Source organism: Manganibacter manganicus (assembly GCF_002075885.1).
GTDB classification, from domain to species: domain Bacteria; phylum Pseudomonadota; class Alphaproteobacteria; order Rhizobiales; family Rhizobiaceae; genus Mesorhizobium; species Mesorhizobium manganicum.
Genome location: NZ_MDET01000015.1, coordinates 7501 through 90881 on the forward strand (window position 1 = coordinate 7501; position 83381 = coordinate 90881).

The 83381-nt window shown below is 62.4% G+C and carries 92 protein-coding genes, 2 tRNA genes and 2 pseudogenes (1 of these 96 running past the window's edge); 33 read left to right on the forward strand and 63 right to left on the reverse strand.

Going from position 1 to position 83381, the window contains the following annotated elements; all coding sequences use genetic code 11:
* On the forward strand, positions 1-1306 hold the 3' portion of the coding sequence (locus BFN67_RS11345; protein WP_080919731.1) for a M23 family metallopeptidase. Its footprint begins 656 nt before the window's first position; 1306 of the gene's 1962 nt are visible here — the last part of the coding sequence; the start codon falls outside the window, past its left edge; it ends in the stop codon at positions 1304-1306.
* A 41-nt stretch (positions 1307-1347) separates the two neighbouring features.
* On the opposite strand, the gene BFN67_RS11350 is transcribed toward BFN67_RS11345, so the two are convergent.
* The 7 genes from BFN67_RS11350 to BFN67_RS11380 form a co-directional block, all read right to left on the reverse strand.
* Positions 1348-2835 carry a L,D-transpeptidase family protein gene (locus BFN67_RS11350; protein WP_192856812.1) on the reverse strand — a complete coding sequence of 496 codons (1488 nt, stop codon included), beginning with the start codon at positions 2833-2835 and terminating at the stop codon, positions 1348-1350.
* 171 nt (positions 2836-3006) lie between these two features.
* Complete coding sequence (gene clpB / locus BFN67_RS11355) at positions 3007-5622, reverse strand: ATP-dependent chaperone ClpB (RefSeq protein WP_080919770.1); 2616 nt, start codon at positions 5620-5622, stop codon at positions 3007-3009.
* Between the two features lie 219 nt (positions 5623-5841).
* Entirely contained in the window at positions 5842-6624 is a 783-nt protein-coding gene (locus BFN67_RS11360; RefSeq protein WP_080919732.1) for a DUF4167 domain-containing protein, read from the reverse strand.
* 301 nt (positions 6625-6925) lie between these two features.
* Positions 6926-7795 carry a peptide chain release factor N(5)-glutamine methyltransferase gene (gene prmC / locus BFN67_RS11365; RefSeq protein ID WP_080919733.1) on the reverse strand — a complete coding sequence of 290 codons (870 nt, stop codon included), beginning with the start codon at positions 7793-7795 and terminating at the stop codon, positions 6926-6928.
* On the reverse strand, positions 7795-8874 hold the full coding sequence (gene prfA / locus BFN67_RS11370) for a peptide chain release factor 1 (RefSeq protein ID WP_080919734.1): 1080 nt from the start codon (positions 8872-8874) through the stop codon (positions 7795-7797). The genes prmC and prfA overlap by 1 nt, the downstream gene beginning before the upstream one ends.
* Positions 8875-8899: 25 nt before the next feature.
* Entirely contained in the window at positions 8900-11170 is a 2271-nt protein-coding gene (ptsP, locus tag BFN67_RS11375; protein ID WP_080919735.1) for a phosphoenolpyruvate--protein phosphotransferase, read from the reverse strand.
* Positions 11171-11243: 73 nt separating this feature from the next.
* Positions 11244-12518 (reverse strand): aspartate kinase, encoded by a 1275-nt coding sequence (locus tag BFN67_RS11380; protein WP_080919736.1) that lies wholly within the window; start codon positions 12516-12518, stop codon positions 11244-11246.
* Between the two features lie 303 nt (positions 12519-12821).
* Between BFN67_RS11380 and ubiG the strand changes: the two genes are divergently transcribed.
* Positions 12822-13598, forward strand: a complete 777-nt coding sequence (gene ubiG / locus BFN67_RS11385) for a bifunctional 2-polyprenyl-6-hydroxyphenol methylase/3-demethylubiquinol 3-O-methyltransferase UbiG (RefSeq protein WP_080919771.1) — start codon at positions 12822-12824, stop codon at positions 13596-13598.
* A gap of 9 nt (positions 13599-13607) precedes the next feature.
* Here ubiG and BFN67_RS11390 read toward each other — a convergent pair whose 3' ends face one another.
* The 5 genes from BFN67_RS11390 to BFN67_RS11410 are packed head-to-tail and all read right to left on the reverse strand — an operon-like array spanning position 13608 to position 16933.
* Positions 13608-14501: a DMT family transporter gene (locus tag BFN67_RS11390; RefSeq protein WP_080919737.1), complete on the reverse strand. Its 894-nt coding sequence runs from the start codon at positions 14499-14501 to the stop codon at positions 13608-13610.
* 35 nt (positions 14502-14536) lie between these two features.
* Entirely contained in the window at positions 14537-14962 is a 426-nt protein-coding gene (locus tag BFN67_RS11395; RefSeq protein ID WP_080919738.1) for a DUF1178 family protein, read from the reverse strand.
* Positions 14959-15825: a carbon-nitrogen hydrolase family protein gene (locus BFN67_RS11400; protein ID WP_080919739.1), complete on the reverse strand. Its 867-nt coding sequence runs from the start codon at positions 15823-15825 to the stop codon at positions 14959-14961. The genes BFN67_RS11395 and BFN67_RS11400 overlap by 4 nt, the downstream gene beginning before the upstream one ends.
* Positions 15826-15836: 11 nt before the next feature.
* The gene (gene grxC, locus BFN67_RS11405; protein WP_080919740.1) at positions 15837-16106 is read right to left on the reverse strand and encodes a glutaredoxin 3; all 270 of its coding nucleotides are present in this window, start codon (positions 16104-16106) and stop codon (positions 15837-15839) included.
* Between the two features lie 26 nt (positions 16107-16132).
* On the reverse strand, positions 16133-16933 hold the full coding sequence (locus BFN67_RS11410) for a ComF family protein (protein WP_080919772.1): 801 nt from the start codon (positions 16931-16933) through the stop codon (positions 16133-16135).
* A gap of 210 nt (positions 16934-17143) precedes the next feature.
* Here BFN67_RS11410 and BFN67_RS11415 point away from each other — a divergent pair, with 210 nt between their 5' ends.
* The gene (locus tag BFN67_RS11415; protein ID WP_080919741.1) at positions 17144-18028 is read left to right on the forward strand and encodes a methyltransferase domain-containing protein; all 885 of its coding nucleotides are present in this window, start codon (positions 17144-17146) and stop codon (positions 18026-18028) included.
* Between the two features lie 31 nt (positions 18029-18059).
* Here the strand turns inward: BFN67_RS11415 and BFN67_RS11420 are convergent, their stop codons facing one another.
* The 6 genes from BFN67_RS11420 to BFN67_RS11445 form a co-directional block, all read right to left on the reverse strand.
* Positions 18060-18236: a Flp family type IVb pilin gene (locus BFN67_RS11420; protein WP_080919742.1), complete on the reverse strand. Its 177-nt coding sequence runs from the start codon at positions 18234-18236 to the stop codon at positions 18060-18062.
* Positions 18237-18321: 85 nt separating this feature from the next.
* Positions 18322-18648 carry a hypothetical protein gene (locus BFN67_RS11425; protein ID WP_080919743.1) on the reverse strand — a complete coding sequence of 109 codons (327 nt, stop codon included), beginning with the start codon at positions 18646-18648 and terminating at the stop codon, positions 18322-18324.
* 110 nt (positions 18649-18758) lie between these two features.
* Positions 18759-19184 (reverse strand): 8-oxo-dGTP diphosphatase MutT, encoded by a 426-nt coding sequence (gene mutT / locus BFN67_RS11430; RefSeq protein ID WP_245295237.1) that lies wholly within the window; start codon positions 19182-19184, stop codon positions 18759-18761.
* A 4-nt stretch (positions 19185-19188) separates the two neighbouring features.
* Complete coding sequence (locus BFN67_RS11435) at positions 19189-19965, reverse strand: GNAT family N-acetyltransferase (RefSeq protein ID WP_192856814.1); 777 nt, start codon at positions 19963-19965, stop codon at positions 19189-19191.
* Positions 19966-19970: 5 nt separating this feature from the next.
* Complete coding sequence (argJ, locus tag BFN67_RS11440; protein ID WP_080919745.1) at positions 19971-21212, reverse strand: bifunctional glutamate N-acetyltransferase/amino-acid acetyltransferase ArgJ; 1242 nt, start codon at positions 21210-21212, stop codon at positions 19971-19973.
* A gap of 138 nt (positions 21213-21350) precedes the next feature.
* Positions 21351-21659, reverse strand: a complete 309-nt coding sequence (locus tag BFN67_RS11445; RefSeq protein ID WP_245295238.1) for a putative antibiotic biosynthesis monooxygenase — start codon at positions 21657-21659, stop codon at positions 21351-21353.
* A 105-nt stretch (positions 21660-21764) separates the two neighbouring features.
* On the opposite strand from BFN67_RS11445, the gene BFN67_RS11450 reads away from it, so the two are divergent.
* Positions 21765-22364: a TetR/AcrR family transcriptional regulator gene (locus BFN67_RS11450; RefSeq protein WP_080919775.1), complete on the forward strand. Its 600-nt coding sequence runs from the start codon at positions 21765-21767 to the stop codon at positions 22362-22364.
* Between the two features lie 45 nt (positions 22365-22409).
* Here BFN67_RS11450 and BFN67_RS11455 read toward each other — a convergent pair whose 3' ends face one another.
* The gene (locus tag BFN67_RS11455) at positions 22410-23321 is read right to left on the reverse strand and encodes a peptidylprolyl isomerase (RefSeq protein ID WP_080919746.1); all 912 of its coding nucleotides are present in this window, start codon (positions 23319-23321) and stop codon (positions 22410-22412) included.
* Between the two features lie 253 nt (positions 23322-23574).
* Between BFN67_RS11455 and secA the strand changes: the two genes are divergently transcribed.
* From secA to BFN67_RS11470, 3 genes are all read left to right on the forward strand, one after another.
* Positions 23575-26304 (forward strand): preprotein translocase subunit SecA, encoded by a 2730-nt coding sequence (gene secA / locus BFN67_RS11460; protein ID WP_080919747.1) that lies wholly within the window; start codon positions 23575-23577, stop codon positions 26302-26304.
* A gap of 405 nt (positions 26305-26709) precedes the next feature.
* On the forward strand, positions 26710-27249 hold the full coding sequence (locus tag BFN67_RS11465) for a sigma-70 family RNA polymerase sigma factor (protein ID WP_080919776.1): 540 nt from the start codon (positions 26710-26712) through the stop codon (positions 27247-27249).
* A 1-nt stretch (position 27250) separates the two neighbouring features.
* Positions 27251-27889 (forward strand): NrsF family protein, encoded by a 639-nt coding sequence (locus BFN67_RS11470; protein ID WP_080919748.1) that lies wholly within the window; start codon positions 27251-27253, stop codon positions 27887-27889.
* Positions 27890-27992: 103 nt separating this feature from the next.
* Here BFN67_RS11470 and BFN67_RS11475 read toward each other — a convergent pair whose 3' ends face one another.
* The 7 genes from BFN67_RS11475 to BFN67_RS11505 form a co-directional block, all read right to left on the reverse strand.
* A complete protein-coding gene (locus BFN67_RS11475; protein ID WP_080919749.1) occupies positions 27993-28871 on the reverse strand; it encodes a 3-hydroxybutyryl-CoA dehydrogenase in 879 nt (292 codons plus the stop codon).
* Positions 28872-28981: 110 nt separating this feature from the next.
* Positions 28982-29911: an electron transfer flavoprotein subunit alpha/FixB family protein gene (locus BFN67_RS11480; protein ID WP_080919750.1), complete on the reverse strand. Its 930-nt coding sequence runs from the start codon at positions 29909-29911 to the stop codon at positions 28982-28984.
* Between the two features lie 197 nt (positions 29912-30108).
* Positions 30109-30858 carry an electron transfer flavoprotein subunit beta/FixA family protein gene (locus BFN67_RS11485; RefSeq protein ID WP_080919751.1) on the reverse strand — a complete coding sequence of 250 codons (750 nt, stop codon included), beginning with the start codon at positions 30856-30858 and terminating at the stop codon, positions 30109-30111.
* Between the two features lie 184 nt (positions 30859-31042).
* Positions 31043-31834, reverse strand: a complete 792-nt coding sequence (locus BFN67_RS11490; protein WP_080919752.1) for a rhomboid family intramembrane serine protease — start codon at positions 31832-31834, stop codon at positions 31043-31045.
* Positions 31835-31865: 31 nt separating this feature from the next.
* Positions 31866-32447 carry a cob(I)yrinic acid a,c-diamide adenosyltransferase gene (locus BFN67_RS11495; protein ID WP_080919753.1) on the reverse strand — a complete coding sequence of 194 codons (582 nt, stop codon included), beginning with the start codon at positions 32445-32447 and terminating at the stop codon, positions 31866-31868.
* A 29-nt stretch (positions 32448-32476) separates the two neighbouring features.
* Positions 32477-32668 carry a twin transmembrane helix small protein gene (locus BFN67_RS11500; RefSeq protein WP_080919754.1) on the reverse strand — a complete coding sequence of 64 codons (192 nt, stop codon included), beginning with the start codon at positions 32666-32668 and terminating at the stop codon, positions 32477-32479.
* 23 nt (positions 32669-32691) lie between these two features.
* A complete protein-coding gene (locus BFN67_RS11505; RefSeq protein ID WP_080919755.1) occupies positions 32692-33576 on the reverse strand; it encodes an SDR family oxidoreductase in 885 nt (294 codons plus the stop codon).
* Positions 33577-33611: 35 nt separating this feature from the next.
* Here BFN67_RS11505 and BFN67_RS11510 point away from each other — a divergent pair, with 35 nt between their 5' ends.
* On the forward strand, positions 33612-34466 hold the full coding sequence (locus tag BFN67_RS11510) for a YihY/virulence factor BrkB family protein (protein ID WP_080919756.1): 855 nt from the start codon (positions 33612-33614) through the stop codon (positions 34464-34466).
* On the opposite strand, the gene BFN67_RS11515 is transcribed toward BFN67_RS11510, so the two are convergent.
* Both BFN67_RS11515 and gluQRS read right to left on the reverse strand, forming a co-directional pair.
* On the reverse strand, positions 34433-35335 hold the full coding sequence (locus BFN67_RS11515) for a DMT family transporter (RefSeq protein ID WP_080919757.1): 903 nt from the start codon (positions 35333-35335) through the stop codon (positions 34433-34435). The two genes, BFN67_RS11510 and BFN67_RS11515, sit on opposite strands and share 34 nt — an antisense overlap.
* A gap of 107 nt (positions 35336-35442) precedes the next feature.
* Positions 35443-36318, reverse strand: a complete 876-nt coding sequence (gene gluQRS / locus BFN67_RS11520) for a tRNA glutamyl-Q(34) synthetase GluQRS (protein WP_080919758.1) — start codon at positions 36316-36318, stop codon at positions 35443-35445.
* Positions 36319-36392: 74 nt separating this feature from the next.
* On the opposite strand from gluQRS, the gene BFN67_RS11525 reads away from it, so the two are divergent.
* Both BFN67_RS11525 and BFN67_RS11530 read left to right on the forward strand, forming a co-directional pair.
* A complete protein-coding gene (locus BFN67_RS11525) occupies positions 36393-37052 on the forward strand; it encodes a DNA-3-methyladenine glycosylase family protein (RefSeq protein WP_080919759.1) in 660 nt (219 codons plus the stop codon).
* Positions 37053-37161: 109 nt separating this feature from the next.
* Complete coding sequence (locus BFN67_RS11530) at positions 37162-37719, forward strand: HNH endonuclease (protein ID WP_080919777.1); 558 nt, start codon at positions 37162-37164, stop codon at positions 37717-37719.
* Between the two features lie 24 nt (positions 37720-37743).
* Here the strand turns inward: BFN67_RS11530 and BFN67_RS11535 are convergent, their stop codons facing one another.
* From BFN67_RS11535 to BFN67_RS11545, 3 genes are all read right to left on the reverse strand, one after another.
* The gene (locus tag BFN67_RS11535; RefSeq protein WP_080919760.1) at positions 37744-38268 is read right to left on the reverse strand and encodes a disulfide bond formation protein B; all 525 of its coding nucleotides are present in this window, start codon (positions 38266-38268) and stop codon (positions 37744-37746) included.
* A gap of 20 nt (positions 38269-38288) precedes the next feature.
* Positions 38289-38876, reverse strand: a complete 588-nt coding sequence (locus BFN67_RS11540; protein ID WP_080919761.1) for a YqaA family protein — start codon at positions 38874-38876, stop codon at positions 38289-38291.
* A 108-nt stretch (positions 38877-38984) separates the two neighbouring features.
* A tRNA-Leu gene (locus BFN67_RS11545) sits at positions 38985-39071 on the reverse strand.
* Positions 39072-39262: 191 nt separating this feature from the next.
* Between BFN67_RS11545 and BFN67_RS11550 the strand changes: the two genes are divergently transcribed.
* Both BFN67_RS11550 and BFN67_RS11555 read left to right on the forward strand, forming a co-directional pair.
* A complete protein-coding gene (locus BFN67_RS11550; RefSeq protein ID WP_080919762.1) occupies positions 39263-39787 on the forward strand; it encodes a gluconokinase in 525 nt (174 codons plus the stop codon).
* A 376-nt stretch (positions 39788-40163) separates the two neighbouring features.
* A tRNA-Arg gene (locus BFN67_RS11555) sits at positions 40164-40240 on the forward strand.
* 192 nt (positions 40241-40432) lie between these two features.
* Here the strand turns inward: BFN67_RS11555 and BFN67_RS11560 are convergent.
* Complete coding sequence (locus BFN67_RS11560; RefSeq protein WP_067179845.1) at positions 40433-40963, reverse strand: hypothetical protein; 531 nt, start codon at positions 40961-40963, stop codon at positions 40433-40435.
* Between the two features lie 175 nt (positions 40964-41138).
* Between BFN67_RS11560 and BFN67_RS11565 the strand changes: the two are divergent.
* From BFN67_RS11565 to BFN67_RS11585, 4 genes and pseudogenes are all read left to right on the forward strand, one after another.
* A pseudogene (locus BFN67_RS11565) lies at positions 41139-41279 on the forward strand (Hsp20 family protein); the annotation flags it as partial.
* An 84-nt stretch (positions 41280-41363) separates the two neighbouring features.
* Positions 41364-41873 carry an Hsp20/alpha crystallin family protein gene (locus BFN67_RS11570; protein WP_080919763.1) on the forward strand — a complete coding sequence of 170 codons (510 nt, stop codon included), beginning with the start codon at positions 41364-41366 and terminating at the stop codon, positions 41871-41873.
* Positions 41874-41948: 75 nt separating this feature from the next.
* Positions 41949-42707: an ETC complex I subunit gene (locus BFN67_RS11575; protein ID WP_067179855.1), complete on the forward strand. Its 759-nt coding sequence runs from the start codon at positions 41949-41951 to the stop codon at positions 42705-42707.
* A gap of 684 nt (positions 42708-43391) precedes the next feature.
* Positions 43392-43664, forward strand: a complete 273-nt coding sequence (locus BFN67_RS11585; protein WP_067179857.1) for a hypothetical protein — start codon at positions 43392-43394, stop codon at positions 43662-43664.
* 18 nt (positions 43665-43682) lie between these two features.
* Here BFN67_RS11585 and BFN67_RS11590 read toward each other — a convergent pair whose 3' ends face one another.
* Positions 43683-44459 carry a 2-keto-4-pentenoate hydratase gene (locus tag BFN67_RS11590; RefSeq protein ID WP_067179860.1) on the reverse strand — a complete coding sequence of 259 codons (777 nt, stop codon included), beginning with the start codon at positions 44457-44459 and terminating at the stop codon, positions 43683-43685.
* Positions 44460-44778: 319 nt separating this feature from the next.
* On the opposite strand from BFN67_RS11590, the gene BFN67_RS11595 reads away from it, so the two are divergent.
* The 3 genes from BFN67_RS11595 to BFN67_RS24530 all read left to right on the forward strand — a co-directional run bounded on the left by BFN67_RS11595 (position 44779) and on the right by BFN67_RS24530 (position 46446).
* Positions 44779-45924, forward strand: a complete 1146-nt coding sequence (locus BFN67_RS11595; protein ID WP_067179863.1) for a porin — start codon at positions 44779-44781, stop codon at positions 45922-45924.
* Between the two features lie 64 nt (positions 45925-45988).
* Entirely contained in the window at positions 45989-46300 is a 312-nt protein-coding gene (locus tag BFN67_RS11600; RefSeq protein WP_139789148.1) for a hypothetical protein, read from the forward strand.
* Positions 46297-46446, forward strand: a complete 150-nt coding sequence (locus BFN67_RS24530) for a hypothetical protein (RefSeq protein WP_012561350.1) — start codon at positions 46297-46299, stop codon at positions 46444-46446. The genes BFN67_RS11600 and BFN67_RS24530 overlap by 4 nt, the downstream gene beginning before the upstream one ends.
* Positions 46447-46470: 24 nt before the next feature.
* Here BFN67_RS24530 and BFN67_RS24535 read toward each other — a convergent pair whose 3' ends face one another.
* Positions 46471-46860, reverse strand: coding sequence for a hypothetical protein (locus tag BFN67_RS24535; protein ID WP_192856817.1), 390 nt, complete (start codon positions 46858-46860; stop codon positions 46471-46473).
* A 245-nt stretch (positions 46861-47105) separates the two neighbouring features.
* On the opposite strand from BFN67_RS24535, the gene dapA reads away from it, so the two are divergent.
* From dapA to BFN67_RS11665, 13 genes and pseudogenes are all read left to right on the forward strand, one after another.
* Positions 47106-48014 carry a 4-hydroxy-tetrahydrodipicolinate synthase gene (dapA, locus tag BFN67_RS11610; protein WP_245295239.1) on the forward strand — a complete coding sequence of 303 codons (909 nt, stop codon included), beginning with the start codon at positions 47106-47108 and terminating at the stop codon, positions 48012-48014.
* 183 nt (positions 48015-48197) lie between these two features.
* Complete coding sequence (locus BFN67_RS11615; RefSeq protein WP_067179866.1) at positions 48198-48392, forward strand: hypothetical protein; 195 nt, start codon at positions 48198-48200, stop codon at positions 48390-48392.
* A 54-nt stretch (positions 48393-48446) separates the two neighbouring features.
* Positions 48447-48692, forward strand: a complete 246-nt coding sequence (locus BFN67_RS11620; RefSeq protein ID WP_080919767.1) for a hypothetical protein — start codon at positions 48447-48449, stop codon at positions 48690-48692.
* A gap of 485 nt (positions 48693-49177) precedes the next feature.
* Complete coding sequence (kdpF, locus tag BFN67_RS11625; protein ID WP_067179871.1) at positions 49178-49267, forward strand: K(+)-transporting ATPase subunit F; 90 nt, start codon at positions 49178-49180, stop codon at positions 49265-49267.
* A 30-nt stretch (positions 49268-49297) separates the two neighbouring features.
* Complete coding sequence (gene kdpA, locus BFN67_RS11630) at positions 49298-51001, forward strand: potassium-transporting ATPase subunit KdpA (RefSeq protein WP_067179874.1); 1704 nt, start codon at positions 49298-49300, stop codon at positions 50999-51001.
* A gap of 8 nt (positions 51002-51009) precedes the next feature.
* On the forward strand, positions 51010-51186 hold the full coding sequence (locus BFN67_RS24540) for a hypothetical protein (protein ID WP_172709596.1): 177 nt from the start codon (positions 51010-51012) through the stop codon (positions 51184-51186).
* A gap of 42 nt (positions 51187-51228) precedes the next feature.
* Complete coding sequence (gene kdpB / locus BFN67_RS11635) at positions 51229-53298, forward strand: potassium-transporting ATPase subunit KdpB (RefSeq protein WP_067179877.1); 2070 nt, start codon at positions 51229-51231, stop codon at positions 53296-53298.
* Between the two features lie 72 nt (positions 53299-53370).
* The gene (kdpC, locus tag BFN67_RS11640; RefSeq protein ID WP_067179880.1) at positions 53371-53943 is read left to right on the forward strand and encodes a potassium-transporting ATPase subunit KdpC; all 573 of its coding nucleotides are present in this window, start codon (positions 53371-53373) and stop codon (positions 53941-53943) included.
* A 58-nt stretch (positions 53944-54001) separates the two neighbouring features.
* Positions 54002-56707, forward strand: coding sequence for a sensor histidine kinase (locus BFN67_RS11645; protein WP_192856818.1), 2706 nt, complete (start codon positions 54002-54004; stop codon positions 56705-56707).
* Positions 56704-57399, forward strand: a complete 696-nt coding sequence (locus BFN67_RS11650; RefSeq protein WP_067179885.1) for a response regulator transcription factor — start codon at positions 56704-56706, stop codon at positions 57397-57399. Before BFN67_RS11645 ends, BFN67_RS11650 begins: the two co-directional genes overlap by 4 nt.
* Positions 57400-57434: 35 nt before the next feature.
* Positions 57435-57899 carry a PTS sugar transporter subunit IIA gene (locus BFN67_RS11655; RefSeq protein WP_245295240.1) on the forward strand — a complete coding sequence of 155 codons (465 nt, stop codon included), beginning with the start codon at positions 57435-57437 and terminating at the stop codon, positions 57897-57899.
* Between the two features lie 9 nt (positions 57900-57908).
* Positions 57909-58237, forward strand: a pseudogene (locus BFN67_RS11660) (Hsp20 family protein); the annotation flags it as partial.
* 289 nt (positions 58238-58526) lie between these two features.
* Positions 58527-59510 carry a LysR family transcriptional regulator gene (locus BFN67_RS11665; protein ID WP_067179891.1) on the forward strand — a complete coding sequence of 328 codons (984 nt, stop codon included), beginning with the start codon at positions 58527-58529 and terminating at the stop codon, positions 59508-59510.
* Here BFN67_RS11665 and BFN67_RS11670 read toward each other — a convergent pair.
* The 29 genes from BFN67_RS11670 to BFN67_RS24545 form a co-directional block, all read right to left on the reverse strand.
* The gene (locus BFN67_RS11670; RefSeq protein WP_013912755.1) at positions 59443-59682 is read right to left on the reverse strand and encodes a DUF2274 domain-containing protein; all 240 of its coding nucleotides are present in this window, start codon (positions 59680-59682) and stop codon (positions 59443-59445) included. The two genes, BFN67_RS11665 and BFN67_RS11670, sit on opposite strands and share 68 nt — an antisense overlap.
* A gap of 1 nt (position 59683) precedes the next feature.
* Positions 59684-60868: a TraB/TrbI/VirB10 family type IV secretion system protein gene (locus BFN67_RS11675; protein ID WP_067179894.1), complete on the reverse strand. Its 1185-nt coding sequence runs from the start codon at positions 60866-60868 to the stop codon at positions 59684-59686.
* Entirely contained in the window at positions 60865-61848 is a 984-nt protein-coding gene (gene trbG / locus BFN67_RS11680) for a P-type conjugative transfer protein TrbG (RefSeq protein WP_067179898.1), read from the reverse strand. The genes BFN67_RS11675 and trbG overlap by 4 nt, the downstream gene beginning before the upstream one ends.
* Positions 61845-62534, reverse strand: a complete 690-nt coding sequence (trbF, locus tag BFN67_RS11685) for a conjugal transfer protein TrbF (protein WP_067179902.1) — start codon at positions 62532-62534, stop codon at positions 61845-61847. The genes trbG and trbF overlap by 4 nt, the downstream gene beginning before the upstream one ends.
* Positions 62531-63895, reverse strand: a complete 1365-nt coding sequence (gene trbL / locus BFN67_RS11690) for a P-type conjugative transfer protein TrbL (RefSeq protein WP_067179906.1) — start codon at positions 63893-63895, stop codon at positions 62531-62533. Before trbL ends, trbF begins: the two co-directional genes overlap by 4 nt.
* Positions 63896-63898: 3 nt before the next feature.
* Positions 63899-64183 carry a putative entry exclusion protein TrbK-alt gene (trbK-alt, locus tag BFN67_RS11695; RefSeq protein WP_067179908.1) on the reverse strand — a complete coding sequence of 95 codons (285 nt, stop codon included), beginning with the start codon at positions 64181-64183 and terminating at the stop codon, positions 63899-63901.
* 9 nt (positions 64184-64192) lie between these two features.
* The gene (gene trbJ, locus BFN67_RS11700) at positions 64193-64960 is read right to left on the reverse strand and encodes a P-type conjugative transfer protein TrbJ (protein WP_067179912.1); all 768 of its coding nucleotides are present in this window, start codon (positions 64958-64960) and stop codon (positions 64193-64195) included.
* A gap of 2 nt (positions 64961-64962) precedes the next feature.
* Positions 64963-67416, reverse strand: coding sequence for a conjugal transfer protein TrbE (gene trbE / locus BFN67_RS11705; RefSeq protein WP_067179915.1), 2454 nt, complete (start codon positions 67414-67416; stop codon positions 64963-64965).
* A 13-nt stretch (positions 67417-67429) separates the two neighbouring features.
* On the reverse strand, positions 67430-67711 hold the full coding sequence (locus BFN67_RS11710; RefSeq protein ID WP_012561370.1) for a VirB3 family type IV secretion system protein: 282 nt from the start codon (positions 67709-67711) through the stop codon (positions 67430-67432).
* The gene (locus BFN67_RS11715) at positions 67711-68043 is read right to left on the reverse strand and encodes a TrbC/VirB2 family type IV secretion system protein (protein ID WP_012561371.1); all 333 of its coding nucleotides are present in this window, start codon (positions 68041-68043) and stop codon (positions 67711-67713) included. Before BFN67_RS11715 ends, BFN67_RS11710 begins: the two co-directional genes overlap by 1 nt.
* Complete coding sequence (gene trbB, locus BFN67_RS11720) at positions 68040-69020, reverse strand: P-type conjugative transfer ATPase TrbB (RefSeq protein WP_012561372.1); 981 nt, start codon at positions 69018-69020, stop codon at positions 68040-68042. The genes BFN67_RS11715 and trbB overlap by 4 nt, the downstream gene beginning before the upstream one ends.
* Before the next feature lie 295 nt (positions 69021-69315).
* On the reverse strand, positions 69316-69741 hold the full coding sequence (locus BFN67_RS11730; protein ID WP_067179918.1) for a CopG family transcriptional regulator: 426 nt from the start codon (positions 69739-69741) through the stop codon (positions 69316-69318).
* A gap of 4 nt (positions 69742-69745) precedes the next feature.
* On the reverse strand, positions 69746-71731 hold the full coding sequence (locus BFN67_RS11735) for a conjugal transfer protein TraG (RefSeq protein WP_067179921.1): 1986 nt from the start codon (positions 71729-71731) through the stop codon (positions 69746-69748).
* Positions 71732-71879: 148 nt separating this feature from the next.
* Complete coding sequence (locus tag BFN67_RS11740) at positions 71880-73619, reverse strand: relaxase/mobilization nuclease domain-containing protein (RefSeq protein ID WP_012561376.1); 1740 nt, start codon at positions 73617-73619, stop codon at positions 71880-71882.
* A 243-nt stretch (positions 73620-73862) separates the two neighbouring features.
* A complete protein-coding gene (locus BFN67_RS11745) occupies positions 73863-74585 on the reverse strand; it encodes a lytic transglycosylase domain-containing protein (protein WP_012561377.1) in 723 nt (240 codons plus the stop codon).
* Positions 74586-74589: 4 nt separating this feature from the next.
* The gene (locus tag BFN67_RS11750) at positions 74590-74922 is read right to left on the reverse strand and encodes a DUF736 domain-containing protein (protein WP_067179924.1); all 333 of its coding nucleotides are present in this window, start codon (positions 74920-74922) and stop codon (positions 74590-74592) included.
* Between the two features lie 39 nt (positions 74923-74961).
* Entirely contained in the window at positions 74962-75507 is a 546-nt protein-coding gene (locus BFN67_RS11755; RefSeq protein ID WP_067179927.1) for a S26 family signal peptidase, read from the reverse strand.
* On the reverse strand, positions 75504-76025 hold the full coding sequence (locus tag BFN67_RS11760) for a DUF2840 domain-containing protein (RefSeq protein ID WP_012561380.1): 522 nt from the start codon (positions 76023-76025) through the stop codon (positions 75504-75506). Before BFN67_RS11760 ends, BFN67_RS11755 begins: the two co-directional genes overlap by 4 nt.
* Positions 76022-76273: a ribbon-helix-helix protein gene (locus BFN67_RS11765; RefSeq protein ID WP_012561381.1), complete on the reverse strand. Its 252-nt coding sequence runs from the start codon at positions 76271-76273 to the stop codon at positions 76022-76024. The genes BFN67_RS11760 and BFN67_RS11765 overlap by 4 nt, the downstream gene beginning before the upstream one ends.
* Positions 76270-76923: a ParA family partition ATPase gene (parA, locus tag BFN67_RS11770; protein ID WP_012561382.1), complete on the reverse strand. Its 654-nt coding sequence runs from the start codon at positions 76921-76923 to the stop codon at positions 76270-76272. The genes BFN67_RS11765 and parA overlap by 4 nt, the downstream gene beginning before the upstream one ends.
* Positions 76920-78080, reverse strand: coding sequence for a replication initiator protein A (locus tag BFN67_RS11775; protein WP_067179930.1), 1161 nt, complete (start codon positions 78078-78080; stop codon positions 76920-76922). The genes parA and BFN67_RS11775 overlap by 4 nt, the downstream gene beginning before the upstream one ends.
* A 17-nt stretch (positions 78081-78097) precedes the next feature.
* Positions 78098-78379: a helix-turn-helix transcriptional regulator gene (locus BFN67_RS11780; RefSeq protein WP_012561384.1), complete on the reverse strand. Its 282-nt coding sequence runs from the start codon at positions 78377-78379 to the stop codon at positions 78098-78100.
* Between the two features lie 129 nt (positions 78380-78508).
* Positions 78509-78838 carry a DUF2285 domain-containing protein gene (locus BFN67_RS25130; RefSeq protein WP_342587447.1) on the reverse strand — a complete coding sequence of 110 codons (330 nt, stop codon included), beginning with the start codon at positions 78836-78838 and terminating at the stop codon, positions 78509-78511.
* 130 nt (positions 78839-78968) lie between these two features.
* On the reverse strand, positions 78969-79274 hold the full coding sequence (locus BFN67_RS24860) for a transcriptional regulator domain-containing protein (protein ID WP_244396124.1): 306 nt from the start codon (positions 79272-79274) through the stop codon (positions 78969-78971).
* A 133-nt stretch (positions 79275-79407) separates the two neighbouring features.
* The gene (locus BFN67_RS11790; protein ID WP_080919768.1) at positions 79408-79668 is read right to left on the reverse strand and encodes a DNA -binding domain-containing protein; all 261 of its coding nucleotides are present in this window, start codon (positions 79666-79668) and stop codon (positions 79408-79410) included.
* Between the two features lie 110 nt (positions 79669-79778).
* Positions 79779-80027 carry a helix-turn-helix domain-containing protein gene (locus tag BFN67_RS11795; protein ID WP_012561387.1) on the reverse strand — a complete coding sequence of 83 codons (249 nt, stop codon included), beginning with the start codon at positions 80025-80027 and terminating at the stop codon, positions 79779-79781.
* Between the two features lie 191 nt (positions 80028-80218).
* Complete coding sequence (locus BFN67_RS11800; RefSeq protein ID WP_026782237.1) at positions 80219-80545, reverse strand: DUF736 domain-containing protein; 327 nt, start codon at positions 80543-80545, stop codon at positions 80219-80221.
* Positions 80546-81111: 566 nt separating this feature from the next.
* Positions 81112-81552: a hypothetical protein gene (locus BFN67_RS11810; RefSeq protein ID WP_012561389.1), complete on the reverse strand. Its 441-nt coding sequence runs from the start codon at positions 81550-81552 to the stop codon at positions 81112-81114.
* A 136-nt stretch (positions 81553-81688) separates the two neighbouring features.
* Entirely contained in the window at positions 81689-81856 is a 168-nt protein-coding gene (locus BFN67_RS24545; RefSeq protein ID WP_012561390.1) for a hypothetical protein, read from the reverse strand.
* Positions 81857-82069: 213 nt separating this feature from the next.
* Here BFN67_RS24545 and BFN67_RS11815 point away from each other — a divergent pair, with 213 nt between their 5' ends.
* On the forward strand, positions 82070-83113 hold the full coding sequence (locus BFN67_RS11815; RefSeq protein ID WP_080918558.1) for an IS110 family RNA-guided transposase: 1044 nt from the start codon (positions 82070-82072) through the stop codon (positions 83111-83113).
* Positions 83114-83381 lie beyond the last annotated feature (268 nt).

The following is an 83381-nucleotide window of genomic DNA, read 5'->3' on the forward strand; positions in this document are numbered from 1 at the left end:
GGTGGCCGCGCTTCACTATATCGATCCACAACGCTTCGGCGACCAGCTCGCGCAAAGCCTGGCCGGCTCCTACGGAGTCAAGATCGTGCCGGAAAACGTCTCCGTCGCCCCACGCACAGATATGGACGCTTTGGATCAGGCTCCCGGCTTTGCCGAGGAGATCATCGCTTTCACCAGCGACCGCAACATTACGGACGCCTTGGCTGCCGCCGGGTATACCGGGCCTGATGCGACCGGCATGGCAGAGGCGATCGGTAAGCTGCTCAACGCGTCTGCCCTGAAGGCCGGCACCGTGCTCAGGGTAGGTCTCGAAATTCGCGACGATGTGGCCAGGATCGTCCGAACCGGCGTTTACGACAAGACCAAACACATCGTCACCATCGCACTCGATGATGACGGACAATATGTTCCGGCGCAGGAGCCGGCACCTAACCCCGAATTGCTGACAGCCTTCGACGATTCGCCGCCGCCGGTCGTGCGCGGCAATCTCCCCAATATTTATGACGGCATTTATCGCGCTGCCTATTCCTACGGGCTGTCATCACAGATGACGCGGCAAATCATCAAACTGCTGGCGTCCAACGTCGATTTCCAATCGCGCCTGACGCCCAGCGATCGCCTGGAAGTGTTGTTTTCGAAACCCGACGGCGACGATAAGGCCACGCAGAATTCACAGCTTCTTTATATCTCGGCCACCATTGGCGCGACGACCCGTACCCTGTACCGGTATCAACTACCGGATGGTGGCGTAGATTATTTCGACAAGGACGGACGCAGCGCCGAACAGTTCCTGCTGCGCAATCCGTTACCGGCCGGCAAATTCCGCTCCGGCTTCGGGGCTCGCCGGCATCCGATCCTCGGTTATGTGCGCATGCACACCGGTGTCGACTGGGCCGCCCCAGTCGGTACGCCGATCATCGCGGCGGGAAACGGTGTCGTCGAGAAGGTCGGCTGGGCCGGCGGCTATGGCAAGCAGATCATCATCAAGCATGCCAATGGCTACGAAACGTCCTACAACCACCAGAGCGCCTTTGCGAAAGGCATCAAGCCCGGAGTTAAGGTGCGCCAAGGGCAGGTTATCGGCTATCTCGGACAGACTGGCCTGGCAACCGGGCCGCATCTGCACTACGAGTTGATCGTCAACGGCACCAAGGTCGATCCGATGCGTGTGCGCCTCCCCGTCGGCAAGACCTTGCAGGGCGACGATCTTATCGTCTTCAAACGTGAGCGTGAACGCATCGACGACCTGCTCAAGCAACAGGAAAGCGATTCGTTGAAGGTCGCCAGCGCCAAGGCTGAGGGATAAGATGGCAGCGGGCGACGAGGGAGCGGCGGGCGCCGTTTGCCTCAGTCCACAAACTCCACAACCACGCCCGGCTTCACAAGCTTGGCAAGCTCGGTGGCATCCCAATTGGTAAGGCGCACACAGCCATGGCTGGCGGTCTTGCCGATCTTGGAAGGATCCGGCGTGCCATGGATGCCGTAGGTCGGCTTGTCGAGCGCAATCCATACGGTGCCGACTGGTCCGTTCGGCCCCGGCGGAATGGTCAGCACCTTGTCGTTTTCGCCCTGTTTGAAATTTATTTTCGGGTTGTAGGTATAGTTGGGATTGAATGCGATACGCGTCACGGCGTGAGTGCCTGAGGGAGAAGGCGTGTCGCTCGAACCGATGGTCGCCGGATAGGCCGCCACCAACTTGCCTGAGGCGTCATAGGCGCGAACCTGTTTCTGCCCTTTGTCGGCGACGATGCGAGCAACTTGTGTGGAAACCAACCGGCCAAAATTGGCAACCCTAATGATGGTGCCCGGCCGGTCGAAATTGATTCCGGGATTGAGGGCCTTAAGATAGCCTTCGTCCATATGGAAGCGCTCGGCCAATGCTTCAGCAACAGATGTATAGCCCAGACGCTCCAGCGTAGCCTTGACACTGTAGTCTGTGGGGATCGAGGCAACATAGGGTCCGGCTACGTCCTGCGGCGTAATTGTATAGGTGGCAAAGGCATCGCCTCCGGTTTTTGCCAAGGCTTCCTTGATAGCGGCAGTATCCGTCGAGCGCAGCATGGTGCCGGTCAGTCCTCGATAAGCCTGCAAGGCCTTGTCGACGTTGGAGCCGAAGCGGCCATCGATGACGCCCGGCGACGCTCCGACCCGATCAAGCAAAACTTGCAGAGTTGCAACATCACTACGTGTGCCGAGCGAAAGGGAAGGGTCTACCTTGGCGCTGCCCTCCGGAAGACGCGGATCGGCTGACCTAGGTTGCGTCTCGATGGAACCCTGCGATTGCGGCGGTGCAATCGCAGCTTCATCCAACGGCTTGCGCTCGATCGGTTGACTGCGAGGAGCTATTTCAGGTTGCCCGGCAGACGGCTGTTCCGGATATGGATCGAAGTAATCGTCATCGGCGGGCGGCGGAAACGATTCAGCCGGATAGCCGTAAGGATCATAGCTATCAGACGGGGGAGCGATCACGCCGCGCTCGGCCTCCATCTGTAAGCGACGGTAACGAGCCGCTTCGCGTGGATCATCGAGATAATAATCGTCGTAACCGCGTTGCATCTGCTGGCGGCGGAGCGCACGGCGGTCGCGGCGTGCACCCGGCGGCTGGACGGCAACGACCCTGCCGGTACCGGCATCGACGATCACCCGATTGCCATTGCCGTCGTAGAAAATCTGGTAATCGCCATTCTGGGCAACCAGCAGCGCGCTCTGTCCGCCGGACATCGTGGAAGAACCACCCACAGTATTTGTCTGCTCTTCCTTCAGGGTAGCATGCGCCATCGTGCCCGACAAAACCGCAGCCAAAGCCGCCCCAAAAACCGAAATGAACAGCGACATGCGCTTCATCGTGGCCAAATGCTCCGATTCACTTGTTCTTGCCCCGCCTGGAGCCGACTCCGTCTGGCCGGATGATCCAACCAACCAGTCTGGATAAGGTTCCAACATGAACCGGGCATGAAAATGGCCGTGTCGCCACGGCCATTTATTCGTAACCCAGCCAACCCGATTTTACGCAGCCTCTTCCGCCTGGTCCACTGCTGTCGGCTTGGAGCGGAAGTTCAGGCGGTCGGAACCGGCCGTCACCTTCACGATCGAGCCGTCCTTGACGTCGCCCATCAGGATTTTCTCGGCCAGCGGGTCCTGCAACTCCTTCTGTATGACACGCTTGAGCGGTCGCGCGCCGTAGGCAGGGTCGTAGCCCTTCCCCGCCAGCCACTCGATCGCGTCGCCATCAAGGTCGAGCGTGATCTTGCGGTCGGCCAGCAGCGATTCCAGACGTTTGAGCTGGATCTCGACGATCTTGTCCATGTCCTGTCGGCGCAGCCGGTGGAACAGGATGATTTCATCCACCCGGTTCAGGAATTCCGGCCTGAAATGGCCACGCACGATGCTCATCACGTCGTCGCGCACCAGATCGACATCCTGATCCTCGGTGAGATTGACCAAAAATTCCGAACCGAGGTTCGAGGTCATGACGATAAGCGAATTGCGGAAGTCGACCGTGCGGCCCTGGCCGTCGGTCAGACGACCGTCGTCCAGCACCTGCAACAACACGTTGAACACGTCCGGATGTGCCTTCTCGATCTCGTCAAACAGGATCACCTGGTAGGGGCGGCGGCGAACAGCCTCCGTCAAGGCGCCGCCCTCCTCATAGCCGACATAGCCGGGAGGCGCGCCGATGAGGCGGGCGACCGAGTGCTTCTCCATGAACTCCGACATGTCGATGCGCAGCACCGCGTTGTCGTCGTCGAACAGGAAACCGGCCAGCGCCTTGGTGAGTTCGGTCTTGCCAACGCCGGTGGGGCCGAGGAACATGAACGAGCCAATCGGCCGGTTCGGGTCCTGCAAGCCGGCGCGGGCACGGCGCACGGCCTTGGACACCGCCTGCACCGCCTCGCCCTGACCGACGACACGTTTGGCAAGTTCATCCTCCATCCGCAACAGCTTGTCGCGCTCGCCTTCCAGCATTTTGTCGACCGGGATGCCGGTCCAGCGCGAGACAATATGAGCGATATTGTCGGGCGTCACCGTTTCCTGGACCATGCCAGCCTTGCCGTCCTGATCCTTGGCTTCCGCCTCGACCAGCTTCTTCTCCAGTTCCGGAATCTTGCCATAGGCAAGCTCACCGGCGCGCTGGAATTCACCCTTGCGCTGGGCAATCGCCAACTCGTTGCGAGCATCGTCCAATTGCTTCTTCAAATCGGCGGCAAGCCCCAGCTTCTGTTTTTCCGCCTGCCATTTCGCAGTCAGCGCGTCGGATTCTTCTTCCAACCCGACAAGCTCTTTTTCCAGCTTGGCCAGCCGATCCTTCGATGCCTCATCATTTTCAGCCTTCAATGCCTCACGCTCGATCTTGAGCTGCATGATGCGGCGATCGATTTCGTCCAGCGATTCAGGTTTGGAATCGACCTGCATCCTCAGTCGCGATGCGGCTTCATCCACCAGGTCGATCGCCTTGTCGGGTAAAAACCGGTCGGCGATATAGCGGTTCGACAGCGTCGCCGCTGCGACCAGCGCCGAGTCGGAGATGCGCACCTTATGATGTTGCTCGTACTTCTCCTTGATGCCGCGCAGGATGGAGATCGTGTCCTCAACCGTCGACTCCTCGACGAAGACCGGCTGGAAGCGGCGGGCAAGCGCGGCGTCCTTCTCGATATATTTGCGGTATTCGTCCAGTGTGGTGGCACCGACGCAATGCAATTCCCCCCGCGCCAGCGCGGGCTTGAGCAGATTGGATGCGTCCATCGCGCCATCGGCCTTGCCGGCGCCAACCAGCGTGTGCATCTCATCGATGAACAGAATAATGCCACCGGCGGCGGCCGTGACTTCCGACAGTACGGCCTTCAGCCGCTCCTCGAACTCGCCACGATATTTCGCGCCCGCAATCAACGCACCCATGTCGAGCGCCATCAACTGCTTGTCCTTGAGACTTTCGGGAACGTCGCCATTGACAATACGCAGCGCCAGGCCCTCTGCAATCGCAGTCTTGCCGACGCCGGGCTCGCCGATGAGGACAGGATTGTTTTTCGTACGTCGTGACAGCACCTGAATGGTACGACGGATCTCGTCGTCACGGCCGATGACAGGATCGAGCCTGCCCGAGCGCGCATCCGCCGTCAGGTCGCGCGCATACTTCTTCAACGCATCGTAACCCTGCTCGGCGGAAGCGGAATCGGCAGTGCGCCCTTTACGGATATCGTTGATCGCCTCGTTCAAAGCCTGCGCCGTGACGCCGGCCTTGGCCAGGATATCCGCCGTCTTGGCAGACTTTTCCATGGCAAGCGCCTGCAACAGACGCTCGACAGTAACGAAGCTGTCACCCGCCTTCTTGGCCAGATCCTCAGCCGTGGAAAACACTTTGGCCAATGGCTGCGCCAGATAGAGCTGGCCATTCCCACCCTCGACGCGAGGCTGGGATTCGAGCGCGGCGTCGACGCCCAATTCCACATCGCGCGGACGTCCGCCAGCACGTTCGATCAAAGACGCTGAAAACCCTTCATCATCGTCAATCAGCGCCTTGAGGATATGCTCCGGCGTGAATTGCTGGTTGTTGCGATTGAGGGCATATTGCTGGGCCGATTGAATAAAACCCTGAACCCTCTCCGAATATTTTTCCAAGTTCATATCTGTCTCCTTGCCGACCCGGCCTGCTTTGCAGCACCGGATCAGATTGCGGTGACGAGCCCGCTCATTCAAGCCGTGCTCAACTCTGGCTAAATATGGGGCGCGAAGGGTCTTCCCTCAAGTGAGCCGCTGTTTGCAGGGCATAAAATTTCGCAGGCCCAAAAAGCAAACGGCAGGAGAAACTCCTGCCGTTGCGTCGAAAATCCTGAAATTACGTCTTCAGCCTTCGCCGACCTCGACAGGCGCGGCTTCAGCACCGGCACCCTCGCTCTGGTCCGGCTTGGCACGTGGACGGCGTGGGCGGCGCGTAGCGCGCGGCGCAGATGCTTCTTCGCCGCTCTCATTGCGCTCAACCCGAGCAGCAAGATCAGCCGGTGAAAGATTTTCGGCAACCGGCGAGGGCGCAGCCTCCTCTGGTTTCGCGGCTGGCCGTAGATCGGTCTCCACTGCCTTAACCGACGTCTCACCGGTGCCATTATGTTCATCGCGGGCGGCGCGCTCGCTGCCCTGGCGGTTTTGGCGAAAATTGCCGTTTCTGCGGCCATTGCGATTGTTGTTGTTGCTGGACCCGTCATCACCGTTCAGCGCGATTTCGGCGGGCGTGCCTTCAATGACGGGTTGCGGGCCGGCACCATGGCCTGTCGCCGGAGCCTGAGTTTCATCGCCGCTACTCTCGGAATCGTCGAGATCGTCATCGAAATCGTCGTTGCGGTGCTGGACCTGCTGGATCGGCATCTGTGCCTGGGCGGCCGCAATAATGCGATTGTAATGTTCGGCGTGCTGGAGATAATTCTCGGCGATCACCCGATCGCCGGAACTCATCGCGTCGCGAGCGAGCGTGGCGTATTTTTCTGCAATCTGCTGGGCCGATCCGCGGATCTTCACATCGGGACCGTTGCTTTCATAATTGCGGTTGAGCGGATTAGGCCCTTTGCGGTTGTTATTGTTGCCGCCGCCATTGTTGCGACCGCGCATGCGCCTGTTCTGCTGTTGTGGCCTCATCAGACTCTCTTCAGTTTTGAAATCTTGAAAAATCCTGCACGAACAGCGGCGCCCGCGCGGCCTGCCGTTTCGCTGTTTCGCCGGTGCTCGCCCGCATCGATTGCGTTGGCGCCACGTATTATCCTGTTGCGGTTACATCGCTGGCCGGACAACCCCACACGAAGCCTGGGCATTGGCTTGCACAAGAAGGCAGTTATATCCGAGGGAACCGAATCGCTAAGAGCACTGCCTGCTTCGTTCATCCGGTTACAGCGACCCTATCCGTATTCCCAAGGCTTGCCAAGTATTTTTTCGCCGCAGCCTAGCTGCGGTTCTGCGTGGCGAATATCAGCACGCGATCATTTCCACCAAGATCACCAGCGGCCTGCAACAAGGCAAAACCGGCCTGTTCGAACACAGCACTCACGTCACGCTTCTGCGTGCTTCCGATTTCGACGGCGACGACACCCTCATCCAGCAAATGCGTTTTCGCCCCTTTTGCAATCGATCTGTAGGCACCCAGCCCATCCGGGCCGCCGTCCAAAGCCCGATGCGGATCGAAATTGCGCACCTCCGCTTGCAGGCCCGCGATAATGTTGGTTGCAATATAGGGCGGATTCGAGACGATTACATGGTAACGGCCGGAAATTTCGGCAAACCAGTCGGACCTTATTGCCCGAAAACGCCCGGAAAACCCCAGCCTGGCGGCATTTCCCGCGGCTGCGGCCAACGCGCCGTCGGAGATATCGACCCCGTCGGCCATTGTTGAGTCTATTGTTGCAAGCAAAGCCAATGCAATCGCCCCGGTACCCGTGCCAAGGTCGAGAATGCGGCACTCGCCAGCGCGTTTTGCGGCCGCTCGGACAAACGGCAAAAGTGCATCGACCAGCGTCTCGGTATCGGGGCGCGGCTCCAGCGTCTCTGGCGAAAGCGCCAACTTCAGCCCGTAGAATTCGCGGAAGCCGAGGATGCGATGCACCGGCTCACCGGCGAGGCGGCGGGCGATAGCCTTTTTTACGGCAAGCCCGGCGGCTACGGCAATCTCGCGATCGGGCGAGGCGATGGCATCGGTGCGGGATGTGGCGGTGAAATGCTCGACGATCAGGCGGGCGTCGAGCGCGGCCTCCGCTATACCCACTTCGGCGAGCTTCGCCCTCGCCTCCCGGTGAAGCGCTGCCAGCTTCACCGGCATCACCCGGCGGCGCTCATATCCGCCAGCAGTTTCGACTGGTGATCGGCGATCAGCGCGTCGATCACCTCGTCCAGTTCGCCCTCCATCACCCGGTCGAGCTTGTAGAGCGTGAGGTTGATGCGATGATCGGTTATACGGCCTTGCGGAAAATTATAGGTGCGGATGCGCTCCGAGCGGTCGCCGGAACCGACCTGCGACTTGCGTGATTCGGAACGGGCCTCGTCGGCGCGCGAGCGCTCCATATCATAGAGCCTGGCGCGCAGGATCTGCATGGCGCGAGCACGGTTCTGATGCTGCGACTTCTCCGCCTGCACCACCATGATGCCGGTGGGCAGATGGGTGATGCGCACCGCCGAATCGGTGGTGTTGACGTGCTGGCCGCCGGAACCTGAAGCGCGCATCGTATCGATTCGGATGTCCTCCGGCCTGATTTCGATATCGACCTCCTCGGCCTCCGGCAACACGGCCACGGTCGCGGCGGAGGTGTGGATGCGGCCCTGCGCTTCGGTTTCCGGCACGCGCTGGACACGGTGCACGCCGGATTCGAATTTCAGATGCGCGAACACGCCCTTGCCCGAAACGGTGGCGATAATTTCCTTATAGCCGCCGGCATCTCCCTCCGACGCGGAAACCGTCTCGATACGCCAGCCATGCGCGGCGGCATAGCGCTCATACATGCGAAACAGATTGCCCGCGAACAGGGCCGCTTCGTCACCGCCAGTGCCGGCGCGGATTTCCAGTATGGCGTTGCGGTCGTCAGCGGCGTCTCGGGGCAGCAGAAGAATCTGGATGTCCTTTTGCAGCGCCTCGATCCGGTCCTCGACGCCGGGCAGATCGGCCTCGGCCAGCGCCCGCATCTCGGCATCCGTCGCTTTGTCCGCCAGCATGGCCTCCAGATCGGCCTGCTCCTGCTCGGCGGCGCGCAAGGCCCTGATCCTGGCCACCATGTCCTGAATGTCGGCATATTCCGACGCCATTTTCACATAGGCGTCGGGCGCCGGGCCGGCCGCCATCTGCGCTTCGAGCATGTCGAAACGCTTGACGACTTGGTCCATGCGGTCGCGGGGAAGATCAATCATGATGGCGTCTATACAGAAGCAAAAGCTAAAGCGGAATGCCGCGGTCGTCGGCAAAGCCCTGCAAAAGCGCCCGCATGGGCAGCCCTTGCACGGGGGCGTCGAGATTGTCCTCGAAAAACGCCTCCAGCTCGGCCAGCGGCAGTTCGGTGAGCATCGCCTTGACGGGGCCGATCGAGGCCGCCGACATGGAAATCGAGCGATAGCCCAGCCCGATCAGCGCCATGGCCGAGATCGGCTTGCCGGCCAGTTCGCCGCACAATGTCACCGGCGTGCGATTGCGGCTGCCGGCATCGGCGATGGTCTTCAACACCCGCAGGAAAGGCGTGGAAAGCGGGTCGAAGCGGTCTGAAAGCCGCGTATTGCCACGATCCACCGCCATGACGAACTGGAACAGATCGTTGGAGCCGACCGAAACGAAATCCACCGCTTGCATCAATTCGTCCAGTTGGAACAGCAGCGAGGGCACTTCCAGCATGGCGCCGAGTTTCAGGCTTGTCGGCAGATGGTGGGCAAAGCGTGAAAGGTGCCTGACCTCGCGGTCGATGATCTCGCGCGCCTGGGCGATCTCGCCAAGCTCCGTGACCATCGGCAGCATCAGCTTCAATTCACGCCCGCCGCACGCCTTCAGGAGCGCACGAATCTGCGTGCGCAAAAGGCCGGGCCTATCAAGGGTAAGGCGAATCGCGCGCCAGCCGAGCGCCGGGTTCTCTTCCTGCGCAGCATCCTTGAAGTAGGGCAGGACCTTGTCGCCGCCGATATCGATGGAACGGAACGTCACCGGCTTGCCCCTGGCGGCTTCCAGCACATCGCGGTAGAGCTTTTCCTGCACCTCGGCGCGCGGGAAGGCCGACGCCACCATGAACTGGAGCTCGGTGCGGAACAGGCCGATGCCGACGGCGCCCGATTCGGCAAGCTGCGGCAAATCAACCGACAGGCCGGCATTGATGAGCAGATCGACCCGCACCCCGTCAGTGGTGACGGAAGGCTTGTTGCGCAGTTCGCGATAAAGCTCCTGACGCCGCGCCCTGAACCTCACTTTTTCGGCATAGGCGGTTTCGAGATCGTTCTGCGGCCTGAGATGGGCGGTGCCTTCCTCGCCATCGACGATGATGGCATCGCCGTTTTCCGACATGGAAACGGCGCCCTTCATCTGGCCGACGACGGGAATGCCCATGGCGCGGGCCACGATCACCACATGGCTGGTCGCCGCGCCATCTTCCAGAACCAGGCCGCGCAGCTTGTCGCGCGGGTAATCGAGCAGTTCGGCCGCCCCCATCGAACGGGCGACGATGATGGCGTCCTTGGGTAAGGAGGCGGCAACATCCTGCGGGCCGCGCCCGAGCAACTGGCGCAGCAGCCGATTGGCGAGGTCGTCGAAATCGCTCATGCGCTCGCGCAGATAAGGATCGGTCATGTGGATCATGCGCGCGCGCATGTCCGACTGCACCTTTTCGACCGCCGCCTCCGCCGTCAGGCCATTGCGGATCGCCTCCTCCAGTCGCCGCACCCAGCCGCGATCATTGGCGAACATGCGATAGGCTTCGAGCACTTCGCGATGCTCGCCCTCGAAGGCGACGTCGCGGCGCTCCAGCATGTCGTCGATGGACAGGCGCAGCGAACTGACCGAGGATTCCAGTCGCCGCACCTCCTCCTCGCTGTCCTCGTTGAACAGGTTGGTGACGACGATGCGCGGCTCATGCAGCACGACATGGCCCAGACCGATGCCATCGTTGAAGGCAAGGCCGGTGAAACTCGCCGGCCGTTTGAGGTCGAGTTCCAGCCCTGGCCGCTCCAGCCGCGCCAGATCGCCGGTTGCGATCATCTCGGCGATGACCATGGCGGTCGTCTCCAGCGCCTCGACCTCGTCCTCGCGATAATTGCGCATGGTCTTGTTCTGGACGGTCAGCACGCCGAGCGTGCGCCCGGCGCGCAGCACGGGCACGCCAAGGAAGGACTGATAGACCTCCTCACCCGTCTCCGGCAGATAGGCGAAAGCCGGGTGTTCCTGCGCGTTGGAAAGATTGAGCGGGCGCGCGCCCGCCGCGATCGTGCCGACGAGACCCTGGCCGAGACGCAGTTGCGCCAGGTGCACCGCATTGGGGTTGAGGCCTTCGGTGGCATAGAGTTCGAGTACGGCGTCGGCACGCAACACATAGAGCGAGCAGACTTCGGCGACCATGTTGGCGGCAATGTCGCGCACGATTCGGTCGAGCCGCTCCTGCGGCTCCAGCGGCTCCTGCATGAGCTCGCGGAGCCGTTTCAGCAGAACGCGTGGGCCGACAGCCGTGTCACGCATCGCGGCTTTTCTCCAATGACCTTGCGGCCGGGCAGAACCGTGCCCGACGAACGCAACAACCCGAGTCGTTGGATTATTGCTTATCCAGACCGTAAACGGAATGCAAAGTGCGAACTGCAAGTTCCGTGTAGGGACCGTCGATCAAAATCGAGATTTTGATCTCCGAGGTGGTGATGGCGCGGATATTGATGGATTTCTCCGAAAGCGCCTTGAAAGCAGTTGCCGCGACGCCGGCATGGCTTCTCATGCCGATGCCGATCACCGAAATCTTGGCCATCCCGTCGTCATGCTGAACGGCGTCGAAACCGACACTTTGCCTGACCTTTTCGAGCACCGCCAACGCCTTGGAGACATCTCCGGAGGGCACGGTGAATGTCATGTCGGTGGACTTGCCGTCCTCGGATATGTTCTGCACGATCATATCGACATTGATATTGGCCTCGGCCAACGGGCCGAAAATACCTGCCGCCACACCGGGGCGGTCGGCGACGCGGCGGAGCGAAATCTGCGCCTCGTCCTTGGCGTATGCGATACCGGTGACGACCTGCTGTTCCACGATTTCATCCTCGTCGCAAATAAGCGTTCCGGGCGGGTTGAGAAAATCGCCCATGCCGGGGGCGTCCGGGTCCACGAAGGAAGACCGCACGAAGGTGCGCACCTTGTGGATCATGGCCATTTCGACCGAGCGCACCTGAAGAACCTTGGAACCGAGCGATGCCATTTCAAGCATTTCCTCGAAGGAAATGCGATCCAGCCGGCGCGCCTTCGGCTCGATACGCGGATCGGTGGTGTAGACACCGTCGACGTCGGTATAGATGTCGCAGCGGTCGGCCTTGACCGCGGCCGCAATGGCCACGGCGCTGGTGTCCGAACCGCCACGGCCAAGGGTAGAGATGCGGTTGTCCGGCGACAGGCCCTGAAAACCGGCCACCACGGCCACCTGTCCTTCGCCGAAACGCTTGATCAGGAAGGATCCGTCGATCTCCTTGATGCGCGCCGCGCCATGGGCATGGTCGGTGCGGATCGGAATCTGCCAGCCCTGCCAAGAGCGGGCATTGACCCCCATCGACTGCAAGGCGACGGCCAGCAGGCCGGAGGTGATCTGCTCGCCCGAAGCGACGATGGCGTCGTATTCGCGCGCGTCGAAGAACGGGCTCGATGCGCCGGTTGCCTTCGGCATGCCCTGGACCCAGCCGACCAGTTCGTTGGTCTTGCCCGACATGGCCGAAACCACCACGGCGACCTCATGGCCGGCATCGACCTCGCGTTTGACGTGCCGCGCCACATTATGAATTCGGGAAAGGTCGGCGACGGACGTTCCGCCGAACTTCATAACGATGCGCGCCATGGCAGCGAAACGCCTTCAGGTCTGGAATCGGCGCGAAACGCCGGGAATCAAAGATTGTGGCTCCGGTCGGGCCGGTTGCCGCTAGCGCGGTTTCCATAGCCAAAAGCCCGGAAGCGTGCAAGCGACAGGACGTCGCCGGTCAATTGCCAGTTGACTTTCACGCCATCGCAACCGACTTCCTAACCTTGGAGCATGGGAGCGAGAAACGGAATCCGGTTTCGAATCGTTCCGATGCGCCATCGAAATGTCGGAGCGTCCTTCGTGCGTTCACTTGAACGCGCGGCGCTCCAAGGAGGCCACACGATGCCAAACGCCGAACCAAAAAACGCCGGACAGACGACGGGTACGCGCACGACCATCGACGCGGCGGAAGTGGAGCGATTTTCGGCGCTGGCCGCCGAATGGTGGAACCCGAACGGCAAATTCCGGCCGCTGCACAAGTTCAACCCGGTGCGGCTTGCCTATATCCGCGACCAGGTGGCCGAACGCTTCGGCCGCGATGCTCACGCGGCACGGCCGTTCGAGGGGCTGCGGTTTCTGGACATCGGCTGCGGCGGCGGGCTCTTGTGCGAGCCGATGGCGCGGCTGGGCGCCGAAGTGGTCGGCGCGGACGCTTCGGAAACGAATATCGAGGTGGCGAAGCTGCATGCCGCGGAGGCCGGGGTTACGGTCGATTACCGCGCCACCACGGCAGAGGCGCTGGCCGAAGCCGGTGAAAAATTCGACGTCGTCCTCAATATGGAGGTCGTCGAACATGTCGCCGATGTCGAACTGTTCATCGGCAAATGCGCCGAGATGGTGAAGCCCGGCGGCATCATGTTCGTCGCCACCATCAACCGCACCATGAAGGCGTTGGGGCTGGCCATTATCGGCGCGGAATATGTGCTTCGCTGGCTGCCGCGCGGCACGCATCAGTTCGGCAAGCTGGTGCGGCCGGAGGAACTGGAAGGTGCGCTCGGCAATGCCGGGCTGGCGGTCATCGACCGCACCGGCGTGGTCTATCATCCGCTGGCCGACCGCTGGCAGCCCTCGAAGGATATGGACGTCAACTATATGGTGCTGGCCGAAAAGGCCGCCTGACGGGCCATCTTATTTGGTCCGTGCCTGCGCCCTCGTCGTGATCAGTACACCCAGGGTGATGATCACGCCACCTGCCCATGTCAGCCACAGATAGCGTTCGCCAAGGAACAGCGTGCCCGAAAACAGGCCGATAGCCGCGGCGACATAGCCGATCTGGCTGAGATAGACCGGCCCGCCGACCGCCTGAAGACGGAAGTAAAAGGCAAACATGGCCGAAGCCGCCGCCACCTGTGCCGCCACGGTGAATGGAATCTGGCTGAGTGCGGAGAATGCCTCGCCGCCTTGCAGGCTCAGGATCGCAACGAGCAACATGGCTGCCGAGGCCAGATGGCTGCCCGCCGCAAGCTCGATCGGCCCGGTCCCTTCCGGCCAGTCCCAGGTACGGTAGATATTGCCGGCGGCGAGGCTGATCGGGATCAACAGGGCGATCGCCACCCAGAAGACGGCCGCCTCGCGCCCGACCTCGCCGCGCGTCATCGCGACCATCGCCGCGCCGATGAAGCCGATTGCAATGCCGGCAACGCCAAGGGCGCTTGGGCGGCGCACCGCGAGCAGGATGGAAAAGACCAGAGTGACAACCGGCGACAGCGTGAACATGATGCCGCTGTAGCCGGCACCGAGATGCGGCATGGCCGTGAACATCAAAAAGTTCGGAAAAGCATAGGAAACCGCCGCCACGATGAAGAAATAGCGCAGCTTGTGGCGCGTCGGCCGCACGCGGTTGCCACGCAGCAGAAGCGCGATCAGCAGCACGGAGCCGGCGCCGCAGGAAATGACGAAAGCCCACGCCATGCCGGAAACGCCGGCCTCGGTGGCCATCTTGCCGAAAGGCAGTGACAGGCCGAGCAGCGCGCCGGTGACGACAAGCAGGCCGAAGGCAGAATTCCACAGCCTGACCTTCATGGTCGGTGCGGCGCTGCCTGCCGAAGCGCCCGATCTCAATTCTGATCGTCGGGAAGGACCGGGATCGGCATGAAGGATACGCCGTCCTCGGCAAGGCTCCTGGCCTCCTCCACCGTCGCCTGGCCGTAGATGCCGCGCGCCTTCGCCTCGCCGAAATGGATTTTGCGCGCCTCCTCGGCGAATTTGTCGCCGACATTATCGGCATTCTCGCGCACCTTCTGCGCCATCGCCTTCAATTGCGCCATCGCCTTGCGCTGCTCCTCGCCCATGGCGAGCGCCACCTTGTCCTGTTTGCGGCCGGTCGAAACCGCCGGCGCCATCAGCGCCTTCTCCACCTTTTGCGACCCGCAGGACGGGCAATCGACGAAGCCGCGCTTCTGCTGCGTCTCGAAATCGGCATTGGAGCGAAACCATGCCTCGAACTGGTGTTCATGCTCGCAAATCAGGGAAAAACGGATCAAGAGGCGGCTCCCTTGAAGCGCGCCGACGCATATCGCTCGGTTTCGAGCGAAAATTCACGCGCGTTCTTCAGGTTCGGGATCTTGCCGCGCGCAGCCTGGGACTGAGCCGGGTCGATCTCCGCGACAATGACAGCCGGCGCGTCATGGTCGGCCTCGGCCAGAATGCGCCCCCACGGATCGACGATCAGCGAATGGCCATAGGTTTCGCGGCCGTCCTCATGCTTGCCGCCCTGTGCGGCGGAAATCATGAACGCGCCGTTCTCGATGGCGCGGGCGCGCTGGAGCACATGCCAATGCGCCTCACCGGTCTGACGAGTGAAGGCGGCCGGAGCCGAAAGAACATTGGCGCCAGCCAGCGCCTCGGCACGGAAAAGCTGCGGGAAACGCACGTCGTAGCAGATGGCGAGGCCAAGCTTCGCAAACGGCAATTCGACAACGATCGCCTTGTCGCCCGGCTCATAAGCGGCGGATTCGCGCCAGCTTTCGCCATTGTCGAGATCGACGTCGAACATATGAATTTTGTCATAAGCGGCAACCAGGCCGCCATCGGGCGCAAACAGCAGCGCGCGGTTTGCGATCTTGCCATCGGCGCGCCGGATCGCCGTCGAGCCGATATGCAGGAAAATGCCGAGTTCGCCCGCCAGACGGCGCGCGGCAGCCACGACGATGTCCTTGTCCTCGCTTGCGGTGACGGCATTGCGGGCATCGCTGTCGCGCACCATCGCGCCGGTCATTTCCGGGGTCTGGACATAGGTTGCGCCCTGCCCGGCAGCCTCGCGGACCAGCGCCTCCATGTCGCGGACATTGCGCTCGGGCTCCATGCCTGAACGCATCTGGATCGCCGCCGCCTTGAACATCGCCATCGTCTTCTCCCTTACTTTGCCGGCACGCTGCCGAGCAACGCGTCCAGTTTGCCGGCGTCCTCCAACGCATAGAGGTCGTCGCAACCGCCGACATGAACATCGCCGACGAATATCTGCGGAAACGTCATGCCGCCATGGGCGCGGGCAATCATTTCCTGGCGCAATTCCGGCGAAAACGACGCATCGTGCTCGGTATAGGCAACGCCCTTGCGCTCGAGCAGCCGCTTGGCGGCGGCGCAATAGCCGCACATCATGCGGGTATAGATCGTCACTTCGGCCATGAGCCACAATCCTGTTTCATTGCGGCTTATATAGTCGCTCGCTCGTCGGGCCGGAAGACCCCCGGTCTCATGTCTCCAGGCAGGACGCGGGCGAAGGTCAGCACATCGACCGCGCCCGCACCTCCCTTCTTCAACGTCCTGGCGACGGCGCGCACGGTCGCGCCCGTGGTATAGACATCATCGATGACCAGCACGCGCCGCCCGGCAAGCAGGAGTTGCGCTTCCTCCGGCACGCGAAAGGCCGCGCGCACGTTCTCCTCGCGCTGGCTGCGTTCGAGCCCGACCTGCTGGCGTGTCGGCCTCACGCGACGCAAAGCCGAGGGTGCGAACCTCAACCCCTGCTGCCGCGAAAGCGCGCGCGCCAGTTCGGCCGATTGGTTGAACTGGCGCCTGAAAAACCGCGACCAGTGCAACGGCACCGGCACAACGAGATCGGCATCGGCAATCAGTTCGGCGCCGGCGCGCGCCATCCAGCCGGCCATCCATGGCGCCAGATCGGTGCGATCGCGATATTTGAGGCCCTGCGCCATCTGGCTGGCGACGCCGCCATAAACCACGGCGGCGCGTGCCCGCTCGAAAGGTGGCGGATCGGCAATCGCCTCGGCCGAAAGGAAACCTTCGCCCATATCGTGCAGGAAAGGCGTGCCCATCACCGGGCACCATGGCCGCTCCAGAAAACGCAGGCGAGGCCAGCAGGCGGCGCACAGCAGGCCGGGTTGCGTGACATGGCGGCGACAGCCCGGACACACCGGAGGGAAAAGGAACGCCGCCGGCCATCGGGCCGCATTTTTCGCAAAAGCCTTGATCCCTGTCATCGCATCGGCCACATCGTCCTGGTGTCCCGAATCCGAAATTCGCTTCATTTCCGGGAGCCCGCTCACGAATTTCGGATTCGAAAAGGACACCAGGAAATATATGATTCCAGTGTGGTTTTCGGATGTGAAATTCGTTCATCGTGCTCGACCCATTGTACGACGAATTTCAAATCCACCACACTGGTCGCCGCACTATATCAGAAGCAAGACAGGAATCTCACGGTGCAGCCCGTATTCGATACCGCCCTGCAACTGCAACGCAAGCGCCGCGCGCTGGCGCGCCCGGTGGCTGGCGCGGATTTTCTCATGCGCCGCGTGGCGGAGGATCTTTCCGAACGCCTGAGCGCCGTCGGGCGGCGGTTCAGCCGGGCCGCGACATTGTTTTGCCAGACCGGCGACGCACAAGAAGCCCTCAATGCCAGCGGCAAGATCGACGAGATCGTGCGCGTGGAAGCCGACGCAGCCCATTTCCACGGCGCGCCTCTTTCCGCAAACGCCATTGTCGCTCAACCGGAAACGGTGCCGCTGGAACCGCAAAGCCTCGACCTCGCTGTGTCCCTGCTTTCACTGCAATCGGTGAACGACGTTCCGGGCATGTTGGCGCAAATCCGCCGTAGCCTGAAGCCGGACGGGCTTTTTTTGGGCGCCATGGCCGGTTCCGGCACGCTGGGCGAATTGCGCGAAAGCCTGCTCGGCGCGGAAGCCGAGCTTTACGGGGGCGTCAGCCCTCGTGTCATGCCTTTCGCGGATGTGCGTGATGCCGGAGGCCTGCTGCAAAGAGCGGGCCTTGCATTGCCGGTCGCGGATGTGGAAACCATGACCGTGCGCTACGACACGCTTTTCGACCTGATGGCCGATCTCAGGGCGATGGGAGAAACCAGCGTGCTTATCGACCGCAGCCGCCATCCTGCCACGCGCGCCCTGTTTGCTCGCGCGGCCGAGCTTTATGCCGAACGGTTTTCCGATGAGGACGGCCGCATTCGGGCGAGTTTCTCCATCGTCTGGCTGTCCGGCTGGGCGCCCGATCCATCGCAGCAGAAGCCGCTCAAGCCGGGTTCCGCGAAGATGTCGCTGGCCAAGGCGCTCGAGAACCCCGGACGATCCTGACCCTGAGGACCTGATCACTAGGGTCAGATCTTCACGGCGCTGTCGGATTGGCAACCTTTTCGCCGATGTCTTCCCAATAATCGCGCAGCGCGTTCGCCAATTCGCTGACGGAAACGACAATCGCCAGCGATACCAGCGTGGCGATCAGACCGTATTCGATCGCCGTCGCCCCGCTCTCATCGCCAAGAAATTGCCGCAGCAGACCCATCCCACCGATCCTTTTGCAGCATTATCGCCTGTTCCCGTTAATAAACGTTAATGGCACAGGCTTAACCGAGCATGAAGGAAAGCATTCAGCACCGACCGCTTTGGCGGCCATCAGAGCGGATTAGGCATACGGCGTCAGGCGCTGGCTGCAGCACGCTGCGACGGATCGTATAGGATGTATCGTGACGGATGGAGCCGGTGCTCATCATGTCCAGTCCGGAAGCGTCGCCACGAACCAGCGGGCCACGCCCGGCGAGCATAGGCACCGCGATCAACGCCAGTGCAATCACCGCCGAACCGAAAAGCAGGGCGAGACGAAGCGCGCCGATGCCGGCCCCGGTCGCGGTTCCGAAGCGCAATGGCGGCGCCGAATCACGGTCCCAATGCGATTCGTGGTCTCTCTCATTGCTCATGTCCGGTCCCCGGCCCAGCCCCTGGCAAAGCGGCTCCACACCGCTTGATACGGTTCAATTTTGCAGATCGAGATTAATTCGCTGTTAATGTCTTGGCGCGCGCCGGTGCCTTATATCAAGTCCATCAGAATCGGAATCAGCGGTGCATCGGCCGGCGGCATCGGATAGGCGCGCATGTCGCGCGGCCGCACCCATTTCAGGGTCTGGCCCTCACGCGGATGCGCGATGCCTTCGAAGCGGCGGCAGACATAAAGCGGCATCAAAAGATGAAAGTCGTCGTAATCGTGGCTGGCGAATGTGAGCGGCGCAAGGCAGGCCGCCCTGGTCTCGACGCCGATCTCCTCGCGCAGCTCGCGGACCAGGCATTCCTCCGGCGTCTCGCCCGGCTCCACCTTGCCGCCGGGAAATTCCCACAGGCCGGCGAGTTGCTTGCCTTCGGGACGCTGCGAAATGAGAACGCGCCCATCGCGGTCGACCAGCGCGCAGGCGACGACAAGAAGCAGCCGCTTGCCGCGGTTTTCGACGGGGACGTCCAAGCGGTCAGACCCCATTGTCCGGCCGGCGGTAGTGATAGCGATAGACCTCCTCGAAGCCGAGGCTGCGATAAAGCGCCAGCGCCGGCGCATTGTGCGCTTCAACCTGGAGCCAGGCCTGGCGCGCGCCGCGCAGACGTGCCCATTTCAGCGCCGAGAGGATCAGTTCACGGCCGAGGCCCTGATTGCGCACCGCCTGCTCGGTGCCGATCTCGAACAGGCCGGCAAGATCGCCCTCATGCACGCAGATCAGCGATGCCAGCGGTTCTGCATCCCGTTCCAGCACAAACATCCCGGCTTCCGGCTGAATGGCCCCGATGATCTCGGAAAGGCCGGCCCGGAGCGAAGCGTCCGCGCCATGCACCTTGAGCGAGGCGGAGACAAAACGGCCGATATCGCGCAGCGGAATCTGGTCAAGCGCATCGTCCACCGGCGCATTCGCCAGCGCCAGGCGCATGACCAGCGATTCGGCCATCCGGCTCCAGCCTTCACGGTCGAAATAATCTGACAGTTCGGGGCCGGCGAGCGGCGACATGCGGAAGGTGAGCGGCCGGCCATAGGCCTCAAAGCGCCGGGATGCGCGCGCTACCCGCTCGGCGATGCGGTGAACGTCGCCGGGATCGAGCGGATTGACCGAGTTCAGCCGCTTGGCCGGATGGCCGGCCGTCAGCCTGATCACCCAGGTTCCATCATAATGGACCGCAGCCGCCGGCCATGAGCGAAAGCCTGCCGCCTCGTAGCGGCGCACGATCGCCAGTTGCTCGCTCGGGTGCAGAAAGGACACGCGCGTCAACTCCGATAATCGCCATTGATGGCGACATATTCCTTGGTCAGGTCGCAGGTCCAGACGGTCGCCTTGCCGCGTCCGATGCCCACCTCGGCGCGAATGGCGATCTCGTCGCGTTTCATATAGGCGGAGGTCGCCTCCTCCGAATAGGCTGGGTCGCGCTCGCCCTGGTGGGCGAGCCGGTTGTTGCCGAACCAGATCGACAGAAGGTCGCGGTCGGCAGGTTCGCCGGCCTTGCCGACAGCCATGACGACACGGCCCCAATTGGCGTCCTCGCCGGCCACGGCCGTCTTGACCAGCGGCGAATTGGCGATAGCCAGCGCGATGCGCTTGGCCGAACGCGACGATTTCGCGCCGGTGACGGTGACTTCGATCTGCTTGCGCGCGCCCTCGCCGTCGCGCACCACCTGAAGCGCCAATGTCTTGAGGATTTTTGCCAAGGCGCGGCGAAATGCGGCCAGTCGCGCATCCTTGGCATCGGTGATGGCCGGCGCGCCGCGCCGGGCGGCGGCGCCCGTGGCGAACAAAAGCAGCGTGTCGCTGGTCGAAGTGTCGCTGTCCACCGTCACGGCATTGAAGGTCTTGGCGGTGCCCCGCGCCAGCAGTTCCTGCAAGGCAGGTGCCGCGATCGGCGCATCCGTCGCCACGAAGGACAGCATGGTGGCCATGTCCGGCGCAATCATGCCGGCGCCCTTGGCGATGCCGTTGATCGTCACATCGGTACCGCCGATCTTGACCGTCGCGGTGGCGATCTTGGGATAGGTATCCGTGGTCATGATCGCCTGGGCTGCCTCGGTCCATTGATCCGGCCGGGCCTGCCTGACCATATCGCCGAGCAGATGGGTGAAGCTTGAGGCCTCGAGCGGTTCGCCGATGACGCCGGTGGACGCGAGAAACACGTCCCCAGGCGAGCAGTCCGCGGCCCTGGCCGCGGCGTCCGCCGTCAACTCCGTCGATTCGCGGCCCTTCCGGCCGGTAAAGGCATTGGCGTTGCCGGAATTCACCACCAGCATGCGCGCCTTGCCGCCGCCGAGATTCCGGCGACAGAAATCGACGGGCGCCGACGGGCATCTGGAACGGGTGAAGACACCGGCAATTTGCGTCCCGGCATCGAAGCTCATCACCAGGAGGTCGGTGCGGCCCTTATATTTGATGCCGGCCTCGGCGGTGGCGATGCGCACCCCCTCGATGGCCGGCATTTTGGGATATTTTTTCGGCGCGAGTGGCGAAAGCGTGGCGGACATGGAGAACCCTCGAACGGCGTGGTCGCGCCGGTCGGTTTGCCTCATCGCGCACACGCGCGCAAGAGGCTTGGAACGAACCGTTGCCCACCTGCTATCGGCCCGCCACCCTATTGGCCGATGCAGCGAGCGGTCCGCGCCTCAACCGGCAAGCGGATTGATGAAGCGATTGAACCGCCTCTGAATGGCGGGAATGACGCCCCACACCATCATGGCGACCATCAGCGGCGCGATCAGCAGCGTCTCCTGCCAGATCGCCCACCCCTGCAACACCGGCAAGAGCAGGTAGAGCAGCGCCGTGATCAGCGGATAGACGCCGGCAAGCACCAGGATCGCAAAACGCGGCCGCGAAAAGCGATGAGTCGTCGGGGCTGCCCGTGCAAGCGCACCGACAGCCGGCATCGATGCAGGATGAGGTCGGTCGAGAGCGGAATGTTTTGCGGATGTCATGATCTTCTCCATATGAACGGTACGTTTCGTTACATATAGAACGAGCCGTTTCGTTTTGTCAAGGGATGATCTATGATGAAATTCATCTACTGACTGGAGATGCTCATGGACAAGGAGAACGAAACCCGCAGGTCGATTGGAGCACGCCGCAATCCAGCCAGCGCGGAGGCGATCCTGGAGGCCGCCGAGGCGGTGCTTGCGGAGGCCGGCCATGCCGGCTTCTCCATCGAAGCGGTGGCGCGCCGCGCACGAGCGGGAAAGCCCACCATCTATCGGTGGTGGCCGTCAAAGACCGCGCTTCTGCTCGACGTCTACCAGCGCCAGAAGCGCTTTGCCTATCCCGACACCGGCAATATCGAGGAAGACATCGCTGCATTCCTGCACGCGCTGCTGGCGAACTGGCGCAACACCGCATCCGGGCCGATCTTCCGGTCGATCATCGCCGAGGCGCAATCCGACGAGAACGCGGCGAAAGCGCTTGCTGCCTATGCGGCGGACAGGCGCACCCAAACGGGAACGATGATCGAGCGGGCAAAGGCGCGCGGTGAGGTTGCCGCCGATGCCGACCCGGCGACGATCGCCGACCTCGTTTCATCTTTCGCCTGGTCGCATCTGCTGACTGGCCGTCTGGATGCCAACGAGACGAAGTTGAAAGCCGTGGCGCGCCTCATTGCACAGGGCATCGAGAAAAAAGGCGACACCTGAGCCGGTGTCACCTTCGAAAAATCCTATTCGGCCTTAAGGCAAGCCTTACTTGCCGCCCTCGGCCGCCTCGACGGCCTTGCGCAGATTCTCATCGGGAATCTCGACCTTGGCGGCGGCGCGCGCGTCCTTGACCATCGCGAAATACTTGTCCCGGATCACCAGCGACTTCACCTGGTCCTTGACCTTATCGAAAGCCGGCGGCTGTTTCTGGCGCTTGTCCTCGACCTTGATGATATGCCAGCCGAACTGGGTCTTGACCGGCTCCTTGGTGTAGCTGCCGACAGCCAGCGCCTCAGCCGCCTTTTCGAATTCCGGCACCATCTGGCCGGGGCCGAAATAACCGAGGTCGCCGCCATTGGCCTTGCCGCTCGGATCATTGGTGTGTTCGTTGGCGAGCTTCTGGAAATCGGCGCCGGTATCGAGCTGCTTGATGATCGCCTCGGCCTCTTCCTTGGTCTTCACGAGAATGTGACGGGCATGCACTTCGTTGACCGGCGGCTGGGCGGCGATCTCCTTTTCGTAGCGAGCCTTGATTTCATCATCCGTGATCTTGCCGAGAACGTCCTTCTCGACCACTTCGCCATGCAGCGCGCGCTCCTGCAGGAAGGCGGCGCGGCGCTGGAAGTCGGGATCCTTGTCGAGCCCTTCGGCCTTGGCCTTGGCGGCGAGCACCTTGATCTCGATCGCTGCCGAAAGCGCGGCGGCGCGGCGCTGCTCCGGCGGAAGCTGTGCAAATTGCTGCGACAACTCGCCTTCGGCAAGCGTCAGGTCGCTTTCGGTAAGCTCCTGGCCATTGACGGTGGCGACGACAGCATTCGGATCAACCGGCTTTTCAGTCGCCGTGGCCGGGGCGGTAGCGGCCGCATCCTCGGCAAAAGCGGGAGACAGAACAAGGGCCGACAGCCCGACAGCCAGGCCAATGCCGGCAAGCGGGGCACGGCGGGATGAAAACAGCATGAACAAGTCTCCGGTGAGAATGGGAAGAAAGAAGCGTTAGGCTTTCAAATCAGCCAGAATATGGCGGAATTGCGCATGTCCGGCGGACCGCACGCGGCGTTGACATCAGTTCAGGCCCCTCTTATCTGTCCAACGACTTTGCGTCCAGAACCGTTTTTTGGGCGCTTTTCGGTGTTTCGTTGACGCAGCAGGGGAACGGCATAAGCCGCTACGTCGCCGCGCAACGCCTTGGATTGCAACGAAAGGGCCATGAATGGTCAGTCTCGGCGGTCTCGCCCGTAAGGTTTTCGGATCGGCAAACGATCGCCGCGTGAAATCGACTCGCCCGCGTGTCGAAGCGATCAACGCCATGGAAAACGAGATGCGCGCGCTCTCGGACGCCGAATTGCAGGCGCGTACGGCGAAATTCCGCCAGGATCTTGCCAATGGCGCCTCGCTCGATGATCTCCTGGTGCCGGCGTTCGCCACGGTACGCGAAGCGGCGCGCCGCGTGCTCGGCATGCGTCCGTTCGACGTCCAGTTGGTCGGTGGCATGGTGCTGCATGATGGCGGCATTGCCGAGATGCGCACCGGCGAGGGCAAGACGCTGGTGGCGACGCTGCCGGTCTATCTCAACGCGCTGCCGGCCAAGGGCGTGCATGTCGTCACCGTCAACGATTACCTGGCCTCGCGCGACGCCGAATGGATGGGCCGCGTTTACAAGTTCCTGGGCTTGAGCATCGGTATCATCGTCCATGGATTGACCGACGAGGAACGCCGCGACGCCTATGCCTGCGACATCACCTACGCGACCAACAACGAGCTTGGGTTCGACTACCTGCGCGACAACATGAAATACGAGCGCGCCCAGATGGTGCAGCGCCCCCACAATTTCGCGATCGTCGACGAGGTCGATTCCATCCTGATCGACGAAGCGCGCACGCCGTTGATTATTTCCGGCCCGCTCGAAGATCGCTCGGAAACCTACAACACGGTCGATACCTTCATCGTCAAGCTGGTGCCGGCGGATTATGAAATAGACGAGAAGCAGAAGACGGCCACCTTCACCGAAGAAGGCACGGAAAAGGTCGAAAACATGCTGCGGGAAGCCGGCTTACTGAAAGGCGGCTCGCTCTATGACGTGGAGAATGTCGGGCTGGTCCACCACGTCAACAATGCGCTCAAGGCACACCAGCTTTTCACCCGCGACAAGGACTATATCGTGCGCAACGGCGAGATCGTCATCATCGACGAGTTCACCGGCCGCATGATGCCGGGCCGCCGCTATTCGGAAGGGCTGCATCAATCGCTCGAAGCCAAGGAGCATGTGCAGATCCAGCCGGAGAACCAGACGCTGGCGTCCGTCACCTTCCAGAACTATTTCCGCCTCTACGACAAGCTGGCCGGCATGACCGGCACGGCGCTGACGGAAGCCGAGGAGTTCGGCAATATCTACAATCTCAGCGTCACCGAAATCCCGACCAATCTGCCTGTCAAGCGTATCGACGAGGACGACGAGGTCTATCGCACGGTCGAGGAGAAGTATCAGGCGATCGTCAAGGAGATCAAGGACGCTCGCGCCAAGGGGCAGCCGATCCTGGTTGGCACCACCTCCATCGAGAAATCGGAACAACTCGCGGAGCGGCTGAACAAGGAAGGGCTGAAGGATTTCGAAGTCCTCAACGCACGCCATCACGAGCGCGAGGCGTCGATCGTGGCCCAGGCCGGCAAGCCCGGTGCCGTCACCATCGCCACCAACATGGCAGGCCGCGGCACCGACATCCAGCTTGGCGGCAATGCCGAAATGCGCATCGCCGAGGAACTTGCCGAGATGCCGGAAGGTCCGGAACGCGAGGCGCGCGAGAAGGAAATCCACGAGGATGTGGCCCGCCTGAAGGAAAAGGCGCTCGCGGCAGGCGGCCTTTACGTGCTCGCTACCGAGCGCCATGAATCACGGCGCATCGATAACCAGTTGCGTGGCCGTTCCGGCCGCCAGGGCGATCCCGGCCGCTCGAAATTCTACCTGTCGCTGCAAGACGATCTGATGCGCATCTTCGGCTCCGAGCGCATGGACGGCATGCTGACCAAGCTCGGCCTCAAGGAAGGCGAGGCGATCATCCACCCCTGGATCAACAAGGCGCTCGAAAAGGCGCAGACCAAGGTGGAGGCGCGCAATTTCGATATACGCAAGAACCTGCTGAAATATGACGACGTGTCCAACGACCAGCGCAAGGTGGTGTTCGAGCAGCGCCTTGAACTGATGGATGGCGACGGACTTACCGAGACGATCGCGGAAATGCGCGAAGGCGTGATCGAGGAGATCGTCGCCAAGGCCATTCCCGAAAACGCCTATGCCGAGCAGTGGAATATCGACGGCCTCAAGCAGGACATCGCGCAATATCTCAATCTCGACCTGCCTGTCGACGAATGGGCCAAGGAAGAAGGGATCGCCGAGGACGACATTCGCGAGCGCATCACACAGGCGACCGATGCGGCGGCCAACGATCGGGCCGCACGCTTCGGCCCCGATGTCATGACCTATGTCGAGCGTTCGGTCGTCCTGCAAACGCTGGATGCGCTGTGGCGCGAGCACATCGTCAATCTCGACCATCTGCGCTCGGTGATCGGCTTCCGCGGCTATGGCCAGCGCGATCCGTTGCAGGAGTTCAAAAGCGAGGCATTCGAACTGTTCCAGGCCATGCTCGGCAATCTGCGCCAGGCGGTCACGGCTCAACTGATGCGTGTCGAGTTGGTCAATCAGGCAGCGGAAGCACCGCCGCCCGAAGCTCCCGAGACCTTCGGCAGCCATATCGACGGCACCACCGGCGAGGATGATTTTGCCGATGGCGAAACACTGGTGATGACGCGCAGCGCCGCGGCAACCGTCGCGCCGGAGGATCGCGATCCGAACAATCCGGCAAGCTGGGGCAAGGTCGGTCGCAATGAGCCCTGCCCCTGCGGGTCGGGCAAGAAATACAAGCATTGCCACGGCACTTTCGCCTGAGTGCCTGACCCAACAGTCGTTGCGAACGATCTACCGGCCAATGGATGGCCGGCCAGCTTCGTGTTCGACAAAGCAGGTGCATTGCGTCGTTCCTACAGACGCCGATAAGCGGGATCGCCATCAACATGCATGGGAGAAGCCGCACCCGCCACCTATACCAGAGGTCCTGGATGTTGACACATTCAAGGCCGCCTCAATCGCCGGCGCGGCCCATCCGGGCCACTCGGCTTTTGCGCCAACGGGCGCGGCGCGCGGTCGCGCGCTCCAACGGTCATTCAAAATGACCGTTGGTATTATCCACGGTCACGACAGACTTTTCTATCTCGAAAGACCGGGCATGATGCTTTTACGGCCGTGCTTGTAACAACCGGCATCGAGGCGCGAAGTAGGGAGGGAATGAGTTCTGTGACCGGCAAGGACGAGGACGACCTTTCCCGTCTGTTGCGCGCGGCGGTCGCAGGCGATGAGCGTGCTTATGCCGACTTCCTGCATCGAATCGCCGCACGGGTGCGAGGTTTTGCGCGGCGCAAGATCGTCAAGGGCGGCATCGATGCCGAGGACGTGGTGCAGGAAACCTTGCTGGCCATTCATCTGAAGCGTCATACCTGGCGAACCGACGCGCCGGTGCTGCCATGGGTTTACGCCATCGCCCGCTTCAAGCTGATCGACGCTTTCCGCCGACGGGGCCAACGCATCGAACTGGAAATCGGCGATTTCGTTGAAACACTTGCCGCTCCCCAACCAGCCGAGGCGGCAAGCGAACGCGACGTGACAAGGGCGCTCGACGGCCTGTCTCCCGGCCAGCGCTCCGTGGTTTCGGCAATCTCGGTGGAAGGACGGTCGATCGGTGAGACGGCGCGGCATCTGGGCATGAGCGAGACGGCGGTCAGGGTCGCGCTGCATCGCGGACTCAGCGCCATCGCCAAACGATTTGGACGGAACTGACGTGAAGACGCGAGATCTCATAAAGGCGCTCGAAGCCGACACAGCCAGACCGAGACTGGCCAGCGGCATTATCTGGCCGCTGGCAGGCGGTGCAGCGGTGCTGGTCGCGGCGGTGGTGTTCTTCGCGACCATCGGCCCTCGTTCCGATATCGGCGATGCGATGGAAACGGTGCGCGTCCAGTTCAAGTTCGTCTATACGCTGGCGCTGGCAGCGAGCGCGCTGCCGATTGTCCTGGCCAGCGCACGGCCTGGGTCATCGCCCTGGCATCTGGCGCCGTGGCTGCTGGCCGCGCCGCTTTTGCTTGCCGGCGCGGTGGCGACCGAATTGATTGCCGTTCCGTCGCAGGAGTGGGCCGTCCGCCTGATCGGCAAGAACTGGTTCTATTGCATGATGCTCATACCGCTGATCGGCATCGGGCCGCTGGCGATCATTCTCGCGACCCTGCGGCATGGCGCGCCGACACGCCCGATATTCTCGGGCGCCGTCGCCGGGTTGCTCGCCAGCGGGCTCGCGGCAACCTTCTATGCCGCCCATTGCACGGACGACTCGCCGCTTTTCGTGGCCGTCTGGTACACGATCGGCTTCGCCGTTCTGACGGGGCTGGGTGCGCTGGGAGGGCGCTTGTTTCTACGCTGGTGAGACGGGAAACTTGGGCTTTACTGAACCGGCAGAACTGCTCTATCTCGTTGTTTTAGCCGCACTTCCGGACGCAAAACCGCTTCACACTTTTGCTGGAAATGCTTCAACGCGTCGGGACCGGATGTTCGCCGCGATAATCGTAGAAACCGCGCCCGGTCTTGCGGCCGAGCCATCCGGCTTCGACATATTTCACCAATAGCGGGCATGGCCGATATTTCGAATCCGACAGGCCCTCATGCAGCACCTGCATGATCGAAAGGCAGGTATCGAGGCCGATGAAATCGGCGAGTTGCAGCGGCCCCATCGGATGATTGGCGCCGAGCTTCATGGCGGTATCGATGGCGTCCACCGTGCCGACGCCCTCATAGAGCGTGTAGATCGCCTCGTTGATCATCGGCAAAAGAATGCGGTTGACGATGAAGGCCGGGAAATCCTCCGAAACCGTGATCGCCTTGTCGAGCCGGGTGACGTAGGCCTTTGCCGATTCAAACGTCGCATCCTCGGTGGCAATACCGCGCACCAGTTCGACCAGTTTCATCACCGGCACCGGATTCATGAAATGAATGCCGATGAAACGCTCCGGCCGGTCGGTCTGCGACGCAAGACGCGTGATCGAGATCGACGAGGTGTTGGTGGCGAGGATCGCCTCCGGATTGAGAAGCGGGCAAAGCTGCGCAAAGATCTTGCGCTTGACGGTTTCGTCCTCGGTCGCGGCTTCGACCACGAGATCGGCAGCAGCCAGATCGGCCATCGTGGCGGCAGCCGAGATATGAGCCATGGCGTCCTTGCGCGTGCTCTCTTCCAACTTACCCGAGCCGACCTGGCGGGCCATATTGCCGCTGATGGTGGCGATGCCCTTTTCGACACTGGCCGCGGAGACATCGTAAAGCAGCACGTTGAAACCCGCCAAGGCCGAGACATGAGCAATGCCGCTGCCCATCTGGCCCGCACCGACAATACCGATTGTCTCGATCTTGCTCATGACGCAATCCCGTTCAACGCCTGAAGTACCGTTGTGCAGCGCACACTAAGAGGGCGAGGCGTTTTCGTCCACCCCGCCCTCATAATTCTAATGCCAATCTTCCAAAGGCGTCAAAGCGCCTTTTGCAATTCCGGCAAGACGACGAACAGATCGCCGACGATGCCATAATCGGCGACCTGGAAGATCGGTGCTTCCTCGTCCTTGTTGATGGCGACGATCACCTTGGAATCCTTCATGCCGGCAAGATGCTGGATAGCGCCCGAGATGCCGCAGGCGATGTAGAGATCGGGGGCAACCACCTTGCCGGTCTGGCCGACCTGCCAGTCGTTCGGCGCATAGCCGGCGTCGACCGCCGCGCGGCTGGCGCCAACGGCGGCACCCAGCTTGTCGGCAACCGGCAGGATAACTTCCTGGAACTTTTCGGCGGAACCCAGCGCCCGGCCGCCGGAAATGATGATCTTGGCCGAGGTGAGTTCGGGCCGATCGCTCTCGGAAAGCTTGTTCTCGATGAATGTGGACAGGCCGGGATTGGCCGCGGGCTGCACGGTTTCCACGGCAGCAGAACCGCCCTCTTCCGCCGACTGGAAGGCAGCCGTACGCACGGTGACGACCTTCTTGGCGTCGGTCGCCTGCACCGTCTGGATGGCGTTGCCGGCATAGATCGGCCGCTTGAAGGTGTCGGGCGAAACGACCTCGATGATCTCGGAAACCTGCGCCGTATCCAGAAGCGCGGCCACGCGCGGCATGACGTTCTTGCCCGTCGAAGTGGCCGCGGCGATCAGCACATCGTAGTTCGGCGCCAGGGACACGATCAGCGCGGACGTCGGCTCGGCCAGACGCTCGGCCAGTTCGTCGGCCTCGGCCAACAACACCTTGCGCACGCCCTTGAGCTTGGCGGCTTCGTCAGCGGCGGGTTTGGCGCCCTTGCCGGCGACCAGAACGTCGATGTCCGAACCGATCTTGAGCGCGGCCGAAAGTGTCTTGGCGGTCTGGTCGGAAAGCGAAGCATTGTCGTGTTCGGCGATCAGAAGAATTGCCATTTTCTTGTTCCTTGTCCCTTTGCGTCGCGGCGCTTGCCCCTTGTGCGTCCTTCGAGGCTCGCCCTTCCGGCTCGCACCTCAGGATGAGGGCGGTTGATTGCATGCCTGAAATGTGGGTTTCGGCTGCCCCGATGAAGAGCCGCGCCAGTCCTCACCCTGAGGTGCGAGCGCGGCGAGCCTCGAAGGGCGCACCTGAATTACAGAACCCCCGCTTCGTTCTTGAGCTTGTCCACTAGTTCGGCCACCGATCCGACCTTGACGCCCGCCTTGCGGCCGCCCGGCTCCTCGGTCTTGAGCACCTTGAGGCGCGGCGAAACGTCGGCGCCGAAATCGGCCGGGCTCTTTTCGTCCAGCGGCTTTTTCTTGGCCTTCATGATGTTGGGCAGCGAGGCATAGCGCGGCTGGTTGAGCCTGAGGTCGGCGGTCATGATCGCCGGCATTTTGAGCTCGAGCGTCTGCAAGCCGCCATCGACCTCGCGCGTCACCTTGGCGACGTCGCCGGCCAGTTCGATCTTCGAAGCAAAGGTGCCCTGCGACCAGCCGAGCAGCGCCGCCAGCATCTGGCCGGTCTGGTTCGAATCATCGTCGATCGCCTGCTTGCCGAGAATGACAAGGCCCGGCTTTTCCGCCTCGACCACGCCCTTCAGCACCTTGGCGACGCCGAGCGGTTCAGCCGCTTCGTCGGTCTTGACCAGAATGGCGCGGTCGGCGCCCATCGCGAGCGCGGTGCGCAGCGTCTCGGCGGCCTGTGCCGGGCCGATCGAAACCACGACGATCTCCTCGACCTTGCCGGCTTCCTTGAGCCGGATCGCCTCTTCCACCGCGATCTCGTCGAACGGGTTCATCGCCATCTTCACATTGGCAAGCTCGACGCCCGAGCCGTCGGCCTTCACCCGCACCTTGACGTTGGCGTCAACAACCCGCTTCACGGGCACGAGGATCTTCATTGCGCTTCTCACCTCTCAAGACGTTTCGGGTGCGCTATAGCAGCGCCAAACCTTGCACATTTGTCGAATGCCGACATTTTACGCGGAAATTCCAGCATTCGACCGTCTTGACGGCGAAAGCGTTCTCCGCAGGCGGGCGGAACCTAGAGACGGGCAAGGTGCCCGTCAATATCCAGCGGCAAGCCTAATCGGTTGAATCAAGGCTGTTGGCGCTGGCCTGCCCAAAGCGGTGGTTTTGCAGACGGTATCCCTCCTCGTCAGGCGGCTTTTTACGAACGGCACGCGGGGTGACGATCTCCTTGTCCAGCAGCGGCGCGTGCTGGCGCCGCAACACCAGAACCAGGATCGCGCCGGCAATGATGCCGCCGATATGGCACGCCCAGGAGATTCGGTCGTCGCCGCCGAGGGCAAACATGGCGAATTGCAACAGGATCCACAGCGCAAGCAGCAAATAGGCCGGGATGCGCAGCGGAATGCGGAAGAAGGCGAGTATCCAGATCTTCACGCGCGGATGCAGGATGAGATACGCCGTCACGACACCGGCAATCGCACCGGAAGCTCCGATCAGCGGCGCTTGCGAATCCGGCGCCACCCAGCCGTGAAAGACGGCGCCGGCGACAGCGCAGGCCAGATAGAAGACCAGAAAACGCAGATGGCCGAGCGCATCCTCGACATTGTCGCCGAACACCCAAAGGAACAGCATATTGCCGCCCAGATGAAAGATGTCGGCGTGGAGAAAAGCATAGGTCAGGTAATTGAAACCGTCGGGCACGACGACGAATTCCGGCCCCAGCACCGCGGTGTGATGGGCAACGGAAGGGATAAAGCCGAGACCCAGCACGGCAGCATTGGTGAAGTTGTCGCCGCCGGCCAGAGTCGCCAGGTAGACGATGACGTTGGCGGCGATCAGCCCGATCGTCACATATTGCAGTTTGATGTGGTGCAGGCTGTTGGCATCGTGAAGCGGGATGAACATCGACGCTTTCTGTCGTCAACTCGGTGATCGGTCAGCGGTTCTCGCCAGGCACCCATAGCACATCGGCGTTGCCATTGTCATTGACCGTGCGCGCGGCGACGAAAAGCAGGTCCGAGAGACGATTGATATATTTCAGGCCTTCACGGTTGACATGCTCAGCGGGATTTTCAGCCAACGCGACCATGATGCGCTCGGCACGACGCGCCACGGTGCGCGCAAGATGCAGCGCGGCGGCTGCGGGCGAGCCGCCGTTCAGCACGAAGGAGCGCAGCGGCTGAAGATTCCTGTTCAGCGCGTCGATATCCTTTTCAAGCCGCTCGACCTGGGATGCGACGATCCGCAACGGCTCGTAACCGAGCGGCTTGCCCTCGTCGGGCGTGGCGAGATCGGCGCCAAGATCGAACAGATCGTTCTGAACGCGCCCGAGCATGGCGTCGATCTCCGGATAGGCAGCGCCGGTATGCACGCGCGCCATGCCGATGCAGGCATTAGCCTCGTCCACGGTGCCGCACGCTTCGATGCGCGGATCGGCCTTCGAGCGCCGGGCGCCGCTACCGAGACCGGTCGTGCCGTTATCGCCGGTGCGGGTGTAGATCTTGTTCAGCTTGACCATTGCAATACTCTTCGATGACCCGATGCGGGTTACTTGCGGGTGAAAAAGACAGCGAGAAGGATCAGCACGATGGCGATGAACTGCAACAGGACACGCGCCTGCATCAGCTTGTTCGACGTCGAGCCGGACCCTCCTTTCATCATGTTGACCAATCCCCGGACAAGGACCACCACAACGGCGGCCATGAAGATGGCGGCAAGAAATTTGAAGGTGAAAGCCATGGGTGCATTCCGTTCGATTGCGGTCAGACGTTCCTGGCAAGAACGCGATAAAGCAGAGACGCCGGCAGAAGGCGCCTGAGCAGAACGCCAGCCTTGGCAGGCACCGTTACCACATAATGCGGGCGGGGGCGCCGCGACAGAAGTGCGTGCCGCAATGCCCTGTATACCACATCGGGATTCGCCTGCATGGATGAATGGCCGGCACCGGCACGCAATTGCTCCAGTTGTTTGCGATAGCCGGCCTTGTGGACCGATCCGGCATAATCGACGTGTTTCAGGAACCAGCTCATTCCATTCCTGTGAATATCGGAGACAACAGGCCCCGGCTCGATCAGCGACACATGGACGCCGCTGTCCACGAGTTCCTGCCGCAGGCTCAGCATCAGGCCCTCGACCGCATATTTCGAGGCGCAATAGGCACCGCGAAAGCGCGCCGGCATCATCCCGAGGATGGATGAACAGTGAACCAGCCGGCCGTGACCCTGGGCACGCATGACCGGAATAATTCGCCGCGTCAGATCGTGCCAGCCAAAGACATTGGCCTCGAACTGTTCGCGCAGTGCTTCTACCGGAAGATCCTCGACCGCTCCGGCCTGGGCGTGGGCGCCGTTGTTGTAGAGCGCGTCGAGGCGACCGCCCGTGCGTTCCAGCACGGCGGTGACGAGCGCGGCGATCGATTCCGGCTCACGATAATCGAGATAGAAGGCCTCGACCCCCTCGGCTCTAAGTACCGCTATGTCCTTTTCCTTGCGAGCGGTGGCAAAAACCCGCCAGCCATCAGCCTTCAAGGCGCGGGTACAATAGGCGCCGATGCCCGATGATGCACCCGTAAGGAGGATCGTACGCAATTCGCTAAAGACCGAACATTGCCATGCCGAGGCTTGCCATTTGTGATCATCCCTTCCCATATTCGCAGGCCGGTTACAATTGTGGGGAAGAATTCTTGCTGCGTAATGTCGTCGTTCTCAAGCGCATCCTGTTCGACGCGCTTGGCCATTTCAACAATGACGACGGCTGGCCGATGGCCTCGCACCTTGCCATCACCGCGCTAATGGCACTGTTTCCCTTCCTGATTTTTGCGACCACGCTGGGGAGCTTTCTTGGCGCGCGAGCGTTTGCCGATACGGCCGTGCACCTGGTCTTCGACACATGGCCGGAGCAGATCGCCAAGCCGATTGCCCATGAAGTGCGCAATGTGCTGACCGTGCAGCGCACCGACCTTCTGACCTATGGCGTGCTGCTTGCCGCCTTCTTCGCCTCCAACGGCATCGAGGCACTGCGCACCGCGCTCAACCGCGCCTACCGCGTCACGGAAACGCGCGGCATCATCTTCCGGCGCGTGCAAAGCATAGCCTTCGTGCTGATCGCGACAGCCGGATTTCTGGCAGTGAGCGTGCTTCTGGTGTTTGCGCCACTGCTGGCAAGACTGGCCGAGGCACATTTCATCTGGCTCCAGCCTTATGTCGGCACCTTCACCCTGTGGCGCTATATGATTGCCTCGTCGGTGATCGTCGGCGGGCTGTTTGCCGTGCATTTCTGGCTGCCGGCCGGCAGGCGGAGGCTGCTTTCGCTCGTGCCCGGCATCTTGTTCACTTTGGCGGGCTGGCTGATCGGCTCGACCCTTTTCGCCAGCTATCTCGATCATTTCTCGTCCTATGCCAGCACCTATGCCGGACTGGCCTCGATCATGATCGCGGTGGTCTTCCTTTATATCATTTCGGTAATCTTCATCCTTGGCGGCGAGTTGAACGCCGCCATCAGCCGCTATCGCACAGCCCGCGCGCGCGTCGGCAACTGAAAACCGCCGCGCGCGGTCGCCAGACCGACGCCGAGCGTGGTGATCGCCATGCCGACGATCTGCACCGCGTCGAGATGTTCGCCGAACAGCGCCCATGCCATGACGGCTGTTACCGCCGGCACCAGATAAAACAGCGAGGCGACCTTCGACATTTCACCGTCGCGGATCATCACCATCAAAAGGAAGATCGCACCGACCGACAGCACCACCACCAACCAGACCAGCGCGAAGATCAGTTCGCCATTGACGGTGACGGTTTGCGTCTCGAACGCCAGCGAGGCTGCAAGCACGATCGCCGCGCCGCCGGCATATTGCCAGAGCGTTGCGGCGACGAGGCCGCCGCCCGAGGCAAAACGCTTCTGCCAGATTGTGCCGAAGCTCATGCCGATAACGGAAATCAGCGAGGCACCAAGGGTTTCCGCCGTGACCCCGCCGCCGATCGCGCCAAGCTTCGGCCACAAGACGACGATGATCCCGACGAGCCCGGTCGCCAGCCCTATCCAGTGCCGCGGCAAAACCTTTTCGCCCAGCAGCCTGCCGGCCAAAACGGCGGTGATCAACGGCTGCAAACCGACGATCAGGGCCGAAAGCCCCGCTGGCATGCCCCTGTGGATCGCCCAGAACACGCCGCCCAGATAGACGCCGTGTATCAGCATGCCGGCAACCATGGCATGCAGCACTTGCGTCGGCGAAAGCCTTTTCGAGCCAAGCAGCACGACAAGGCCGGCAAACAGGATGAAGGCCAGAACGAAGCGCATGGCGAGAAAGGTGAACGGCTCGGCCCATGGCATGGCATAGCGCGCACCGATGAAGCCGGTCGCCCACAGGACCACGAATGTCGCGGGAATGAGCCGCTTGAAGCTTTGCATGGCACGGTTTCCGTTTGGAAGCGGATCGCTTTAACCGGAAGGCGATCGCGATGCAAAACGAAACGGCTGATCCGATGGTTCACGCAAATTGATGAAGCGGCCCCCACTCAGAGTTTCGCCATGCGGCGGACAGTTTCCGGCGTCACGCCGGCGTTGCGCAACGCGGCAATCCCGGTATCGCCGGCGCTTTTCGACAGTTTACGGCCTTCGGCGTCGAGGATGAGCCGATGATGGAAATAGGCCGGCTCCGGCAAGCCAAGGAGCTTCTGGAGAACGCGCTGGACAGCGGTGGCCGAATAAAGGTCGCTACCGCGCACGACATGCGTGATTTGCTGCAAGGCGTCGTCCACCACGACCGCCAGATGATAGCTGGTGGGGATTTCCCGCCGCGCCACGATCACGTCGCCCCAGTCCTGAGGCCGGGCCTCGACGCGATGCGTGCCTGACAGGGCCTCGTCGTCATATTCCAGCCAGGTCAGCGGCGCGGCGATCCGCTGCATGGCGGCATCGACATCGAGCCGCCAGGCAAATGGCAGACCGTGTGCGATCCTGCGCTTGCGCTCCTGCGTCGAAAGCGTCTTGTCGGCTCGCGGATAGAGCGGCACGCCATCGGGATCGCGCGGCCAGTCGCGCCCGCCTCCGCCGCTTTCGGCGATGAAAGCGCGAATCTCACCCCGGCTCATGAAGGCTGGATAGACCAGTTCCTCGTCGATAAGCCTATGCAGCACCGCCTCATAGTTGCCGAAATGCTCGGACTGGCGACGCACCTTGCCCTCCCACGCCACGCCCAGCCATGCCAGATCGCGCAAAATGCCGGTCTTAAAAGCCGGCGTGCAGCGCGTCGTGTCGATATCCTCCATGCGCAGCAACATGCGGCCGGCAAATGCATCAGCCAGTTTCCGGTTGAGCAGGACCGAATGGGCATGGCCGAGATGCAGTTCGCCGTTCGGGCTCGGCGCGAAACGGAATGTCAGCAGGTTCATTTGGCGTCGGCAACCGGGTTGAACGGCACAAGTACGAATTGCTACCTTGCACGGCAATGGGGAGCAACCGAACCATGCAACGCATCGCCACGCTGGATGATGTCTCACGAGGGCTGGACGCCCTTTGCCGCATCGATCCGCGCCTGACTGCAGTACGAGCCATGGCCGGCGAGGTGCCGCTGCGCCTTTCCGAACCGGGTTTCCGCAGCCTCGCCTCTATCATGATTTCCCAACAGGTTTCGCGCGCCAGCGCCGATGCTATATTCGGCCGGCTGACCGGCCTCCTCAATCCGCTGACGCCGCGCGCCGTGCTTGACGCAAGCGAGGTGATCTTCCGCGAAGCCGGCCTGTCGCGACCGAAGCAGCGCGGCCTCATCGCCGCGGCACAGGCCACCGTCGACGGGCTCGACCTTCACCATTTGTGCCGCATGGACGCGCCGAAGGCGATGGCGCTGCTGACCGCGGTTTCCGGCATAGGCCCGTGGACCGCGCAGGTCTATCTGCTGTTTTCGGCCGGCCATCCCGATATTTTTCCCGAACGCGACGTTGCCTTGCAAAGTGCAGTCGGCCATGCGCTCGGCATCGAGCCCCGGCCCGGCCACAAGGAACTTGGCCTGCTGGCCGAATCATGGAGCCCATGGCGGGGCGTCGCCTCACGACTTTTCTGGGCCTATTACCGCGAAACACGCGGCCGGGACGCCGCGCCGCTTACTGAGACTGCAAAAAAGCAATGAAATCACGCGCTTTTGCTGCGCATTGGCCTATCGATTCCGCTTCACATCCCTGTCATGTCGGGCTTACAGTATCGTCGTTATTCGGATCGATGCGAAGGAGACGAAGAACGTGACGGTCGCCGTATCGGCGGATGGGCTTCCAGCATTGGTGCTGAACGCGGATTATCGCCCGCTCAGCTACTACCCCCTGTCGCTCTGGTCGTGGCAGGACGCTATCAAGGCTGTCTTCCTCGACCGGGTCAACATCGTGGCCGAATACGACCATGCGGTGTCGTCGCCCTCCTTCTCGATGAAGCTGCCGAGCGTCGTCAGCCTCAAGACCTATGTGAAACCGTCGCGGTTCCCGGCCTTCACACGCTTCAACGTGTTTTTGCGTGATCGATTCCAGTGCCAGTATTGCGGCACGACGGAGGATCTCACCTTCGACCATGTCGTCCCACGCCGTTGCGGCGGAGCAACGACGTGGGACAATGTGGTGGCGGCCTGCTCCCCCTGCAATCTCAGGAAAGGCGGCCTGATGCCGGCGCATGCCAGAATGTGGCCGCGCCAGAAGCCCTATCAGCCGACGATGCACGATCTGCACAATAACGGCCGGCTGTTTCCGCCAAACCACCTGCATGAAAGCTGGATGGACTATCTCTACTGGGATGTCGAACTGGAACCGTAAGGTGCGTCCGTCACGGCTGGCCGGTCAACGCTTGAGCAGCGCGCCGCGAAAGGCGACGATGGCGAGGATCAGGCTGGCAATGGCGTTCCAACCGGCCATGGACAGGCCGAGGATACGCAAGGCCGCCTTGTCGCAGGACGGCGGCACGAATTTGTTCAGCGCATCGAGGACCCCGTTGCCACCAGTATCCACCGGCCCCGCAATATCGGTGCAATCGGTCGGGCCGGGCCACCAGCCCCATTCGACGCCGGAATGAAAGACGCCCAGATAAAGCCCATAGGCCATCAGCAGCCCGCCGGCGAAAAGCAGCAGCCGCGTGTTCCATGACGGCAACCGCATCGCCGAAGACAGGACAGCCGCCAGCATCAGCGGCACGCCGACATAATAGGGAATGCGCTGCTCGTAGCAGAGCTTGCAGGGGATGTAGCCACCTATGTACTGGAAGCCAAGCGCCGAGCCGACCACCGCCGCCATGGCAACAGCCAGGAACAGGGCAGTCAGTTTACGCTGGCGTTCAACGCCGACGGCCGGATCATCTGTGGCGGACATGACAACGAACTCCGTGCGACCTAAAAAGCGTATTTGAAGATCAGATAAAGCGCGATCAGCACGGCGGCCGCCACGCCGACAATCATCCCGAGGCGCTTTTCGATGAAATGCCGGATCGGCTCGCCATAACGGCGCAGCAGCCAGGCCAGCAGCAGGAAGCGGGCGCCGCGCGCAACGATCGCGGAAAGGATGAACCAGCCAAGCGGAAAGCCGATGACTCCCGAAAGAATGGTGACGACCTTGATCGGCGGCAGATGCGCCAGGCCGGACGTGACCAGCATCAACAGGATGATGCCGTCGCCCGACGTCATGCGCAGATGTTCGAATTCATCAAACTTGCCATAGAATTCAAGCACCGGCCGCGCCAGCGTGTCATAGGCATAATGGCCGATATACCAGCCGAGAATGCCGCCCAGTACGGAGGCGACAGTCGCCACCAGCGCGTAGCGATAGGCGCGCACCGGCCGCGAGAGCGCCATGGGGATATAGAGCACATCAGCCGGAACGAGAAAGACAGAGCTTTCCACGAAGGCGATAACGGCCAACCACCATTCGGCGGATTTCCTTGCCGCCAGCGACAAGGTCCAGTCGTAAAGTCCGCGAAGCATGATCCCCTCGAATTCAGGCGTTGCCTCGAATAGAAAGAAATGTGCGGCGGCACAATGGCGGCGGCTTCACGAAATCGACAGCCGATTGCCGCAGGTGCCGGCGAAGGATGGTGCGGGTGGTCGGACTCGAACCGACACTCTGTCACCAGAAACGGATTTTGAGTCCGTCGCGTCTACCAATTCCGCCACACCCGCATGAATGCTCCAAAGCACTGGAGCGCAAGACGACAATCCCGGTGGCGTGCGGATCGGGATCGCCGGCAGCCCGAGCGACGTAATTCATCGGCCGCTCCGATGCAAGAGCCATTGTCTCTATCGGCTTGACAAGATTTTCGGCCTGGGCTGCTTTCACGATAAAGGGCAAATCGATGAGCGAAGCGACACGAATGAGATCGACAGGACTGGGGCGAGCTTTCGTGGTGATGGGCGTCACGGGATGCGGCAAGACGGCCGTGGGACAGATGCTTGCAGCGAGGCTCGGCGCCATTTTCATCGAAGGCGACGCCCTGCATCCTGCAGAGAATGTCGCCCGCATGGCGCGCGGCGAGCCGCTGACCGATGACCTGCGCGCCGGCTGGCTGGATGCGATCGGCAAGGCGATCACGACGGAATCAGGCCGCAACCGCGACGCCGTCGCTGCATGCTCGGCCTTGAAGCGGCAATACCGGGACCGCCTGCGCGGCTTCTCGCATGGGCTGGCCTTTGTCTATCTCAAGCTCGACCCATCAACCGCCAGGGCGCGGGTGACAGCGCGCACCGACCATTTCATGCCGGCAAGCCTCGTGGAAAGCCAGTTCGCCATTCTGGAGGAGCCTGACGTGGATGAAACCGCCTTGACGCTCGATGCGACACAGCCCATCGAAACGCTGGTCAAGGCTGCGGCAAACCATTTCCGGCTATTTCCAGATTGAAGCGTCGCGCCTGTTCCGCTAAGAAGCCGGGACTGGCCGCTCCGGTGGCCGGTCGTCTCGTTGGCCGTATCGTCGGCCTTCGAGAAGCACCCGTAGCTCAGCTGGATAGAGCGCTGCCCTCCGAAGGCAAGGCTAAGTCAAGCGCGCTGTGGGTGATGGTTGAAAAAGTTGAGGAATGCCAAGCGATTGGCGGAACTCGAAGGAAGCAGAGAAACTGCTTCCGTGGTCACGGAAGCGCCGCGGAAGCAAACTGAAGGAAGCTGTAGAGTACGAACGACCACAATCGGCAGTGCCTCGAGCTCGCACCGTTTGCGATCGTTTGAAGTTGGAATCGAGATTGACCCCGGTCGATCTCGGACACTATCTGAAGATAAATGCACCCATAGCTCAGCTGGATAGAGCGCTACCCTCCGAAGGTAGAGGCCTCAGGTTCGAATCCTGATGGGTGCGCCATCTGCCTCCTAACATGGCTCAGGGTCGAGCGGTTGCTCCCCATCTCTCGAACAGCCCGTCACGAAATCCCTTCCGGATTCTCACCCTCATGGGGCGTTGAGGAGTTTCCCCGTTGAAGGAGTCGGCCGAGACGGAGGCTCCGGGCGGAAGGCTCCGTGTCCTTGGGGATACCCACGATATTCCGGCGCGCAATCATTCAGGAACGGTCAGCAATCCCTTCACAGCAAACAGCTCGACCGTGCGCATGAGGATGGCGCTCGCATGAGTGAAGTTTCCGAGCTGATCCTTGAAATAATAGCTCCACTTTTCGCCATGGAAGAGGTTGTTCCGCAGGCGGTAGACGATGATGAGCAAGGCCAGAATGGTCTCCGCGGCGCCCGTTTGAGCCTCACTTGAAACAGCCTCGACCTCGGTACGGCCGCCGTTCGGGCCCGGGTGGAAGCGCAACGCCTGGAAGCGATGGTTGAAACCACTACCGTCGCGGTAACGCGCCGTGAAGAACGCAAGAGCCTCCTGAAAGGGCTCAACATCCAGACCAGATCCATGGTTCGCGGCCTGGGCGACGCGCGCACGGAAACCGCCAATGCTGGCATTGTTTGCCATCACTCGCGCTTCGAAGAAGCTCCAGAGCAGGGAGAATTCGTGGATTGCCTGGCGCTCGTCGGGAACCAAGTGAGCGTAGCCTTCGGTATTGGCGTTGAGCCATGCCTCAACAGGCGACATCGATCTTTCTTCCCGCACTCGTTTCGCAACCTACGCCCAGATGACAAAACAACGACCGGGCACTGGGTAAATCTACCCTCATTCGTAGGGTAGCTCACCGAACAGACCGATCATGAGATCACCGTCGTACAGAGAAAATGGAATCTCGACATAGTGGTCTGGATGGCGAGGAAGCCTGGTCAATGGTCTATTGACGATCGATCTTAAGCGCGAGATCCCCGAAGAGATGAAACTGCGCCGGATCGAGATCACGGCCGAAAAGGCGCTGCCCCAAGTCGAGACCAGGCCCATCGAGGCAGAGAAGCAGGCCGCCTGAGGTCCTTCTCAGCGCGACTCGCGAACGACGCCGGGCGCCGACGGAATAGCAATGTCAATCGAACGAACAGAAAGGAGAAGGATAATGAGTGTCCGTGATTTGATCCCTTGGGGCCGCAGCAACGGCAATCAGGTTCCCAGTATCTTGCGCGAGGGCGAACGTGATCCGTTTCTCTCGTTGCATCGCGAGGTGAACAGGCTGTTCGACGACGTCTTCCGCGGCTTCGGCTCGAACCTACCCTCTCTCGTTGGCGCGTCCGCCTTCAGCGGCGGTTGGCCGAGCGTGGAGATCTCCGACGGCGAGAAGGAGATCAAGGTGACCGCCGAAGTCCCCGGCTTGGAAGAGAAGGACATCGAAGTCCTGCTCGACGATGGCGTGCTGACGTTGAAGGGCGAGAAGCGCTCCGAAACGGAGGACAAAGACAGGCAGTTCACCGAGCGCTTCTATGGCCGCTTCGAGCGCCGCATCCCGCTCGGCTACGAGGTCAAGGACGACAAGGTCGACGCGCGGTTCAGGAACGGCGTGCTAACCGTGACCTTGCCCAAGAGCGAGAAGGCGCAGTCGCAGGTCAAGCGCATCGCCATCAAGAGCTGACGCATGGCAGGCGCCGACGGCGAGCCATCTGACCGCCGTCGGCTGCATCCTTCGCCAGAGAGGAAGGGATGAAAGATGGAGACGACGAGATCAACGGATCAACCAGAATATCAATTGCTGCAGGGACGGCCGTCGAACGACAACCGGCACACGCTCCTTTCGATGGGGCGCCCGGTCTTCCCGCACGACGCGGTTGCGCGCATTTACAAGCCGTCACGCGCGGTAACGACCTCCGGAATGGCCCGCACGAAGGGTTGGCGACTTGTGTTCGAGCGGCGCACCGCGCCCTTCATCGAACCGCTTATGGGCTATACCGGCGGCGACGATACGCTGACCCAGGTCGAGCTAGCCTTCCCGACACCGGAATCGGCCATCCGCTACGCCGAGCGGCAGGGGCTTACTTATATTGTCCAAAGGCCGACCGGGCAAATCGGCAACGCCAGCAGTCGCCGCGTCAATGAAAAGCCTCCGCGAGTGGAAAGGTCGATGCACTCGTTCTCAGACGCGACGCTGGATCGACTAGGGCTGGCTGCCCTTCAGGAAAGATACGGGCACGCCCTCGACGACGCAGCGAATCGAAACGACCGGTCCGGTCCGGAGAGTTGGACATCGCCCATGGGCGTGGTCTGCGATCCTACGCTAACGGTGGAAGCCAAGCGGTCGATCCTGATGAACTGGGCTTGGACCGAATACCTAATCGACCAGGCAACCAATGAAGGGATGCCTGAGAACAACCGGCCGTCGCGCCTCGACGAGGTCGAGCAGGCGCTGCTGGCGCTCGAACGCGAGCTTGCGGCCGACCGGGGTAATTCAGGCACGCGAAAGGCGGCATGAGGTGCAGCGATTGACCCACGTGTGGTTTTCGATTGCCAGAAGGTTCTGCCGGGACGGTTCGCGCTGACGCTTGCCGTCCCCGCAGAAATGGCACCACCTGGCCACTCTCTTGATTTGTCCAACGACGCGAGAGCCGTTCCGCTCTCGGCCAGCCGATCACGGCGTCCGCCGCGTCCTGGCCATCAAAGGAGCGGCGAGCCCAACGTACACTCTCCTCCCAAGCCATATCGCCGGAGACGGGACAGAAAGACGGATATGAATCGGGGCGTCCAACGCTCAACAGGTTATCGTCTCTTACATGCAAGTCTTTAGGTCGCAGCTTGTGGACCAATGGCAGCTAAAGCGGTTGCTGCCCGTCATCGGCGCCGGTCTGGGTTTATCGTTGAGAGCGTCCGCGTATAAAATTTGACTATATAGCCTGAAGGTTATCCCTCTCGAATTCCTATGCAGTGGCATCCTAGAAATGGCTGCGCACTGGAGCGCCGAGGGAGCGCTCATCGGAAATGGCTGGGAATGATCGGGGCAGGAAGAATCAGAACGAGGCACCGCGCCCTCAGAACGAGCCAGGTGGGGGTGGGCTTGGCTTGTTGCTTGTCCTTGCAATTACGGCGATCGGCGTCGGGTATGTTGGCTACCGGCTGACTCTCGTCTTCGGCCTGATCTAAAGAACGATCCTAGCGTGTCATGCGGTTAGACGAGCAGTCGCGAGAGCACATTGGACGCTATGGCATCAAGCTGGTCGTCGCTGCGGCAATCGCTTACATTCTGAAGAGCGAGAATTTCCTTGCAACCTTTGCGTTGTGGACCGGCATATACGGCGTAATGGCCGTCGCTTACGCAGTTCATCGCGGCGAACGATTCGGCAAGACCAGCTTCACCTATTGGGATGAAGCTCTATGGTTGGCGGCGACGGCGTTGGGTCTCTACATTTTCAGTGGTCATCAACTGGCCGTTTGATCGGCTAAATCTGTTGGTTCAAAGAAAGCGTGCGGCTGCGTCGCCTACGCCTGACAACTCGACCTTCAGTTCCTGACCAGGAAGGATTTGCAGCAGCATCGGGATGATCGATCCGGTTGCTACGATATCGCCGGCACTGAGATAATTGCTTCTGGCGATCAGGTCATTCACGAGCCAGAGAGCAGAGTTGATCGGATCAACCAGCCCCTCTCCCGATGCCGACTGAAACACCGGAACGTTGTTGATCGACGCTCGCATGTCGATCCTGTCCATGGCCTCCAGGCCTGTTGGCTCATGATATTTGTCGACGATCGTCGAAACATGGAACGCATAGTCAGCGATGGCGGCCAGGTGTGGTTGCCCAGTCAGGTGACCACGTCGCCCGACAAGACCGATAGCCGGTTGGTAGCTCAGGATCGCCTTGCAAAATTGATCGCGAGTGATGGGCCAATGGTCTGCCCCCAAGGGACCTCCTATCGTAAAGACGATTTCGCATTGTGCCCCGATGAAACCTTGGGGAAGCCGGAACGGCCCGTGGGAGTCTTGAAGCACTGTTCCCACAGGAATCGGGCAGTAGATCGGACTGGCAAGGCCAAGCGAGCCGCGAATGGCCGGGCAAGTCCCTATGAGGGCGTAGCCTACCGCGTCATTGGCGAAGGCTGAGATTGCTGCTGACTGCACCGCCCAAGCGTCGTCTTCGCTTCGAAGCAGATCGAAAGGGATGTCTGAGGTCAGTCCCTGCCGACGGTTTCGGCAAAGCAAGTTAGCGAGATAATCGAGATTCTGGTCAATCATAGAAGCACACTCCCGCGCGAGAGAGGGCGCAAAGTCGTGCTCAGTCAAATAAAAATCCGGCTATATGAGTACGTATATTTTTGTCGGAGCTTTTCTTATGAAAATACTATCGCAGCGCGGCTGAGCTCCCGTCGAAATAATATGCGGCTCTATTTAGCTTGAGGGTCCCACCAAACCGGAAGGATCTGAAGGTATGAAGCCGCTTAAACCGTCCCTCGCACCCGCAGCTGCGGCCACAGCCGAGGCCGGTCGTCCAACAAGACCGGGGTCTGGGCGTCGGCGGACGCTTTGTCGGGGCGCGGTCGGCGCGGTCGCGATCATGGCCGGTTCGATGATGGGTCTTGGCCAGGCAGCGGCGGAACCCCTGAGCGCGCCGAGCTTTGGTGGCCCTCTGCGCCCGATCCCCGATCCTATGAGTACGGATGCGGGCGTGTTTGGTCGGCTTCATATCACCGGCCAGCTCACAGGCATCGGCAATACGCAGACGAACGGCATTCCCGGCGTCGATCCCCGAACGACAGATCCTCTCGTTGATATCGGCAATGCCCAAATTCAGGTGCAGACAACCGGGGCGCCCTTGACGTTCTTCGTCCAGGGCGGTGTCTACTCGCTGCCTTCTTTGGGTTCGGCCTATACCCGCGCAACCGACGTCACCGATCAGTTGTACGGGCCCGTGCCCGTTGCCTATGGCAAGCTCGAACTGTCGCCTAATTTCTCGGTGCAGGCGGGGTTGCTGCCGACGTTAATCGGCGCGGAATCGACCTTCACGTTCCAGAATATGAATATCGCGCGCGGCCTGCTCTGGAACCAGGAGCCGGCCATCAGCCGCGGTGTGCAGGTGAACTATAGTAATGGACCGCTCAACGCCTCGGTGTCGGTCAATGATGGTTTCTACTCTGGGGATTACAACTGGGTATCCGGTCTGTTGTCTTATGCGGCGACGCCGTCGAGCACGATCACGCTGGTCGCCGCAGGCAATTTTGCAGAGTCCGGCAAGACCGGCGCGGCGACGCCTCTGGCGCAGAACAACAGCAGCATCTTCAATGTGATCTACACCTATGTCGACGGCCCGCTGACGCTCCAGCCCTACCTGCAATACACAACGGTCCGCTCGAACAGGGACATCGGGATTGATCGCTCGGCCGAAACATTCGGCGGAGCGCTGTTGGCTCGATATGCCATCAATGAGAATTTCTCGATCGCTGGACGCGCCGAGTACATCGCTTCAAGCGGAGGAGATTGCGGCGTCGCCGCAGACTGCGCCCCCACTAATCTGCTCTACGGGCCGAAAAGCAGGGCGTGGTCGCTGACGGTGACGCCGACCTACCAGCGCGGGATCTTCTTCGCGCGCACCGAGCTCTCGTACACCCGCATTGACCGGGTCACCGAAGGCTACGGCTTTGGGTCCAATTTCGACAAGCGCGACCAGGTTCGCGGGATGTTTGAAGCTGGGGTGCTTTTCTAGGACGGGCGCGGGCGGAAATGCGGAGCCGCCGGCTCCGCAGATGCTCTGCGGACTTAGGTGAAACATGAGTTTGGAACAGATCATATCGAAATTGGAGGCTCCTCAAGCCACAGTGACTGTGTATCCGGTCGTGCCCGTTCTCTGGGTCTATCGGAACTATGATGATCGCTGGACTGTGCATCTTGAAGGTGAAGACTCCGAGTGGTGCCACCCCACGCGCAATGATGCGGTCGGTGCCGCGAGGCTGATAGGCGAGAGTTACGGCTGCTATCGTCTCTTTCTGCAACTGTCAGACGGCCGTTTCTGCCTGGAGATGATGAACCTCAGTCGACGGCGCGAACCGCGCCAGGTTGACCCAAGTGAGGGCGAAAATTGAGCCAGGCTGTACCAAGCAAGCGCCAAGTCTCCCGACACCTCATCCGCTGCGGCGTGGAGATCATCGTTCTGGTGGTGATCGCCGGTTGCGCTGTTCTTGCTGCCGCAGGCCCCAGCATCTATCTGGTGCTCAGCAATGGCGGTTGAATGCAGAGTTGCAGGCCGTCCTGCTCACCCCAGGTTGCTGCGGTCGAAACCGAAGTTCTGCAAACGCGAGCGACGCCATAGATCGGAATACCTGCTCCTGATGTTTGCGGCGAGCTGTGCCGCTGTGCAAGTCGTCGCCATAGTTTTTCTGAGAGCGGCATGACACGCCCTGCTGCTCCCGCCCTCCAACTCGACGACCGAAGGCGCGCTATCGGTGAAAGCCGTCTGGCTGAGTTGCCAAGCCTGAGGACGCAGTTGGAAATGGCCAGAGTCCTCAAGGAGCACCACATCTGGCTGGCGGTGAGGATTATCGAGGAGCGCGAAGACCAGGCGCAGTTTCGACGGCACCGCCGGCTCCGGGATCTGCTCGAAGCGAATGCCTTGCTTGAAGCGGTGATCGAACTCGGAGCTCATCTCCAGCCAACACGGCACCCTTGGTCGATGGGGCGGTCGGGAGATCGTTGGCGTTGTCGCGTGGCGTAGAACGATCACGGTAATTTGCGCAGGTGCGTGGGCCGACACGATGACTTGGCGGCTGCCCTGATGATCGCGTTGCTAAGCTCCCTCGGTCGTCGCCGGGAGCGGCCAAAAGAACTCTCGAAAGATGGAGAACAGGCAGCATGACGCCCAGAGGCGACCCTCCGTTATTCGGCGGTCTGATGACCGCACTTGTCACTCCGTTTAGGGGTGAGGCTATCGATTTCGACGCCTTGGCGGAGCTCGCCAACTGGCAGATCGACCAGGGCGTACGGGGGCTTGTCGCCTGCGGCACCACGGGCGAGGCGCCGACCCTGTCTCATCCGGAATGGGCGGCGGTGATCCGGTTGTGCGTCGAGGTCTCCAATGGCCGTGTGCCGGTGATCGCCGGCTCGGGGACCAATGATACACGGCGTACCGTGGAGTTGACCAGCGAGGCGGCTCGCCTTGGCGCGGATGGTGCTCTGGTCGTCACGCCTTACTACAGTCGGCCCAGCCAGGAAGGCCTGTTCCGGCATTTCGAAAGCGTCGCGCAATCTGCGGAACTGCCGATCATCATCTACAATGTCCCTTCGCGGACCGCCGTCGATATCAGGATCGAAACGCTCGATCGTCTTGCACACCTGTCAGGTCTTGTCGGCATCAAGGACGCAAGCGGAGATCCGACGCGGGTAAGCACGATGGCCCTCTACTTTGGCGATCGTTTCACCCAGCTTTCCGGACATGACCGATCCATGCTGGCTTTCATGACGACTGGCGGCGATGGCGCGATTTCGGTCGTTTCGAACGTCGCTCCGATGCTGACCGCGGCGATGATCGGCGCGGTGCGGAAGAGTGCCTATCTGGAAGCTCGGCGCATCAACGCCCATCTTTTCCCGCTGATCGAGGCGCTGGAACTTGAAAGCAATCCATGCCCGATCAAGTTCGCGTTGCATTGCGCGCGCGGATACTCGCCGGCCGTCCGCCTTCCGCTGGTCGAGGTCACTGAAGGCACCGCAGCAAGAGTACGCGCTGCCGTGGCGGAGATCGACACATTGGCGATCGATACGTCTTTGGTCGCCGAGCGGTCTCTCGTCCCCCTCTCGGCCTGACCGGGTAGCCTTTATAAAAACAGCATGATGCTGCTGTGTTCTCCAATGAAAATACGGATGAAATCCGGCTGTCCGTGAAATGGAGAACAAATCCAGACATCCTTAAATTCAATGTATCGGCAAAAGACATCATTTGACTCGACGAGTGGAATGGCCTGCCGATACTGAGAAAGGATCTCTGCAATGCACCCTCGCGGATACAATTTCTATGCGATGCAACAACAGAACAAGGCCAACCATGGGCGGACGGATGGCGAAGCCAAGGTTGCCGTGCGCTCGGATGAGCCGATGGCCGACGTTGGAATGTTCCTGCGGCTCGGAGTCGTGATGGCCCTCGTGATTGCGGCTGTCGCCACAGTCACCGCGTTGGCCGGCTAGCGCGCCAACGACGTCCACAGCTCACTCTTCAACGAACAATCAGGATCATCTCCCATGGCAAGCGCCACAGCGAAAGAGCCTCCCCAACCTCTGAACCATTTTTTCGTCGGCCAGGACAACCGAGGATGCTGGACCGTCCGCGATGAGCGTAACCTCGTCGGCGGCTGCTTTGTCAGCAAGGATGCGGCGATTCACTTCGCCCGTCAGGAAACCAACAACGCGCCGGGGGCTGTGATCTGCATGGCCGAAAGCCAGCGCCTGAGTCTGGACCCGCTGTTTGGACATCGGGCAGCCGCCTAGTCGGCTGCCGTCGATCCGGCCCGCCCCCGCCTTTACACTCGCTGACCTTCTCGCGACGTTGGAGATGGAGAGGTAAATCTTCGCCTTGAGATAAGCAAAGCCCGCCGACTCTACCGAGTCGGCGGGCATTTTACTTATCAACGGGCTTCCACCGAGAAATTCCTATGAGATTTTAATGAGTGAGGCCAAAAACACTATTAGATTCTTATTTTTTGAGGCCCCGTCCTCTCTCGAACCTATATGCGGTTCGCGTCCATATTTCCGCCAAATTCCTCCTCCGGCACCCGTGCTTACGCTCGGGCGCGCTGGAAGAATTATAGCTGTGGCTTGCCAGTTTTTCCGTATTGGCTGGTCATTCTTATCAACTGCCGCGCCGGAGGCGAAAGTAATGGACGTTATTGTGCTGGCAATATGTGTTGGATTTTTCGCACTGATGTTTGGATACATCAGAATTTGCGAAAAGCTCTGACTGGGAGAAATCAATCATGATCTTGGAATACTTCCTCGGAGCAGCCGTCGCGGTCTTTGTGACTGGCTATCTGCTCTATGCCCTCGCTCGTCCCGAGCGGTTCTGATCAAGACAGTAGCTCGGAAAGAACCCACCGATGACAATAAATGGATGGATACAGATCCTGGTCTTTGCCGGGATCATCATCGCGCTGGTAAAGCCGCTCGGCGGCTATCTCACCCGCGTCTTGAAAGGCGAGCGTACAATCCTTTCGGCGATTTTTGGACCGCTCGAACGGGGACTGTACCGCGTCGCCGGAACGAATGAGAATGAGGAGCAGCATTGGACGACCTATGCGCTGGCCATGCTGCTCTTCAACCTTGCTGGCTTCACGGTTCTCTACCTCGTTCAACGTCTGCAGGGAGGGTTGCCGTTCAACCCTCAGGGACTGGGAGCGGTTGAGCCGACCAGCGCTTTCAATACCGCTGTCAGCTTCGTGACCAATACCAACTGGCAGGGCTATGGCGGCGAGACCACCATGAGCTATTTGACCCAGATGGCGGGTCTTACCGTGCAGAACTTTGTGTCGGCAGCGACGGGCATCGCGATTGCGGTCGCATTGATCCGCGGGTTCTCTCGGGCATCTGGCAAAACGGTCGGTAATTTCTGGGTCGATCTCACCCGCATCACGCTCTACGTCTTGCTGCCCATCTGCTTCGTCGGCAGCCTGGTTCTGGTCTGGCAGGGCGTTCCGCAGAACCTCAATCCGTACACCATCGCAACAACCGTTGAAGGCGCGCAGCAAACCATCGCTCAGGGTCCGGTCGCATCTCAGATGATGATCAAGCATCTGGGAACCAACGGCGGCGGCTTCTTCAACGTCAACGCTTCGCACCCGTTCGAAAACCCGAATGCCTTCACCAACCTCATTCACATGGTCTCGATCTTTGCCATCGGCGCTGCTCTGACCAACGTGTTTGGTCGCATGGTCGGCAGCGAGAAAAAGGGCTGGGCCATCTTCACAGCCATGGGCGTTCTGTTCCTCGCCGGTGTCGCAATCACCTATTGGGCCGAGGCCGCGGGCAATCCGCTTCTCCATTCGCTTGGCCTTGAGGGCGGCAACATGGAAGGAAAGGAAACCCGTTTCGGTATCGTCACGTCGGCGCTCTTTGCAGTCGTTACGACCGCTGCGTCGTGCGGTGCGGTCATAGCCATGCACGACAGCTTCATGCCGCTGGGCGGAATGATCCCGATCATCAACATGATGCTCGGCGAGATCATCATAGGCGGTGTCGGCGCGGGTTTCTACGGCATCATCCTGTTCGTCGTCGTCGCGATCTTCGTTGCGGGGCTCATGGTCGGGCGTACACCCGAATATCTCGGCAAGAAGATTGAGGCGAAGGAAGTGAAGATGGCCATGCTGGCTGTCTTGTGTCTGCCTCTTTCGATACTTGGCTTCACCGCGATTGCCGTAGTGCTCGGCACGGGTGTGGCTTCGATGGCGAACGCGGGTCCACACGGATTCTCCGAGGTCCTTTACGCCTACACTTCCGGCACCGCGAACAATGGTTCGGCCTTTGCAGGTCTTTCCGCCAACACGCCCTGGTACAACATCACGATTGGCCTGGCGATGTTGATGGGACGCTTCATGGTGATCGTTCCAGCGCTGGCTATCGCTGGCTCCCTGGTCGCCAAGAAAACGGTTCCCGAGTCCAGCGGCACGCTGCCTACGACCGGGCCTCTGTTTGTCGGACTTCTGGTGGGTGTGATCCTGATCGTCGGCGGCCTGACGTTCTTCCCGGCGTTGGCGCTGGGTCCGATCGTCGAGCACTTCGCCATGTTGGCGGGCCAGAATTTCTGAGAACCGCGATGACGGCCAAATGGCTGAGATCGATCCGATTTGTCGTGAACCCTCGCTCCTGGTTTCAGGAGCGAGGGTCGGCCAGACCGCCCAGTGCATCGACGATCATTCTCGGCATGACGCTGGCGTTGGGGGGCGTGGTGCTCCTCGCCAAACTTATCACTGAATTGCTCGCGGCGGCGTGACCGAGTGGTTGGCCCCCAAGAACAAACTCGCTGGAGTTTCTTATGAACCAGTCCAAATCCGCGAGCATGCTGGACGCTCGCATACTCGTTCCGGCTATAGGGGATGCGTTTCGGAAACTGAATCCGAAGAGCCTCGCTAAAAACCCGGTCATGTTCGTCGTCGCCGTGGTGTCAGTCCTGACGACGGTACTTCTGCTCAAAGATATTGCCACAGGAGCTGAAAGCGTCGGCTTCTCGCTGCAGATCGTTCTGTGGCTCTGGTTCACGGTGCTATTCGCCAATTTCGCGGAGGCCGTGGCCGAAGGGCGCGGCAAGGCGCAGGCTGAATCGCTTCGCCGTACCCGCACCGAAACCCAGGCCAAGCTGCTCTCGAACGGCGGTTCCGACTACAAAATGGTGCCTGGCGCCACGCTGAAGGTCGGTGACGTTGTTCTCGTCGAGCCGGGCGACATCATCCCGTCCGATGGCGAAGTCATCGAGGGTGTGGCCTCGGTGAACGAAGCGGCGATTACGGGCGAGTCAGCACCGGTCATCCGCGAATCTGGCGGGGATCGTTCTGCCGTCACTGGTGGCACCCAAGTGCTTTCCGACTGGATCAAGGTCCGGATCACGGCTGCGGCCGGCTCGACCTTCATCGACAAGATGATCGCTCTCGTCGAAGGCGCTGAACGCCAGAAAACACCGAACGAAATCGCGCTCAACATCCTGCTTGCAGGGATGACGCTGATCTTCGTACTGGCCGTAGTGACCATTCCGAGCTTCGCGACCTATGCAGGTGGGTATGTTCCCATCATCGTTCTGGTCGCTCTGTTCGTCACGCTGATTCCGACCACAATCGGCGCGCTGCTGTCGGCCATCGGCATTGCCGGCATGGACCGGCTGGTCCGCTTCAATGTTCTGGCCATGTCCGGCCGTGCCGTAGAGGCCGCCGGCGACGTCGACACGCTTCTGCTTGACAAGACCGGGACGATCACGCTGGGCAATCGCCAGGCGAGCGAGTTCCGGCCGATCCGCGGCGTCACCGAAAAGGAACTCGCCGATGCAGCGCAGCTTGCTTCGCTTGCCGATGAGACTCCCGAGGGCCGCTCGGTCGTCGTGCTCGCCAAGGAAAAATACGGTATCCGCGCACGCGACATGGCCAGCCTGAACGCGACTTTCGTCCCGTTCACGGCGCAGACCCGTATGAGCGGTGTCGACCTGGAGGGCTCGTCGGTGCGTAAAGGCGCGGTCGATGCGGTCTTGAAGCATGTCGAGCTTGCCACGGTCGCAACAGGCAGCTCGCGTGCTTCCGCTGAAAGCGTCCGTGAGCTCCAGGGTATCGCCGACGAGATCGGCAAGGCAGGCGGCACGCCGCTCGCCGTGGTGAAGGATGGCCGCCTCCTCGGCGTCATCTATCTCAAGGACATCGTCAAGGGCGGCATCCGCGAACGCTTCGCCGAGCTGCGCCGCATGGGTATCCGCACGGTGATGATCACCGGCGACAACCCGATGACCGCGGCTGCTATCGCCGCCGAGGCCGGCGTCGATGACTTCCTGGCGCAGGCGACGCCGGAGAACAAGCTGGCGCTGATCCGCGAGGAACAGGCCAAAGGCAAGCTGGTGGCCATGTGCGGTGATGGTACCAACGACGCTCCGGCGCTTGCCCAGGCTGATGTGGGCGTGGCCATGAACACCGGCACGGTCGCCGCACGCGAGGCCGGCAATATGGTGGATCTCGACAGCGACCCGACCAAGCTCATTGAGATCGTGGAGATCGGCAAGCAATTGCTGATGACCCGCGGCGCGCTGACGACGTTCTCGATCGCCAACGACATCGCGAAGTATTTCGCGATCATCCCGGCGATGTTCCTGGCGTTCTATCCGCAGCTTGGTGCGCTCAACATCATGGGCCTTGCTTCACCGCAGAGCGCCATCCTGTCGGCGATCATCTTCAATGCCCTCATCATCGTGGCGCTGATCCCGCTGTCGCTGAAAGGCGTAAAGTATCGTGCGATCGGAGCCGGTTCGCTGCTGTCCCGGAATCTCCTGATTTACGGGCTGGGCGGCATTCTCGTGCCCTTTGCCGGCATCAAGCTCATCGACATGGCCATCACAGCCGCTGGCCTCGTTTAGTCGAAAGCGTTCATCACAGACACAATCCGCGAAGCGATATCCATCAGCAGCGGACCATTCAGGACAGTAACGATGCTCAAGCAAATCAGACCCGCGATTTTTTTCATTGTCGCACTAACCGTCATCACCGGTCTCATCTATCCCCTTGGTGTAACCGGTATCGCGCAAGCTCTTTTCCCCCAACAGGCCAATGGAAGCCTGATCGAGCGTGAAGGCACGGTCATAGGCTCCGAACTCATCGGTCAGAACTTTGCCGGCGAGCGATACTTCCACCCGCGTCCTTCGGCTGCCGGTTCAGATGGCTACGATGCCGGCGCGTCCAGCGGATCCAATCTTGGTCCGACCAGCCAGGCGCTTCGCGATCGTGTCGCTGCGGATACCGAGGCATCACGCACGGAGAACAGTGGCGCAGCCGTCCCCATGGACCTTGTTACGGCCTCTGGTAGCGGCCTCGATCCCCATATTACGCCTGAAGCCGCCTACTTCCAGGTGGGCCGTGTCGCCAGAGCCCGCGGCATCGATGAGGCCGCAGTGCGCGTGCTGGTCGATCAGCATGTCGAGCCGCGCATACTCGGCTTCCTGGGAGAACCCGTGGTCAACGTTCTCAAGCTGAACCTGGCGCTCGACGACGCCAATAGAGGCTGAATGAAGGTGCCAGGACGGCTATAGTAGCCGTCCTGGCGGTTGATCCGGAGCCAATTAAGTGTCTGACGACCCAATACGAGAGCAGAGCCGACCATCGCCTGATGCATTGCTGGAAAATGCGCAGCGGGAGACGCGGGGCCACCTCAAGATCTTTCTTGGGGCGGCTCCGGGTGTAGGCAAGACGTATGAGATGCTCATGTCGGGCCGGGCTCAGCGGGCCGATGGCGTCGACGTGGTCATCGGGGTGGTCGAGACCCACGGGCGGGCCGAGACCGAGGCTCTGGTCGACGGGTTCGAGATCGTTCCGCGTCGCACAGTGCCCTATCGAGGGCATGTGCTCGATGAAATGGACATCGACGCGATCCTGGCGCGCAAGCCGGCGCTCGTTCTGGTGGATGAACTCGCCCATACCAACGCCCCTGGCAGTCGCCACCCCAAGCGCTATCTCGATGTCGAGGAACTGCTCGCCAACGGCATAGACGTCTACAGCACGCTCAACATCCAGCACGTCGAGAGCCTCAACGACGTCGTGGCCCAGATCACGCGCATCCGGGTGCGAGAGACCGTTCCGGATTCGATCATCGACCGTGCCGACGACATCGAGATCATCGACATCACGCCGGGCGACCTGATCAAGCGCTTGAACGAGGGCAAGGTTTACCTGCCCAAGACCGCAAAGCGCGCAACGCAGAACTATTTCTCGCCAAGCAATCTGACGGCCCTTCGTGAGTTGGCTCTGCGGCGCACGGCGCAGCGGGTCGATGACCAGTTGGTCACCCATATGCAGGCGCACGCCATCACCGGCCCGTGGTCGGCCGGCGAGCGTGTCCTGGTGTGCATCAACGAACGGCCCGGGGCGACGGCGCTCGTGCGCTATGGCCGCCGTCAGGCCGACCGGCTTCGTGCGCCTTGGGCCGCGGTTCATGTCGAAACGAGCAAGGATGCCCGGCTTTCCGAGCAGCAAAAGGACAAGATCGCCAGTGCATTGCGACTTGCCGAGCAACTCGGCGCTGAGGCCGTTACCCTGCCCGGCGAGAACGTTGCGCAAGAAATTCTGACCTACGCATCGACCAACAACTATACGCATGTCATCGTCGGCATGCCGACCTCGCCCAGGTGGCGGGAGCTTTTCGCGGGCTCCGTTTCGCATGATCTGATCCGCGCCAAGACGGATGTGAGCGTGCACGTCATCTCGCCGGGCAATGGCGAGGATACGCGACGTCCGGCGACCGTGAGCGCACGATCTAAGAAGCGCCCAGACGTCGGTCACTATCTGTGGAGCACGCTTTACGTTGCCGTGGCATTGGGCCTCGGGACGGCGCTCTCCCGCTTTCTGGATGTGCGCAATATCGCGCTTGTCTTCCTGATGGCGGTTCTCGCCTCGGCGATGGGCGGCGGTTTGTGGCCGGCATTGTTTGCGTCTGTGCTAAGCGCGCTTGCCTTCAATTTTTTCTTTCTCGACCCTCTTTACACTCTTGTCATCGGCGATCCTGAAAGCGTGGTGGCCTTTGCCTTTTTCTTGGTGGTTGCGGTTATCGCAAGCAACCTTGCCAGCCGCGTTCAGCGGCAGGCCGTGACTGCGCGTGAGCGCGCGAAGACAACTGAAGGTCTCTATCAGTTCAGCAAGAAGCTCGCCGGCGCTGGGACGTTGGGAGACGTTCTGTGGGCGACGGTCTATCAGATCGCTTCCATGCTGCACGTTAGGGTGGTTGCGCTTCTGCCAGAGAATGGCCGCATCGCGGTCCAAGCAGGATATCCGCCGGACGATACGCTTGACGATGCGGATATCGCCGCTGCGCATTGGGCCTGGGAGCATGACAAGCCCGCGGGCCGTGGGGCGGATACACTACCGGGAGCGAAGCGCCTCTACTTGCCTTTGAAGACGGGGCGAACACAGGTCGGTGTGATCGGGCTGGACAATGACAAGCAGGGGCCAGTCCTGACACCTGCCGAGCAACGGCTTTTCGACTCCCTGGCGGATCAGGCCGCTCTGGCGATCGAGCGCATCCAACTGGTCGCCGATGTCGACAATGCGCGTCTCGCCGCCGAGGCGGACAAGCTGCGCTCTGCGCTTTTGACGTCGCTGTCGCATGACCTCAAGACGCCTCTGGCATCGATCCTGGGGTCGGCGGGAGCGTTGAGAGACTATTCGACCTCGCTAACGGACTCCGGCCGGGTCGAACTGCTGACGACGATTGTCGAAGAGGCCGAGAGGCTGAACCGGTTCATCGCAAACCTTCTCGACATGACCCGGTTGGAATCGGGCGCGGCGGCGGTATCGCTGACGCCGCTGTTCATCGGCGACAGCGTCGGCAGCGCCCTGCGTCGCGCTGAGAAGATACTGGCTTGCCATAGGGTCGATCTCGCGGTGCCGCCCGATCTGCCGATGGTTCGGCTCGATCCGGTCCTGTTCGAGCAGGTGTTGTTCAATCTGCTCGACAACGCGCGGAAATACGCGCCGGCAGGCTCGCTGATCGCGATAAGGGCCTGGGCGGAAGACGCCCAAATTGTCTTGCAGATCGTCGATGAAGGCCCCGGCATTCCCTCTGATGACCTGACGAGAATTTTCGACAGTTTCTACCGCGTCCGGAAGAAGGACCACGTCCAGGCTGGGACGGGGCTTGGTCTGTCTATCTGCAAGGGATTTGTCGAGGCGATGGGCGGGACGATTTTCGCAACCAATCGGGCTGACAGACCCGGCGCCATTTTCACGTTGCGGTTTCCGATCGGACCGGAGCCATCGACTTTGGAAGGAAGGATATGAATACGTCAGTAGTCAAGATTCTCGTCGTAGATGACGAGCCGCCGATCAGGAAACTCCTGCGCGTTGGGCTGACGGCCGAGGGCTACGCTATGGTCGAGGCTGTAAATGGCGAGGAAGCCGCCGCGCTCATCACAGAGGAGAAGCCCGATCTGATCCTGCTCGATCTTGGGCTGCCAGATATCTCAGGACATGACCTTCTTGAGAGGTGGCGTGCCGAACTTATCGAGCTGCCGATAGTCGTCCTCTCCAGCCGGACCGATGAAACGGGCATTGTAAAGGCGCTGGAACTGGGCGCCGACGATTATCTCACCAAACCATTCGGGATGCGCGAGTTGGCGGCGCGCATTCGGGTGGCGCTGAGGCACAAGCTTCAGCAACAGGGCGAACGCCCGATATTCCAGGTCGGCGATCTCTCGGTCGACCTAGTGAAGCGGATCGTCAAGGTCGCAGACAAGGAGGTGAAGCTCTCACCCAAGGAATACGAAATCCTGCGCGTCCTCGTGCAGCACGCGGGCAAGGTCATCACGCACCAGCACATCCTCAAGCATGTGTGGGGCGGCTCGACCGATGTCCAATATCTGCGGGTCTATGTCCGCCAGTTGCGGCAGAAGATAGAGGCCACGCCCGATCAGCCGCAATACATCCTGACTGAAACAGGTGTCGGTTACCGCCTCCGTGAACAGGAGCAGTGACCGCGCATGCTCGCCTGGAAGCGGGCGACTTTAACGTGAGTACTCTTATGAACCTGTCATCTGCCATCGCACCAGAGGACGTGATCCTTGATCTATCCATCTCCACGAAAGCCGTCCTGATCAAAAAGCTGGCGGCGCATGCCGCCGCTCGCACAGGGTTGACCGAGGAAGCGATCCATACAGCCTTGCTGGGACGCGAGCGTCTCGGCTCGACCGGCATCGGCCATGGCGTCGCCATGCCGCATGCGCCTGTACCCGGACTCCGGACATCATTCGCCGCGCTGATGGTGCTGAAGAAACCGATCGATTTCGAGGCGGTGGACGACCTTCCGGTCGACGTTGTCTTTCTGCTTCTGTCGGCCCCCGAAGGCAGCAACGAGTATCTGAAGATTCTCGCGGCAGTCGCCCGTAGGATGCGCGATGAGCGGGTCATGAAAATGCTGCGCGGCGCCAAGTCGGAGCATGCCGCTTATTCTATTCTAGTTGAGCAGCCAGTATGAGGGCCTCCTATGAGAACTATTTTTGGCTTTTCGCCCCTGTTCCGGTCGAGCATCGGCTACGACCGAATGTTGAATGCGCTCAAAGCTGCGAGCGCGCCGGGAGTATCGACAACTGGCCTCCTTATGTTATCGCCGGGCTTGGCGAGGACGACTACCGCATCACCATCGCGGTGGCCGGCGTCTCACAGGACAAGCTGACGATCACGCAGGAGCAGAACATGCTCATGGTGTCGGGTCAGAAGCCGGGCGAGGACAACAGCCTATATCTGCATCGCGGCGTTGCCGGGCGCCGCTTCGAGTTGGCCGCCCAAGTCAAGGTCGCACGCGCCCGCCTCGTCGGTGAAAAACCTCCGCGAGCGGAAAGGTCGGGCTCCCATCAAGCGTAAACGGCGGCACCTCAAATGCAGCGCAATCAACCAGCGAATGGTCTTATGCCGAATTAGGAACTTGCTTAGGCGCTGAGACGCAAAAGAGCAGTCACCGGGGGTAAGTAGATATGCAGCGGCGCTCCCAATCAGGCCTTTGGCAATCGCTGCCGAGCCGAGTCGTGCGAGTTTGCTTAGTAACTCACTTTATGGGGCAGCAGGTGCCAACGGCCCAAAACAGGGAACGGGCGGGTGTGTAACGATGGCTGTGGAAAGAACGCGTGCCATCGAGCTTCGGCATCTTCGTTATTTCGTGTCGGCCGCGGAGCATGGCAGCTTCCGCAAAGCCAGCGCCGATACTGGGATTCAACACTCCGCGATTAGTCGCCGCATCCGTGATCTCGAACATCGGCTGGGTACGCCATTGTTTCTTCGCCATAGCGGAGGCGTGTGTTTGACCTTCGCGGGGCAGCGTTTTCTTCGCCGTGCACGTCAGATTTTGCGGAACTTTGAAGATGGCGCCGAGGAAATCGCCTCGATCAAGCGCTCGGACTTTGGTCGGGTCAAAATCGGCATCTACTCGTCAATCGCGTCGGGTTTCCTCGCGGAGCTGCTCGGTCTCTATGCCGATTGCCATCCGAAGGTTCAGATCGACCTGATTGAAGACAACCCTGCGGATCAAGCCTCAGCAATTCGTCGAATGCAGCTGGACGCCGCGTTCCTGACAGGAGAGCGGAATTGGCGCGACTGCGAAACACTTCCGCTATGGTCGGAGCGCGTATTCGCTGTGCTTCCTGTCGATCACCTCTTGGCGGGTCGCGACGAGTTGGAGTGGCAGCACCTGGCAGATGAGAACTTCATCATCAATGAGGCAGGTCCGGGCCAGGAGATCCATGACTATCTGGTACAGCGCCTCGCCGCGTTCGGCTATCATCCTCAGATTAGCGTGCACCAGATCGGCAGGGAAAACCTCCTGCCGCTCGTGGCCTTGAAGCGTGGTTTGACGGTCGTCAGTGAGGCAATGACGGCCGCACACTTTCCGGGTCTCGCCTATCGGCCGATTGTCGGCGAGGTTCTACCCTTTAGTGCCGTTTGGTCTCCGAAGAACGACAATCCGGCCCTAGGACAGCTTCTTGATCTCGCCCGCTCAATGTCCGGCCTGCGTGAAGCAGACGCTGTCACGCCTCCGGCGATGCCGATTGATGTGAACGCCGTGCCTTCGCAAAGCCCCGATCGGTTGCAATGAAGCGTTCGAGCATCGGTACGATCAGCTTCGTCGGTTCGGTGATTGGCTGGCCCGTTTCACGGGCCAGCGCATCGGCATAGGCGACCAGATCGCGGTGCAGCGTCGCCGGCAGCTCCACGGTTGTCTTTACCGGCTTCTCGTCGACGATCGGACCTAGCTTCAACTTACTCACATCAGCCTCCATAAGGTTCGAGAACGAGATCGCGGGTGACGATGACACGCACCGGGAATCCCGGCCTGATCGTCAAGGTCGGCGTCACTTGGAGTTGTCGACGGACGATCTGCTGGCCGGCTTCGTGGATGGTGTCCTGGCCGCCATCGCGAATTGCGCGCATGAGGCGGTTTTCGTCGCTGACCGCAAGTTCCGCGCCAACGGCCAGCAAGGTCGAGAGGCCGGCGGCCTTGGCGAGATCCCACCAGTGATAGTCCACGCCGTCCTGCAGACCGGTATAGCCCTGCGGATCAGCTCCGGGCTGGCGTTCGAGCACGATGGATCGTCCATTGGGGAAGATCAGGCGGCTCCAGACGAGCAGGACGCGCTTCTGGCCGAATTGAACGCTGTTGTCATACTGGCCGACGAGTCGTGTGCCCTGCGGCACGATAAGGATGCGACCCGTCGGGCTATCGTAGATATTCTCGGTCACTTGGGCCGTGATCTGCCCAGGGAGGTCGGACCGGATGCCTGTGATGAGCGCGGCCGAGATAACCGAGCCAGCTTGAAGGACATAGGGTGATGCCGGCGCCATGACCCGGTCGCCTGCCACCGTGCGCCGGTCAACGGGCGCGTTGAGGAAGGCCAGTTGACGATCCTGGGCCGTGGCGACGCCCGGCTGCACTCCGGCGCCGAGGCCCGGCAGACCCGGTGTGCCGAGGTCTGCGGGGGCGGTAGCCGCGGTAGGACCATTCTGGAAGAAGACCCGGCTGGTGCGAGCCGCCTCGATCTCCGCGAGACGACGCTGCTCTTCCGGATCGACCTGCGGTGCGGACATCGTGGGAGGAACGACCGACTGGCCGCGATTCTGCGCGTCGAGGATTGGGCGTCCGAGGTCGCCAGGCAGCGCCGGCCCGAGAACAGGGCCGGTATAGTCGCGGGGCAGCCCGGCCAGACCATCGGCCGTCGAACGGTTCTCAGTCGAATAGAGTTCCTCGTTGTTGCCGCCGCCATCCCTGGTTTGAAGGGCGTAGATGAGCGCGCCGCCAATGCCGATGCTGACGACGACGCTCGCGGTCGCCAGAACCTTGCGGGACAGGCGTGTGACGCGGGGCGGCTCGGCACGCAAGCGCATAGGCGCGCCGGACTCGGCCGGCGTCGCCGAGAGATTCTCCGGCTGTTGGTTGTTGGTGTCGTTGTCGATCATGATGCGGGCCTCCCGTCAGTACGGACGATCCTGACGGTCTGCTGACGATCGCCGCTTCCGAGACGCAGTTCGGCTGCACCAAAGATGCGATCGACGATCAGGATGTTCTGGTAGATGCGGCTGTTGACGATTTGCGGCTCGCCGTCGGAGCCGATGACGAAGATCGGCGGCATCTCGCCCTGGACGATGCCGCGCGGGAATTCGACGTAGACGCGCCGCCCATCGTCATAGACCGAGACCGGACGCCATGGGGGCGTATCGCCCGTCAGGCCATAGCGATAGTTGCGCGCAGTCGCGGCAGGAACGACGGGCCTCGCCGGGACGTTGGCGCGTTGGCTGGCTGGGGGCTCGGGATAGGCCCATGCCACGGCGGGCATATAGGGGTTCGTGCCCGCGCGCAGTTCGATCATGTAGACGCGCCGATCGGTCGTGATGACGAGATTGGTCGTGATGTCGGTCCTGGTCGGCTTCACGAGCACATGGACGCGGCGGGTCACGCCCGAGCCGCTTTCGGTGTCGCCGATAATCCACCTGGCCGTGTCACCGGCGGCGATCGGACCTGCTCCGGTCAGGTTTTCGCCCGGCTCAAGCGCGATGTTCGTGATCTGCCCGGGCGCGGCATAGACCTGATAGAGGGCCCCTTCACTCCAGGGATAGATCTGGATGGAGTTGTAATAGCCGTCTCGCCGCGGCTCGACACGCGCGGCGGCGTTGGCGTTCTCGACGCGCGCGGTCGGCGTGCTCGCGGAATTGCCGCCCCTGGCCGGGGTCCAGGCCGGAGGCGTATGCAGCGGACGTGGCCGCTGATCCGTGATGACTGCCGGGACCGACGGAAGTGGTGGAACAGTGCTGTCGTAGCTGATCTGCGGCGGTTTCGGCGCGGTGGCGCAACCGGCGAGGACGGTTGCGGACAGCAGGGCAGCCGCAAAGGCGGATTTACGGAAAACAGGAAACGCGGACCTGCGGAAAGACGGGTTCATGGCGTCATCTCCCGCGACCAGGAAATTGCATTGACGTAAATCCCCAGAGGATTGGCGCGCAGACGGTCCGCGTCGCGCGGCGTCTGGATCACAATGGTCAGGATCGCGGTCCAGCGTTCGGTCACGGCAAGCTGGCCATTCTCGTAGTGTCTTTCCGTCCAAGCGACGCGGAACGAGTCCGGAGAGGCGCGGATGACGCTGGAGACCTCGACGGCGACCTGGCGGCGGCCGACTTTGGTGAAGGGGTCGTTGGCGCGGGCGTAGTCGTTGAGAGCCGCCGCGCCGCGATCGGTCGTCCATTCATAGGCTCGCAGCCAATTCTGCCGGACGATGATCGCGTCGGCCGGAATGGAGCGGACCTGTTCGATGAAGCGACCAAGATGCCAGGCGATCTGGGGATCGGTAGGGCGATAGTCGGCAGTCGCGGGAGCGACGGATTGGGCCTGGCCCAGGCGGTCGACCTGAACAACCCAAGGCACGACCGTTCCGCGTGCGGACTGCCAAACCAATGCGGCGGCAAAGCCGGCCGAGAGGATCAATGACCCGAAGGCCATATGGCGCCAGTTCTTGGCCTGGACACGGGCCGAGCCGATGCGCTCGTCCCAGACTTGCGCGGCCTTCTGATAGGGCGTGACGGGTTCGGGTGTCTTGCCATAGTGGGCGGCGGGTCGCTTGAAAACGCTCATGAGCGGTCACTTTCAGAAAGATTGATCGAGGAGCCCCCGCCGTGGCTGTCGCCTGAGCGAACGGCATGTGCTGCGAGGGTGGCGCCGTGTCCGAGAGAGCGATGGCGCTGCATGCGCTTGGCCCAATCAGGCGGGCCGTCTCGAGACGCCGAGGCGGGAGAGGAACCGGACGCATCGGCGGAGCCGCCGATGGTGCCCATCGTCGATGTGCCGCCGGTGGCGCCGAAGCCTGCCTTCGCGCCGTCCGAGAAGCTGGACTTCATGCTTTCGGCCGCACGCGAGGTCGCACGCTTCAACGGCGAGACCGTTGCAGCGCCAGCGGCGCGGGCGACACCGCCGAGGCCCGAGGCGACTCCTGCGGCGCCAGACTGACCGAGCGAGCCGAGGCTGTAGGCGGCGGCGGCGCCACCGGCGGCCGATGCGCCGCCACGCATCGCGGCGGCCCCGCCCGACATGGCGGCCGCGCCTCCCTTCACGGCAAGACCAGCGGCGCCTCCGGCGGCGAGCGCCGCGCCTCCGACGGCAAGGCCTGTTCCAACGGCAGCGCCGGCGCCGAGCTGAGGTCCTCCGCTGACGAGGCCAGCCGCGATCCCTGGGCCGAAGATGCCAAGGCCGAGAAGGGACAGGGCCGCGAGGACGACGGCCATGGCGTCGTCGATGGTCGGCGTTGCGCCGCCGAAACCTGCGGTAAAGCGGCTGAACAGAGTCGATCCAATGCCGACGATGACGGCGAGAACGAGAACCTTGATGCCGCTCGATACGACGTTGCCGAGAACGCGTTCAGCCATGAATGCGGTCTTGCCAAAGAGACCAAAGGGAATGAGGACGAAACCAGCGAGCGTCGTCAGCTTGAATTCGATCAAGGTGACGAAGAGCTGGATGGCGAGGATGAAGAAGGCGAGGATGACCAGCGCCCAGGCGAAGAGCAGGCAAGCGATCTGGATGAAGTTCTCGAAAAAGCTGATCCAACCCATCAGGTCGGAGATGGATTCCAGGAGCGGCCGCGCCGCATCGAGACCGGTCTGAGCGACCTTGCCGGGCCGCATGAGATCCTGCGCGGTGAAGCCGGTGCCGGAGGCTTTGAGGCCGAGCCCGGCGAAGGAGTCGAAGATGATCTTGGCGAGATTGTTCCAGTTGCCGATGAGGTAAGCGAAGATCCCGACGAACAGCGTCTTCTTGACCAGTCGCGCGATGATGTCGTCGTCGGCGCTCCAGCTCCAGAACAGCGCCGCGAGCGTGACATCAATGACGATCAGGGTGGTGGCGATAAACGCCACTTCGCCGCCGAGCAGTCCGAAGCCGCTGTTGATGTAGGAGGTGAAGACCTCGAGGAAATTGTCGATGACGCCTGCGCCGCCCATGGTTCAGCGTCCTTCTGCTGGCGGAGAGGCAGGAGTTGCCGGTCGGCCGAGGAAACGATCGCGGGTTTCGGCCCAGACGCGCATGCAGTCGGGATCGCTGGCCGCGGCCTGACCGAGCTGCTGGCATCGACGTTGGCCGTCGCGAAGGGGATCACGCACAGGTTCGAGGAGGCGCACCGGATCGGGCTCCGGCGTGCGCTCCTTCCTGGTCATCTCGATCGCCGTCGTCGTGATGGCGACGGCGACGAAGACGACGGCGCCCAACCGGGCCAGCATCTTGCCGTCCATGGGGAGTCCTCAGTTGCTGTTGCCGAACATCCGGGCGTTGCCCGGCTGGTAGCCGGAGCCGGGCGTCAGGAACCGCCGACGCTGTTCACGTCCCTGCTCCGCCGCCGCCGCGCGTTCGGCCTCGGTGAGGGCTTGGGCGCGGCCGTTGGCGGCGGCGACCGCGGTGAGATCGGCGAGCTGCTGGGCGAGGAGCGCGAGAAGCTGGTTGCCTGCTTGCGTCGCCTGCAGCGCGCCGGTCGCGCCTTGGCTCTGATCGACCAACGCCGACATCTGCGCGCGGTTGGTGTCGATATTGGCAACCACGCCTGCCTGCACGCGCATGGCGTCCTGAAGTCCACCCACCGTATTCTGCCAACGTGAGCGCGCGCCATTGACGAGTTCGGTGTCGGACGCGGTGAGCGAGGCCTTCCCGTATTGCTGCTGAAACATCTGGTCGATGTTCTGGACGTCGTAGGCGATGTTCTGTGCCTGCCGCAGGAGCTGCTGCGTGCGCTGGACGTTTTGCTGGAGTTGCTGGAGCGACGAATACGGCAGGCTGGCGAGATTGCGCGCCTGGTTGATGAGGCCCTGCGCTTCGTTCTGGAGCGAACGAATCTGATTGTTGATCTGCTCGAGCGAACGCGCTGCCGTCAGGACATTCTGGGCGTAGTTGGTGGGGTCATAGACCACCCACTGCGCGGCAGCCGGAGTCGAGAGTATTGGCGAGACCGCGAGCGGCGTCGCCAGCATGGTCGCCGCGAGCATGAGCGCGCGCCGGGGGGAACGATAGGTCTTCATAGTCAAGCCTCCTTCTCGGGCTGCTGGGGGATGAGGTTGGTGAGATCGGGGATGAGGTCTGCAGCCCATTCGGCGCCGCGCAGGCGCAGCCAGGCGGCAAGGAAGCCGTCGCGGCCGTGCTCGGCGACGGTGCGGGCGATCAGCGCCTGATCGGTCTTGGAAGAAGCGGCCGCGAGCGCGAGGCCGACTTCGGAAAGGCCCAACTCGAAGAGGCGGTTTCCCCTGCGGCTCTGGCAGTAGTAGTCGCGCTTGGGCGTCGCCCTGGCCAAGATCTCAATCTGTCTGTCATTCAAGCCAAAGCGGCGGTAGATCGCCGTGATCTGCGGTTCGATCGCGCGCTCGTTCGGTAACAGCAGCCGTGTCGGACAGCTCTCGATGATCGCTGGCGCGATACCGCTGTTGTCGATGTCCGACAGCGACTGCGTGGCGAAGATGACGCTGGCGTTCTTCTTGCGCAGCGTCTTCAGCCATTCGCGGAGCTGGCCAGCGAAGGCGTCGTCATCAAGCGCCAGCCAGCCCTCGTCGATGATGAGCATGGTCGGCGAGCCGTCGAGGCGGTCTCCGATACGATGGAAGAGATAGGACAGGACGGCCGGTGCCGCCCCAGTCCCGACCAAGCCCTCGATCTCGAAGGCCTGCACCGAGGCCGAGCCGAGCTGCTCGAATTCGGCGTCCAGCAATCGGCCGTAGGGACCGCCGACGCAGTAAGGTCGCAGCGCCTGCTTCAGGTCGTTGGACTGCAAAAGGACCGTGAGGCCGGTGATCGTCCGTTCCTCAACAGGAGCCGACGCGAGCGAGGTCAGCGCCGACCAGATGTGCTCCTTGACGTCGGGTGTGATCGGCACACCCTCGCGGGTCAGGATGGAGACAAGCCAGTCGGCAGCCCAGGCGCGTTCGGGCGTGTCGTGAACGCGGGAAAGCGGCTGCAGCGAGACCGAGGAGTCGAGGCCTTCGGACAGGTTGCCGCCCAGATCGTGCCAGTCACCGCCCATCGCGAGGGCGGCGCTCCGGATGGAGCCGCCGAAGTCGAAGGCGAAGACCTGGGAGCCGGCGTAGCGGCGGAACTGCAAGGCCATGATGGCGAGCAGGACGGACTTGCCCGCGCCGGTGGGGCCGACGACAAGGGTGTGGCCGACATCGCCGACATGAAGGGCAAGCCGGAACGGGGTCGAGCCTTCGGTCTTGCCGAAGAGCAGTGGGGGCCCTGCAAAATGCTCGTCCCGTTCCGGTCCCGCCCACACCGCCGAGAGCGGAATGATGTGAGCGAGATTGAGCGTCGATATCGGAGGCTGACGCACATTGGCGTAGACATGGCCTGGCAGTGTACCGAGCCAGGCATCGACGGCGTTGATGGTTTCGGTCATGCAGGTGAAGTCGCGGCCCTGGATGACCTTCTCCACGAGCCGCAGCTTTTCGCTGGCGAGGCGCGGATCGTCGTCCCAGACGGTGATGGTCGCGGTCACATAGGTCTGACCGGCGAAGTCGGCGCCCAGCTCCTGCAGGGCCAGATCGGCGTCCGCCGCCTTGTTGGCGGCATCGGTATCAACGAGCGCGGAGGCTTCGTTGGTCATGACCTCCTTGAGGATCGCCGCGATCGACTTGCGCTTGGCGAACCACTGCCGGCGGATCTTGGTCAGCAGCTTGGTGGCGTCGGTCTTGTCGAGCAGGATCGCGCGGGTCGACCAGCGATAAGGAAAGGCGAGCCGATTGAGATCATCGAGAATGCCGGGCGTGGTCGCGGTCGGAAATCCCACGATGGTCAGGACGCGAAGGTGAGACACGCCGAGGCGTGGTTCGAGCCCGCCGGTCAGGGATTGATCGGCGAGCAGCGCGTCGAGGTAGATCGGGGTTTCGGGGACACGGACGCGATGTCGCTTCGTCGAGACCGTTGAATGCAGGTAGGTCAGCGTCTCCGCACTATCGAGCCACGCGCATTCGGGCATGAAGCCGTCAAGCAGCCCCACGACGCGATCGGTGCGGTCCATGAAAGTCTTGAGAACTTCATGCGGATCGACGCCGCTGTGCTCGCGCCCCTCGTAAAGCCAGGCTTCGGTGCGTGCTGCGTCCTCGGCCGGTGGCAGATAGGCAATCGTGAGGAAGTAGCTCGATACGAAATGGCTACCCGCTTCTTCGAAATCGGCCTTGCGTTCGGCGTCGAGCAGCGCGGACGCCGCGTCCGGAAAGAAATCCGATGGATAGTGGGAGGCCTCGTAGCGTTGCGCCTCCACGAAGATCGCCCAGCCGGAACCAAGGCGACGAAAGGCGTTGTTGAGGCGGCCGGCGACGGCCACCAGCTCGGCGGCGACGGCAGAATCGAGATCAGGTCCGCGGAAGCGTGCGGTGCGTTGGAACGAACCGTCCTTGTTGAGGACGACGCCCTCTTCGACGAGGGCCACCCAGGGCAGATAGTCGGCAAGGCGTGTGCCGGTGCGGCGGTATTCGGCGAGGTTCATCATGGCGATGACTCCGTCAGACGGACAGATGACCGGGGATGCGCAGGTGCCTGCGTCCCACCTCGACGAAGAGCGGGTCGCGCTTGGCCGCCCAGACCGCCGCGAAGTGGCCGATCGCCCAGATAGCGAGGCCGACGAGCCAGAGGCGCAAGCCGAGGCCTACAGCCCCGGCCAGCGTGCCGTTCATGATCGCGATCGAACGCGGAGCGCCGCCGAGCATGATGTGCTCAGTCAGCGCCCTGTGGACCGGAACCGTGAAGCCCGGCACCTCAGCGAGCTGTTCGAGGCCAGCGGTCATCAGATCACCGCCCCGCCGCCGAACGAGAAGAAGGACAGGAAGAAGCTCGACGCCGCGAACGCGATCGACAGGCCGAAGACGATCTGGATCAGTCGGCGGAATCCGCCTGAGGTGTCGCCGAATGCCAGCGTCAGACCGGTGACGATGATGATGATCACGGCGATGATCTTCGCCACCGGCCCCTCGATCGATTGGAGGATGGATTGCAGCGGCGCTTCCCACGGCATCGAGGAGCCGGAGGCGTGAGCGGCCTGGGTGAAAAGCACGCTGATGGAAACAGCGGCAGCGGCGGTCGCCATGGTGTGGCAGCCGCGCGCGAAGGTGCGGATCATGTGTTGTCTCCTGTGGTTGAGGTGGCAGGGGTGATGCGGTAGTCGCCGTCGGGGCCGAGGCCTTCGACGCGGGCGAGTTCGGCGAGCCGGCGCGCGGAACCGCGGCCGGAGAGGACGGCGACAAGGTCGATCGTCTCGGCGATCAGGGCGCGTGGGACGGTGACGACGGCTTCCTGGATGAGCTGCTCGAGGCGGCGCAGCGCGCCGATGCCCGTGCCGGCATGTATGGTGCCGATGCCCCCGGGGTGGCCGGTGCCCCAGGCCTTGAGGAGATCGAGGGCCTCGGACCCGCGCACCTCGCCGATCGGGATGCGGTCGGGGCGCAGGCGCAGGCTGGATCGGACCAGATCGGAAAGCGTGGCGACGCCATCCTTCGTCCGCATCGCGACAAGGTTGGGCGCGGCGCATTGCAGCTCGCGCGTGTCCTCGATGATGACGACGCGATCCGCGCCCTTGGCCACCTCGGCGAGCAGCGCGTTGGTCAGCGTGGTCTTGCCAGTGCTGGTGCCGCCCGCGACGAGGATGTTGGCGCGGGATATGACGGCCTCGCGCAGCGTCACAGCCTGGGTGGCGGTCATGATGCCGGCGGCCACGTAGTCTTCGAGGGCGAACACCGCGACGGCCGGCTTGCGGATGGCGAAGGCCGGCGCAGCCACGACGGGGGGCAACAGGCCCTCGAACCGCTCCCCTGTTTCCGGCAGCTCGGCCGAGACGCGCGGAGCGCGGGGATGGACTTCGACGCCGACATGGTGCGCGACGAGGCGGACGATACGTTCGCCATCGGCGGGAGAGAGCGTTTCGCCGGTGTCGGCAAGACCTTCGGAGAGGCGATCAACCCAGACGCGGCCGTCCGGATTTAGCATCACTTCGATGATGGATGGGTCATCCAGGAACCGCGTGATGGCGGCGCCGAGGGCTGTACGCAGCATGCGCGAACTGCGTGTGCGCCCTTCTGTATTGTCATGTATCGCCGCCATCTTGTCCCCGCTCTGGCTGGGAACAATTCAGACGGTCCCCGGACGGGGATGATTAAAAGGGCCCGAAATCGGGCTCCTTCAACAATATTCGGGCGTAGTAGTAGCGCAGCGTGCAAATACAGGAGAACGGCGGTGCGCCTGCAAGAATGCTCGCTAGAATGCTTGCGACGAAAGCGGAGACTACGAAGAACGACTCGGCCGAATTCGCGTCGACGGTCTCCTTGCGCCTTGCGCCGCTCGATGATGGTAACGCGTCGCGCCGATGATATCGGATATGAGGCGCTTCCAACATTACTTACTCAGACGCTGGTACGTCGTCCGAGACTTCCTGCCTGAGCTTTGGTCCGCTCGCCAGCCGTCGACCCAGTGCGATGATGAACGCCTCGTAGCGCTCTCCAGCCTTGGCGCGCGCCGCTTGGGCGGCGGGCTCGGGAAGCGCCGGTGTTGTCGCCAACCAGAACTTGATGAACACAGCCAAAGTTTCCACCGAGATTCCGACGTCGCGCTCCATGCGCGTCAGTCGGCGGTCGAGCTGATCGAGGCGCTTCGCAACGACGGCCTCACGCCGCTCGGCATCATCCGGTGACAGAAAGGACGCGATCGCGGCCTCGGCGATCATCGACTGCGACTGGTCCCGGCGCGCGGCATAATTGCCGAGCATCGTCATGACATCGGGGTCGAGGTAGACCGAGATCTTCACCTTCTTCGTTCGTCCGGCCATGGGCCTACAGCTCCATGCCGTCATTGGGGTCGAGGGAGACCTGACGGGCGACACCTTGCATCAGGCGGGTCATGCGGCGGTTCTGCATCGCTTCTTCATCAGGCTCCTCCGGAAGATCGAACTCGAATTCGTTCTCGATCGGAGCCTTCTTCTCCTGGGGAGCCGTGCGATTGAGCTCGGGCTGATGGCGGCGCTCGGATTCGGTCGGGTCTTCATCGGACGATGTGGAAGCCGCCGTCGCGTCGATCCCCTCGGGGCGCGTCGGAACCGGCAGGCTGCTCCAGTCGTCCGCGCGCCCCTGTGCCGGTTTGGCCAGCACCGGCGGCGCAAGAATGCGCTCCTTGAAGCGGCTGTCCTCATAGTAACGGGCCTTCTTCGCGCGGATCGGCGGCGTCCCTGCGACCATGACGATTTCGTCGGTGGGCGGGAGTTGCATGATTTCTCCAGGGGTCATCAACTGGCGGGCGGTTTCCGAACGCGACACCATCAGATGGCCAAGCCATGGCGAGAGCCGGTGCCCTGCATAGTTCTTCATGGCCTTCATTTCGGTGGCGGTCCCCAGAGCGTCGGAGACGCGCTTGGCGGTGCGCTCGTCGTTCGTGGCGAAGCTGACGCGCACATGGCAGTTATCGAGGATTGAATTGTTCGGGCCGTAGGCCTTCTCGATCTGGTTGAGCGATTGGGCGATGAGGAAGCTTTTGAGACCGTACCCCGCCATGAAGGCCAGCGCCGACTCGAAGAAGTCGAGGCGGCCCAGAGCCGGAAACTCATCGAGCATCAGCAACAGCCGGTGCCGCCCGGCCTTGGCCTGCAGATCCTCGGTCAGGCGCCGGCCGACCTGATTGAGGATCAGCCGGATCAGGGGCTTGGTCCGGTTTATGTCGGAGGGCGGCACGACGAGGTAAAGGGTGGTCGGCCGCTTGCCCTCCACCATGTCGGTGATGCGCCAGTCACAGCGCCGCGTCACCTCGGCCACGACCGGATCACGATAGAGGCCGAGAAAGGACATGGCGGTGGACAGCACGCCGGAGCGCTCGTTGTCCGACTTGTTCAGCAGCTCGCGCGCCGCGCTGGCGATCACGGGATGGGGTCCCGCCTCGCCGAGATGAGCGGTCTTCATCATGGCGGCGAGAGTCGATTCGATCGGCCGACGCGGATCGGAGAGGAAGGCGGCGACGCCGGCGAGCGTTTTGTCATCCTCGGCGTAGAGGACATGCAGGATGGCGCCGACCAGCAGCGCGTGGCTGGTCTTCTCCCAGTGGTTCCGCTTCTCCAGCGAGCCTTCCGGATCGACCAGGATGTCGGCGATATTTTGCACGTCGCGGACCTCCCACTCGCCGCGGCGCACCTCGAGCAAGGGATTGTAGGCCGACGACTTCGGATTGGTCGGATCGAACAGCAATACGCGGCCGTGCCTAGCACGGAAGCCACCGGTGAGCTGCCAATTTTCTCCCTTGATGTCATGGACGATCGCTGATCCCGGCCAGGTCAGAAGCGAGGGCACGACAAGGCCGACGCCCTTGCCGGATCGCGTCGGCGCAAAGCACAGCACATGCTCGGGTCCATCGTGCCGCAGATACTCGTGATCGTAGCGGCCGAGCACGACGCCGTCCGGTGCAAGCAATCCGGCGGCCTTTACCTCGGCTTTCTCGGCCCAACGGGCGGAACCGTAGGTCGCGACATTCTTCGCCTCGCGGGACCGGCGGACGGACATGGCGATGGCGACAGCGATGGCGATGAAACCGCCCGATGCGGCGATGATCCCGCCTGTGGCGAACACCTCCGGCGCATAGGCGTCGTAGAAGTACCACCACCAAAAGAGCGAGGGCGGGTAGTAGATCGGCCAGCCCGCCAGCTCGAACCAGGGTTCGCCGAGTTGCCCCTGAAAGCCGAGGCGCCAGGCCGTCCATTGCGTCGCCGTCCAGGTCGTCACCACGATGATGGTGAAGACGACAGCAATCTGACCCCAAAGGACCTGGCCTCCACGCACGCTGGCTCCAATCGACGAATGAGATGGAGCCATTCAGAGAGTAGCCGGACGCGGGACAAGCAACAGGAAAGATGTAGGCGAAGTACAGCCGAAAACTGTGGCGCGCACATAGGACGGTTTCGCCCGACGGTCTTTCTCCTCGATCCGGCTAGAGGCCGAGCCCCCGCTTGCGGCCGAAGCTCCAATCGACGCCGCCATCATTGCGGGCGACCCCCGAGACATGACGGCCAAGCTGCTTCTCGAGCGAAGGGCTCCAGGGCACGAGGTGGAAGCCGAGGCCGTCGTCAATCATGGCGAAGCGGCCGGAGGCGAGCGTGAGGCGCTGGCGATAAGCGCCGGCGATGAACTCGCCATTCGAGGCCGGCTTGTGCGGCAATCCCGTCTCGGCCGCGAGCTTGGTAGCGACCGTGTCGAGTTCGCGGCGGCGCAGGGTTTCGATCAGGTTCCGGGCGAAGACGATCCGCCTGCCCTGGCGTTCAGCCAGCCCTTGCCCGACCAGATGATCGGCGCGCCGGTCGAGCGCGTCGCGGACCTCAGCGCCGAAGCCGCCATCGGAAAGCGAGGCCGGCTCGCGAGCGATGGCCTGCCGGTCCAGCCAGGTGCTGCCGGACGCCGTGACCTGGGAGGTGAGGTCGAGATCGGAACGCACGGCGATCGCGACGCGGCGTTCGCCCTGCGCGTCCTCGAATTTGCGCAACTCGACGATCGAACCCGGAGCGCTGTCGCCGGCGGCGTCGAGATGGGGCAGCTTGATGTGGTGAGTTCGCCCGTCGACCCCGTCGACCACGGCATAGGCCGTACCCTTCAGCTCATCATCCAGCCCGCGCTCAACCAGGCGACCGATGATAGGCACGTCGAGGCTTTCAGCGGCGATGATATAGTCGGCCGAGCCGCGCTCGATGCCGCGCTCGGTCAGGGCGCGGTGCATGCGCTTGATGATGTCGCCACGCTCGCCGAGTTCGCGCAGGACCGACTCGGCCTCGGGCTTGATGAACCATTGCGAATGGCCGACCTGTCCCGCGACGCCGAGGACTTCGAGAGTGCGCAGCCGACCGACCTTCAGCGCGTGGAATTCGTCTGGCGTCTGATCAGCACGTGGCGCGAGATCGGTGATGCCGGTCTTGCCCGCGTCGCGGACAAGCTGCCGGTCGAGCTGCGTCCAGCGCTCGGTCTCGATCTGCCGTTCGAGCGTGCGGCGGATATCCAGATCGGTGCGCGGCCCCAGCTCCTGGGTGATGAGTTCGCGCGCCCGGTCGCGCATGCCCTCCTTGATGTAGTCGCGGGAGATGACGAGGTCCTGGCCGTCGTCACGGACGCCGCGCACGATCAGGTGGACGTGAGGATGCTCGGTATTCCAGTGGTCGACGGCGACCCAGTCGAGCCGCGTGCCGAGATCCTTTTCCATCTGGCCGACTAGGTCGCTGGTGAAGGATCGAAGATCCGACATCTCCAGCGCGTCGTCCGGCGAGACGATGAAACGGAAATGATGCCGGTCGTCCTCGCAACGCTCGGCGAAGGCGCGGCCGTCCGCCTCGCCATCACCCGGCCCGAAAAGCCGCGCCTTCTCTCCGTCACGGGTCACGCCGTCGCGGCGCAGATAGTCGAGGTGGGTGCCAAGCGGCGCCGATCGCGCTGAGTGCCGCACGACGCGGGCCTTGATGACGGCGCCGCGCGTGCGGGCGGTGATGAGCCTGTTGGCCTGGATAGAGGCGCGCTGGCCGCGTCCGAACCGCGAGCGGTTGCCGGAGACGACGCGGCCTGAACGCGACACGCCGCCGCCGGCCTTCTTCGCGGCCGCGAGCGCCTGGGCGATGAAGGGGCGAACCGACTGCGCGCGGGTCGAGCGAATGCGGCCAGGCCGGACACGGAATTCGTTTTCATCGGCCATGGCGCAGCCCCGCACGGTGCGAAAATTCGCGCAAGCCCAATGGATTGCGGGTTCGGCGCACGGTGCGCGTAACCCCGGCACGGCGCGCAACGCGTCTAAAAATGCAGCAAAAACAACCAACCGACCGAAGCGCACGGTGCGCCGTTTTATCCTGCCATCGTGCGGTTGTTGTGCCTGTCTCCCTCCTTCGCGCCCTCCATGACACGCTGGAGCCCGATCCGGTGCGAATGCGAAGCCGCGCCATCATTGCGGGTCTCCGGTATCATCGCGGGCAAGAACGATGGGCGTTGCCTGCGGTCCTCCGTCGCCATCCGGTGCAGCCGGAAGGGACGAGCGGCTGTCGAGTGAGCGGCCGCCGAATGGTGTCCCGACGGCAGAACGAGCGTCGGCGGATCGCGTGACGAACAGTGGGGCCTCGCGCCAATCGGGCGGCGGAGGTGCGGCAGCGGGCGCGCCTCTCGACAGCGCTGCGGAGCCGAGCTGAGGGGCGAGAAGAGCGACATAGGCGCGGGTTTCGGCGGGTAGCGCACGCCCTGTCGCGAGGTGCTCGTCGTAGCGGCCGGGTCCTGCATTGTAGGCCGCGAGCATGGCGGGGATCGTGCCATAGCGATCGTACATCTCGCGCAGATAGGCCGTCCCCGCGAGGATGTTGTCGCGTGGGTCGTAAGGATTGCGACCGAGCCGATAGCGCACGCGAAGCCCTGCCCATGTGTCGGGCATCACCTGCATCAGGCCCATGGCACCGGCCGAAGAGATCGCGCGCACGTCGCCGGCGCTTTCGGCGCGCTTGACGGCGATGATCCACGCTTCGGGAATGCCGAAGCGCTGCGAGGCTTCGGCGACGTAACCGGCGTGCGGATCGACGGATGCCGTGCGCGCCGGTGTCGAGGTCTGCGCGCGAACGGGCAACGCCGCGTTCGCTGTCAGGACCAGGCCGGAAAGGAGAAGAAGGACGGCGCGCTGCATGGCGTCAGTCCTTTGCGTCGCGCTTGGACGGACGGCTCCAATGCAGGGACCAAGCCGAACCGGCGTCGTCGTCACGGAAGAGATTGGCGCGGATCGGATGCGGAAAAGCGGGATCGTCTATGACTAGCGCGACGTACTCGCCGGCGCGTTCGCCGGTGCGCATCCAGCCCGCGCCGACTTCTGGACCTTCGTCACTGCCCTGGTGAACGCGGTAGTCCGGCGCGTTCTCCGTCTCGGAGGGTTCGGCCGGGATGATGGCGAGATCGCAGGCGAGCGTCAGCGTGTGAATCTGCCCGGTGAAGCCGTTTGCTTCGCGAGTGAACATACCGATTTGCATGGGAAGTCTCCTTGGTTGCGGGTGGAAAAATGGAAGCAATCAGCGCGTCGGTGCGCGCCAGACGAAGCGGCCGTCGCCGTCTTCGTCGGTCCAGACGGGCGTCGCGCGGCCGATCACAGCGGTGTCGGCAAGCGGACCGAAGTAGCGCCCGTCGAGGCTGTCAGCCGCGTCCGGATTCATGAGGAAGACTTCACCGGCGACGAGCCGTCGGCAGCCTTGCCAGATCGGCAGTTCGCGACCGATGCGGTCGCGATCGCGGGCATCGCCGAGCGGCACGTTATCGACGGTGATCGCCATGCCGGTGCGACAGACGCGCTGTCCCGGCAGCGCCATCACGCGCTTCAGCAGCGGCAAATCGGGACCGATATAGCCGCGCCGGACCATGAAACCGGCCAGCGGTTCGGGTGGCAGGACGGCGACCAGATCGGTGACTTCGAGCCGATGGGAAGGCGCGATGCTGTAGAGTCCGATCGGGACGCTGGGCGTGACGTTCCAGACCAGCTTGGTGGATGTCGGCACGGCGATGGCGAGCGCCACGCCGAGCGTGGCGATAGCCGTGGCTTTGACATAGCCGGAACGGGTCATCCTTGGATTTCCCGCCGCTTGAGCCACGCCAGATGGCGCTCGGCCGTGTATGGACGCGGTGCGTGACCGGCCTGTGCCCGATGAGCGACGTGACGCCAATGGTCCGGCGCGACGTCGCAGGCATCGACGCCGAGCGCTTCGATGGCGTCGATGTGCCGAAGCACGTCCTCGACTTTCGGCCAGCCCTCAACCTTCAGCAGGATTTCGCCGCCGGGGCGCACGAAGGGAACCGTCTGATAGGACTGACCCGGCACGATCGCGCGCAGAATGTCGATGCGCGAAATGATGGTGCCGTAGTCGTTGGCGGCCCAGCGGACGAAGGCGAAGACGGCGTTCGGCTGGAAGCCGACGACACGCCGACGGCGGTCGAGAATCTGTTCGTGGGCTTGGCGACCGAACCTGATCCAGTATTCGATCTTCTTCTCCACCCACGTCAGTTCGACATGGGTCATGTCTTCGTGGGGCTGTGCAGGCGGCATCGGACCGCCGCGCACGCGGGGGGCCGCAGTGCCGGTCATGAGGGGGCTCCATCGGTTGGAGGAAATTCGCGCTCGAGCAGCGCGCGCAGCATGTCGGCGACGGTGACACCGCGCTGGAAGGCGATGATCTTGATGCGGCCGCGCAGATCCGGCGTGATGTCGATGGTCAGCCGCGCGGTGAAGCTGGAAGCGGCGGCATCGCGTGGCGGCGTGTCAGCCGCCTTGATCCATTGCTCAGCGTCGGCGGGGCGCTTGGCGAAGCCGCGTCGCGATGGGCGCTCGCTCATGTGCCCGCCCTCCCTGCGCGAAGGCGGCTGATTTCGTTCACGAGCGCCGCGACCTCGCGGGCCGCCGTCGCCGCCTCGTCCAGCTCGCAGACGAGGCGGCCGGTCTGCGCGGCCGAAGCGAAGGCGATGCGCTGTCCGATGGTTGTGGCGAGCACGGGCGGGTCGTGATCGGCCAGCATCTCGGCGGTCTCACGCGCCAGGACTGTGCGGGCGCCGCAGCGGTTGAGAACGAAGCGCGCCAGAAGATCAGGCCGGTAGATGCGAGCTTCCGCGAGGAGCGCGAGCATTTCGGCCGACGCCCATCCGTCGAGCGGCGACGGCTGCACCGGGATCAGGACGAGATCGGCGGCGAGCAAAGCCGAGCGCATCAGCGCGGCGACGCGGGGCGGACCGTCGATCACCACATGATCGACATCGCGCGCCAGCTCGGGCGCCTCCCGGTGCAGCGTGTCGCGCGCCAGGCCGACGACGCCGAAGAGGCGCGGAAGGCCTTCGCGACTACGTTGCTGCGACCAGTCGAGCGCTGACCCCTGCGGGTCAGCGTCGATAACCGTGACGCGCTTTCCGCGGCTGGCCAGTTCACCAGCGAGGTTGAGGGCGAGCGTCGTCTTCCCGACGCCGCCCTTCTGATTGAGGAACGCGACGATCATCGCACCCCTCCCGAGCGGTCTCGGAAAGGACGCTGACCGGCTTGGGATCGATCGTCGAACAGCTTCGTCTGCGCGCTTTTCGGGTCAGCGGCTCTGCGACCGGAAGAAGCCGCGCTGAGGTTGCGCGCCGTCGCACGGATGAGGTTTTCCACATCGCACGTGCGCTCTTCAGAGTTAGATTCTTGGTTAGACTCTAAGTTAAGGGGCCGATTTCGGCTTTGCTTTCTGTGTGTTAGACCCTGTTTGGGTTCCTGATAGCACGAGCCAAGGGTTCCCGATGGCACGATAGTGCGGGTTCCCGATAGCACGAGCCCGTCCACAGGTTTTCCACAAGGTGGGTGCGGCTCGAAGGCGAGCAGAACGCGGCCGCCAATCTCCACCTCCAGAAAGAGGGCGTAGCCGGGGAGCGGCTGGCGGCGGACGATATCGCGCAGTTCGAAGGCGAAGCGCTTGAACGGCGAGAGGCTGCCCGACTTCTGGTGAAGATGACGCAGATCGAAACGCCACCCCGCCCGCTGGCGGCCGCCGTGCTTGCGCACCAGGCGATAGAGCCAACGGTCGAGGCCGCCGGTCAGATCGAAATAGGTGCGGTCGATGGTCAGGACGAGCGCGTCATCGAGCACGGCCTTGTAGAACCAGTCGGGGACGATCAGTTCGATCCCGTCGGGGCGGCCGTTACCGTCGGTGCGCTCCTGCCACTCATTGATCCATGAGAAGCGATGGCGGCGTCCTTCGGCCGGTTGTCGGATCGAGGTGGAAACGGTGGTCGACTGCAGGCGGTCGAGCGCGGCCTTGAGCCGTTGGTAGTCGCGCAAGCTGGTGCCGCGACCGACATAGGTGAGAATCTCGTAGGGAGTGGCGGCCATCAGGCGCGATGTGCGCAGCCCGGCGTCACGCGCCTCGACGATCTGGCTCGCCGCCCAGATCAGGATGTCGGCGTCCCAAATGGTCGCCATGCCATGATCGGGCACCGCTTCCACGCGGATCGCGACGTCGCCGGCGGCGAAGTCGATCGGCGCGGTGCGATGGGATTTGGAAAGAGAGAAGAAGGGATAGGTCATGAGATCCTGCGCGTCTCTTGGCGCGAAGTCGCCAGGGAGCGCCCGAAACAGGTCGAGCTGTCCGCGCTCCGATGGGTGACGACGCCGCACCGCCATGAACGGACCGGGCGCGATCAGCGTGCGAAGCGACCGACGGGCTGGCCCGTCGATGGCGTCTGGCGTTTGGCAGGAAGGACCGAACCGCGCGGGTCGGAGGTCGAGGTGACGGCGCCACGGTCGGCCCAGGTTTCAAGGTCGTCGACGGAATAGACGACGCGGCCGCCGAGCTTTCGATAGGCCGGGCCCGTCCCGTAGGTGCGGTGCTTCTCCAGCGTGCGGGCTGAAAGGCTGAGGAATTCTGCGGCTTCCTTGGTCCGCAGGAAGCGTGGCGGTAGAACGGCGGTATCGGGTCGCATGGATCGGGCCTCCGTGGTGTTGCGGGAAGCCGCTGCGGTTCAGCGGCGAACAACGACCACGGTGGCGAAGGAAGGGCGACGGGAGGGATGAGGAACTTGCGGAGCTAAATTCCTCACCCCTCAGGGCGATCACGAGCGACGGCGGTGACGAAGCATATTGAGATACCCGCCGTTGATGGCGTCGAGGCCGCCTTTGACCAGGCCGATCACCGAGGCGCGTAGAGGCGAGGTCTTCCACGACTCGGCCGAAATGCGCGGCTCGCCGTAAATCGCTATGGCGATTTCGCGATAGCTCGCGCCGTTCATGTGACCGTCGGCCGCCTGAATCATTCGGCGAAGACGACGGCGCTGCTGCTGGGTCATCCGCGTATCGGGCGGCGGTCTTTGGCCGCGAAGGCTGCGCCAGAGTCGCGTTAGCGTCTCGATCCGGCCGAGCATATCGGCATCGAACGGGATCATTGCGACGACGGGTTTTGTCGGGTCGCTGCCGGGCATCATGAGAGTCTGAAGGGGAGAATCGCCGCCATAGAAAGCGAGTTCTCCTTCAGGGCTGTCGCGGGTGATATCGAGCGGGCTAAGCGGAGGCGCTTCACCGAGCGACAGATGTTCTGGAGCCGGCGCCAGCGTGAGAACGGAGGGGACGACGGCAGGCGACCAGAGGACGGATTGTGTCAGAGCGGACAAACCCGGCCGTGCGGGGAAATCGCAAACCCCACTGTTGCTGTGCTTCCAATGGCAGCGGCTCGGCCACGTCCGTCTCTTCCAGGATCTGGCGATAGGTTCGTTGGTAGGGTTCGTGTCGCCGCAGGCACTCCCACGCCAGCCCCTCGATCGCAAGCTGATCGAAGTAGTCGTAAGTGGGTGTCTCTCTCCAACGAGAAGTATCGGGCCTCATATTCAACCCCGCCTTGGATTGCGCAAGTCGAGCGAGAATTGATTCCCTCGCATGGAGGTTGTGGGAAGCCAGAGAGCCGGCACCGCGCGGTGCCGCGGCGGCACCGCGATGACGAAGCGCCCGTTTATGCCAGTCAGTTGCAGCCTTCGCGCAGAAGCAGCCGATATCCGATCTGCGTCATCCAGCGTGCGCGCTCCAGATGGCCGTCGTGGACGCGACGCGCGCGCTCGGGGTCGCGGTGCGGGTCGATGCCGAACAAGATTTCGACGGCTTCCCGCCAATCCGCGCCGTCGGCAGTGGCATCAAGCAGGCGCATATAGAGCTTGATGTGCGACCTGTCGTAGTCGGTCAGCTCCTGGCCGGAGGGCGGATCATCGTCAACGGGAACAACCATGGCGTAGCTCGCTCAACTTGAGCCCATTTTCTCGCTGGATTTCATGCGGGATGGAGGTCTCTCGAGAAACGACGGATACTGACTCGGCGAAAGCTCTTTGCTGCAACCAGTCACGTCTTTCGATTTCCGCGATCGTCAACGAGCAGCACTCCATGTCCTCGGTCAGTTGACAGGAGAACGATGCCTGCTGCTTCAAGCGCCCTGCGAACTTGATCGCGCGTGGTCTCGTACACCTCGAGTCCGCTTTCGGATTCGAGGCGCTTGAGCGCGGTCAGCGATACCTGGGCCTTGTCAGCGAGCGTCTCCTGTGTCCAACCCAGCAACGCGCGCGCGGCCCGTGATTGTCGGGCGGTGATCATGCATGATCACCTCCCATCAGGGCCAATACGCACTCCAGAACTACGACTAAAATAGTCGCTCTTGATCGCGACGTCACCAGAAATGAGCATCGGCGACGCCGGTGCGCGACTCGGACTATCGTTTGATGACGCGGGTGATTCGGTCGAGATGCGGTGGCGGCCCCGGCCTTTCGGCCGGGGCTTTGTCCGCCTCAGTCGGTGCGGCGGCCGTTGGGCCGGGACCAGATGAGGGAGAAGGTGTCGCCGTCCTCGTCGTCGAAGAGGTTGGCGTAGATCGGGGCGTTGAAGCTCGGATCGTCAAGCTTGAGGCCCAGATACTCGCGGCCCTCGTTGGAGCGCTTGGACCAGGCGGCGCCGATTTCGGCGCGGCCGACCAGGACCCGGTGGCTGGGGGCGTTCTCGCCGCTGGCGCGCAGGTCGGGGACGATGCGGACGTTCTTGGCCTGGACGCTGAGGGTGACGATGTCGCCGGTGTATTCGTTCGAGGCGGTCTTCTTGAAGGTGCCGATGGTGGCCATTGTAGGTCTCCGTATCCATTTTCGAGCCCGCACCATTGCGGCCTCGATGGCGATCGGCAGGCCGGAGGCGGGCGACGACACATCGCTTGCGACCGGAGCACCGCGGAGGATGGCGCAGGCGCGACTTTGTTGTTTCGCGAGGAATGACGGCGCAGCCGGCAGGGGAAGAAAGTCGCGACGCGCCATTGTGGCATAGGCGCTCGAGGCGCAGCCGTCCTTCGGCCAGATCAGGCCATTGAAGAGGCCGTATGGAGCGGTCGCTGAATGGACAGAACGCGGAGACCCAGGCCACACGCTGCCGCCAAAGACTCGCCGGACGTCACCGACTCCATCGCCTCATTCCGGGCCATCGCACGCAACCTCTGTCCCAGACGCCAACAGCAAGATCGCACCGCTCGCCGGAGATGGTCGGCTTGCCGTTACAAACGCTGCTCCCCCATCCGCTCAATACGCGGCCGCCTGCCCGGGACTCGCCTTGGCATTCCGTGCGCTCGCCTGCTCTGTGCCATCCGAAAGGACACGAACGTGATATCTCTCTTAGCCGGGGCCGTTCACGGCTTTCCGCATCAGACGCGAGACAGTTGGCCCGCCGAAGGGTCGGAGGCCGCCATGCCGATGATCCGCGCGAAGGCGGTCACGCCGACAGCGACAGCTCCGATGATCGAGAACACGATCTGCCAGGTCTCGGACGGCATGGTGTGTTTCACGACGCCATGGGTGGCGTGGAAACCCGCGATCACCGCAGGCGCGACAAAGGCGATGGCGATCAGGAGGCGCGCCCAGATCGGGCGGACGGTGGCGAGCAGGAACTGGCCGACGCCGAAGGTGAGACCAGCCCCGACGAAGCCGACGATGATCGCGCCGAGCCATCCGGCGCCCGTGCCATACGCCCACATGCCGAGGCTCACGCCTACGAAGAACGGGAGCGCATAGACGGCAAGCGTTAAGAGCAGCCAGCAGAGGAAGCCAATGGCGGCGAAACTGAGAAGAATGCCAAGGAAGATCATGGTGGTTTCTCCGTGAGAATGGTCTGACGGTCGCGCCTCCACCACCACCACGGCGCTGCTCTATTCTAGCAGGGAATAGCGCCGTCGGGAACGGAAACCTATCGGTATCCGCTTTGGCCGGACGGCCGTCGCCCCGTCATGGGGCGAACGGATCGATCTCACTGACGATCTCGGTTTCATCGCCGTCGAACTCGTTGGCGGTTGTGACCGAGAGAGTGCCGTCGCCGGCTCGGAAGATGACGATGACGGCCATCAAGGTGGTGGCGAGGCTGAAGGCGTAGGCGTGGGCGTCGGGGAAGGACATTGCTCCGGCTCCTGTTTGAGCGGAGGACCATCCCCCGCTGACAGGCGCCCGAAGTGTCCGGCCGTGGGCCGCAATCACCGCGCAGGCGCAGCCGGAGCGGCGGCACGCGTCTCGCGTAGTCCGACCCTTGATGAGGTGGAACGGCCCGCTCCGACAGCATCGAAGTGCTAAAAGGTGGTCGTTGTCGCAAACGCCACAAGGAGGGACCGTTCCGTGAAAGATGTTACCACTATTGGACTGGACTTGGCGAAGCACGTTTTCCAGGCTTTTGGCGCGGATGCCGAGGGCACTCCGCTATTCAACCGGAAGCTTCGTCGCGCCGAGGTGCTGCGTTTCTTCGAGAGATTGCCACGGTGCCTGGTCGGGATGGAAGCCTGCGCCAGTGCGCACTACTGGGCGCGTGAGATCTCGGCCTTCGGCCACGATGTCAGGCTGCTACCGCCTCAATACGTCAAGCCGTTCGTCAAGCGCGGCAAGACCGACGCCGCCGACGCAGAAGCCATCGCTGAGGCGGTGACGCGAAAGACGATGCGGTTCGTCCCGGTTAAGACGGCTGAGCAGCAGGCTGCGGTGATGGTGCTCAAAACGCGGGCCCTACTGGTGCGTCAGAGGACACAAGCGATCAATGCATTGCGCGCCCATTTGGGAGAGCTGGGTATCATCGCTCCGACCGGCATCGCCAACGTCAAAGCATTGGCGCCAATCATCCGGGATGAGGAAGACACCCGACTTCCTCCGGCTGCGCGCTTTGCCCTGACCGAAATCATCAATCAGATCGAGATGCTCGCCACACAGATCGACAAACTCGAACGTGAGATCGTCATCCAGGCCAAGCAGGATGATGAGATGCGGCGCCTCGCGACCATCCCTGGCGTTGGCGCCATTATCGCCATGGCCGTAAAGGCATTCGTTCCCGATCCCGCCGGCTTCAAATCCGCTCGCCACTTTGCAGCCTGGATCGGGCTCACCCCGAAAGCGCATTCCAGCGGCGGCAAAGAACGGTTAGGGCGAATATCGAAGATGGGCAATCCGGTGCTGCGATCATTGCTGACGACGGGGGCGGCATCGGTGCTACGTCATGTGCAGTATCGCGACCGAGTTTGGCCGTGGCTGAAGAACATGCTCACGCGGCGACCCTTCAAGGTCGTGGCGGTGGCGCTCGCCAATAAGATCGCCCGGATGATCTGGGTATTGCTGACCAGAGGTGGAATCTACCGAGATCCAACAGGAATCGAGGCAGGACCTGTCGCCGCATAAGCGCAGGACCGCCGAGACGAGCTGCCCGGCGACCCCCGGCAGGTGAGGTGCACAACAGACGATGAACCACGGGACGAAATCCCGAAACAGGACAGGCCGAAACCCGTGACGCGCACAAAGCGCGCCCCCTTGATCCAGCCACCTGCTTCGCGGACTTCATCGAGGCCAGCGGTCATGACCGCACCAGTAGGCCGGACATATGACCGCACCGTCCTCATGTGGTGAAATCGACTGAAAAGCATCCTTGCACCGCGGGCCGTTCCACATA

Excerpts from the sequence above, each read along its gene's own strand:
- BFN67_RS11675 (WP_067179894.1), bottom strand. The coding sequence starts at position 60,868 with ATGATCGACAACGACACCAACAACCAACAGCCGGAGAATCTCTCGGCG.
- BFN67_RS11780 (WP_012561384.1), bottom strand. The coding sequence starts at position 78,379 with ATGCGACCCGATACCGCCGTTCTACCGCCACGCTTCCTGCGGACCAAG.
- BFN67_RS11740 (WP_012561376.1), bottom strand. The coding sequence starts at position 73,619 with ATGGCCGATGAAAACGAATTCCGTGTCCGGCCTGGCCGCATTCGCTCG.
- BFN67_RS11810 (WP_012561389.1), bottom strand. The coding sequence starts at position 81,552 with ATGATCTTCCTTGGCATTCTTCTCAGTTTCGCCGCCATTGGCTTCCTC.
- BFN67_RS11775 (WP_067179930.1), bottom strand. The coding sequence starts at position 78,080 with ATGGCGGTGCGGCGTCGTCACCCATCGGAGCGCGGACAGCTCGACCTG.
- BFN67_RS11485 (WP_080919751.1), bottom strand. The coding sequence starts at position 30,858 with ATGAAGATCCTCGTGCCCGTGAAGCGGGTTGTTGACGCCAACGTCAAG.
- BFN67_RS11540 (WP_080919761.1), bottom strand. The coding sequence starts at position 38,876 with ATGCTTCGCGGACTTTACGACTGGACCTTGTCGCTGGCGGCAAGGAAA.
- BFN67_RS25130 (WP_342587447.1), bottom strand. The coding sequence starts at position 78,838 with ATGATCCCGTTCGATGCCGATATGCTCGGCCGGATCGAGACGCTAACG.
- BFN67_RS11790 (WP_080919768.1), bottom strand. The coding sequence starts at position 79,668 with ATGGTTGTTCCCGTTGACGATGATCCGCCCTCCGGCCAGGAGCTGACC.
- BFN67_RS11715 (WP_012561371.1), bottom strand. The coding sequence starts at position 68,043 with ATGATCCGCACCTTCGCGCGCGGCTGCCACACCATGGCGACCGCCGCT.
- BFN67_RS11795 (WP_012561387.1), bottom strand. The coding sequence starts at position 80,027 with ATGATCACCGCCCGACAATCACGGGCCGCGCGCGCGTTGCTGGGTTGG.
- BFN67_RS24535 (WP_192856817.1), bottom strand. The coding sequence starts at position 46,860 with ATGAGCTCCGAGTTCGATCACCGCTTCAAGCAAGGCATTCGCTTCGAG.
- prmC (WP_080919733.1), bottom strand. The coding sequence starts at position 7,795 with ATGCCGGTGAAGCTGGCAGCGCTTCACCGGGAGGCGAGGGCGAAGCTC.
- trbL (WP_067179906.1), bottom strand. The coding sequence starts at position 63,895 with ATGGGCGGCGCAGGCGTCATCGACAATTTCCTCGAGGTCTTCACCTCC.
- BFN67_RS11390 (WP_080919737.1), bottom strand. The coding sequence starts at position 14,501 with ATGAAGGTCAGGCTGTGGAATTCTGCCTTCGGCCTGCTTGTCGTCACC.
- BFN67_RS11560 (WP_067179845.1), bottom strand. The coding sequence starts at position 40,963 with ATGTCGCCTGTTGAGGCATGGCTCAACGCCAATACCGAAGGCTACGCT.
- kdpF (WP_067179871.1), top strand. The coding sequence starts at position 49,178 with ATGATCTTGGAATACTTCCTCGGAGCAGCCGTCGCGGTCTTTGTGACT.
- BFN67_RS24860 (WP_244396124.1), bottom strand. The coding sequence starts at position 79,274 with ATGAGGCCCGATACTTCTCGTTGGAGAGAGACACCCACTTACGACTAC.
- clpB (WP_080919770.1), bottom strand. The coding sequence starts at position 5,622 with ATGAACTTGGAAAAATATTCGGAGAGGGTTCAGGGTTTTATTCAATCG.
- kdpC (WP_067179880.1), top strand. The coding sequence starts at position 53,371 with ATGCTCAAGCAAATCAGACCCGCGATTTTTTTCATTGTCGCACTAACC.
- BFN67_RS11615 (WP_067179866.1), top strand. The coding sequence starts at position 48,198 with ATGCACCCTCGCGGATACAATTTCTATGCGATGCAACAACAGAACAAG.
- ptsP (WP_080919735.1), bottom strand. The coding sequence starts at position 11,170 with ATGCGTGACACGGCTGTCGGCCCACGCGTTCTGCTGAAACGGCTCCGC.
- BFN67_RS11500 (WP_080919754.1), bottom strand. The coding sequence starts at position 32,668 with ATGGCTTTCACCTTCAAATTTCTTGCCGCCATCTTCATGGCCGCCGTT.
- BFN67_RS11480 (WP_080919750.1), bottom strand. The coding sequence starts at position 29,911 with ATGGCAATTCTTCTGATCGCCGAACACGACAATGCTTCGCTTTCCGAC.
- BFN67_RS11425 (WP_080919743.1), bottom strand. The coding sequence starts at position 18,648 with ATGAGCAATGAGAGAGACCACGAATCGCATTGGGACCGTGATTCGGCG.
- BFN67_RS11495 (WP_080919753.1), bottom strand. The coding sequence starts at position 32,447 with ATGGTCAAGCTGAACAAGATCTACACCCGCACCGGCGATAACGGCACG.
- trbG (WP_067179898.1), bottom strand. The coding sequence starts at position 61,848 with ATGAACCCGTCTTTCCGCAGGTCCGCGTTTCCTGTTTTCCGTAAATCC.
- BFN67_RS11750 (WP_067179924.1), bottom strand. The coding sequence starts at position 74,922 with ATGCAAATCGGTATGTTCACTCGCGAAGCAAACGGCTTCACCGGGCAG.
- argJ (WP_080919745.1), bottom strand. The coding sequence starts at position 21,212 with ATGTCCGCCACGCTTTCGCCACTCGCGCCGAAAAAATATCCCAAAATG.
- BFN67_RS11445 (WP_245295238.1), bottom strand. The coding sequence starts at position 21,659 with ATGACATCCGCAAAACATTCCGCTCTCGACCGACCTCATCCTGCATCG.
- BFN67_RS11515 (WP_080919757.1), bottom strand. The coding sequence starts at position 35,335 with ATGCAAAGCTTCAAGCGGCTCATTCCCGCGACATTCGTGGTCCTGTGG.
- BFN67_RS11730 (WP_067179918.1), bottom strand. The coding sequence starts at position 69,741 with ATGGCCGGACGAACGAAGAAGGTGAAGATCTCGGTCTACCTCGACCCC.
- BFN67_RS11505 (WP_080919755.1), bottom strand. The coding sequence starts at position 33,576 with ATGGGAAGGGATGATCACAAATGGCAAGCCTCGGCATGGCAATGTTCG.
- BFN67_RS11600 (WP_139789148.1), top strand. The coding sequence starts at position 45,989 with ATGAGTTTGGAACAGATCATATCGAAATTGGAGGCTCCTCAAGCCACA.
- parA (WP_012561382.1), bottom strand. The coding sequence starts at position 76,923 with ATGATCGTCGCGTTCCTCAATCAGAAGGGCGGCGTCGGGAAGACGACG.
- BFN67_RS11490 (WP_080919752.1), bottom strand. The coding sequence starts at position 31,834 with ATGTTCATCCCGCTTCACGATGCCAACAGCCTGCACCACATCAAACTG.
- BFN67_RS24540 (WP_172709596.1), top strand. The coding sequence starts at position 51,010 with ATGACGGCCAAATGGCTGAGATCGATCCGATTTGTCGTGAACCCTCGC.
- BFN67_RS11525 (WP_080919759.1), top strand. The coding sequence starts at position 36,393 with ATGCAACGCATCGCCACGCTGGATGATGTCTCACGAGGGCTGGACGCC.
- trbF (WP_067179902.1), bottom strand. The coding sequence starts at position 62,534 with ATGAGCGTTTTCAAGCGACCCGCCGCCCACTATGGCAAGACACCCGAA.
- trbE (WP_067179915.1), bottom strand. The coding sequence starts at position 67,416 with ATGATGAACCTCGCCGAATACCGCCGCACCGGCACACGCCTTGCCGAC.
- BFN67_RS11535 (WP_080919760.1), bottom strand. The coding sequence starts at position 38,268 with ATGTCCGCCACAGATGATCCGGCCGTCGGCGTTGAACGCCAGCGTAAA.
- BFN67_RS11800 (WP_026782237.1), bottom strand. The coding sequence starts at position 80,545 with ATGGCCACCATCGGCACCTTCAAGAAGACCGCCTCGAACGAATACACC.
- ubiG (WP_080919771.1), top strand. The coding sequence starts at position 12,822 with ATGCCAAACGCCGAACCAAAAAACGCCGGACAGACGACGGGTACGCGC.
- BFN67_RS11590 (WP_067179860.1), bottom strand. The coding sequence starts at position 44,459 with ATGATTGACCAGAATCTCGATTATCTCGCTAACTTGCTTTGCCGAAAC.
- kdpA (WP_067179874.1), top strand. The coding sequence starts at position 49,298 with ATGACAATAAATGGATGGATACAGATCCTGGTCTTTGCCGGGATCATC.
- trbB (WP_012561372.1), bottom strand. The coding sequence starts at position 69,020 with ATGGCGGCGATACATGACAATACAGAAGGGCGCACACGCAGTTCGCGC.
- BFN67_RS11360 (WP_080919732.1), bottom strand. The coding sequence starts at position 6,624 with ATGAGGCCACAACAGCAGAACAGGCGCATGCGCGGTCGCAACAATGGC.
- BFN67_RS11760 (WP_012561380.1), bottom strand. The coding sequence starts at position 76,025 with ATGACCGGCACTGCGGCCCCCCGCGTGCGCGGCGGTCCGATGCCGCCT.
- gluQRS (WP_080919758.1), bottom strand. The coding sequence starts at position 36,318 with ATGAACCTGCTGACATTCCGTTTCGCGCCGAGCCCGAACGGCGAACTG.
- secA (WP_080919747.1), top strand. The coding sequence starts at position 23,575 with ATGGTCAGTCTCGGCGGTCTCGCCCGTAAGGTTTTCGGATCGGCAAAC.
- kdpB (WP_067179877.1), top strand. The coding sequence starts at position 51,229 with ATGAACCAGTCCAAATCCGCGAGCATGCTGGACGCTCGCATACTCGTT.
- BFN67_RS11575 (WP_067179855.1), top strand. The coding sequence starts at position 41,949 with ATGGAGACGACGAGATCAACGGATCAACCAGAATATCAATTGCTGCAG.
- BFN67_RS11650 (WP_067179885.1), top strand. The coding sequence starts at position 56,704 with ATGAATACGTCAGTAGTCAAGATTCTCGTCGTAGATGACGAGCCGCCG.
- trbJ (WP_067179912.1), bottom strand. The coding sequence starts at position 64,960 with ATGAAGACCTATCGTTCCCCCCGGCGCGCGCTCATGCTCGCGGCGACC.
- trbK-alt (WP_067179908.1), bottom strand. The coding sequence starts at position 64,183 with ATGGACGGCAAGATGCTGGCCCGGTTGGGCGCCGTCGTCTTCGTCGCC.
- BFN67_RS11450 (WP_080919775.1), top strand. The coding sequence starts at position 21,765 with ATGGACAAGGAGAACGAAACCCGCAGGTCGATTGGAGCACGCCGCAAT.
- prfA (WP_080919734.1), bottom strand. The coding sequence starts at position 8,874 with ATGATTGATCTTCCCCGCGACCGCATGGACCAAGTCGTCAAGCGTTTC.
- BFN67_RS11400 (WP_080919739.1), bottom strand. The coding sequence starts at position 15,825 with ATGGCGATGTTCAAGGCGGCGGCGATCCAGATGCGTTCAGGCATGGAG.
- BFN67_RS11755 (WP_067179927.1), bottom strand. The coding sequence starts at position 75,507 with ATGACCCGTTCCGGCTATGTCAAAGCCACGGCTATCGCCACGCTCGGC.
- BFN67_RS11595 (WP_067179863.1), top strand. The coding sequence starts at position 44,779 with ATGGCCGGTTCGATGATGGGTCTTGGCCAGGCAGCGGCGGAACCCCTG.
- dapA (WP_245295239.1), top strand. The coding sequence starts at position 47,106 with ATGACCGCACTTGTCACTCCGTTTAGGGGTGAGGCTATCGATTTCGAC.
- BFN67_RS11550 (WP_080919762.1), top strand. The coding sequence starts at position 39,263 with ATGAGATCGACAGGACTGGGGCGAGCTTTCGTGGTGATGGGCGTCACG.
- BFN67_RS11765 (WP_012561381.1), bottom strand. The coding sequence starts at position 76,273 with ATGAGCGAGCGCCCATCGCGACGCGGCTTCGCCAAGCGCCCCGCCGAC.
- grxC (WP_080919740.1), bottom strand. The coding sequence starts at position 16,106 with ATGGCCGAAGTGACGATCTATACCCGCATGATGTGCGGCTATTGCGCC.
- BFN67_RS11350 (WP_192856812.1), bottom strand. The coding sequence starts at position 2,835 with ATGTCGCTGTTCATTTCGGTTTTTGGGGCGGCTTTGGCTGCGGTTTTG.
- BFN67_RS11455 (WP_080919746.1), bottom strand. The coding sequence starts at position 23,321 with ATGCTGTTTTCATCCCGCCGTGCCCCGCTTGCCGGCATTGGCCTGGCT.
- BFN67_RS11380 (WP_080919736.1), bottom strand. The coding sequence starts at position 12,518 with ATGGCGCGCATCGTTATGAAGTTCGGCGGAACGTCCGTCGCCGACCTT.
- BFN67_RS11585 (WP_067179857.1), top strand. The coding sequence starts at position 43,392 with ATGCGGTTAGACGAGCAGTCGCGAGAGCACATTGGACGCTATGGCATC.
- BFN67_RS11475 (WP_080919749.1), bottom strand. The coding sequence starts at position 28,871 with ATGAGCAAGATCGAGACAATCGGTATTGTCGGTGCGGGCCAGATGGGC.
- BFN67_RS11570 (WP_080919763.1), top strand. The coding sequence starts at position 41,364 with ATGAGTGTCCGTGATTTGATCCCTTGGGGCCGCAGCAACGGCAATCAG.
- BFN67_RS11665 (WP_067179891.1), top strand. The coding sequence starts at position 58,527 with ATGGCTGTGGAAAGAACGCGTGCCATCGAGCTTCGGCATCTTCGTTAT.
- BFN67_RS11420 (WP_080919742.1), bottom strand. The coding sequence starts at position 18,236 with ATGGGTCTGCTGCGGCAATTTCTTGGCGATGAGAGCGGGGCGACGGCG.
- BFN67_RS11620 (WP_080919767.1), top strand. The coding sequence starts at position 48,447 with ATGGCAAGCGCCACAGCGAAAGAGCCTCCCCAACCTCTGAACCATTTT.
- BFN67_RS11745 (WP_012561377.1), bottom strand. The coding sequence starts at position 74,585 with ATGCAGCGCGCCGTCCTTCTTCTCCTTTCCGGCCTGGTCCTGACAGCG.
- BFN67_RS11710 (WP_012561370.1), bottom strand. The coding sequence starts at position 67,711 with ATGACCGCTGGCCTCGAACAGCTCGCTGAGGTGCCGGGCTTCACGGTT.
- BFN67_RS24545 (WP_012561390.1), bottom strand. The coding sequence starts at position 81,856 with ATGTCCTTCCCCGACGCCCACGCCTACGCCTTCAGCCTCGCCACCACC.